This window comes from Pseudomonas sp. JUb42, assembly GCF_024807945.1.
Taxonomy (GTDB): Bacteria; Pseudomonadota; Gammaproteobacteria; order Pseudomonadales; family Pseudomonadaceae; genus Aquipseudomonas.
In genome coordinates, this window is sequence record NZ_JANUFD010000013.1 from 114656 (window position 1) to 229998 (window position 115343).

The following is a 115343-nucleotide window of genomic DNA, read 5'->3' on the forward strand; positions in this document are numbered from 1 at the left end:
AGTGTGGCGCGCTGGTCCGGCCTGCCGTTATTGCAGTTCCTGCGTTACTTCAAGGACGAGATCCTGGTGACCCTCGGCACCTGCTCTACCGAAGCCGTGCTGCCGCGGATGATGATCAAGCTGGAGAAACTGGGCTGCAAGAAATCGGTGGTGGGGATGGTTTTACCTACGGGCTATACCTTCAATTCCGATGGCACCTGTATCTACCTGACCATGGCGGCGATCTTCGTCGCCCAGGCCACCAACACCCCCATGACCCTCATGGACCAGATGGTCGTGCTGGGTGTGCTGTTGCTCACTTCGAAAGGTTCGGCGGGTGTGGCGGGGGCGGGATTTGTTACGCTGGCCGCGACCCTGTCGGTGATCCATGGCATTCCGCTGGTCGGTCTGGTGTTGCTGCTGGGTGTCGATCGTTTCCTCAATGAAGCGCGGGCGGTAACGAACCTGATCGGCAATGGCATCGGCACCATCGCAATTGCCAAGTGGGACGGTTCTTTCGACCAGGCCCAGGCTGCGCGGGAAATCGCGGCCATGAATGCACAGAGTGCCAAGGGCAAGAAGGAGGTCAGAGAAGTATCAGGTCACGTGTAGGAAAAACCTGTGGCGGGCAGCGTCAGGCGTGTGGATTCGTGACGCTGCCAGCGGTCTCTTGCATCGATACTGCTGAGCTCACACCGAGGCATTCCAACGCACCTTGGTCACCCCGATTTTCTCGGCTCTCTGCGTGGCCACTTCCCATGACGAGCCCAGGGCAATCCAGCCCTTCAGGCTTTCTGAAGCATGCATTGCCGCCAGGCGAATGGCATTGCTGTCATCCAGGTGCGCGGCGCGGGCATAGAAGTGCTTAACCACTCCATCTAAAAGATAGTGAATGGTATAGAGGGTATCGATCGTCATGTTGGAGCCTCTTGGCCGAAGCCGTACCCGAAAGGGGTAAATCCATGGTGCCTGGAATTCAGAGAGGTCTGCCGGGAGGTGAGGCCGAGAGAAATGGGGAAGCCTGAACTGCGTTTGAAGCCTTGTAAGGGAGTAGTGGTTCAATTATGACCCACGGCATATGCCATTCGTTCGATGGGTTCAGCCCCGTCGGTCCGGTTCAAAGCGATCACGCTTGCTGCGCGCGAATTCGATAAAGGCACGCAGAGCGGCGGGCACATGTCGGCGGCTGGGGTAATACAGGTTCAGGCCCGGATAATAAGGGCACCAGTCACCTAGCACCTGGATCAGTTGCCCGCTGGCAATCAGCTCCTTGACCATCTCTTCGAAGACATAGGCCAGGCCGACCCCCTGCAGTGCCGGGCCGACCATCATGCCGACATCGTCGAGGGTGATGGGGCCGTCGACCTTGATCTCCTGGCTGATGCCGCGGCGCTCGAATTCCCAGTCATAAATCACCCCACTCGGATAGCGGTGGCGAATGCAGGGCAAGGCGTGCAGATCCTGGGGCGTCTGCGGTGTCGGGAAACGTTCAAACAATTCAGGCGAACCCACCACCACCGAACGCATGGTCGAACCTATGGCCAGGGACACCATGTCCGCCTCCAGCCGTTCGCCAAAACGCACTCCGGCATCGAAGCCGCCCGCGACTACATCCACCAGAGCGTCGTCTGACACTACTTCGACCCGCACTTCGGGATAGGCCTGTAAAAACTCGCTCACCAACGGCAGCAACACCAGTTGCGCAGCAGTACGGCCCGCAGTGATGCGCAAAGTGCCCGAGGGTTTGTCGCGAAAGCTGTTGAGGTCTTCCAGGGCATCGTCGATATCGCGGAACGCCGGGCGGACCCGTGAATACAGGCGCTCCCCGGCCTCAGTCAGGGCCACGCTGCGGGTGGTGCGATTGAACAGGCGGATCCCCAGGCGTTTTTCCAGGCCGCGCAAGCTATGGCTGAGAGCCGAGGGCGACTGGCCGAGTTCGATTGCGGCGCGGCTGAAACTCAAATGCTTGGCTATGCACAGAAAGGTCGTCAGATCGGTTGCAGAGACTGCTTTCATTTGTGAGTACACCTCAAAAGCCATTGGAGTTTTACTGGGATTATCACATGAGTAAATCAAACCTAAAGTGGCGTCAACTCATCGAGAAGCCCGGCATGTCGCAGGGCTACCCCAAAAGGAGAGTTGCTATGCGTACTTGGCTGATTACGGGTGCATCCCGTGGCTTTGGTGCCCTGATTGCTGAAAAAGCCCTGCAAGGCGGCGACGCGGTCATCGCCACCGCGCGCAAACCCGAAGATATCGTTGCCCGTCTGGGTGATCATCCCAACCTGCTGGCCGTGCGTCTGGACGTGACCAACGAAGCACACGCCCACGAGGCTGTAGCTGAAGGCATCAAACGCTTCGGTCGCATCGATATCCTGATCAATAACGCCGGGTACGGTGTGCTGGGTGCCGTCGAAGAAACCAGCGCCAGCGAAACCGAGCGCCTGTTTGCCACCAACGTCTTCGGCGTGCTCAACGTGATCCGCGCGGTACTGCCCCATATGCGTCGCCAGCGTTCGGGGCATGTGGTCAATATCTCCTCAATCGGCGGCTATCAGGCTTACATGGGCTGGGGTGTGTACGGCTCGACCAAATTTGCCGTCGAAGGCATCACCGAAGCGATGCATCAGGAACTGGCGCCTCTGGGCATCCATGCCACGGTGGTCGAGCCGGGCTTCTTCCGCACCGATTTCCTCGACGAACAGTCCCTGGTCAAAACCGCACTGGAACTGAGCGACTACGAAGAAACCGTCGGCAACATGCGCCGCTTCGCCGCCAACGCCAACCACGCGCAACCGGGCGACCCGATGAAACTGGCAGAGGCCATGCTGGCTTTGGTCTACGCCCCTAATCCACCGCTGCGCCTGGCTTTGGGTAGCGATACCGTGGCAAGGATCGAAGCGAAGAACCGCTTAGTCGCGCAGGAACTGGCGACGTGGCGGGCGGTGAGTGTGTCGACGGATTTCAAGGTGTGATGGGTTGGTGATGGCGGCTGCATAGCTGGCGGGTTAAACCCGATCTGGTAGGCGCCAACGTGTTGGCGAATGAGTGCAATAGCGTCGGTGGCTGACCTGACGCGATCGCCACCAAGGCGGCTCCTACTGATACCAAGTCAGTCAGAACAGCGTTATCTCTCAATAAACGTCTCGGCAGTGCCAAGACAATTGCTTGCCGACTATCTTCTAATCGCACTACCTGACCGTAAGGCACTCCCCTCAACCGTCGCATTGCGCGAAGATCTGATAAATCTCTCTGGTACTCATGCTGATGGTGAGGATTGGAGGGCGCAGATGGTGCTACTTATTTTGATGGCAGGACGGGTGAGGGGTATGTCATGAACATCCATCGGCAAATACATGAACTGGAAGCACGCCTGCTTTCCCACGAAGTACGGGCAGACGAAGCATCCCTGACAGCTTTATTGGCGGACGATTTCGTCGAGTTTGGCGTCAGTGGCAATGTCTGGAAAAAAGCGGATGTCATTGCCGATCTGAAAGGCGAGGTTTTCGTGATGAGGACCGTCAGCGACTTCAAAACGACCGAACTGGCCGATGGCGTGGTGTTAGCAACCTACCTGTGCAGCAGTCACCTTGATGATGGCATTGCCCATTCATTACGCAGTTCGGTTTGGCGCAGATATCTCGACAGTTGGCAGATGGTTTTTCATCAAGGGACGAGGGTGACGGCTCAAATACAATGAATGAGTTTGTAGGAGGTCCCGCGCCATCTAGGCGGCCGCACTGCATTCCCTTGGAGGGAGGCGAATCCTGTGGCGGCGAATTCTCGAAAGCAGTATTTCAGACGATACAAATGCGTCGGCCGCACTGGCCTGTTCGTGAATGAATTCGCTCCTACAGCGAGTTCCAGGTAATCAGCAGGTTTTGGCGTTGTTTGAAAAGGGATGCCGACTCAATAAGAGCAAACCCGGCTAGGCGCCACTCCTGGGATCCAGATGATCATGACGACCGGTTCCAGACCCTCCATACGGTAACTCCATGTCAACCAAAGCGGCCTACGCCAAACGTTTCGACGCTGTCCTTGCCTACATTGATGCCAATCTCGAAGGCGATCTGTCAGTGAAGACGCTAAGCCAGGTCGCACACTTTTCGGCATTCCATTTTCATCGGCAGTTCACCGGGTATGTGGGCGTTCCCGTTGCGCGTTATGTGCAATTGATGCGCTTGCGCCGGGCGGCTCATCGCCTGGTTTCCCCGCAAGACTATTCGGTGCTGGAGGCTGCCCTTGATGCCGGTTTCGAGAGTCCTGAGGCTTTCAGTCGGGCATTCCGGCGTTCGTTTGGCATGGCGCCGGGGCTGTTCAGCCGACAGCCGAATTGGCAGGTCTGGAATGAGTCGTTCGTCATTCCCCACCATTCCAGGAGCATCATCATGCAGGTACAAATCGTCGAGTTCGCCGAGGTCAGGGTTGCCACGCTGGAGCACCATGGCGCCCCCGCAAAGCTCAATGAAAGTGTGCGCAAGTTCATCGACTGGCGCATGGCAAGCGGGCAATCGCCGGTGGCTTCCAGCCGTACCTTCGGCATTCCCTACAACAATCCCGATACCACGCCGCCGGACGAATTTCGCTTTGCCATCTGTGGCGAGATTCATGAAAAGGTGCGGGCAAATGCCACCGGAGTGAGCGAGATGATCATCCCCGCTGGTCGCTGCGTGGTCGTGCGACATGTCGGCTCGCCCGACCATATCGGCGAAACCATCTACCCGATCTACAGCGATTGGCTGCCCACCAGCGGGGAAGAGTTGCGGGATCATCCGTTGTTCTTTCACTACCTGAGCGTTTACCCAGAGACGCCGCAGGATCAGTGGTTGACGGATATTTATATACCGCTGGTTTAGGGCGGGTTGGGGGTATTGTCTGTCGCCAGAGCAAAGAAGCCCGACCAGCTCCGGGCTTCTTCATGTAGGCGGGTCGCCTCAAAAGAAACGATGTGAGGCGAGTTGTGGCTGATCTTTGGCTTGATGACGGGTATGAAGAAGTTGATCTGATGACTGAGGGTGGCGATGTAGGGCTGATCCATGACATCCGAGTCGATCATATTGAGTACGGAGTCTTTTACATTCCGATACAGGCGGGTTTTTTTGCTGAGCAGGAAATGATTGAACGAGACCTATGCCGTAAGCTTCCGCCCAACACCTACGAAGTGAAGTTTGCTCTGCGTCGTGATTTTGAGGAAGGGGTCCCTAGCTACACCCAGCCTGCCGACTGGGAAGATCTTTCCACTCTGACTTACCGGCAATCCATGGCGTTGGGCCGTGGAATCTTTCAGTCAACCTGGATGCTAAGGGCTCATCGAGATGTGCGTGGATTCGTTCTGGTCTCCCTTGTGGACCGGCCAAAGCTGTCGGCATACTACGGTCGCTTACTCAACAAATATCGAGACCAGGTAGGTTTTGGTGTGCACTCTGTCCTTGGAGGGAAAGGTTATGTTCTCGTCTGACACCAAGAGCGACGCTCAAGCGAGCAAGGCCGAACGACTCAACGCGGCTTTGGCTGCGTACAAGCTAGCCAAGCAGGCTGGTAAGGTTCGGCGCGTTTCGTTTAAGTCGCAGTGAATTGATTCGTACGAAAAAGCCCGACTTCATCGTCGGGCTTTTTTATTTGTAGTGTCGCGCGCGCAGGTTTTCTTAACGCTTCTCCCGAAAAAACGCCCGAATATCCCGCGCCAACGCCTCTGGCTGTTCAATCGCCGCAAAGTGCCCGCCATGTTCCATCTCGGTCCAGCGCTCGACGTCATAACCGCGCTCCACCCAGCTTCTCGGCGGCATCGGCAGTTCCTTGGGAAACAGGGCGACGCCAAGCGGTGGCTTTACCCGTTCTTTGCCGGTGAGTCGTAAAGGCCGTTTGCTGCCCTCGACGTACTGGCGAAATGACGAGCCGATGCAGTGAGTCAGCCAGTACAGCGTCACGTTGGTCAGCAGCCAGTCGCGGTCGATGGCGGGTTGGCCGTCGTGGGTATCACACCAGGACAGGATCTTCTCGCCCATCCAGGCCAGCAGCCCGGCGGGGGAGTCGTTCAGGCCGACGGCCAGGCTCTGGGGTTTGCTTCGCTGGATTTGCGCATAGGCGCCTTCGCTGGCGAAAAAATCGGCAGCGCGTTGCAGGAAGGCTTGTTCGTCTGCGGTCTTGGGCGGCGCGTTTTCGTCGAGGTTCGGGCTGTAGGAGCCGGGTATGAAGTTAAGGTGGATACCGCTGACCCGCTCGGGGAAGCGCAGCCCGAGCCAGGTCGAGACGCCCGCACCAATATCTCCGCCCTGGGTGGCAAAGCGCTCGTAGCCTAGCCCCGTCATCAGCTCAGCCCACAGCCCGGCGATTTCATAAGGCCCATGGCCGGGCTGGTTGAAGGGCGCGGAAAAGGTGTAGCCCGGCAACGACTGCACCACGACATGAAAGGCATCCGCCGGATCACCGCCGTGGCTGCCAGGGTCGGTCAACAGCGGGATGATGCGCTGCATCTCGATAAATGAACCCGGCCAGCCATGACTCAGAATCAGCGGCATCGGCTTGGGCCCGATTCCCTTTTGATGAACGAAGTGCACCCGTTGCCCGCCGACCTCGGCCATGAACTGCGGCAGGCTGTTGAGCTGTGCTTCCCGCGCCCGCCAGTCGAAGGTCGTTGACCAATGAGCGATAAGCTCTCGCAGCACACCCATATCGATACCTTCGCTCCATCCCAGTTCGGCCAGGGGCTGCGGCAGTCGGGTGCGCTGCAAACGTTCGCGCAGGTCAGCCAGTTGGCTTTCAGGGATGTCGATGTGGAAGGGTTCGATATGCATGCCGGGTCTCCCGCTCAGGCGATGAGGGTGTTTTGAAATATCTTGCAACATTTGTGGCTTGGCCGAGGTCGGATTATTACCTTGTCGAAGAATTTCTCATGAAAACACCTCGCCCCTCCGCCCGCACCAAACCTCTCGATGAACTGCGCAACCTGAAAATGGCCCGGTCTGCCCATGCCTACGTGCGTGGCAGTACCGTGCAATTCTATGAGTGGCTACACAGCCAGTCGGGTCGCCGACTGCCCAGCGGGCCACCGGTGTGGATCTGCGGCGATTGCCACGCCGGTAATCTTGGACCGACCGGCGACCTGAAAGGTCGTATCGATATTCATATTCGCGACCTCGATCAGACAGTCGTCGGCAACCCTGTGCATGACCTGGTGCGCTTGGGACTGTCCCTCGCCACCGCCGCCCGCGGCTCGGATCTGCCCGGGGTGGCCACGGCGCGGATGCTCGAAGAAATGATGCGCGGTTATGAGCAGGCCTTCGAGTCCAGCAACGATGAAGAGGAGCCGCCGCGACCTGCCCAAGTGAAAGCCGGCATGCGCAGTGCCGTGCAACGCACCTGGAAACATCTGGCCCAGGAGCGCATCGAGGACACCAAGCCGACCATTCCCCTGGGCAAGCATTTCTGGTCATTGTCGCGCGCCGAGCGCAGTGCCTTGAAAGCCCTGTGTGCCACGGATGATATCCACACTCTGGTCACCTCGCTCAAAGGCCGATCCCGCGATGACGGTGTGGAAATGCTCGACTCGGCCTACTGGGTAAAAGGTTGCAGCTCACTGGGTTTGCAACGCTATGCGGTGCTGTTGGGCGTCGGTGATGGCGATGAGCAAGAGTTCTGCCTACTCGATATCAAACAAGCCGTGGCCGCCGCCGCCCCGCGTGCGCCTCGAACTGCCATGCCCCGGGATAACGGCAAGCGCGTCGTCGAAGGCGCACGATCCTTGTCCCCCGGCTTGGGCAACCGGATGCTCGCCACCCGTATTCTCGACAATGGCTTCTTCGTGCGTGAGCTGTTGCCACAGGACATGAAGCTGGAACTGGATCAACTGAGTCAGACCGAAGCCAAGCGTGCCGCAGGATACCTTGCCGGCGTTGTAGGACGTGCCCACGCGCGGCAGATGGACCTGTCAACGCGAGCCTCATGGATCAAAGACCTGCAAGCCAATCGCTCGCACATATTCGACGCGCCGTCGTGGCTATGGACCAGCGTTGTTGAACTGGTTGGCAGCCATGAGAAAGGCTATCTGGAGCATTGTCGGTTGTATGCGTTGCAGCATTGAGCCAGGCATTTTGAAGTGATCGCATTGTGCCAATAGGCGGGTTTCTTCTGCAAACCCGTATGGCTGAAACGTTTCTCTAGTGCTTGCGTAAGAAAATATTTGTGTCTAGAGTCGAGCGCAGTCAGACCAATCGACCTCCTTTTGTCGAGATGGCCTACATACAAAAATAATAAATAACGAGGTCGTCATGCACCTTGAAACTGATGCCATTCCCCTGCTCGAAATGCGCGGCATTTCCAAGACCTTCAGTGGTCTGCGAGTACTGAAAAATGTCGGCCTGAAAGTCTTCCCCGGTGAAATTCACGCGTTGATGGGGGAGAACGGTGCTGGCAAATCGACCCTTATGAAGATCCTCTCGGGTGCCTACCAGGCCGATGATGGCGGGGAAATCCGCATCAATGACCAGCCCATCGCCAGCTACCACCCCGGCACCGCAAAAGACCTGGGTATTGCCGTCATTTATCAGGAGCTGAGTCTGTGCCCGAACCTGACCGTGGCAGAAAACATTTACCTGGGGCGTGAACTGCGCCGTGGCTGGACCGTCGACCGCAAGGGCATGGAGGCCGGCTGCATCGAGGTCCTGGCGCGCCTGGGGGCCGAGTTCAAACCGGCCACCGTGGTCGGCACTTTGTCGATTGCCGAGCGCCAACTGGTGGAAATCGCTCGCGCCTTGCATGCCCACGCCAAGATTCTGGTGATGGACGAACCCACGACGCCGCTGTCGTCCCGCGAGACGGATCGCTTGTTCAGCCTGATCAAGCAACTGCGCAGTCAGGGCCTGGCGATTATCTACATCAGCCATCGCATGGCCGAGATCTATGAGCTGTCGGACCGGGTCTCGGTGCTGCGTGATGGCGAGTATGTCGGCGAGCTGGCCCGGAGCGGGCTATCGGCCGAGGTGCTGGTCAAAATGATGGTGGGCCGCGACCTGTCCGGCTTCTACAAAAAAGAGCACGCCGCCTATGACCCCGGCGCCGTGGTGATGCGCGTGCGGGACATGGCCGATGGCAAGCGTGTGCGTGGCTGCAGTTTTGATCTGCATGTCGGCGAGGTGTTGGGTATCGCCGGGCTGGTCGGTGCCGGACGTACCGAATTGGCCCGGCTGATCTTTGCCGCCGACCCACGTACCGGCGGCACGCTCGAAGTGGCCGGCAAACCCGTGACGCTGTTGCGCAATCCGGCCGACGCGATTGCTGCCGGCATCGTTTACCTCACTGAAGATCGCAAGGCCCAGGGGCTGTTTCTGGACATGAGCGTGGCCGACAACATCAATGTCTGCGCCTGTGTTCCCGACGCCCGTGCGGGCGGAGTACTTGACCGCAGGCACGCTGCGCAAAGGGCCGCCGATGCCATCCGCTCGCTGTCTATCCGTGTTGCCTCGGGCAAGGTCAATGTCGGCGCGCTGTCAGGGGGCAATCAGCAAAAAGTCCTGCTGGCGCGGCTGTTGGAGGTCAAGCCTCACGTACTGATCCTCGACGAGCCCACCCGGGGCGTGGACATCGGTTCCAAATCGGAGATCTACCGCATCATCAATCAGCTGGCGAAAGCGGGCGTGGGCATTGTGGTGATCTCCAGTGAGCTGCCGGAAATCATCGGCACCTGCGACCGCGTGCTGGTCATGCGCGAAGGCCGGTTGGTCGCCCAGGTAGGCGGCGCGTCCGGGCATGAAATATCCCAGGAAGCCATTATCGACTTCGCCACAGGTGGCGAGCAGGTGGCCGCTCATGGCTGATCCAAACATGATGGAGAATAACCCGATGAGCATGGCAACCCCGGCAACCCCTGAAACCGTCGCCAGGCGCGAGCGTATTCGCGAGCTGATGCGCAGCGTCGGCATGCTGCCGGTATTGATCCTGTTGCTGGTGGGTTTCGCCCTGGCCAGCGAGAACTTTCTCACGGTACAAAACCTGTCGATCATCACCCAGCAAGCCTCGGTGAACGTGGTGCTGGCGGCAGGCATGACCTTTGTCATTCTGACTGCCGGGATCGACTTATCGGTCGGCGCGATTCTCGCCGCGTCCGCAGTGGTGGCCCTGCAGGCATCCATGTCGCCACAGTTTGGCATGCTGGGGATTTTTGCCGGTATCGCCTTTGGCCTGTTGCTGGGCCTGGTCAATGGCGGACTAATCGCGTTTCTGCGTTTGCCGCCATTTATCGTCACCCTCGGTGCCTTGACCGCCATGCGTGGATTGGCGCGATTACTGGCGGACGACAAGACGGTATTCAACCCGGATCTGCCCTTCGCTTTTATCGGCAATGACTCGATTCTTGGCGTGCCCTGGCTGGTGGTCATTGCCATCGCCGTGGTCATGCTGTCGTGGTTCATCCTGCGCCGCACCGTGATGGGCGTGCAGATCTACTCGGTGGGCGGCAATCCCGAGGCGGCGCGCCTGTCCGGGATCAAGGTATGGAAAGTGCTGCTGTTCGTCTATGCCATGTCTGGCGCTTTGGCGGGTCTGGGCGCGGTCATGAGTGCGTCGCGCCTGTTCGCCGCCAATGGCCTGCAACTGGGGCAATCCTATGAGCTGGATGCCATTGCTGCGGTGATCCTCGGCGGCACCAGTTTTGTCGGCGGCGTCGGCACCATCGGCGGCACCTTGATTGGCGCCCTGATCATCGCCGTACTGACCAATGGCCTGGTGCTGCTGGGGGTATCCGATATCTGGCAGTACATCATCAAAGGCATCGTGATCATCGGTGCCGTGGCGCTGGATCGCTACCGCCAGTCCGGTACGCGAACCTGATTTCCTAACAATAATCACAAGAGAATCGTCATGAACTTCAAACGCATCTTTCCTGCTGTCGTCTCCCTGAGCCTGGCCCTGCTGATGTCGCAAGCGGTGCAGGCGCGCGAACTCAAGGCCCTGGGCATCAGCATGGGCTCGCTGGGCAACCCGTATTTCGTCACCCTGGCCGACGGCGCCACGGCCCAGGCCAAGGCATTCAACCCGGCGGTCAAGGTCACCTCCGTGTCGGCCGACTACGACCTGAGCAAACAGTTTTCGCAGATCGATAACTTCATCTCGTCCAAGGTCGATCTGATCCTGCTCAACGCCGTAGACCCCTCCGCCATGGCGTCGGCGATCAAGAAAGCCCGGGATGCCGGGATAGTGGTGGTAGCGGTGGATGTCGACGCCAAGGGCGTCAATGCCACAGTGCAGACCGACAACGTCGAGGCAGGCAAACTGGCCTGCCAGTTCATCGTCGACAAGCTGGCGGGCAAAGGCAACGTGATCATCCAGAACGGCCCGCAAGTGACGGCGGTCACCGACAGGGTCAAAGGCTGCAAAGCCGCATTGGCTGGCGCGCCCGACATCAGGGTGCTGTCCGACGACCAGGACGGCAAGGGCTCTCGTGAAGGCGGCCTGAATGTGATGCAGGGCTACCTGACCCGCTTCCCGAAAATCGACGGGCTGTTCGCAATCAACGACCCCCAAGCCATCGGCAGCGACCTGGCCGCCCGCCAACTGAAACGCAGCGGTATCGTCATCACCTCGGTAGACGGCGCACCGGATATCGAAAATGCACTGAAGACCGAGTCGTCAATCCAGGCCAGCGCCAGCCAAGACCCCTGGGCCATGGCCCAGACCGCAGTGAAAATCGGCAATGACCTGATCAATGACAAAGCACCGAGCGAAGCAGTGACCCTGCTCGCGCCGAAGCTGATCACTCGGGATAACGTTGCGGGTTATAGCGGGTGGTCGAGTAAGCGTTGATGCTTTGAAGGTCCGGGTAGGTGGGCACGGTGGTGTCCGCCTTCCGGCGTCCTACGGCAAATTTTCCAGACGGGCTTCTACTGCGTCGTCGAAGATGATGTACAGCGCTTCAGCATCGGCCGAGCGCAGCTTACGGGTGCTTTCCAGAGTTTGGATCGACTCGATCTGAAGGGCTCGTTCGGCCTCCAGATCTTTGCGGGTGCTGGCGGCGTTGAGGGCGCGCAGGAGATCGTTCATCTCGTCGCGGATGGGCTTTTGTAGGCGTAGCAGATCGAGTTTTTCTTGGGGCATGGGTCGGCGTCTCTTGGTGGCGTCGGGCGCGAGGGGATTGGCATTGTGGCTGAAAAGGGGATGGTGGCTAGAAAAATTAGATGTTTAGGCTTAACAAAGGCACTGCGGGATCGCCAAGTGCTTTTCTATATACGCTTTGTTTGGTGGATCGCAGAGGGACCTCTGTAGCCCGTATTAAAGGGGCTTTCAGCACGGCCTGGCTAGCTTCTGTGGTACTGCCGCCCAACCGAGATGCAAACGACAGTAAATAGATTGGCTTGTTTGAAGGGTGGACGCGAGCATGGCGGCCAGCCAGTGCGTCAGAGCTGATACCACTTGCTTTAGCGGCCGCACAGCATTGAGTCGCTGTAGCAAGGCCGCCTACTGGGCGGTACAAGTACCCTGTACTTCTAATACTGGTCTACCCTCTCTTTTCAGATGCATCGCGAGGCTCTGCGCCGGTAGCCGATCGATCAGTTGCTGACTAATCCGCCTTGCGCTAGTTGCCCAACAGGTCGAGCTTTTGGTCTTCGACCAAGCCCTGGCTGTGCTGCAGGGCGAGCCGGCAAGAAACACCTGATTGGCGTTGCCCCATCCCTCCACCTGGAACCTAGGCATTATGATCACCGCCGATACCGTATTCTTAGTCGTCGACGACACGGACACTATGCGTAAGGTCAACAGTAGCCAACTAGAGCGCTTGGGTGCACGACAGATACTAACTGCTGCCAATGGTAAAGAGGCACTTACGCTATTAAGGGCTCGTAAGGTCAACGTAATTCTTTCCGACAGGAACATGCCGGTCATGGATGGCCTCACCCTGTTGCGCGAGGTCCGCAGTGACCCCAAGTTGGCCATGCTGCCTTTCATCATGATTACCGCAGAGAGCTCCCGCGCCCAAATCACCGAAGCCATCGCTGCCGGGGTCAGCAACATTCTTATCAAACCCTATACCGCCAATGACCTTTCGCTGCGCATAGTGCGTGCGATGAACCACCGTCCCCGGCTGCATTCGCCACCAGTGATTGCTGAACCAGCTCCTCAAGAGTCAACGGAGGAGAAATGCCGTCCGACACTGCTGGTGGTCGATGACGTACCGGACAACCTGGCGCTAATTGCCGGACTGTTTCAGGACGAGTACCGCGTACTGGCAGTGCGCGACGGACACCGCGCGTTGGCCATTTGTACTTCCGAGACCCCGCCAGACCTGCTTCTTCTGGATGTAATGATGCCGAACATGGATGGTTTCGAGCTGGCCCAGCATCTGCGCAGCCATCCCAGTGCTAGCCGCATCCCGATCATCTTTATCACCGCGATGAACGATCCGGCAGCACAACTGCGCGGGTTGGAGCTGGGCGCAGTGGATTTTGTCAGTAAACCGGTGGATCCCAAGTCGCTACACCTTCGGGTGAGCAATCTGTTACGCCTGGTCGAGCAGCGCAACGATCTACAGCAGCAATACGACACCATGATGGAGCTGGAGCAGTTGCGCGAGGAGTCCAGCTGTATTTCACGTCATGATCTGAAGGCGCCGCTGTGCAATATCCTCGGCTTGGCCCGCAGCCTGCTCGAAGGCGGCAATCTGCTGCCGCGCCAGCTGCAAATGTTGCACAGCCTGGAAGCCGATAGCCAGAACCTGTTAGGGATGATCGACCTGGATGGCGACATTTACAAAATTGAGACCGGTAGTTTCGAACTTAAGCCGGTTACGGTCGAACTGCTACCCCTGGTACGGAGCCTATGCGATTCGGCCAGGCTGACCTATCAGGCAAAAAAACTGACCATCGAGGTGGCGGCGCAAGACACCAGCGAATCGGCACCAGTGCTAGCCAGTGGAGATGCACTACTGTGCTTTTCCCTGTTGAACAACCTGCTGAAGAATGCCTGCGAGGCGGCTCCCGAGAAAAGTCGCGTGCGGCTGACATTGACACCTACCGACCCTATTGAATTGGTAATAGAGAATCAACCGGCGGTACCCGCAACATTTCGGTCACGATTCTTCGAAAAATACGCAAGCCATGGTAATTCTCGCGGTACGGGTCTTGGTACCTACTCAGCAAAATTACTAGCCGAGGCCCAGAAAGGTAGCTTAGAACTGGAAGTCGATGACGAGGCGAACCTGACGCGCTTACGGTTGCAGCTGCCATCTTGGGGAGTGGCTTGAGCAAGATCTACCTAAGGGACGGGCCCTTGGGCTCGCCCGGGCCAGCAGATCGGTAGAGGACTGAGCGGAACCTGCGCCTCATACGGCATCAAAGTATGACCGTACTCTCCAGAGCGTCACTTCAGACTCAATTTGCGAATCTTACCTCCGAGGTCAGTAAAGAATTCGATTGTATCCCTTGGGATGCCTTCGGATTTTGGCGGTCCGGGATACCATCTGGGATACCAAAGCGGCTGGTAATCAAAATGAGCACCACCATGTTTGTAAAATACAAATATGGACGTACGCCTAAGGCGTGCAATAAGATCCGCTCTAACACTCAGATCAAGTGCCTCTAACTCATATGACGCCCTTAACCCCTCTTGCAGAACTCGCTCAGCCACAGCGCGATCGCCTGGCTTTTATCGAGCTGCGCGTGCGCTTCGTTGGAGATATTCGGCGGCAGGATTTGGTCGAGCGTTTTGCCATTCAGTCTGCTGCAGCCACCCGAGATCTTGCGCTGTATAGAGAGCTAGCACCCGGCAACATCGACTATGACGCTAAGGGGAAGGCCTACGTCTTGGGCGCGGATTTCTGTTCGCTGTTCAATTACCCGGCCGAAAGAGTCATGTCGTGGCTGACACAGGCATTCGGTGATGGCGAGCCGCTGCAGCTCAAAACCTGGGTGCCCAGTGAGATTCCTTTCCGTCTGACGAACCCTGATTTGGATGTGTTGGCGAGTGTTACGCGCGCCATTCATCAGGGCTGCCCCCTGGCTATCGAGTACCACTCTATTTCCAGCGGTAAGTCCAAACGTGAGATTGTGCCTTTCGCCTTGATCGATACAGGACTGCGTTGGCATGTACGAGCCTTTGATCGCAAAAACCAAGAGTTTCGTGACTTTGTAATCACGCGAATCAAACGCCCGCGCTTGCTCAAGGAGGAGTCGCCTGCCACCCATGAGCTGAGCGATCAGGATATCCAGTGGACGCGCATTGTTGAGTTGGAGTTGGTGCCGCACCCGGATCAGCCGCACCCGGAAATTACCGAGATGGATTACGGAATGCATGGAGGCGTATTGCGAATGAAACTGCGTGCTGCAACGGTGGGCTATGTGTTGCACAAATGGCGCGTGGACTGTACCCCGGACCATAGCCTGCGAGGGCCGGAGCACCGTCTTTGGCTGAAGGACTCATTGGCAATATACGGCGTTAAAAACGCTGTGCTAGCGCCAGGATACTCGGAGCCGGAGCGTACGGCAGGAGCAAAAAAATGATTTCTGCCTACCACGCCAAGTACTACGCGCACGAGTTAACAAGACGCCATGCTGCCGATGGCGTTGACCGCCTATCTCAGTCCCTGTTTGACGCCAGTGTTGATCTGAACCCTCATCAGATCGAGGCCGCACTGTTTGCCTTACGCAATCCTTTACAGCAAGGAGTCTTGCTCGCAGATGAAGTAGGTTTGGGCAAAACCATCGAAGCCGCGCTGGTTGTCTGTCAGCTATGGGCGGAGCGCAGTCGCAGGTTGCTGATTATTGCCCCGGCCAGCCTGCGTAAGCAGTGGGCGCAAGAGCTGTCAGAGAAGTTTGCCGTGCCCTGCACTGTGCTGGATGCCGTTGCACTCAAGAAGCAGTCATCCGGCAGCGCACTTGAGACTTTGCAGCATCTTGCTGGCAAATCAGTCCTGATTATGTCCTACCAGTTTGCTGCTCGTCTTGAAGCTGAACTGCGCGTCATTCCCTGGCATGTAGTGGTTCTCGATGAAGCTCACAAGCTTCGCAATGCTCACCGTCAGAGCAACCGAACCGGCCAGGCCTTGCGCCGGGCGTTGGAAGGCCGCAAGAAGTTGCTGCTAACCGCTACGCCGATGCAGAACTCGTTGATGGAGTTGTATGGGCTGTCCACCCTCATTGATGAGCATCTGTTTGGCGATGAAAAAGCCTTTCGCAAGCAGTATCTGAATAACCCTGCTGGACTGGAGGAGCTGCGAGGACGGCTGGCTGGCTTCACTCAACGCACTTTGCGTAAGGACGTGCTGGAGTACATCCAATACACCGAGCGCAAGGCTATAACCCAGCCATTCAGTCCAACGGATGGTGAACACGCGCTTTACGATCAGGTGTCTGATTTCCTGCTACGCGAACATTCTTTTGCCTTGCCCAAAAGCCAGCGCCATCTCACAGGCCTAATTCTTCGCAAACTGCTCGCATCCAGCACCCCGGCCATTGTTGCCACGCTGATTACCGTTCGGGCTCGGCTGGAGCAGATGCTAGTAGACGAAGCCTCGGCAGAGCAGATCAACCTACTGGAGCAATGGGTAGAAGAGGATGACCTTGAAACCGACTATCTCGAAGAAGAAGAAGAAGAAGAAGAAGAGCCTGAGTCGGATGAACAGCTGCCCTCACAGCCGCTTATGCAAAGCCCAGAGCATAAAAAACAGTTTATCCAGGCAGAAATAGGTGAGCTGACGGCCATCATTGAGCTCGCAAATGGGCTGCGTACTGATACCAAAGCTCAGTCCCTGCTCACTGCTTTGCAACTAGGCTTTGCCAGCATGGCTGAGCTAGGGGCCTCGCGTAAGGCCATCATATTCACCGAATCAAAACGGACTCAGGAGTACCTGCATCAGTTCCTGTCTGCCAGTGGTTATGACGGCAAATTGGTGCTGTTCAGTGGCACGAACAACCATCCCGACTCCACCCTTATCTACCAGCAGTGGCTGACTGAACATAAAGGCACTGATCGGATAACCGGATCCCCCCAGGTAGACCGCCGCACTGCGCTGATTGATCATTTTCGCAAGATCGATGGCAGCGGCGCGGAAATCATGATCGCCACAGAGGCTGCTGCTGAAGGCGTGAACCTGCAGTTCTGCGCCTTGCTAATTAACTACGATCTCCCATGGAACCCACAGCGGGTCGAGCAGCGCATAGGTCGCTGCCATCGCTACGGTCAGAAATTCGATGTGGTGGTTATTAACTTCATCAACACCCGCAATCAGGCAGATCAGCGCGTATTGGAGTTGCTGACTGAAAAATTCAGCCTGTTTTCTGGTGTGTTCGGTGCCAGTGATGAGGTGTTAGGCAGCATCGAAGGTGGCCTGGACTTCGAGAAACGCATACAGAAAATATACGATACCTGTCGCCAGCCAGATCAGATAGAAGCTGCCTTTAATGCGTTGCAGACAGAGCTAGAAGAAGCGATCAATGACCGCATAAAGGACACCCAGTCCCAGCTGCTGGAGAACTTCGATGAGGATGTTCACGACCGCCTCAAGCTACGACTGGACGAAGCTGAAGCCCGGCTCGACAGACTAGGGCGCTGGTTCTGGGGGGTGACCCGCTATGCCCTGTGTGAGCGGGCACGCTTTGATGATCAAACGTATGCCTTTTGGCTGACCAGCCCGCCAGATGTTGAGGCTCTGCAAATTGTGCCTGGCCGCTATCAGCTCATCCGCGGTGCCGCTCAACCCGATATGTTGGCGAACGCCTACCGACTCAGCCATCCGCTGGGCGAGTGGAGTATTGCCACAAGTCTCAACGCTTCTACTCCGATCGCCCTGCTTAAGCTCGATTACGCCAAGCACGGCACACGCATCTCAGTCATTGAAAAGCTCCTCGGCAAGTCCGGCTGGCTTACTTTGTTGCGACTCGAAGTTACAGCCTTTGAGACAACCGAGGCGCTGTTGTTCTCAGGCCAGACTGACGATGGTGAATTGCTTGATCAGGAAGTCTGCGAAAAACTGCTGACCATTCCTGCGGCTGGAAAGCCCTTAGCTATTAATGATGCAGTACCCAATGCCCTAGCGGCGAACAGTCAGCGTTTGGTGCAGGCCACCATTGCCAGCGTGCTGGAGGCCAACCAGCGACTGTTCAATGAAGAGCGTGACAAGCTGGAGCGTTGGGCAGATGACAAGCTCGTCGCTGCTGAGGAAGCGCTTAAGAACACCAAAGCCAGCATTGCCCAACTAAAGCGCGATGCCCGCAAAGCCACGACGCTGCAAGAGCAGGAGGCCATCCAGCTTGAGCTGTCTGAGTTGGAGCGTAAACAGCGCCGTCAGCGCCAGGAAATTTTTGCCGTTGAGGACGAGATCATCGAGAAGCGCGATGCGCTGATTGAGTCTCTGCAGCAACGGCTGCAAGAAAGAACCGACACCCAATCGCTGTTCACCCTGCGCTGGCAGGTGGTGTGAACCGAGCATCGGAAATGAACGAATTAAGGCCCGAATTATGAGTGCAGCCGTGACCGCTAAACAGAACGTTAAATTCCAGCAGCTCGTGACCAAGCTGCGCGAGATATTCCAGATCGACCGACCGGAGCTCGACTTTGGCATCTATCGCATCCTCAATGCCCGAGCCGATGAGATCAACGATTACCTGGAGAACCGGCTGACTGAAAAAGTACAGGCCGCACTGGCTGTAGGTAATGCCGCCAACACCCAGCAGCTGCAAGCCGAACTGCAGGAGGCGGAGAAAAATGCCCTGGCATTGGGCGTCAGTCCTGATGGCGTACCAAAGGTGCAGGAGCTGCGCAACAAGCTAAAAGCAGCCACCACCGGCTATGGCGAACACGAAAACGCCGTGTTCTCGCATCTGCTCACGTTCTTCTCGCGTTATTACGACAACGGCGATTTCATCAGCCAGCGCCGCTACAAGGGCGACACCTACGCCATTCCCTATGCCGGGGAAGAGGTGATGTTGCATTGGGCCAATAAGGACCAGTACTACACCAAGAGCGGCGAGAGCTTTAGTAACTACAGCTTCAAGTTGGATGACGGTCGCAAAGTGCACTTCCGGCTTACCGCCGCCAATACCGCTAAGGATAATCGTAAGGACAACGACAAGGAACGACGGTTTGCGCTGGTCAGGCCAAAAACCGTCCTCACCATAGATGAGAATGGCGATGAGTACGAAAACAGCACTCTGCCGTTAGAAGAAGTAGATGGCGCAGACGGGACGCAGGAGCTAATCGTCTGCTTCGAATACGCCGAACAGCCGAAAGGTACCAAGCAGGAAGCACTAGTCACTAAAGCAGTAGACGCTGTGCTAGCAGACGTTGCTGTCAAATCACGGTGGCTGGCGCTTGGTAACCGCGCGCCCACAGAGAAGAACCCACAGCGCACTCTGTTGGAAAAGCATCTCTCCGACTACACCAGCAAGAACACAGCGGACTACTTCATCCACAAGGATCTGGGCAGCTTCCTTCGCCGCGAGCTGGATTTCTACATCAAGAACGAAGTGCTTCATCTGGACGACGTGCAGAATGCTGGAGCGTTTGCGGACATCGAGAAGAATCTGCGCATGATTCAGTGCCTACGCGTCATCGCGCTGGAACTGATCGCTTTCCTTGCGCAGTTGGAGGACTTTCAGAAAAAGCTCTGGCTGAAGAAGAAGTTTGTGGTGTCGAGCCATTACTGCATCACGATGGATCGGGTGCCGGAAGAGTTGTATGCCGAGATTGCCGCCAATGAGCTTCAATGGGAGCAGTGGAAGACGCTGGGTCTGTGGTCAAGCGATTCGCCGGGTACGGCGGAGGATTTGAAAACTGCACCGTATCGAATGGTGGACACCAGTCTGTTCAATACTGCGGTCGTGCAGAAACTAGTGGCGAGTATTGAGAACATTGATGAAAGCGTGAATGGCCTGCTCATCAATGGTGACAATTTTCAGGGTCTTTCATTTTTACAGGAGAAGTATCGCGAGCGTGTGAACTGCATTTATATTGATCCGCCGTATAACACGGATGCTTCCGCCATCATTTACAAGAATGGATATAAAGACTCCTCCTGGCTCTCTTTAATTCAGACTAGGCTCGATCAAGCAAAGCGTCTTATGCAAGCAGATGCACTGATCAGCGTCGCCATTGATGATCAGGAGGCGTCACCGCTAATTCAAGTTCTTAACTCGACATTTGAGAAGCAAGTCGGTGTTGCTGTTGTTAAGTCAAACCCGCAGAGTCGAAAGGCAAAGGGTAAGTTTTCCCCTGTCCATGAGTACGCCTTTTTTTATGGTAAAAGTGATAAGTCTTTGCCGTACACCATTGGGTACAGCGCAAGTAAAGCTGCTCGATACCCCTTAGAGGACGAGCAAGGGAGATACTCGTGGATGAATTTCATTCGTGCTGGTAGTGGAGACCGGCGGGAGGATCGTCCGAAGTCGTGGTACCCGATCGCTGTGAATGCACAGAATAATATTCGCATCTTGAAGATGGAGTGGGATGAGGAAACACAAGACTACGTTCTCTTAGAACGACCAATGGAGGATGAGGCGCTGGTGTATCCCGTCAAGTTTGAAAATGGTCAACGTATTGAGAAGCGATGGCAACGTGGTCATAAACGAGTGGCGACAGAATATGACGAATATCGAGTTCGTCGAGCTAACGATGGTGCGATAACCATTGACTTCAAGACGCGCATGGATGATGAAGCACCACCAGTCACCTGGTGGGACAAGGGCGAGTACGCCTCTGCAAACTATGGCGCTTCTGAGTTGAAGGATTTCTTTGGAAAAAAGACGTTTGATTTCCCAAAAGCAAAGAAGCTTGTAGAGGATGCCATTCGCTCATGTGGTGCCGCAGAACCTGAAAGCATCACGTTGGACTTTTTTGCTGGTTCGGGCACCACAGGGGAAGCCGTTCTCCGGATTGGTCGAGAAACAAAAGCATCGCATCGCTTCATTCTTGTTGAGCAAGGAAGCTATTTTGATACGGTCGTAAAGCCGCGCATCCTAAAAGTTGTTTATTCGGCCGACTGGAAAGACGGTAAGCCAACTGCGCCCGATACTGGCATTTCCCAGTGCATCAAGGTTATCAAACTCGAAAGCTACGAAGACACGCTGAATAATCTGCAGCTGCGCCGGGATGCCAAGCAGGGTGAAACATTGTCCCTGTTGAATCAGCAGACCCAAGACGACTATCTGCTGAATTACATGCTGGATATAGAAGTCGCGACTCGCTGCTTTCCGTGCAGGATTTCAATAAACCTTTCGAGTACACGCTGAACGTGGCGGTCGATTCGGCGGGCGCGTTTGAGCCTCGCAATATCGACCTAGTCGAAACATTCAACTATTTGATCGGGCTACGCGTTCGGCATATCGATGCTCAGCCAGAGCGTGGATTTGTGACCGTCACTGGCACACTGCCTAGCGGCGAGAGCTGCCTGGTGCTGTGGCGTGACTGCGAGATACTTAATTACGAAGGTGTGAGTAAACTCTGCGACCGGCTTGCCATTAACCCGGCAGATAACGAGTTTGACGTGGTCTACATCAACGGTGACCACAACATCCCGACAGTACTGATGCAGACCGCAGAGGAAGGCGGTGCCACCCGCGTGCTCAAGCTGCGTCAGATTGAGCCTGAATTTCTGCAGCGTATGTTCTCGGTGGAGGACATCTGATGGCGCGTCCCCGCAAGACTATCGCGACTGCAGGCACCAGGCCTGTCGGAAAAAAGCGCAGCTTTCACCAGGAGTTAGTACTCAATCGCTGGATGATGGGGTTCTTCAAGGGCGGTAACCTGGGTGCCTTGAAGCTGCGCCTGGGTGACGACCGACACGAAGGTATCGACGAGGACGGGCAAACCAAATTTTTCCATGAGCTGAGACGCAACCTATTCGAAGTAGATCGGGTGTCAGAAGCCGATCTACTGCGTTATGACCTGAGCATCGTGGGTCATTGGCAGGCCATCACCGTTCAGCGCAACAAGCTGGAAGGCCATGAACTGCAGATGAAGTACTTTCAGTACCTGTCGCTGCTGTTCACCGAGATTTATCTGGATTGGTATTTCAACAAGCGTCAGGCCCTGCTGGATGGTCTGAATGAGGAGTTGCTGCGCTACCGTTCTGAAGCCGGTGCGGAGCAATTTAAAGTTTTTGAGGCAGACGATCTGAACAAGGTCGCCTTCTGGAACGCCACAGGCAGTGGTAAGACGCTGCTACTGCACGTCAACATCAAGCAGTACCTGCACTATTTCCAAGCAGGTCAGCATGACAGCTACCCGAGCAAGATTATTCTGCTCACGCCCAATGAGGGCTTGTCGCGTCAGCACTTGGAAGAGCTGCATCTGTCGGGTTTTGGTTTTGCTCAGTTCTTCAACAAGGCGCAGAACCCTGCGCGCGGAACCATCGAGATCATCGACATCAACAAGCTTGGTGATGAGATGGGGGACAAGGTTGTAGCGGTGGATGCCTTCGAAGGCAACAACCTGGTGTTGGTGGACGAAGGCCATTCCGGTACAGGTAAAGCCGGCGGTGCCTGGATGAGCCGGCGTGATGCGCTGGTGCGCGGCGGCTTTGCCTTCGAGTACTCGGCTACTTTCGGCCAGGCTGTAGCCAAAGGAATGACCGTGGCTGCAGCGGAGGAAGACATCCAGAAAAAGAAATCCAAGATGCTCTTCGAGACAGTCAGTCTGAAGAAGCTGGATGACAGCCAGCTGGTGCAGCTAGCTCTGAGCAGCGATGAAAAACGCCTAGCGCGTATATCCGCAACCCGTGAGATCTACGCCAAGTGCATCTTGTTCGATTACTCCTACAAGTTTTTCTACGAAGACGGCTACGGCAAAGAGTCGTTGATTCTGAACATGAACGGCGAGGCCTACGAGCAGGAGGAGTACGCCCGCAAATACTTCACTGCCTGCCTATTGGCTTTCTATCAGCAGCTTTGGCTTTGGAGCACTCACCGCGACAAGCTGACCGACTTCAACATCGAAAAGCCGCTTTGGGTGTTCGTGGGCAACAGGGTGTCTGGTGAGGAGTCGGACATCCTGGAAGTGGTCAATTTTCTTGCTTATTTTCTGAACAATGATGCGCAGATCAAGGTATGGCTCGGCGACCTAATTGCGGACAAAGCTCAGATTCTTGATGCGAAGGGTAACAATATCTTCAAGGGGCGTTTCAGTCCTCTTATGAGCTTCGTTGGTAAGCCGGAAGATCTGTATGCCGACATCCTGCATCGAGTGTTCAATGCGCCGGCTAGGCAGCGGCTGAAGCTGGTCAATATTAAGAGCAGCAAAGGTGAGCTGGCATTGCGTGTGGGTGATGCTGAGCCTTTCGGCCTCATCAATATTGGTGACGATGCAGGCTTTTTTGGCCTGGCAGAGAATGTCGATGATTTCGATAGTGAACGTGACGATTTCGGTGGTGCTCTTTTCGGTACTCTGAATAACAGAGATAGTCGGCTCAACATGCTGGTCGGCTCGCGTAAGTTTACTGAGGGCTGGAGCAGCTGGCGTGTCTCTACCATGGGCTTACTCAACATGGGGCAAGGCGAAGGCTCGCAGATTATCCAGTTGTTCGGGCGCGGTGTGCGCCTTAAGGGCAAGGGATTTTCGCTAAAACGGAGTTTGCCAAATGAGCGGCCAAAAGGCTTACATCTGGACAAGCTGGAGACGCTGAATATTTTCGGGGTGCGTGCCAGCTATATGGCCACCTTCAAGGATTATTTACGCGAAGAAGGCATCACCCCCAGTGACGAAATCCTGCACCTGGATTTTGAAACCAGGCCGAACCTGCCTGCCTGCACGCTCAAGACGCTGACCTTAAAAGATGGCTACAAGGACAACCAGAAGCTGGGGTTCAAACGTACGCACTTCCCGCTGCTGTACGAAATTCCCGAAACGTTCAAGGACAAGATCAAAAACCCTCATGTGGTACTTGATCTATATCCACGAGTCGAAGCGCTGTCCACGCAGGATAAGGCCGTGGTTGCCACGGTTGAAGCACGCCATAAGGGGAAGCTGAACGGAGCGCTGTTCACTCTATTCGACTGGGATCGTATCTATCTAGCCTTGCAGGATTACAAGCTGCAACGTAGTTGGAGCAACCTACGGCTGGATCGTCAGAAACTGATCGATTTCTGCGCGAGCTCATCTGACTGGTACACGCTGTACGTTCCAGCGGCGGAGTTGTCGGTGGCGGGGTTCAACGACATTCGTAAGCAGGAGGACACCCTCATTCGTCTGGTGACTGATTACACCGACCGCTTCTACAAAGCGTTGAAAACTGGCTACGAAGGACAGTTTTACGATGTAATCCGCATGGAAGAAGACCACGGGTCAATGCTGAAACTCTATCAGTTCGAGATCGAAAACACGGATGACGGTCTAGAGTATCAGGAGCGTCTGGAAGTGCTGAAGAAATTGCTAGCTGACGGCAAGATCGGTGAGGCCAGTAAGTGGAATGCGCCTCACATGGTCGCCATCAGCTTTGATCGCCATTTGTACTATCCGCTGTTATCACTTGAAGACAAAGACGCGGTTCCGTTGAAGATGCGTCCCCTGGCTTTTGATGCGCCAAGCGAATGGGATTTTGTTCAAGACCTGGAGGCGTTCTACAACTCGCCTAAGGGCCAGGCAGCCATCGGAGGCCGCAGTCTTTACTTGCTGCGCAATGCTGATAGCCAAGCAAAAGGACTGGGTTTCGCGCTGGCTGGTAACTTCTATCCAGATTTCCTGCTGTGGCTTGTTGATGATGCCACTGGCAAGCAATGGCTGAGCTTTGTGGATCCTAAAGGCCTGCGGAACCTGAATTTATCTGACCCCAAGCTTGGGCTATACACGGAAGTGAAGAATCTAGAAGCGACACTTGCTGTTCAGGCTAAGCTTGGTGAGCCTTGCTTGGTCTTGAATGCTTTTATTCTGTCACCGACGAGGTTTGCTGATCTGCTCAATGTCGCCGATGCAACGAAGAAGGCTGACTTGGAAGATCGTCATGTACTGTTTATGGAGGACGGACGCGACAGCTATCTGAGCAATATGTTTGCACGGATAGTTTGAGATGACTGATGGCTCATTGGCTTTCAGGAATTAAAGCCCGTGAGCTGGGATGTCAATCGCATGGTTTTTCGCAACCGTATTCAGCGTAGCGACAATTTCGGCGTGCCGGATCTGCTCGGCAACCTGCCAACTGGCACGGCGATCCAAAAGGCTTTTCAGCTCGCTCAGGTTGTACATGCCCAGGCGATGGAAGTTGCCCCAACTCGGAATGCCGAACAGGTTATAGATAACAACAGTGGCATCACGCTCGCTTGCCAGACGCTTCACGCCTGTTAGCTTTTCCGCAGCCTCTTCAGCTTCGTCGCGGTCGTCGTAGGTGTTGAGCAGTTTCATAGGTTTTCGGATCTACCTTAAGGGGCCGTAGATTCTTGATTTCAGCAAACTGGACTAATTCAGTTTGGCTTGCTAGCCAATAGCTTCGGTATTGGCTAGTGATCAGCTCCAGCTCGCTACAAATGGTCTGCATCTGATCATCAAGGTAGTCCAAAATCGTGGAAAACTGAACCTCATGCATTTCATTTCCCCAATGCGGATACCATTGCCCATCGGCGACGATTTTCTCGATGGAGGGGAGAACTGCCATCCCTACCGCGACCAGTCACATGCCCTCAGAGAACCCACCATCGGCGCCTACTTTGGTTACCATTGCGGAGTCAGATGGGCCTCATCGTAGGCTGCGCAGTGCGCGGGGTCTCCGCCTCCCCCACCATCCCTTCTGGAAAAAGCGGGGTATAAAATGATGACGAACATAAGCGAGCACGAAATACCACCGGCAAACAACCTGAGCATAAAACTCCCAGCAGAAAGTTCTTCAATACCCCCCTATCATCGACCACTTCTCAATAGTGGAAGCCCCACCTCTAAAATATCCTCGGCATCTTTTATGCTATAACCCAAGTATTCAGCGCTGTCATTCCCACCAATATGCTGCCGTAGCGTATTACCCGACACTGAAAATAGCTGCAATGTCCCACCGACACTTTCAACTGATTGACCTGAAATTCTGTTCTGCAAAGCAATCCTGGGCTCCATATTAAAAAACTGCTTTTCAGGATCTAGCCTATCAATTTCGTCGCTTAACCCTTGCACCCTGTCGCCCATGACCAGATATTCACCAGCAGTAAAATCGACTCGCGAGATCTTCAAGGAAAAAACACCTTCCACAGTCGGATATACATGAAATGCGCTATTATTCCCCTTATAGAATTTAGGAGATTGCTCCTCTCCAATATCATCACCGAAAATTGCGAATTCGCAAACTGGGGGATTATCACAAGGGTAAGCCATTGCAACATCGAAGATCATTTTTACGCCAACATCCGCCACTAACGTAGCAATACTTTCAAGTGACGGCAACCTCACCGGCATACACCCCATCGACCCCACTATCTTGCTTACTAGCATATAAGTCATCAAAGCTGGCGCGATGGCCCCTGCATATGCAAAACCCAGACCTTGCCCAAGCATCCCCTGCCAATTAGGATAGGGCTCATCAACCAAGCGGTGACTCAGCACATCAAGCGGCAGAATCTTAGATGCTTGATCTGTCATCAGTTTGGGATTTGTGAGACGCGAATCAGCGGCTGCGAATATCTCCGACGTGGCTTGGTTTTTCCAGATCACTATATTTGTCATCGTTTAACAAGCTCCCTTTGTTTAATTTTCGAAATGGCAAGGTGTGGAACTATGAAAATAGCCACCCTGTCGAGGATCCCATCGCCCAAGATCGGATCGCCGATCAGAGCGTGTCATCTGTCCACAGGCGCATCTGGCTGGTCACCCGCGTCAAGCGGTCTGCATAAGCGCAGTGCGGCTACGCTGATCCGAACACTGCTATGACTCTGGCCAAGGTAGTTCCAGTACCAGAACGCGCGGCCATCAGCTCGGTGGCGGGCTAGATATAGTCGATGCGAAACATCGCAAAAGGCCTCCAAGAAAAGTCGCGCAGGTAGCAGCACTTTCAGTTGGCCAGTTTAACTATAACGGAGCCGGATGGTTCTGGATTTCCACGCAATATTCGATGACGCTACCTGCGAATTTGCTGCGGAAATGTCATGGGTAGCGGGCTGAATGCAGGTGGCAGCACGGTGCCTTTCTGCGCCGCCACTCGAATCCATTCATGGACGAGGGTTGCGTTAACGCTAGGGCTGAGTGCGATGCTGAAAAGCGAGGCTCCTGGTTGGGTGCACTCTGAATGATCTGGGCCTTGAAGGACTTGGATTAGTAACGACGCGCTGTCAGCATGAAATACCCTCTTAAGCCGAATTTGTGCCCACTTAAGTTAAGTGCTGCCTTGCCCTGCTTTGCGCGCCGAGTCGATGACTTGGCCGGACGGGATACCGTCATCGAGATAGCGCGACAGGCTTTGTCGCCTGACCCGCGCAGACTGTGAAAAACGTCCAGGATGCCGCCCCTATGAAAAACCTACTTGCCGTTATCGGCTTCGCTGTCGTTCTAAAGAAAGGCTTCGAGCTCTACCGCGAATACAGCAATCTAAAGCGCGAAAAGCAAGATCGCCCGTCATCCTTCAAGGGGCCAGCAGATGGCTGCGACTGAGAGCGCCCTGCTCGGATTTCATCTGGCAGATACCCGCAGCAAATGCACCAGAAACTGGTGGCATAACGCCATTTGTCCGCGTAGCATCTGCGCTGCCCTTGCTCCAGACCTAAAGCGGCCGAGTGGCATTCAGCACAAGGAAGTTTCCATGTCTCAAGCGAAGGATACGCTGCTCAGGCTTTTTGCCCTGCTGCGCCTGATTCCTACTGAACCCAAGCGCATTGCAACTCCGACGTTGCTGGAAAAACTGTCTGACCGTGGATTTTCAGTAACGCTGCGATCAATCCAGCGCGACCTGAATCGCCTGTCTATTCCCTTTTCCCTGCAATGTGATCAACGCGAGACGCCCTTTCGGTGGAGTTTTACTCGCGATGCGCCTTTGGATTTGCAGGATATGGACGCGCCCACCGCGTTAGCGCTCTATCTGTCAGAAAGTCATCTGGTGAGCCTTCTGCCGCAGAGCGTGCTGGACCAACTCGGTCCGCAGTTTCGTCGAGCTCGTAACTATTTGCATGCTCTTGAGGGCAACGGGCTCGCCGATTGGGCACGGCGAGTACGTGCACTGCCTAATGGCAAGTCTCTTCTGCCCGCACCGGTTGCTTCAGAAGTATGGGCGAAAGTTTCAGCCGGCCTGCTGCTGCAAAAGCAGTTGCACGTCTCCTATCAAAGCCGCAGCAAAGATACGCTTAAGCAATTTTGCCTACACCCGTCGGGGTTGGTTTCTAGGCATGCCATAAGCTACCTTCTGGCTACTGTGGACGACTATGAAGACACGCGCCAGTTCGCATTGCATCGGATTCGCGACATCCAGGTTACGGATAAGCCTGCTGAGACTAGAAGCGAATTTGATATTGATGAGTACATTGCCAGCGGTGTTTTCAGCTATCGCCAATCCGATATTCAGACAGAGCTGGTTGCTGACGTTCACCCACAGATCGCTACTTTGTTGAGAGAAACGCCTCTAAGCCACCAGCAGACCCTGAGCGACATTCCTTCATCGGAATGGAAACGCCTGCGTGCCAGTGTGCCGCTTGACCGTGAGACGCTCTGGTGGATCTTCGGACTGAACGACAACATTCGCGTGCATGCGCCGCAAACCTGGGTGGATGAAATTCGCCAACGTTTGCAGGCCATGCAGGCCCTCTATACGGAAGACCTTGCTTCATGACTTGGCAGGGCTCCCATTTTGCATCTCATCACTTTTGAGTTCGACCGAACAAAAAGTGTTGAAAAACGATTCGCTGAGCTTTTCAACCCACATAAGGATATTGCTATGCCACTCCCGCTTATCATCGGTGCTGCTGCGTTGATCACAGCTGCATATGGTGCCAAGAAAGGCTACGACGGGCATCAGTTGCACTCAGAGGCCGACGAAATCGTTAAAGGCGCACAGGCTCGCTATGACGAGAAGAAGAGCGCTTTTGACCAGCAAGAAAAGCAGACGACTTCAGCACTTGAATCACTTGGAAAAAAAGAACTTGAAATCGGCAAGAGCTTTGATGAATTCAAGACAGTGGCAGACAAGTTGCTGCAACAGCTGAACGCTGGTCGCCAGAAGAAGCTTGAGATCAAAATTCCAAAGCACAAGTTGCAGAAGGTTGAGAATTATAGCTACACCGCGATTGGCGTATTGGGCAGTGTCGCTGGAGCAGGTGCCGCAGGCGCCGCCGCAGGATTTGCGATCTATGGTGGAGTCATGGCTCTGGGTGCAGCCTCCACCGGCACTGCTATTTCATCCCTCGCTGGCGTTGCCGCTTCCAACGCCGCAATGGCGGCCATTGGCGGCGGCTCTCTTGCTACTGGTGGCCTCGGTATCGCCGGTGGGACGGCCATCCTCGGCGCGGCTGTGGCGGCACCGGTGCTTGCAATTGCTGGATGGGCCTATAACAGCCATGGCGAAGAGGCTGTGAAAAATGCTCGTAAGGCTGATGGTGAGGTAACTAAAGCAGTGGCGAAACTGGGCCGAGCCATAACTCATCTCGCCGAGACTAAGGAGTACGTCGGCGAGATCCAGCTCACGTTGTTAGCCATTCACGGCCAGTTCAGCCGGTATTTTGAAACACTGAAGAACATCAACGCCGTGATTGAGGATGCCAAGAGTCGCAACGCCGACGTGCAGGGCGAGCTCTCTAAATTCAACGACTCAATCATCCGTGCTATCGAGAATGGCTATGCCTTGGCAGCGATTCTAGTCAACGTGATCACCACACCAATCTTCAAAATGAAGAAGGTGGATGGTGAGGTTGTGGAAGGAAAAGACGATGTACCCGTAATGGAAACAGATGCGGATGGCTCCATGGTTCTGAACGACACAGAGCTGGCTGACGCTCTGGTTCTGGCTGCTACCGAAGCCGGAAGAATTGGCTCCGCCTGATTTATCTCAGAACTTCTTGCCTCAATTCCTCAATTATTTCTCACGGGTGCCATCATGCACGCAGCAGCGAAATCGTATCCTTGGGCTGAAGAGCTCGAAAATACAGTGGTCAATAGTCTCGCGACCAGCTTCGGACTGGACTTCCTGCTGTTCAAGGACAAGCTCGGTGGCGAGGTCAACACAGTTAACAATGCCCGCCAGGGTATCTGGGCCACCGAGGCGGAAAAGCAGCGATACGAACAGCGCGAGAAATACGACGCTGATCCTTACCATCAACACGAGAACTACATTGCGACTGGGCAGTGGGACAAGCAAGCCCATCAGGCTGGTTCGCTGCATGATCCCTACCGCAATACCAAGATGAGTGTGGACGAGAAACGTAACCTCGACCATGTCATCAGCGCTAAGGAGATTCACGATGATGCAGGGCGTGTACTGTCCGGCCTCGATGGGGTGGAACTGGCCAATCAGGACTCCAATCTTCAGTCTACTCACGAGACTGTAAACAAGTCTAAGAAGCAGGCATCCATCAGTAGTTATCTCGACAGGCTGCCCACGCTTCTCGAAGATCATAAAAAGACGCTGGAAAATGATCGTTTGCGACTTGCCAGTATGCCGCGTGATACGCCTGAGCAGCAGCACAAGGTCCGTGTTCTCGAGGACGGCATCCGCAAAACCGAAGACAAGCTCACAGAGCTTATGGCCATTGACCCTGAGCAAATGCGCAAGCGAGATGAAGCAGCTCGTGCTGGCTATGAGCAGCAGATTAATCATACTTACTACACCAGCAGTTCCTTCCTGAAACAGACTGCAACTGCCTCTGGTTTAGCAGGCCTGAACATGGGGACTCGGCAAATGCTGGGATTGGTCATGGCTGAGGTTTGGTTCGAGCTGCGTGCGCAATTGCCTGCTTTGTTCGAAAAGCTCAAGGATAAGTTCGATCTAGAAGCATTTCTGGACAGCGTTAATAAGTCACTAAAGGGTATTTGGGTACGCGTGCAAGCGCGGTTTCATGATTTTCTGATCGCTTTCAAGGACGGTGCATTCGCTGGTATTTTAGCTAGCGTGACCACCACTATATTTAACATTTTTGCCGCGACGCAGAAAATGGCGGTCAAGATTATCCGGGAAATCTGGGGGCAACTGGTCAAAGCTATAAAGCTGATCATTTTCAATCCGGAACAGCTGGGCTTTGTCGATCTATGTAAGGCCGTGATCTCGTTGTCGTCTGTTGGCGCCGCCACTGTCGTGGGGTCGATCGCTTATAGCCATTTGATGCCGCTATGCGGGTTTCCATTCGGTGGAGAGCTGGCAGCTTTTGTTAGCGCCCTTGTCACTGGCGTCGTTACCCTCGGCCTCAACTACTTCATGCTGCATAGCGGTATGGCTCTTAAAGTCTGGGCGTTTATTGAATCCATCATGCCACACGCCGGGATGATTAAGAACTTCCAGGCTATCAACACTGAACTGGACCGCTACCTAACGGAGTTGGGACAGCTAGAGTTCAACCTGGATGTGGAGGATCTCGCACTGTTCGCACAGGAGCTGATGGCCTGTAACGACGAGATGCAGCGGAACATGTACCTGAAGGTGGAACTGGCCAAGCGTGATATCGAGCTTCCCTTTGAAATGGGCAACGGCGCGAGTACTCGCTCATGGTTGGGGTCATTGGGTTAGATATGCGTGCGTTTCCCTGTAATCAATGTGGGCAGTGCTGCCGAAATGTTCATCTAGCCGAGCAAACCCGATTTCTCGATCGAGGCGACGGGGTGTGTCGACATTTCAGCGAAGACAGCAAGCACTGCACGATCTATGTCGACCGACCCGATATTTGTCGGGTCGATCGACAGTATCGAATGCATTACGCCGAGCGTTACGCTTGGGATGAGTTCGTGGAGTTGAACCTGCAGGTTTGCCAGGTGCTCGCTTTTCAATCATAGAGCCACGGTTTCAGTTCCTGAATATTACCCACCACGATCTGCTGGGCCTCGGGCGCAGGATCGTGGTGTTTGTGATTAATCTGGAAGCGCTGCAGCACATACTTCACCAAGGCGCGGCGAGTGGTGATCAGCAGCTGCCCGTCGATCATACCGAAATCATTGTGGATTATGGCTTGTTGAGCAGTGGCTAATCGTTGGTCCGGCTTGATTATCACCGATATTTCGGTGTTCCACGTTTCGTCATCGCCGATACCGTTTTCGGTTACACCCTCCCTGACTTCTGGGACCCCGCGTAGTCGACTCAGTACAAAGTCACGGTACTCGCGGTTTTTCTCACAATAGGCACGAACGTGCCAGCGCATGCCGCTATACACCAACGTGTGTGGTGCAATGGTTCGACCTTCTGGCTCAGGGCTATTCAACGACACATAGTCGATATCTAGACGCCGACCTTCGCGACAAGCCTTGAGCAATGGGCGCAGGATCTCTGCATTTACTGAGCGGTCAGGGACCTCGAGCACCTTGGTGTGTGCGTACGCCAGGGCGAGCCCCTCTATGTGCGGAGCACGAGCATTGTTCTGATACAGCAGATGCAGGTAAGCGCTGGCACTGTCATCAATGAACAAGGGCTTGAAGACTTTGCTCGGTATGTAGCCCTTGATTTGTTTGTTGTATGTAAGGTTTTTGGGCGCATGTTCGTTGATGTAGGTATTGATGTCCTTGGATGCCTGTTGCCGGCTGATGCCGAAGCTCTGCATCAGGTGGCCCGTGGTCAGGCGGCCCTCCCACCAGGCCACTGTTTCGATCAAACGATAGCGAAGTGCCAGGTCCCAGCGGACTTGTTCGATGGATTGCTTGCGCTTCATGTCCCCTCCATGTGTGTGAGTTTCTTACCTGTATAAGTCTACATCATAGACGTGTAATTTTAAATTACATATCGTGTGGCTGTCTTCGGGATGTCCCGAGCCATCAAGGATAAGGGTATGAACGGGTTGGATGTGGTCGCTGTCGGAGCACTGATATTGCTGGGAGTAATCCTGGTTGTGCTGTTGATGCAGGCTCTGAAGGTGCGTGAAATCTGGCAGATGATGCTCATGAGTAAAGAGGAGATACAGGGGGAGGGCAGTTGCGCAATCGAGAATAAAGAGCTGCGCTCGGCTTTGCGTGCCGAGAAGGCGCATGTCGAGCAGCTGCAGGGAAAGGTTGTGCTGCTGATGGCGTTGGTACCGGCGGCGTGAAGCGCGGTGCGTTCGCCCAATCTCTTAAGTGCTCACAGGATGTCGACCATGGTTTCGTGTTGCCTGATTTGTAGTTCCAAGGCTGTCCTTACTAAGGATGTAGCCAATGCGGCCGTCATGATGATTGGCACTATTACCAGCTTTCTGAGGGGCATTCGCGACGTCCCTGCTGACCCGCCTATTATTGACGACGAAGATCTTCTGGAGCGGGTTGCCCGGGGCGTCGCCAGCTTTCTGGCTGGCCATACGGAAACTCTGGCGTTTGCCACAGACCTTCAGAAGTATCAGTTCAACGGCTATGGGTGCCTGTGTCTGCGCTGCGGCGCCCAGTTCGATCAGGCAGCGTGCCTGATACCGACTTAAGTCAACCTATAAGGTTGAGATTCATCCTTTGTGCGTGATAGTCTTTGTAGGGTGCTAAGCAACCTTATAGGGTGTCTTTATTGTTGGCACAGGAGACCGTCATGCAGGATGCACGATCAGTGGTTGAATGCATTTCGCTCTGTGATGGCAAAGACACTTCCTCATTGAGCCATGTGAATTTAGACGAGAGCCATTATGGGTTTGCCTGAAGATTTTTCTCCCGCGCAATACTTGAAGCTACACCCCGATGTCAGGATGTCGGGGCTCGATCCAGCCCAACATTATTTGGCCTGGGGGCGTGGCGAAAATCGCAGTTATAAGCGAGACCCTGATTCGCTGTATCCAAAGGTCGAAGGGGTTTTTAGTTATGACGGGCTATCTTCGATACATAACCATGACTTCATGAGCGACGAACACTATATCGCCGCTTATACTCGCGGTGTCGAAGCGGTCGGTTCAGACTATAAATGGTTCTGGCGAGTGCATATCGGATTGTGGGCGGCAAGAACTGCCGCCCAACATGCCGGCGACTTTGTTGAGTGCGGCGTCAATTATGGCTTTCTCAGTTCAGCCATTATGAAAGACCTCGATTGGAATAGCACCGGCAGGACGTTTTATCTGCTGGACACTTATGCCGGTATCGATGACAGGTATCTGTCCGATCAAGAGAGGGCGGGTGGCGTCGCGGAAAAAAATCGCAAACTTGTCGAGGAGGGTGTCTACACATCGAATATTGATACGGTGAGAAAAAATTTCTCAGAGTGGCCAAAGGCGAAAGTCATACAGGGTACGATTCCCGACACCTTAGCTGACATCGACTCAGAACAAATTGCGTATTTGCATATCGATCTGAACTGCACTCTTCCCGAGGTAGCAGCGCTTGAGTATCTGTGGGAGAGGTTTGTGCCAGGCGCCATTATTTTATTGGATGACTATGCTTATTACGGCTATCAGCCGCAAAAAGATGGCATGGATGAATGGGCGGCAAAAATGAAAATATCCATCGCTAGTCTGCCAACAGGGCAAGGGCTGATGATTAAACCCTGACCCGCTATACCCCCTCTGTCGTTTGGGCTAAGCAGTACTGTTATCTCATCGTTGATGATGAGTCCCCGGAATAATCCTGGAGTTATTCCTTTCGCTCTATGGCACCCGCTCGGCATTTTTCTGAGCGGGTTTTTATATGGCAGTATCAAGCATGTCGACAAGCTGGCTGTCGAGGGTTTGACGAAAGCCATCCTTCATCAGTATGTAAACAACACTCTCTGTCTCAAAGAAGCAGCTGTCGAAAGATATCGGACAGTCACTGACGACTGCGTGGTTTGTTGAACCATCAGTGTCCGCAGGCCGGCCATAAACAATAACGGAATGAAGTCCGCGTTGCTGGCTGTTTGCAACTTCCGGCGTGGCGTTCACCACGTCGATGATTATCCAGTGCTTGAGTGGGCGGTAAACCTTGCCCGGATAACGGCTTTGCGCAATGCCCATCAGTTCAGATGGCTCCAGCCAAGAGCCTTGAGCGCTCGCTGCGGGGCTGTATAGCGTGCGCTTTGGGGAATTCGTGAAGCTATCCATTGGTCGCTTCTCGTGCGGGTAGCGAGTAAACATAATAGACTCCAATGCAACCTTAAAGGGTGATTTTCATCCTATAAGGTCCTTCATGTCAACGAGGCGATGCCCAACTATTTAGGTTGATTTGGGAGGGTGTCGTGATAGCTATAGATCAGAAGCAGTTGGCAGGTGTGGTAGGGCGAGCTATTTCAAAACAGCGCATCCGTTCCGGACTGACTCAGGAGGAGGTGGCCGAGCGGCTGGGCGTTGGCAACGAAGCTGTTTCGCGTATTGAACGAGGCATCGTGATCCCCAACGTTGCTCGCCTGCTGGAGTTCGCTATGATCTTCGGTTGCGATGTCGCGGAGCTCCTGACCGATGCCAGCTATCGGCCAGAAGATCAGGCAAGCCGCATCAGTCGGCTCCTGCATCCTTTGACGGCGTTGGATCGGCAGTTGGTGGTCGACGTGGTCGAGCGTTTGACGAATCGACTGGGGCGGCAGGACTGAAGCAGTGGAGGGTGAGACGGTAAGGTTATGTGCCTGGAAGTTCTGACGCAGTCTTACGTTCAGTGATTGCAGGATGGCAATATGCCTTGCCACTACAAGGAGCGTCACATGGGAAGTGGAGTAGTGAAGGGTTTGTTTGTCTCGATTGCAATGGCGCTTTTGGTTGGCCGCACAACCGCGCAGCGCATCGACCGGCCTGACAGAGCTGACGATCGCCAGCAACAAGAAATAGCTTTTCGCAAACCGCTCCGTAAGAAGTTGAATCGTTGGAGCAGCGCTACTTCGCAGATGTTGCGGTCGTATCGGCTTGCTGAGATAGGAAAAGTGTCAGCGCCGCCGTCACTTCTTCCAAAGATTAGAACCGGATGGGCTGGAATACGGTATGGGATACCTGAATGGCCGGAACTCAAAAAATCTCAAAAAGATCGAAAAAGCCCTGGAACCCCGGTATTCATTGGATTTCAGGCACAAAAAAAGACGCCCGTAGGCGTCTTTTTTCTGTTTGGTGGAGCCGGGGGGATTTGAACCCCCGTCCGCCAGTACTCCGCTGTCGGTCCTACATGCTTAGCCGTGTCTATTAAGTTAACCCTCAGCGACCCGACGGGCAGGGTGCTTTGGGCGAGTTGTGTAAGTTTTAGCCGCTTCGTCCACAACGTACTGCACGGCGATTCTGTTCTATATGACAATCACTTCGGGTTTACAGACATCCCCTAGTGATTGCTGGATCCGAAGATACCAGGAGGAAGGCTAGCGCCGCTTACGCAGCGAGAGCTTGTTCCCCGTAATGGTCGTCATTGGCAACTATAAGTAGTTGCAACAGTGGATTTACGACTTCTGTTACCAAGTCGGCATGCACCTAAAGTTTCATCACCGGCGTCGAATCCTAATCGGCCCCAGTGGCTGCCAGAAGCAGCCAGGTCGTGGAGTCTACGCCAATCAATGGCTTGCGTCGACCCGTGTTGCGTGTTGCCTGGCACGATAGGGGCTCATTCAGAGCCCCTATCGACTGAAGCGCCAGCATTTACTTGGTGGCGCCGCCGTCCGAACCCGAGCCGCCGAGTTTCAGCTCGCTGATGGTCTTGGTGGTATCGGCGATACATTTTTTGCTGTCGCCAGCGCTTTGAGCTGCGGTCGCTTCATGCTCCGCTTTCATCAGTTGCTTTTTGGCATCGGCATCAAGGTTGGCGTTGGTCGAAACCTGCGCATCTTTGATGGTCTGAATGTTGGCGGCACAGAGGTCGTCTGCTGCGAAAACCGGGGAAGCCAACAGTGCGGTAGTAAGGAACAATCCAGCGAATACGGTACGTTTCATGTGTATCTCCTTGGCCTGTGGACCTGGTTTGACCGGTCTATGAGGGCCGAATCCAAAGTCAGAATTAAGCCCCGTCTGGTTGAGGGGCTTACATAGATGACTGTGGTGATTCGCAGGGGTTCTATTTATTTTGCGCTGGGTGTGAATGGTGTCGCTTCATTGCGAGCGCTTCGCTCTCGATCGCCAGCAAGCCGGCTCCCACGGAATCTCTCTTCGATTCAGAGGGTTGTGTTGTGTCTGATAGGGTCAGCCACAGCCGCTGCACAGAATCTCGTTACAAATCATGTCCTGCGCGGTTGGGTCACGCGGTCGACCAGGTAGACCAGCCCGTGATAGTCGATGCCGCCGTGGCGGGTCAGGCCGATTTCGCAGGTGCGGCTGGTGGAGATGCCTTCTTCGCAGTACTGCACGGCGTCCTTGAGGGTGCGCAGTGAGTGGGCGTTGAGTTCGGGTTGGGTGAAGCCTTTGTCGCCGGCGAAGCCGCAGCAGTGAATGCCTTCGGGGATGACCACGTTGACGCTGCACAGCCGTGCCAGTTCGATCAGCGCCTGGCTTTCGCCCAGGTGCTGGGTGCTGCAGGTGACGTGGACGGCGATGGGTTGCTGCTGAGGCGTAAAGGTCAGTTTGTCCAACAAATGCGTGCGGATGAAACGCACCGGATCGTACAGGTCGAGGCGGGTGTCCTTGAGCTCCTGGACCAGGCGCAGGGTGCACGGGCTGGTGTCGCAGTAGATCGGGTCGAGGCCGCCGCGGCTGGCTTTGCTCAGAGCCGCGAGCAGTTCATCGCGCTTGGCGTCGGCCTGTTCGTTGTAGCCCTTGGAGGCGAACGGCTGGCCGCAGCAGAGGCTGTCTTGATTGTCCGGGAACACCACTTGGTAACCGGCTTTTTCCAGCAGGCCGCGGGTTTTGTCCAGCAGCGACATTTGCTCGCGATCAGCCGCTGCCGGGCCCATGACCCGCGATACGCAGGCCGCCAGATAGACCACCCGTGGACGTTGATCGTCCGCCACTGGCGTAACGCGAATGGCCTGTTCGGCCTGCGGCATGGCCGGGGTCCATTGGGGGACGCGGCCGGATGAGGCTTTGCTCAGGGCGGCGGAGATTTTTGCCAGGCGTGGCGCGCCCAGCAGCATGCGTGCGCCATTGGCGGCGTGCAGGGTGAAGCGTGCGCCTTGCAGGGCGGTCTTGAAGTGGTCGGCCAGCCAGGTCGCGGTTTTGTCGTGATGGGCTTCGCGGCTGCGCAGCTTTTTCACCAGCTCCCCGGTGTTGATGCCTACCGGGCAGCGCTGCGAGCACAGGCCGGTGGCGGCGCAGGTGTCGATGCCCTGGTAGTGGTAGCCGCGCTCCAGTTCGGTGGTGTCGATGCCGGCGCGTTTTTTTGCCTGGATATCGCGCCAGATGACGATGCGCTGGCGTGGGGTCAGGGTCAGGCCGTTGGAGGGGCAGACCGGTTCGCAGAAACCGCACTCGATGCACTTGTCGACGATTTCGTCGGCGGCGGGTAGCGGCTTGAGGTTTTTCAGGTGGATCTGCGGGTCGGTGCTCAGCACTACATCGGGGTTGAGAATGCCGTTGGGGTCGAGCAGGCGTTTGAGTTGCCACATCAACTGGTAGGCGTCGCGGCCCCATTCCAGTTCGACGAAGGGCGCCATGTTACGGCCGGTGCCGTGTTCGGCCTTGAGCGAGCCGCCGAATTCCACTGCCACCAGTTGCGTGACATCTTCCATGAAGGCGCTGTACCGGGCCACTTGCTCGGGATCGTCGAAGCCCTGGGTGAAGACGAAGTGCAGGTTGCCCTCAAGGGCATGGCCGAACAGGATCGCTTCGTCATAGTGGTGCTTGTCGAACAGCTCGATCAGGCGACGTACGCCGATGGCCAGTTGTTCCACGGGGAAGGTGACGTCTTCGATGATCACTGTGGTGCCGGTCTGGCGTACGGCGCCGACGGCGGGGAAGGTGTCCTTGCGGATGGCCCAGAGGCGGGCGTTTTCCTGTGGGTCTTCGGTGAAGTCGACCTGTTTTTCCACGGCGAAGGGCGCGAGCGAGGCCATGATCTGCGCCAGCTGCTCATGCAGCAGAGCTTGCGAGGCAGCACGGGCTTCGATCAGCAGGGCGCAGGCGTTGTCCGACAGTTCGCGGACGAAGGCGGGCATGCCGGGTTTGTCCTGGACCGAGCGCATGCTGCGGCGGTCGAGCAGTTCGACGGCGGAGACCGGCTGGGTTTTCAGCACGGTCACGGCGTTGCAGCAGATTTCCACGTCCGGGAAGACGATCAGTGCCGAGGCTTTGTGCGGGTGATCGGGCACGGTGTCGTAGGTCACGGCGCTGATAAAACCGAGAGTGCCTTCGGAGCCGACCAGCAGGTGGCTGAGGATATCCAGCGGCTCATCGAAGTCGACCAGGGCATTGAGGGACAGGCCGGTGGTGTTTTTCAGGCGGTATTTGTGCCGGATTTTTGCTGCAAGTTCAGTGTTGGTGCGGGTCTCGCGACCCATGCGGGCCAGTTGCTCAAGCAGCTCGCCATGGCTGGCCTGAAAGGCTGAGACACTGGCCGGGTCTTCGCTGTCCAGACGCGTGCCGTCGGCCAGCACCACGCGGATGCCGGCCAGTGTGTGATAGCTGTTCTGGGCCGTGCCGCAGCACATGCCACTGGAATTGTTGGCGACGATGCCGCCGATTTTGCAGGCGTTGATTGAAGCCGGGTCGGGTCCGATCTTGCGCCCGAACGGGGCCAGCCAGGCGTTGGCCTGGGCGCCGATCACACCGGGCTGCAGACGAATCTGCGCGCCTTGCTGACGGACTTCACGACCGTTCCAGTTATCCCCCAGCACCAGCAGTACCGAGTCAGTGATGGCCTGGCCGGAAAGGCTGGTGCCTGCTGCGCGGAAGGTCACCGGGACTTTTTCGGCTTGGGCCAGTTGCAGCAGGGCGACCACTTCGTCCTCGGATTCGACGCGGATCACCAGCTTGGGGATCAGTCGATAGAAGCTGGCATCGGTGCCGAAGGCCAGGGTCGAGAGCGGGTCATCGAAGCGGCGTTGCGCCGGGATCAGGCGTTGGGCTTCGCGGATAAAGGCGGCGGGCAGGCTCATGGCTACTCCAGGATCAGGCGTTTACTCCGGGTGGTCCCGGTTATCAGTAATGAGGACGCCGCAGGCGGGCTGCGGCGCCTTGGCTGAGGCTATCAGTGCACCAGCATGCCCGTCAGCCAGTACGCCTGTGCATAGGTAATGCAGCCGACGATGGTGGCGAAGAACAGGCTGTGCTTGAGGGTGAAGCGGAACAGATCCGACTCCCTGCCGACCAGGCCGGTGGCGGCGCAGGCGACGGCGATGGATTGCGGCGAGATCATCTTGCCGGTCACGCCACCGCTGGAGTTGGCGGCGACGGTCAGCACATCACTGATACCGAGCTGGTGTGCGGTGGTGGCTTGCAGTGAACCGAACAGGGCGTTGGCCGAGGTGTCGGAGCCGGTCAGGAACACGCCGAGCCAGCCGAGGAACGGCGAGAAGAACGGGAAGGCCGCGCCGGTTCCCGCCAATACCAGGGCCAGGGTCGACGACATGCCCGAGTAGTTCATGACGAAAGCGAAGGCCAGCACCATGCCGATGGAGACGATGGCCCAGCGCAGTTCGATCAGGGTTTCTTTAAAAGTGGTCAGACCAGTTTTTGCACTGATGCGCAGGACCAGCATCGTCAGGATCGCCGAAAGCAGGATAGCGGTGCCGGACGCGGCGATGATGTCGAACTTGTAGATCGCTGGCATCGCGGTTGGTGTAGCGACGATGGGCGCGGCTTTCATCACTAACTGATCGAGGTGCGGGACCACAAAACTGATGGTGAAGTCTTTCAGCGCGCCGCCTGCGGCGAACAGGGCTTTGAAGGGTTTCAAGGTCCAGATGGTCACGATCACGGTAAGAATCAGGAACGGTGACCAGGCCTTGAAGATCTGCCCGCCGGTATAAGGCGAGGCAACGCGGCTGCGTGGCGCGCTGAAGTTGCCGCCAGGGCCACCGGCCAGTGCTGCGCCGCCGCTGCCGACGACTACTGCGTCGGATTCCCGCGCCGGTTGCCAGACTTTCAGGAACAGCGTCAGGGATACCAGGCTGACCAGGGCCGAGGTGATGTCCGGCAGCTCAGGGCCAATGAAATTGGAGGTCAGGTACTGGGTCACGGCAAAGCTGGCGCCAGCTACCAGAGCGGCTGGCCAGGTTTCCCTGACGCCGCGCAGGCCGTCCATCATGAACATCAGCCAGAAAGGTACGAACAGCGACAGCAGGGGCAATTGCCGACCGGCCATGGCGCCGATCTTGAACGCGTCGATACCCGAGACTTGCCCGGCGACGATGATCGGAATACCCAGCGCGCCGAAAGCGACCGGTGCCGTGTTGGCGATCAGGCACAGGCCTGCCGCGTATAGCGGATTGAGGCCGAGGCCGACCAATAACGCTGCGGTAATGGCTACCGGTGCGCCAAAGCCTGCCGCACCTTCAAGGAAGGCACCGAAGCAGAAACCGATCAGCAACACTTGCAGGCGCTGGTCATCGGTAATGGACATGACTGAGCTGCGGATGATCTCGAACTGGCCGCTCTTGACCGTCAGTTTGTAGAGGAACACTGCCGCGACAATGATCCAGGCGATAGGCCACAAGCCATAGGCGAAGCCGTAACCGGCCGCTGCGAAGGCCATGTCGGCAGGCATCTTGAAGGCGAAGATCGCCACCAGGATCGACAGTGCCAGGGTGATCGTGCCGGCGATATGACCTTTGAGCCGGAACACGGCCAGGGCCAGGAAGAAGAAAACGATAGGGATCAATGCCGCGAGTGCGGAGAGACCGAGACTGCCGAGCGGTGCGTAGATCTGCTGCCAGGTTTGCATATGGGGTGGCCCCTAATTGTTTTTGGTTAGGCCCGGTGTCCGCCTTGGGCGTCGACCAGTTAAAGCCTTTCATTGTGTGAAAGGTCTTGCAGTGCCCGTCCCCCGAACACTGGCATTGGATAATTGGTAATACCAATTTACAATCGCTGGTCGCTAGGTTAAAAGCCTTGTCTGTGATGTGTCAATTTGTCTCTCTCAAACTTTGGTCGAGGTTGCTCGTCGATATGTAGCTGATGGGGTGGTCTGTGGCGGTATCTGGAGGGTGCTTGCGCGCCGCCAATCAGCCAGAATAGGCGGTCCCGGCAATTCTTCGGGGATGTGGAGTGAGGGTTATGGGGTTTGATCAGGTGCGTCAGCGCCGTTTGTCTGACGATATTGTCGAACAGCTGGAAAGAATGATCCTGGAAGGAACGCTGAAATCGGGCGGCCGATTGCCTGCCGAGCGTGCACTGGCCGAGCAATTCGGCGTGTCGCGTCCCTCGCTGCGCGAGGCGATTCAGAAGTTGACGGCCAAGGGGCTGTTGATCAGCCGCCAGGGTGGCGGCAACTATGTCGTGGAAAACCTCGGCTCGACCTTCAGCGACCCGCTGCTGCATCTGCTGGAAAGCAGCCCTGATGCCCAGCGCGATCTGCTGGAGTTTCGCCAGACCCTCGAGGTGTCCTGCGCCTACTACGCGGCTATCCGGGCGACGGATGTGGATCGCGAACGCTTAAAGGCGGCCTTCGAAACCCTGCAGGATTGCTACACCCGGGTTGATGAAGTCAGCCGGACGGAGGAGGGCGCGGCCGATGCCAATTTCCATCTGGCGATTGCCGAGGCCAGTCACAACGCGGTGTTGCTGCACACCATTCGCGGTCTGTTCGATCTGCTCAAGCGCAACGTGGTGACCAACATCGGCGGCATGTACAAGCAGCGCACAGAAACCCGCGACATGCTGATCGATCAGCATCGTGAGCTGTACTCGGCGATTATCGAGGGGCGTGCGCAGGACGCGCGTGAAGTGTCGGCGCGGCATCTGCTGTATGTGCAGGAAGTGCTGGAAGAGGTGCGTCAGCAGGTACAGCGCGCGGCCCGGGCGGAGCGGCGTAACGGGATGTGAGGTCGCTGTGGATCTATTGTGGGAGCGGATTTATCCGCGAAGAGGTCGTTCTCTTAAGAAGATGCGTCGAACGCGCTGGCCTCTTCGCGAATGAATTCGCTCCCACAACAGGCGCCCCATAATTCGGATATGAAACCGGATTGCGGGGCTGAGCTGAAGGCCTACTCGTCCTTGCCCTTATTGCGCACGGCGCGTTGCAGCTCGCGATTGGAGTCGCGTTCGCGCTCGGTATCGCGCTTGTCGTATTCCTTCTTGCCTTTGCCCAGAGCGATCTCGCACTTGATCAAGTGCGCTTTCCAGTAAAGGGAGAGGGCCACGCAGGCATAGCCTTTTTGCTGCACCGAGGTGATGAGCTTTTCCAGCTCGCGCTGGTTGAGCAGCAGTTTACGGGTGCGTGTCGGGTCAGCGATGACGTGTGTGCTGGCAGTCGTCAGCGGCGAGATATGGCTACCCATCAGCCAGGCCTCACCGTCCTTGAGCAGCACATAACTGTCGACCAGCTGTACCTTGTTGGCACGCAGGCTTTTTACTTCCCAGCCAGCCAGGACCAGACCGGCCTCGAACTTGTGTTCGATGAAGTAATCGTGTCGCGCCTTCTTGTTTTGCGCGATGGTCCCTGTGGGATGTTTCTTGAGCTTAGCCATAGGGGACGCATTATAGGGAGTCGCGGCATTGTCGGCTATGGGTAACCTGCGTGCTTGAGCAGGTTGATTGAATCCCGGACAATGCGCGCTCTTTTTTGGTTGGGCGTGGGTTGCGATGTCGACGGATAAGGTTTCGGTCCATGGAAGTTGGGCCAGTCGCTGGGTGTTCATTCTGGCGGCAACGGGTTCGGCGGTGGGGCTGGGCAGTATCTGGAAATTTCCATACATGGTCGGCGTCTATGGCGGCGGCGCGTTCGTACTGATGTTCCTGGCCTGCATCGCGCTAATTGGCATCCCGGTGATGATGGCCGAGACCCTGATCGGTCGCCGCTCCCGCCTGAGCCCGGCCAATGCCCTAAAGGTGCTGGCGCTGGAAGCCGGGCATTCGGCGCGCTGGTCCTGGGGCGCTTTTGCCGGGATGATCACGGCGCTGCTGATCCTGTCTTTTTATAGCGTGGTGGGCGGCTGGTCCCTGGATTACATCATCGATATGGGCCGCGGCGATTTCCAGGGCGTGACTCCGGACCAGGTCGGCGCCTATTTCGGCGCGGTGATTGCCGACCCCTGGCGCCTGACCGCCTGGCACACGGCGTTCATGCTGCTGTCGGCGGTGGTGATTGCCAAGGGTGTGGTCGCCGGACTTGAGCGCAGTCTGCGCATCATGATGCCGCTGCTGTTCCTGCTGATGATCATTCTGCTGGGCTACAGCCTGACCACCGGGCACTTCATGGAAGGCGTGCATTTCATGTTCGACTTCAATCCGGACAAGGTCCTTGATGGCCTGCTGCCGGCCATGGGGCATGCGTTCTTTTCCCTGAGCGTCGGCGTGGGTTCGATCATGATCTATGGCGCCTACATGACCAAGGGCGCGTCGATCAGCTCCACCGTGGTCGGCGTGGCCTTGCTCGACACCTTCGTCTCATTGCTGGCCGGGCTGGCGTTGTTCCCTATCGTGTTTCAGGCCGGGTTGAACCCCAGCGAAGGCCCTGGCCTGATGTTCGTCACCTTGCCTTATGCGTTCGGTAACGTAGCCTTTGGCCAGGTGATGGGGGTAGTGTTCTTCGTGCTGGTGGCCATTGCCGCTTGGAGTTCGGCGATTTCCTTGCTGGAGCCGATGGTGGCTTATCTGGTCGAGCGGACAAAAGTCAGCCGCGCCTGGGTGACTTTCTGGTTGGCTTTTGTCTGCTGGTTTGTTGGATTGGGTACGGTGTTCTCGTTCAACATCTGGCAGAAGGCCAAGTTTTTCGTGAACGATGCCAGCGGCTTCCATCTCTACCAATGGGGCGCGGAAAAAGGCCTGGATTTCTTCGGGGTCATTGATTTCTTCACCTCGCGGATCATGTTGCCGCTGGGTGGGCTGTGTTTTGTAGTGTTTGCAGGTTGGGTGATGGGCACGAAGGCGGTGCGCGACGAGTTGTCGATCCGCAGCCCTGTGCTGTTCACCACAACGTTCTTTTTGATGCGCTATGTTGCGCCGATCGGCATTCTGGTTGTCTTTGCCGCTCAGCTTTGGAAATGACGCTGACATGACTACACATATTCAACGCTCGGCCCTGCTGCCTTACCCGGCGCGGGCGCTCTACGACCTGGTCAATGATGTTGCCAGGTATTCCGAGTTCCTGCCCTGGTGCTCCTCTGCGGCGGTGCTTGAGGCCAGTGACGAGCACATGCGCGCCAGCCTGGAGATCGCCAAGGGCGGCCTGAGCCAGCGTTTCGAGACGCGCAATACGTTGGTGCCAGGTGAGTCCATCGTGATGGACCTGGTTGAAGGCCCATTCAACCAGTTGCATGGTGTCTGGACCTTCAAGGCGTTGGGCGACAAAGCCTGCAAGATCAGCCTTGACCTGTCCTTCGATTATGCCGGGCCGATTGTTCGGGCAACCCTGGGGCCGCTGTTCAATCAGGCGGCCAATACCCTGGTGGATGCCTTTTGCCAGCGGGCGAAAGAGCTGAGTGCCTGAGGTGCTGATCGAGATCGAGGTGGTGTATGCCGCCGTCGACCGTCAGGTGTTGATCAGCCTCGAACTGCCGAGTGGTTCTACCGCTGGTCAGGCGATTCAAGCTTCGGGAATTCAGCAGCAGTTTCCTGCGGTGGATTTTGCGCAGTGTGCTGTAGGGATTTTCGGAAAGGTGATCGGGAATCCGCAGCAGCGGGTACTGGAAGCTGGAGATCGGGTGGAGGTCTATCGGCCTTTGCTGGCAGACCCCAAGGAGATTCGGCGTTTGCGGGCGGCCAAGGCCGCGAAGGCGCGTACAGAGGAATAGAATCGTTGCGAGCGCTTTGCGCTCGATCGCCAGCAAGCCGGCTCCCACAGGTTGTTGTCGCCCACAAAAAAGCCCGGCATGCCGGGCTTTTTGCTGTGCATCCACGTATCAGCGCGGATTGGTATCCAGTGGTTCCTGGACAGGGACCGGAACGGTTTCCACTTTGTCCACGTCGTTCTGGATCTGTTGCAGTAGCGAACCAGGTTTGGCCGGTGCATCCGGTTTTGCTGGCGCTGGCTTGTCGCTTGGCGCAACAGTTGTGTCAGTGCTCTTACCGAGGATGGCTTCGTCGCGGCTGACGCCGGGCATGAAGTCACCGTTCAGGCTGACCAGTTGATCGTTGCTATTGAAGATCAGCGTCATGCGTTCCTGTTGGCGTTCACCGCCGCCAGGTTGCAGGCTATAGAGGTAATCCCACCGATCCGCATGGAACGTATCGGTCAGCAGGGGATTACCCATGATAAACCGTACTTGTCGGCGGGTCATTCCCGGCCGTAACTGGTCTATCATGTCTTGCGTGACGACATTGCCCTGCTGGATGTCGATTTTATAAACCCCGGGGAATGAACAACCGGCGAGTGCGAGCAGTCCCACGAGGGTGAAACTGGTTAGCAGGAGCTTGGTGTTTTGCATCGGTGGGCGACTTCCACTATCTTGGCTGGGACAACGTAAACCCCGATCATACCTGCATTAAGAGAAGCTGCGAAGCAGCGTCTGCGAGAAAGCTGACCATGGTTGAAAATAGCGAACTCCGTAAAGCCGGATTAAAAGTGACCCTGCCAAGGGTCAAGATTCTACAGATGCTCGATTCCGCCGAGCAGCGTCACATGAGCGCAGAAGATGTCTACAAGGCGCTCATGGAAGCTAGCGAGGACGTTGGCCTGGCCACGGTTTATCGTGTCCTGACTCAATTCGAAGCTGCCGGACTGGTGGTTCGCCACAATTTCGACGGCGGCCATGCGGTATTCGAATTGGCTGACGGCGGCCACCACGACCATATGGTCAACGTGGAGTCTGGCGAAGTGATCGAATTCTTCGACGAAGAAATCGAGAAGCTTCAGAAGGCGATCGTCGAGAAGCACGGTTACGAGTTGGTTGATCACAACCTCGTGCTCTACGTGCGTAAAAAGAAGGCGTAAGTCTTTTTTTGTTACAACAAAGGCGACCTTAGGGTCGCCTTTGTGCGTTTTGGGGGAAGGTCGTTGGAGCGAGGCTTGCCCGCGAATATGATCGTCAGATCAGGCGCTGACGCTTTTGCGAGCGCTGCGCACTCGATCGCCAGCAAGCCGGCTCCCACCTGATGCTGCGTTCTGTTTCAGGCCTTGGTGGCCATCACCATCTTCTTCGCGTGAGCCAAGGACTCCTTGGTCAGGTCGATACCGCCGAGCATGCGCGCCACTTCCTCGATGCGTTCGGTCTTGCTGAGCTTGGATACCGCCGTGCGGGTGGCTTCGCTGTCCCGGGCCTTGTGCACGAATAGATGCTGATGGCCCTGGGCGGCGACTTGCGGCAGGTGGGTCACAGTCATGACCTGGCCGCGTTCACCGAGGCGGCGCAGCAACTGGCCGACGATTTCTGCGGTAGGGCCGCCGATACCGACGTCCACTTCGTCGAAGACCAGGGTTGGTACTCGCGAGGTCTGGGCGGTGATCACCTGGATGGCCAGGCTGATGCGCGACAGTTCACCGCCGGACGCCACCTTGGCCAGGGCCTTGAGGGGCTGGCCGGGGTTGGCGCTGACCAGCAGTTCCACCTGTTCCAGGCCATTGGGCAGCAGATCCTTGCCGGTGTTGGGGCGCAATTCGATATTGAAGCGGCCGCCCGGCATGCCCAGGCGCTGGATCTCAAGTTCCACGGCGCTGGCCAGCCCGGTTGCCGCCTGATGACGCCGGTCACTGAGTTCCCGGGCCTTTTCCTGATAATGACGGGCAAAGGACGCCAGTTCGTGTTCAAGGCGTTCGATGGTTTCGTCGTTGGCGTTGAGGGTTTCGATTTCATCCAGCAGCTTCTGCTGCAGCGTGGCGACTTCGGTGGGCTGGATGCGGTGCTTGCGCGCCAGGGTGTAGATCGCGTCGAGGCGTTCCTCAAGCTGCTGCAGGCGTGCCGGATCGGCATCGAAGTGATCGAGGAAGCGATTGAGTTCGCCGACGGCTTCTTCCACCTGGATCTGCGCGCTGGCCAACAGGTTGGTGGCTTCGTTCAGTGCAGTCGGCGAATTACTCACGCCGCTGAGTCGGTGCAGGCTGGCGGTCAGGGCATTGAGTACATTGCCCGAATCGCTCTCGCTGCACTGCTCCACCACTTGGCGGCAGATGCTCAGCAGGCTTTCGGCGTTGGTCAGGTTCTTGTGTTCCTGCTCCAGCTCCTGCAGTTCGTTTTCGCCCAGGCTCAGGCTTTCCAGTTCTTCCAGCTGATAGCTGAGCAGCTGGTGGCGCGAGCGCTGTTCGTCACCGGAGTTGGACAGACGTTCCAGCTCCTGGCGGGTCTGGCGCCAGCGCTGGGCGGCCAGGTGTACCTGGCGTGCAAGGTCGGTGGCCCCGGCGTATTCGTCGAGCAGGCGGCGATGGGTGTCGGTCTTGAGCAGGGACTGGTGTTCATGCTGGCTGTGGATATCGATCAGCAACTCGCCCAGGGCCTTGAGGTCGCCCTGGGGGCAGGGCGTGCCATTGATATAGGCACGCGAACGCCCTTCGGCGGTGATGACCCGGCGCAGGATGCACGGCCCGTCGTTGTCCAGGTCGCGTTCGGCGAGCCAGTCTCGGGCCTCGGGGATGTCGGCCAGGTCGAAGGTGGCCAGGATATCGGCCTTGTCGGCGCCGGGGCGGACCACTCCGCTGTCTGCGCGATCGCCCAGGGTCAGGCCCAGGGCGTCGAACATGATCGATTTGCCTGCGCCGGTTTCGCCGGTAATGACGCTCATACCGCGATCCAGTTCGAGATCAAGGTGTTCGACGATGGCGTAGTTGCGTACGGAAAGGTGCACCAGCATGAAGTGGCTCCCATGGATTTATCTGGTTATTTATACAGTGCTTTGTTCGCCGTTGACAATGCCCGGCCTTAGCTCGATTTGCTTGAGCTGCGCTGCTTTTTAGTCCGTTGGGTAATTTTGTTCGTTCCGAGCCCGGGCGAGCATGGCCGGAAATATTGTGAGGATATGTTGGTCTTCAACCGTATCAGGCCCTTGAAGCTGAAAAAACCGCTCCCATATAGGGGGGCAGAAGCGCGAGTTGAGCTCGCGGACGTATTTGAAAGGAGAAAATCTATGGCTGACGAACAGAATCTGGATGCGCAGGCTCAAGACCAAACTAACGAGGCGGCGTCCGGCGAAGAATTGGTAACCCGCGTGCAAGTGCTGGAAGAGCAATTGGCTACCGCACAGGACCAGGCTCTGCGCGTCGCTGCGGATTTGCAGAACATCCGTCGCCGTGCCGAGCAGGATGTCGAGAAAGCGCACAAGTTTGCCCTGGAGAAATTTGCCGGTGACTTGCTGCCGATCATCGACAGCCTGGAGCGCGGTCTGGACCTGTCCAACCCGGATGACGAAAGCATCCGCCCGATGCGCGAAGGCATCGAGCTGACGCTGAAAATGTTCCAGGACACCCTCAAGCGCTTCCAGCTTGAAGCCATCGATCCTCATGGTCAGCCCTTCAACGCTGAAATGCACCAGGCCATGGCCATGCAGGAAAGCGCTGACGTCGAGCCTAACAGTGTCCTCAAAGTGTTCCAGAAGGGTTATCAGCTCAATGGTCGCCTGCTGCGTCCGGCCATGGTCGTGGTCAGCAAGGCACCGTCGCCTGCTACGCCGTCAATTGACGAGAAGGCTTGAAATCAGCTGATTGGCCCCCATTAACAGGCCATGCGTTTAAAGAGCTACCGCAATTTGTAAACGCAGTTGCGGCAACCAAATTCAAAGTTTCGGGAGAGTAATCAAGATGGGCAAGATTATCGGCATCGACCTGGGGACCACCAACTCCTGCGTCTCCATTCTGGAAAACGGCAAAGCCAAAGTTATCGAGAACGCCGAAGGCGCGCGCACCACGCCTTCGATCATCGCTTACGCCAACGACGGTGAAATCCTCGTCGGTCAGTCGGCCAAGCGTCAGGCAGTGACCAACCCGCACAACACTCTGTACGCGGTTAAGCGTCTGATCGGCCGTCGTTTCGACGAAGAAGTGGTCCAGAAAGACATCCAGATGGTCCCTTACAAGATCGTCAAGGCTGACAACAGCGACGCCTGGGTTGAAGTGAACGGCCAGAAAATGGCTCCGCCACAGATCTCGGCTGAAATCCTGAAAAAGATGAAGAAAACCGCCGAGGATTACCTGGGCGAGGCTGTGACTGAAGCGGTTATCACCGTTCCGGCCTACTTCAACGACAGCCAGCGTCAGGCGACCAAAGACGCCGGCCGTATCGCGGGTCTGGACGTCAAGCGCATCATCAACGAACCGACCGCAGCCGCACTGGCTTACGGTATGGACAAAGCCAAGGGCGACCACACTGTCATCGTTTATGACTTGGGTGGCGGTACTTTCGACGTTTCGGTTATCGAAATCGCTGAAGTCGATGGCGAGCACCAGTTTGAAGTTCTGGCAACCAACGGTGACACGTTCCTCGGCGGTGAAGACTTCGACATTCGTCTGATCGACTACCTCGTTGACGAATTCAAGAAAGAAAGCGGTATGAACCTCAAGGGTGACCCGCTGGCCATGCAGCGCCTGAAAGAAGCCGCTGAGAAAGCCAAGATCGAGCTGTCGTCTTCGCAGCAGACCGACGTCAACCTGCCGTACATCACTGCAGATGCGACCGGTCCTAAGCACTTGAACGTAAAGATCTCCCGCGCCAAGCTGGAATCCCTGGTTGAAGACCTGGTTCAGCGTACCGTCGAGCCTTGCCGTATCGCGCTCAAAGACGCCGGTATCGACATCGACAAGATCAACGACGTGATCCTGGTCGGTGGTCAGACCCGTATGCCGCTGGTACAGAAGACTGTTACCGAGTTCTTCGGCAAAGAAGCGCGTAAAGACGTCAACCCTGACGAAGCTGTTGCCATGGGTGCTGCGATTCAAGGCGCGGTACTGGCTGGTGATGTCAAAGACGTCCTGCTGCTGGACGTCAGCCCGCTGACCCTGGGTATCGAAACCATGGGTGGCGTGATGACCGCGCTGATCGAGAAAAACACCACGATTCCTACCAAGAAATCCCAAGTGTTCTCGACTGCCGACGACAATCAGGGCGCTGTGACCATCCACGTGCTGCAAGGTGAGCGCAAGCAAGCCGGTCAGAACAAGTCCCTGGGCAAGTTCGACCTGGCCGAGATTCCACCGGCTCCACGTGGCGTGCCGCAGATCGAAGTGACCTTCGACATCGACGCCAACGGCATCCTGCACGTAGGCGCCAAGGACAAAGCGACCGGCAAGCAACAGTCGATCGTGATCAAGGCCAACTCCGGTCTGTCCGAGGAAGAAATCCAGCAGATGGTGCGTGACGCCGAAGTCAACGCTGAAGAAGACCGCAAGTTCGAAGAGCTGGCCTCTGCTCGTAACCAGGGCGATGCACTGGTTCACTCGACTCGCAAAATGGTCAGCGATGCCGGTGACAAGGTAACCGCCGAAGAGAAAGCTGCGATTGAAACCGCAGTCGTTGCCCTGGAAGCCGCTGTAAAAGGCGACGACAAGGCGACCATCGAAGCCAAGATCGAAGAGCTGTCCAAGGTCTCGGCACCGGTTGCCCAGAAGATGTACGCGGACGCTGCCGAGAAACCTGAAGCCGGTGCCCAGCAACCCGCTCAGGAAGAAGCCAAGCACGCCGACGACGTCGTTGATGCCGAGTTCGAAGAAGTCAAAGACCACAAGTAAGCGCAGGCTCACTTGAAAGCCAGTTCGCCGCAGTCATGCGGTGGCTGGTAGGATGTCGCCGCGCGGGAGCTTGCTCCCGCGTTGGCGTGTCTGGAACATCAGAATTTTTTTGGTGCATGGATCATCTCCATGCACCCTCAGGAGCGTTGGCCGGACGTCCTCAAGAGTGCAAATGAATTATGTCGAAGCGTGACTTTTATGAAGTGCTGGGAGTGGAGCGCGGCTCCAGTGAAGCAGACCTGAAGAAGGCTTATCGTCGTCTGGCGATGAAGCATCACCCTGACCGCAACCCGGGCGACAAAGCGTCGGAAGATCTCTTCAAAGAGGCCAACGAAGCTTACGAAGTGCTTTCCGATGCCAGCAAGCGAGCTGCCTATGACCAGTACGGTCATGCCGGTGTCGACCCGAGCATGGGTGGCGGCGGTGGTGGATTCGGTGCCGGTGGCGCGAACTTCTCCGATATCTTCGGTGATGTGTTCAGCGATTTCTTCGGCGGTGGCCGGGGTCAGGGCGGTGGCCGTGGCGGCGCGCAGCGTGGTAGCGACCTGCGCTACACTCTGGAGCTGAATCTCGAAGAAGCGGTGCGCGGCACGACCGTGAATATCCGTGTGCCGACGCTAGTCAATTGCAAGCCATGTGATGGCAGCGGCGCGAAGAAAGGCTCGTCGCCAGTGACGTGCCCGACCTGCGGCGGTATCGGTCAGGTGCGCATGCAGCAGGGCTTCTTCTCGGTGCAGCAGACCTGCCCGCGTTGCCATGGCCACGGCAAGATCATTTCCGATCCGTGCGATTCGTGTAACGGTGAAGGCCGTGTCGAAGAGTACAAGACCCTGTCGGTCAAGGTGCCGCCTGGTGTCGATACCGGCGACCGCATTCGTCTGTCCGGCGAAGGCGAGGCGGGGGCCCAGGGTGGTCCTACCGGCGACCTGTATGTGGTGATCAACGTGCGCGAGCACGCGATCTTCCAGCGCGATGGCAAGCATTTGTACTGCGAAGTGCCGATCAGCTTCACCGACGCCGCCCTGGGTGGCGAGCTGGAAGTGCCGACCCTGGATGGTCGCGTCAAGCTGAAAATCCCTGAAGGTACCCAGACCGGCAAGCAGTTCCGTCTGCGCGGCAAGGGCGTTGCCCCTGTACGCGGCGGTGGTGCGGGCGATCTGATGTGCCGTGTCGCCGTTGAAACCCCGGTCAACCTGGGTCGTCGTCAGCGCGAACTGCTCGAAGAATTCCGTACCTCCCTTGAGGGCGATAACACTCACTCCCCGAAAGCCAGTGGCTGGTTCGAGGGTGTGAAGCGTTTCTTCGGCGATTTGTAAGGGGCAGGCTATGCGACGTATTGCTGTAATGGGCGCCGCCGGGCGCATGGGCAAGGCTTTGATCGAAGCGGTGCAGAAGGCGCCTGGTGCGGGTCTGACCGCTGCCGTGCACAAGCCGGACAGCACGCTGATCGGCGCCGATGCCGGTGAACTGGCGGGTCTGGGGCGTATTGGGGTGCAGCTGTCGGGCGACCTGGCTCATGTGGCTGACGAGTTCGACGTGCTGATCGACTTCACCCACCCGTCGGTGACCCTGAAGAACCTGGCTTTCTGCCGCAAGGCGGGCAAGGCCATGATCATCGGCACCACGGGTTTCAGTGCGGAAGAGAAGCAGCGCCTGGTTGATGCTGGCAAGGAGATTCCGATTGTCTTCGCCGCCAACTTCAGCGTCGGGGTCAACCTGTGTCTGAAGCTGCTCGACACCGCATCGCGGGTGTTGGGTGACGACGTGGATATCGAGATCAGCGAAGCGCATCATCGGCACAAGGTCGATGCGCCGTCGGGTACGGCGTTGCGCATGGGTGAGGTGGTGGCCAATGCCCTGGGTCGTGACTTGAGTGAAGTCGCGGTCTACGGCCGCGAAGGCCAGACTGGCGCGCGTGATCGTCAGACCATTGGTTTCGCTACCGTGCGGGCCGGGGATATTGTCGGTGATCACACCGTGCTGTTCGCTGCCGATGGTGAGCGTGTCGAGATCACTCACAAGGCGTCTAGCCGCATGACCTTTGCCAAGGGCGCCGTTCGCGCGGCCCTGTGGCTCGATGGTCAGGCGCCGGGTCTGTACGACATGCAGGATGTGCTGGATCTGCGCTAGGTTTTAGGTCTGGAATGAGATCTTGTGGGAGCCGGCTTGCTGGCGATTGCGTCGGGTCGGTCAATGATGCAATCGCGAGCGCTGCGCACTCGATCGCCACCAAGGCGGCTCCCACGATTTGGCGCAAGGCCAGGAAATTAATCTCCCTGTCGCATTACCCCGCCTTTCAGACTCTTTTCCGGTAGACCAAAACAGGCTTTTTCTGTAAGCTACAGCTTTAGTGTGTCCACTAAAAGCGCGCAGATGATTCTATAAGAAAGCGGGGTGACGTATTACGTCATTCCGCTTTTTTGCAACCTGCGAATGCCCTTTCAGGCTTTAACTACGGGAGGTCTTCTTGACTAAGCCAGCCATACTTGCCCTTGCTGATGGCAGCATTTTTCGCGGCGAAGCCATTGGAGCCGACGGTCAAACCGTTGGTGAGGTGGTGTTCAACACCGCAATGACAGGCTATCAGGAAATCCTTACCGATCCTTCCTATGCCCAGCAAATCGTTACCCTGACTTACCCGCACATCGGCAACACCGGCACCACGCCGGAAGACGCCGAGTCCGATCGTGTCTGGTCAGCTGGCCTGGTCATTCGTGACCTGCCTCTGGTAGCCAGCAACTGGCGCAACAAGATGTCCCTCGGGGACTACTTGAAGGCAAACAAGGTTGTTGCCATCGCCGGTATCGACACCCGTCGCCTGACCCGCATCCTGCGTGAGAAAGGCGCACAGAACGGCTGCATTCTGGCCGGTGACAACATTTCCGAAGAAGCGGCCATCGCCGCAGCGCGCGGCTTCCCGGGCCTCAAGGGCATGGACCTGGCCAAGGAAGTCAGCACCAAGAAGAGCTACCAGTGGCGCTCCAGCGTCTGGAGCCTGAAAACCGACAGCCATCCTGACATCGCCGATGCAGAGCTGCCGTACCACGTCGTCGCCTACGACTACGGCGTCAAGCTGAACATCCTGCGCATGCTGGTAGAGCGCGGCTGCCGCCTGACCGTGGTCCCGGCGCAAACGCCTGCGGCCGACGTGCTGGCCCTCAAGCCGGACGGCGTGTTCCTGTCCAACGGCCCAGGTGACCCTGAGCCGTGCGACTACGCGATCAAGGCGATTCAGGAAGTCCTGGAAACCGAGATCCCGGTGTTCGGCATCTGCCTGGGCCACCAACTGCTGGCCTTGGCCTCCGGTGCCAAGACCGTGAAAATGGGTCATGGTCACCACGGTGCCAACCACCCGGTGCAGGACCTGGACACGGGTGTCGTCATGATCACCAGCCAGAACCACGGTTTTGCGGTGGACGAGTCCACTCTGCCGGGCAACGTGCGCGCCATTCACAAGTCGCTGTTCGACGGCACCCTGCAGGGTATCGAGCGCACCGACAAAAGCGCGTTCAGCTTCCAGGGTCACCCTGAGGCGAGCCCGGGCCCGAACGACGTTGCGCCACTGTTTGATCGCTTTATCGAAGCCATGGCCAAGCGCCGCTGACGGTTGCCTTGAAAATGTAGCGCGAAGATGGCCGGGCCCGAACGACACGCTGTTCGGTGCTGAACCACCCGGCCACCTCAGAAGAAAATTCAAGACGGCTTGCCGACTGACTTGCGGATTTGAGTGACAACCCATGCCAAAACGTACAGATATTAAAAGCATCCTGATTCTCGGCGCCGGCCCCATCGTGATCGGCCAGGCCTGTGAATTCGACTACTCCGGCGCCCAGGCCTGTAAAGCCCTGCGCGAAGAGGGTTACCGCGTCATCCTGGTGAACTCCAACCCGGCGACCATCATGACCGACCCGTCGATGGCCGACGCCACCTACATCGAGCCGATCAAGTGGCAGACCGTTGCCAAGATCATCGAGAAAGAGCGTCCGGACGCGCTGCTGCCGACCATGGGTGGCCAGACCGCGCTGAACTGCGCCCTTGACCTGGAGCGCGAAGGCGTTCTGGAGAAGTTCGGTGTGGAAATGATCGGCGCCAATGCCGACACCATCGACAAGGCCGAAGACCGCTCGCGTTTCGACAAGGCCATGAAATCCATCGGTCTGGATTGCCCGCGCTCGGGTATCGCCCACACCATGGAAGAGTCCTACGCAGTGCTCGAGAAGCTGGGCTTCCCGTGCATCATCCGTCCGTCCTTCACCATGGGCGGCACCGGTGGCGGCATCGCCTACAACCGTGAAGAATTCGAAGAAATCTGCACCCGTGGTCTGGACCTGTCGCCGACCAAGGAACTGCTGATCGACGAATCGCTGATCGGCTGGAAAGAGTACGAAATGGAAGTGGTCCGCGACAAAAAGGACAACTGCATCATCGTCTGCTCCATCGAGAACTTCGACCCGATGGGCGTCCACACCGGCGACTCCATCACTGTTGCGCCAGCCCAGACGCTGACCGACAAGGAATACCAGATCATGCGTAACGCCTCCCTGGCGGTACTGCGTGAAATCGGCGTCGAAACCGGCGGTTCCAACGTTCAGTTCGGCATCTGCCCGGACACCGGCCGCATGGTCGTGATCGAGATGAACCCGCGTGTATCGCGCTCGTCGGCCCTGGCATCGAAAGCCACCGGCTTCCCGATCGCCCGCGTTGCCGCCAAGCTGGCAATCGGCTACACCCTCGACGAGCTGCAAAACGAAATCACCGGCGGCAAGACCCCGGCGTCCTTCGAGCCGTCCATCGACTACGTCGTGACCAAGCTGCCACGTTTCGCCTTCGAGAAGTTCTCCAAGGCCGACGCGCGCCTGACCACCCAGATGAAGTCGGTCGGTGAAGTCATGGCCATCGGCCGCACCTTCCAGGAATCCCTGCAGAAAGCCCTGCGCGGCCTGGAAGTGGGCGTTTGCGGCCTGGATCCGAAGCTGGACCTGAGCAATCCGGAAAGCATGAGCGTACTCAAGCGCGAACTGACCGTGCCGGGCGCCGAGCGTATCTGGTACGTGGCTGACGCCTTCCGTGCCGGCATGACCGTCGAGCAGATCTTCGGCATGAACATGATCGACCCTTGGTTCCTGGTACAGATTGAAGATCTGATCAAGGACGAAGAGAAGGTCAAGACCTTGGGGCTGTCGGCCATCGACCGCGACCTGATGTATCGCCTCAAGCGCAAAGGTTTCTCCGACGCGCGTCTGGCCAAGCTGCTGGGCGTCACCGAGAAGAACCTGCGTACTCATCGCCACAAGCTCGAAGTGTTCCCGGTCTACAAGCGCGTCGACACCTGCGCCGCCGAGTTCGCCACCGACACCGCCTACCTGTACTCGACCTACGAGGAAGAGTGCGAAGCCGCGCCGTCGGATCGCAAGAAAATCATGATCCTCGGTGGCGGTCCTAACCGTATCGGCCAGGGCATCGAGTTCGACTACTGCTGCGTCCACGCTGCCCTCGCTCTGCGCGAAGATGGCTATGAGACCATCATGGTCAACTGCAACCCGGAAACCGTTTCCACCGACTACGACACCTCCGATCGCCTGTACTTCGAACCAGTTACCCTGGAAGACGTGCTGGAAATCGTCCGCGTCGAGAAGCCGCACGGCGTGATCGTCCAGTACGGCGGCCAGACCCCGCTGAAACTGGCTCGCGCCCTGGAAGCGGCTGGCGTGCCGATCATCGGTACCAGCCCTGATGCCATCGACCGTGCTGAAGATCGCGAGCGCTTCCAGCAGATGGTCGAGCGCCTGAACCTGCGTCAGCCGCCAAACGCCACCGTGCGCAGCGAAGACGAAGCAATTCGCGCTGCCAGCAAGATCGGCTACCCGCTGGTCGTGCGTCCGTCCTACGTACTGGGCGGCCGGGCGATGGAAATCGTCTACGAAGAAGAAGAACTCAAGCGCTACCTGCGTGAAGCGGTGCAAGTGTCCAACGACAGCCCGGTGCTGCTGGACCACTTCCTCAACTGCGCCATCGAGATGGACGTGGATGCGGTCAGCGACGGCACAGACGTAGTCATCGGCGCGATCATGCAGCACATTGAGCAGGCGGGCGTTCACTCCGGTGACTCCGCGTGCTCGCTGCCGCCGTACTCGCTGCCAGCGCACATCCAGGACGAGATGCGCGAGCAGGTCAAGAAGATGGCTCTGGAGCTGGGCGTGGTCGGCCTGATGAACGTACAGCTGGCCCTGCAGGGCGAGGATATCTACGTCATCGAAGTCAACCCGCGCGCTTCCCGGACCGTACCGTTCGTGTCCAAGTGCATCGGTGTCTCCCTGGCGATGGTTGCCGCTCGTGTCATGGCCGGCAAGACCCTGAAAGAGCTGAACTTCACCAAGGAAATCATCCCGAACTTCTACAGCGTCAAAGAAGCGGTGTTCCCGTTCGCCAAGTTCCCGGGCGTCGACCCGATTCTCGGCCCAGAGATGAAGTCCACCGGTGAAGTCATGGGCGTGGGCGACAGCTTCGGCGAAGCCTTTGCCAAGGCGCAGATGGGCGCCAGCGAAGTGCTGCCGACCGGCGGTACTGCGTTCATCAGCGTGCGTGATGACGACAAGCCACTGGTTGCCGGCGTTGCTCGCGACCTGATCGGCCTGGGCTTCGAAATCGTCGCCACTGCCGGTACTGCGCGCCTGATCGAAGAGGCGGGCCTGAAGGTTCGTCGCGTGAACAAGGTGACAGAAGGCCGTCCACACGTGGTCGACATGATCAAGAATGACGAAGTCACCCTGATCATCAACACCACCGAAGGTCGCCAGTCGATCGCCGATTCCTATTCCATCCGTCGTAATGCCCTGCAGCACAAGATCTACTGCACCACTACCATTGCTGCGGGCGAGGCCATCTGCGAAGCGCTCAAGTTCGGTCCGGAAAAGACCGTGCGTCGCTTGCAGGATCTACATGCAGGATTGAAGGCATGATCAAATACCCAATGACCGTCCAGGGCGCCAAAGCCCTGGAAGAAGAACACACTCACCTGACCAAGGTCGTGCGTCCCAAGCTCAGTTCCGATATCGGTACTGCGCGGGAGCTGGGCGACCTCAAGGAAAACGCTGAATACCATGCTGCCCGCGAGCAGCAGGGTATGGTCGAGGCGCGGATTCGTGACATCGAAGGTCGCATGCAGAACGCTGTGATCATCGACGTGACGACCATCCCTCACACCGGCAAGGTGATCTTCGGTACGACTGTAGAAATCGCCAACGTCGAAACCGACGAAAGCGTGACCTACCAGATCGTTGGTGAAGACGAGGCTGATATCAAGCTCGGCAAGATCTCGGTAGGTTCGCCTATCGCCCGTGCCCTCATCGCCAAGGAAGAAGGTGATGTGGTCGTCGTCAAGACACCGAGCGGTGTGATCGAGTACGAGATTGTCCAAGTCCGCCACATTTGACCTTGGCCGCCCGTTTCCAGCGGGCGCCATTATCTGGCAACTCACCCAGACACTTTGGGTGGGTGGCCTGGTCTTGCTGCATCTGGCGACTTTGGCGGTAATGGATCAGACAGGCCTGGCGCCGTTGTTGATCGACGAGTTCGCCAATCTGTCCGGTGGTCTGCTGGTGGGGTTTGCCGCTGCTTGTGTGCTGTTGCAGATTGCCGTGCTGATCAAGGTCGAACGGTTGGCGAGCCTGTGGCGTGATCTGCGTGGCCAGCTATTGTCTATCGCATTGCTGGCTGCTGCGGGTTATTACACGCTCAAACACTGGCTGCCGGATGCTGTGCACTGGCAGTTATTGAGTTATCTGGTATTGGGGCTGGCTGGTTTGTTGCTGGTCGTGCAGCCGATACCGGGAAGGAATGGCAGGGCGCGCTGAAGGCGGCCCTGTTCTTCACGTATATCAGTTGGCGCGGTGAACGTTGGACAGTTGCTTGTTGACCTTGGGGTTCTTGCGATAGATCAACGCCATCTTGCCGATGACTTGCACCAGATCCGCCTTGCCTGTCTTGCACAGCTCGGCGATGGTCGCCAAGCGGCTTTCGCGATCGAGGATGTTGAGCTTGATCTTGATCAGCTCGTGATCGCCCAGTGCGCGTTCAAGTTCGGCCAAAACACCTTCAGTCAAGCCATTGTCCGCCACGATCAATACCGGTTTCAGATGGTGACCAATGGATTTGTACTGTTTCTTCTGCTCCGGAGTGAGCGGCATAATCTGACCTCTGTGTCTGATCTTGTAAAAACGGCGGCCAGTTTACCCGAGCGAGTCCGGGGCCGCCCAAGTTAATCACGACTCGTTATTTTCGAGGTGCCCTATGGCCCGATCCAAGACAAGCCATAACTGGCTCAAAGAACACTTTGACGACCCGTACGTCAAAATGGCGCAAAAAGACGGGTATCGCTCCCGCGCCAGCTACAAGCTGCTGGAGATCCAGGAAAAGGACAAAATCATCCGTCCCGGCATGACCGTGATCGATCTCGGCGCCGCGCCGGGTGGCTGGTCCCAGGTGACCAGTCGTCTGATTGGCGGTCAGGGTCGGCTGATTGCGTCCGATATCCTGGATATGGACAGTATCCCTGACGTGACCTTCATCAAGGGCGATTTCACCGAGGACGCCGTGCTTGCACAAATCCTCGACGCGGTCGGTAATACACAGGTAGACCTTGTGATTTCCGATATGGCCCCCAATATGAGTGGATTGAGCGCTGTGGATATGCCACGCGCAATGTTCCTGTGTGAATTGGCACTGGATCTCGCAGGCCGCGTTCTGCGCCCAGGTGGTGATTTTCTGATCAAGGTCTTCCAGGGTGAAGGCTTTGATGTCTATCACAAGGACATTCGCAAGCTGTTCGACAAGGTTCAGATGCGCAAGCCGTTGTCTTCGCGCGATCGCTCGCGGGAGCAGTATTTGCTGGCCCGTGGCTTCCGTGGGGTAGAGGGTTCGGAGAGTATCGAGCGTTTTTGAAGCAGGGTGATAGGTATAATCTAATAGCCCTTTGGATAGCACTTGTACGAGCATCTTGCGGTCAAATGTTTCACAAAGGGTTACAGACGGTGCCTGCCACATCTGTGGGTTCTGTAGTAAGTTAGGCCGGTGAATATCATGCGAGGCACGCTTGCTGCGTGGAGCTTGCTTCAGAGGGTAGCTAATTGAACGACATGGCAAAGAACTTGATCCTGTGGTTGATCATCGCGGCAGTCCTCGTGACGGTGATGAACAACTTCTCCAGCCCTAACGAGCCGCAGACCCTCAACTATTCCGAATTCATCCAGCAGGTCAAGGATGGCAAGGTCGAGAAAGTTGCCGTGGACGGCTACGTCATCACGGGCAAGCGTAACGACGGCGACACCTTCAAGACCATCCGTCCGGCAATCCAGGACAACGGTCTGATCGGTGACCTGGTCGATAACAACGTGGTGATCGAAGGCAAGCAACCAGAGCAGCAAAGTATCTGGACGCAACTGCTGGTCGCCAGTTTTCCGATTCTGGTGATCATCGCCGTGTTCATGTTCTTCATGCGCCAGATGCAAGGTGGTGCGGGAGGCAAGGGCGGGCCGATGAGCTTTGGCAAGAGCAAGGCGCGCCTGCTCTCCGAGGATCAGGTCAAGACCACACTGGCTGACGTTGCCGGTTGCGACGAAGCCAAGGAAGAAGTCGGCGAACTGGTCGAATTCCTCCGTGATCCGGGCAAATTCCAGCGTCTGGGCGGTCGCATTCCCCGCGGCGTGCTGATGGTTGGCCCTCCGGGTACCGGTAAGACCCTGATCGCCAAGGCGATCGCTGGTGAAGCCAAGGTGCCGTTCTTCACCATCTCCGGTTCCGACTTCGTCGAGATGTTCGTGGGTGTTGGTGCAAGTCGCGTCCGTGACATGTTCGAACAAGCCAAGAAGCACGCTCCGTGCATCATCTTCATCGACGAAATCGATGCCGTCGGTCGCCATCGCGGCAACGGCATGGGTGGCGGTCATGATGAGCGCGAACAGACTCTCAACCAGTTGCTGGTAGAGATGGACGGCTTCGAGATGAATGACGGCATCATCGTCATCGCTGCAACCAACCGCCCGGACGTCCTCGACCCTGCGCTGCTGCGCCCGGGCCGTTTCGACCGTCAGGTGGTTGTTGGTCTGCCGGATATCCGTGGCCGTGAGCAGATTCTCAAGGTCCACATGCGCAAAGTGCCTATGGGCGAAGACGTCAACCCGGGTGTTATCGCCCGTGGTACGCCGGGCTTCTCCGGTGCCGACCTAGCCAACCTGGTCAACGAGGCATCGCTGTTCGCCGCTCGTTCCGGCAAGCGCATTGTTGAAATGAAGGAATTTGAGCTCGCTAAAGACAAGATCATGATGGGCGCCGAGCGCAAATCCATGGTCATGTCCGATAAAGAGAAGCGCAACACCGCATATCACGAAGCAGGCCATGCCATCGTGGGTCGTGTCGTGCCTGAGCATGATCCGGTCTACAAGGTATCGATCATCCCGCGCGGTCGTGCCCTGGGCGTGACCATGTTCCTGCCGGAAGAAGATCGTTACAGCCTGTCCAAGCGTGCGCTGATCAGCCAGATCTGTTCGCTGTATGGCGGGCGTATCGCCGAAGAGATGACCCTGGGCTTCGACGGTGTTACCACTGGCGCCTCCAACGACATCATGCGTGCCAGCCAGATTGCACGGAACATGGTGACCAAGTGGGGGCTGTCGGAAAAACTCGGCCCGCTGATGTATGCCGAAGATGAAGACTCGGGCTTCCTCGGTCGTGGCGGCAGCCAGAACTCCAGCTTCTCCGGTGAAACAGCCAAACTGATCGACTCGGAAGTGCGCCTGATCATCGATCAGTGCTACGGCACCGCCAAGCAGATCCTGACGGACAGCCGCGACAAGCTCGATGCCATGGCTGATGCCCTGATGAAGTACGAAACCATTGATGCCGATCAAATCGACGACATCATGGCTGGCCGCCCGCCACGTGAGCCACGTGACTGGGAAGGCGGTGGTTCGGGCACTTCCGGTACACCGCTGCCACCAGTGGATCCGCGCCCTGAAACGCCAATCGGTGGCCCTGCCGCTGAACATTAAGGTCTGACATGACTTCAGTGTTTCACCCAACCCGGTTGCCTTGCGGCAACCGGGTTCTTGATTTGTCCCGCACCCACGTGATGGGCATCCTCAACGCCACGCCTGACTCCTTTTCCGATGGTGGTCGCTTCAACCAGCTTGATGGGGCTCTGCGCCACGCCGAGGCCATGGTTGCTGCGGGCGCCACGCTGATCGATGTTGGCGGTGAGTCGACTCGCCCGGGCGCTCGTGTCGTATCGCCACTGGAAGAGCTGGAGCGGGTGGCGCCAGTGGTCGAGGCGTTGAATCGCGAGCTGGATGTAATTATCTCTGTCGATACTTCCACGCCAGCGGTGATTCGCGAGTCGGCGCGCCTGGGAGCGGGCTTGATCAACGACGTGCGCTCCCTGCGCCGCGATGGCGCCCTTGATGCGGCTGCCGCCACCGGTCTGCCGGTGTGCCTGATGCATATGCTCGGTGAGCCGGGGAATATGCAGGATGATCCGCACTACCAGGATCTGCTCGGTGAGGTCAGTGCCTTTCTCGTCGAGCGCATGGATGCCTGTGCGGCGGTGGGAATACCTGCCGAGCGCATTATCCTCGATCCCGGCTTTGGCTTTGCCAAGAGCCTGGATCACAACCTGAGCCTGTTCAAGCATATGGAGGCCCTCAATGCATTGGGTCGTCCTCTGCTGGTCGGTGTCTCGCGCAAAAGCATGATCGGTGGGGTTCTGGGGCGAGCAGTCGGTGAACGTCTGTACGGTGGCCTGGCCCTCGCTGCATTGGCGATGGTCAAGGGTGCGCGGATCCTGCGCGTGCATGATGTCGCCGAAACGATTGACGTTGTGCGGATGATTGCCGCTGTCGAGTCAGCTGAATAGAAAGATGGAGCATCCATGACAACTAAAAAATATTTCGGGACCGACGGTATTCGCGGTCGCGTCGGGCAATTTCCTATCACGCCTGATTTCATGCTGCGCCTCGGTTGGGCTGCTGGTATGGCATTTCGTCATCTTGGCGCCTGCCGCATTTTGGTCGGCAAGGACACGCGGATCTCCGGTTACATGTTCGAATCCGCGCTGGAAGCCGGCCTGTCTGCCGCCGGTGCTGATGTCATGCTACTGGGGCCGATGCCGACGCCTGCCATCGCCTACCTGACGCGGACCTTCCATGCCGAAGCCGGCATCGTGATCAGTGCCTCGCATAACCCGCATTACGATAACGGCATTAAGTTCTTCTCCGGCCAGGGCACCAAGCTGCCGGACGAGATCGAAATGATGATCGAAGAGCTGCTCGACACGCCCATGACCGTGGTCGAGTCGGACAAGCTGGGCAAGGTCTCGCGGATCAACGACGCCGCAGGCCGCTATATCGAATTCTGCAAGAGCAGTGTGCCGACCAGCACCGACTTCGCCGGGCTGCGTCTGGTCATCGACTGCGCCCACGGCGCGACTTACAAGGTTGCGCCCAATGTCTTCCGTGAGCTGGGCGCCCAGGTCACCGTACTGTCGGCGCAACCCAACGGCCTGAACATCAACGAGAACTGTGGTTCGACCCATATGGAATCGTTGCAGGCGGCGGTGCTGGCCGAGAAGGCCGACCTGGGTATCGGTTTCGATGGCGACGGCGATCGGGTGCTGATGGTCGATCACACTGGTGCCATCGTCGATGGTGACGACCTGCTGTTCATCATCGCGCGTGATCTGCAAGAGCGTGGACGTCTGCAGGGTGGGGTAGTCGGCACGCTGATGAGTAACCTCGGCCTGGAACTGGCCCTGGCTGAACTGAATATTCCCTTCGTGCGCGCCAATGTCGGTGACCGCTACGTGATCGCCGAGTTGCTGGAGCGCAACTGGCAGATCGGTGGCGAGAACTCCGGCCACGTGGTGTGTCTGCAGAATACGACCACAGGCGATGCGATCATCGCTGCGCTGCAGGTGATCCTTGCGTTGCGTCGTCGCCAGGAAAGCCTGGCGCAGGCTCGTCAGGCCCTGCGCAAGTGCCCGCAGGTGCTGATCAATGTGCGTTTTGCCGGGGGTATCGATCCGGTCAGCCATCCTGCGGTTACCGAAGCCTGTGCCCGCGTTACGGCGGCCATGGGCGGTCGTGGTCGGGTGCTGCTGCGCAAGTCCGGCACCGAGCCGCTGGTGCGGGTCATGGTCGAGGGCGAGGACGAAGCGCAGGTTACCGGCTACGCCGAGGAGCTGGCAAAACTGGTTACAGAAGTTTGCGCCTGATTTCGGCTTGCCAGTGTTGAAACTGTTGGGTAACATCTGCGCCCACTTTGACTGACGGGGTGCAGCATGCGTCGCCCAATGGTAGCTGGTAACTGGAAAATGCACGGTACCCGCTCCAGCGTCGCTGAGCTGATACAGGGCCTGAGTGCTCAGGCGCTGCCCGGTGATGTTGAAGTAGCGGTTTTTCCGCCGAGCTTGTATGTCACTCAGGTGATCGATGCTCTGCAAGGTACGTCGATTGCCGTGGGTGCGCAGAACTCTGCAACCCAGGCTGCGCAAGGTGCCTTGACCGGTGAAGTATCGCCGGCGCAGTTCGCTGAAGTCGGTTGCAAGCTGGTTCTCGTAGGTCACTCGGAGCGTCGTCAGCTTCTGGGTGAGCATGATGAAGTCCTCAGCCGCAAGTTCGCGGCAGCTCAGGCTAGTGGCCTGACGCCTGTGCTCTGTGTAGGGGAAACCCTTCAGGAGCGTGAAGCAGGCAAGACACTCGAGATCGTCGGGCGTCAGCTGGACAGCATCATTGAAGAACTGGGCGTTGATGCATTTGTAAATGCAGTGATTGCTTATGAACCAGTCTGGGCCATTGGCACCGGACTGACGGCTTCGCCGCAACAAGCGCAGGATGTGCACGCAGCTATTCGTGCGCAGTTGGCGAAAGAGAATGCCGAAGTCGCACAAGGCGTGCGCCTTCTTTATGGCGGCAGCGTGAAGGCGGCCAATGCGGCCGAACTGTTCAGCATGCCGGATATCGATGGGGGGCTCATTGGTGGAGCTTCCCTGAATGCAGATGAGTTCGGTGCGATTTGTCGCGCCGCGGGAAACTGAAAAAATGCTGGAAACAGTCGTAGTCGTTTTTCATCTGTTGGGCGCTCTGGGCGTTGTTGTTCTGGTGTTGCTGCAACAGGGTAAAGGTGCGGACGCTGGTGCGTCTTTCGGAGCAGGTGCATCAAATACTGTCTTCGGAGGCCAAGGTTCCTCTACCTTTCTTAGTAAACTTACTGCTATACTAGCCGCCTGTTTCTTCATAACCAGCTTGGGGTTAGGTTACTTTGCTAAAGAGAAAGCTCACCAGCTGACTCAAGTAGGTTTGCCAGATCCAGCAGTAATGGAAGTGAAGAAAAAGCCGGCAGCAGATGATGTGCCAGTGCTCGAAGGGCAACAAAAGCCAGCGGTAACTCCGGCTGATGTACCTCAAGCTCCAGAGCAGAAGTAACAAGCAGGATCAGGCAGTGTTGTAGAGGCTGCCAAAAGAGTTGTATTGCCGAGGTGGTGGAATTGGTAGACACGCAACCTTGAGGTGGTTGTGCCCATAGGGTGTAGGGGTTCGAGTCCCCTTCTCGGTACCAATTATCAGGAGAGCCCGCATTAGCGGGCTTTCTTGTAGGTGGGATGTTCGATTGACCCTGAAAGGGATCAGCCGTATACTTCCGCCCCAGCTTTGTCGCGGGGTGGAGCAGTCTGGTAGCTCGTCGGGCTCATAACCCGAAGGTCGTTGGTTCAAATCCAGCCCCCGCAACCAGTTCTAGCGGAGCCCCTTTCTAAAGGGGCTTTTTGTTAGCTGGACAGTCTATAACGCTGCTTTGACAGCGTTCTCATGGATGGGCGTTTCGCCCATTTTTTTATTTTTAAAGCATGCACGAGGGGGTTCAAGTGTCGAGCAAGCTAGAAGAGTTGCAGGCCTTGCTGGCCCCGGTGGTCGTGGCCCTGGGCTATGAATGCTGGGGTATCGAGTTCACGGCACAGGGTCGTCACTCGATGTTGCGTATTTATATCGATAAAGAAGGCGGCGTCCTGGTTGATGACTGTGCAATTGTCAGTCGCCAGATTAGCGGGATTCTCGATGTTGAAGACCCGATCGCTGTTGAATACACGCTCGAAGTGTCTTCACCTGGCATGGAACGCCCACTGTTCACCATCGAACAGTTTGCTGCGCACGCCGGGGAACAAGTGAAGATAAAGTTGCGCTCGCCATTTGAAGGTCGACGCAATTTTCAGGGCCTTCTCCGCGGGGTGGAGGAGCAGGACATCGTGGTGCAGGTAGATGACCATGAGTTCCTGTTGCCGATCGACGGGATCGACAAAGCCAACATTATTCCCAAGTTTGACTGAGGCGTGCCAGATACTGCGGATCCCGCGGATCCAATGGCTTGCGAAAGGCGAGGCGTACGATGAGCAAAGAAGTACTGCTGGTTGTTGAGTCGGTATCCAATGAAAAGGGCGTACCGGCCGGTGTGATTTTCGAAGCGCTGGAGCTGGCTTTGGCCACGGCTACCAAGAAACGCTTTGAAGATGAAGTAGAACTGCGTGTGGAAATCAATCGCCAGACCGGTAACTACGAGACGTTCCGTCTGTGGACCGTCGTTGAAGAAGACGACCTTGATGATCCGGCCATCGAAACCTGGCCGAGCAAGGTTGCACTGACTCATCCCGGCGCGAAGGTCGGTGATGTAGTAGAAGAGAAAATCGAATCCATCGAGTTCGGCCGTATCGCTGCGCAGACTGCCAAGCAAGTCATCGTGCAGAAAGTGCGTGAAGCCGAGCGTGCCCAGGTCGTGGACGCCTATCGCGAGCGTCTGGGTGAAATCATTTCCGGTACGGTCAAAAAGGTTACCCGCGACAACGTTATCGTTGACCTGGGCAACAACGCCGAAGCCCTGCTGGCACGTGAGGACATCATTTCGCGGGAGACTTTCCGTGTCGGTGTTCGCGTGCGTGCCCTGCTCAAGGAAATCCGCACCGAGAACCGTGGTCCTCAGTTGATCCTCTCGCGTACGGCTCCGGAAATGCTCATCGAGCTGTTCCGCATTGAAGTACCGGAAATCGCCGAAGGCCTGATCGAGGTGATGGCTGCCTCCCGTGATCCGGGCTCTCGTGCAAAAATCGCTGTCCGTTCCAAGGACAAGCGTATCGATCCGCAAGGTGCCTGTATCGGCATGCGCGGTTCGCGTGTTCAGGCTGTATCGGGCGAGCTGGGTGGCGAGCGTGTGGACATCGTTCTTTGGGACGATAACCCTGCACAGTTCGTCATCAACGCCATGTCGCCCGCTGAAGTCGCGGCAATCATCGTTGATGAGGATGCCCATGCAATGGACATCGCCGTCGGCGCGGACAATCTGGCCCAGGCGATCGGCCGTGGCGGTCAGAACGTGCGTCTGGCCAGTCAATTGACCGGTTGGACCCTGAACGTGATGACCGAATCGGACATCCAGGCTAAGCAACAAGCGGAAACCGGCGACATCCTGCGCAACTTCATCGACGAGCTGGAAGTCGACGAAGATCTGGCACAGGTGCTGGTCGACGAAGGCTTCACCAGCCTGGAAGAGATTGCCTACGTACCGGTGGAAGAGATGCTCAACATCGACGGCTTTGACGAAGAAACCGTCAACGAGCTTCGTGCTCGTGCCAAGGATCGTTTGTTGACCAAAGCTATCGCTACTGAGGAAAAGCTGGCAGACGCCCATCCGGCCGAAGACCTGCTCTCGCTTGAGGGTATGGACAAGGATTTGGCGATGGAACTGGCGGTGCGCGGCGTAATTACCCGCGAAGACCTGGCCGAGCAGTCTATTGATGACCTGCTCGACATCGACGGCATTGACGATGATCGTGCCGGCAAGTTGATCATGGCCGCCCGAGCCCACTGGTTCGAGTAAGTGGCGCGGCCTGAGGAGAGAAGTGCATGACGCAAGTCACGGTGAAAGAACTGGCCAAAGTGGTCGACACACCGGTAGAGCGCCTGTTACAGCAGATGCGTGAGGCAGGTCTGCCGCACACCGCCGCCGAGCAAGTTGTGACCGATAACGAGAAACAAGCCCTGTTGACGCATTTGAAAAGCGGTCACAAGGCCAAGGTGGAAGAGCCTCGCAAGATTACCTTGCAGCGCAAGACCACCAGCACCCTGCGCGTTGCTGGCAGCAAGAGCATCAGCGTTGAAGTGCGCAAGAAGAAAGTGTTCGTACAGCGCAGCCCCGAAGAAATCGAAGCTGAGCGCAAGCGCGAGCAGGACGAGCGTCGTGCAGTAGAGAATGCTGCGCGTCAGAAGGCTGAAGAAGAAAGCAAGCGTCGCGCCGAAGAAGAAGCGCGTCGCCAGCCGGCTGCTGCTCAGGATTCGTCCGCTGCTGCTCCTGCTCAGGAAGCGGCGCCTGCTGTATCGGCTGCTCCGGTTCTTGAAGCGATCGCCAATTCGGCCATCGACGCACCTACAGCACCTGCTGCCGATGCGCGCAAGCGTGACGAACCGCGTCGCCCTGACAAGCCGCGTGCCGACGACAACCGTCGTGGCAGCAGCGACGGCGATCGCAAGAACGCCCCGCACCGCGCCTCCGTCAAGGAAAAGGCTCCGGCCCCGCGTGTTGCTCCGCGTACCACCGATGAAGAAAGCGATAGCTTCCGTCGCGGCGGTCGTGGCAAGGCCAAGCTGAAGAAACGCAACGCCCACGGTTTCCAGAGCCCAACCGGCCCTGTCGTGCGCGAAGTGAAGATCGGCGAGACCATCACTGTGGGCGATCTGGCCCAGCAGATGTCGGTCAAGGCTGCTGAAATCATCAAGTTCATGTTCAAACTGGGTACGCCAGCGACCATCAACCAGGTACTCGATCAGGAAACTGCTCAACTGGTTGCCGAGGAACTGGGCCACAAAGTGACCCTGGTCAGCGACACCGCCCTGGAAGATTCCCTGGCCGAGTCCCTGAAGTTTGAAGGTGAGGCAGTTTCCCGTGCACCAGTCGTGACCGTAATGGGCCACGTTGACCACGGTAAGACGTCCCTGCTCGACTACATCCGTCGTGCCAAGGTAGCTGCTGGCGAAGCCGGTGGTATCACCCAGCACATCGGCGCATACCACGTCGAAACCGACCGTGGCATGGTGACGTTCCTCGACACCCCTGGTCACGCCGCGTTTACCGCAATGCGTGCCCGTGGTGCCAAGGCGACCGACATCGTGATCCTGGTGGTTGCGGCGGACGACGGCGTAATGCCGCAGACCATCGAAGCTGTTCAACATGCCAAGGCCGCCGGTGTTCCGCTGGTCGTGGCAGTGAACAAGATCGACAAGCCGGGCGCCGATCTCGATCGCATCCGCAGCGAACTGTCGGTCCACGGCGTGACGTCGGAAGAGTGGGGTGGTGACACGCCATTCGTACCGGTCTCGGCGAAGATGGGTACTGGCGTCGACGAATTGCTCGAAGCCGTACTGCTGCAAGCCGAAGTTCTGGAACTGACTGCTACGCCGTCGGCTCCTGGCCGTGGTGTTGTCGTTGAATCGCGCCTGGACAAGGGCCGTGGCCCGGTGGCCACCGTGCTGGTTCAGGACGGTACGCTGCGTCAAGGCGACATGGTCCTGGTCGGTTCGAACTACGGCCGTGTACGTGCCATGCTCGACGAGAACGGCAAGTCCATCAAGGAAGCCGGTCCTTCCATCCCTGTCGAGATTCTCGGCCTGGACGGTACCCCGGACGCTGGCGACGAGATGAGCGTTGTGGCTGACGAGAAGAAAGCCCGTGAAGTGGCTCTGTTCCGTCAAGGCAAGTTCCGCGAAGTCAAACTGGCTCGTGCTCACGCCGGCAAGCTGGAAAACATCTTCGAGAACATGGGTCAGGAAGAGAAGAAGACGCTCAACATCGTCCTCAAATCCGACGTCCGTGGTTCCCTCGAAGCGTTGAACGGCGCCTTGAACGGCCTGGGTAACGACGAAGTGCAAGTGCGCGTTGTCGGTGGCGGTGTCGGTGGTATCACCGAGTCCGACGCCAACCTGGCACTGGCTTCCAACGCTGTACTGTTCGGCTTCAACGTGCGTGCCGATGCTGGCGCTCGCAAGATCGTCGAGCAGGAAGGCCTGGATATGCGTTACTACAACGTGATCTACGACATCATCGAAGACGTCAAGAAGGCCCTCACCGGCATGCTTGGCAGCGACGTCCGGGAGAACATCCTGGGTATCGCCGAAGTGCGTGACGTGTTCCGTTCGCCTAAGTTCGGTGCGATCGCAGGTTGCATGGTTATCGAAGGTGTTGTTCACCGTAACCGTCCAATCCGTGTACTGCGCGAAGACATCGTTATCTTCGAAGGCGAGCTGGAATCCCTGCGCCGCTTCAAGGATGACGCTTCCGAAGTACGTGCCGGCATGGAATGCGGTATCGGCGTCAAGAGCTACAACGACGTCAAGGTCGGTGACAAGATCGAAGTCTTCGAGAAGGTCCAAGTGGCTCGCAGCCTTTAAGTCGCGAGCTGTAGGAGCCATGGTGGGTCGTCGCATGAAAATGCCTGCGCCCGCCCTGGACTCTAAACGCAACGCCCGGTCCGGCTTCTGCCAGGCCGGGCGTTTGCCGCTTTCAGACCATGCGGTAGTGCCGCAGGTCAGTGACAGGTAACAAGACATGGCAAAAGAATACAGCCGTACCCAACGTATCGGCGATCAGATGCAGCGCGAGCTGGCCCAACTGATCCGTCGCGAAGTAAAAGACCCGCGCGTAGGCCTGGTCACCATTACCGCTGTCGACGTCAGCCGTGACGTTGGCCACGCCAAGATCTTCATTACCGTGATGGGGCAGGACAGCGCCGAAGATATCGCCCAGTCGATCAAGGTACTGAACTCTGCCGCTGGCTTCCTGCGCATGCAGCTGGCCCGTGAGATGAAGCTGCGCAGCGTGCCTCAGTTGCACTTCCACTACGACGAAAGCGTCGTGCGTGGCGCGCACCTGTCGGCGTTGATCGAGCGTGCGGTAGCCGAAGACGGTCAGCACCCACAGGCTGAAAAGCCAGACGGTACTGAGGAGTAAGGCGTGGCTCAGGTCAAGCGTATACGCCGCAACGTTAGCGGAATCATCCTGCTCGACAAGCCACTGGGCTTCACTTCCAACGCGGCCTTGCAGAAGGTGCGCTGGCTGCTCAATGCAGAGAAGGCCGGGCATACCGGTAGCCTCGATCCACTGGCCACAGGCGTACTGCCCCTGTGCTTCGGTGAGGCGACCAAGTTCTCGCAATACCTGCTCGATTCCGACAAAGGCTACGAAACCCTGATGCAGATGGGCAAGACCACCACCACCGCCGACGCGGAAGGTGATGTTCTTCAGGTGCGTCCGGTGACCGTTGGTCGTGCCGATATCGAAGCGGCATTGCCGGCTTTTCGTGGCGAAATCAGTCAGATACCACCGATGTACTCGGCCCTCAAGCGTGATGGCCAGCCCCTGTACAAGCTGGCCCGTGCCGGGGAAGTGGTGGAGCGCGAGGCGCGTTCTGTTACTATTGCGCGCCTGGAATTGCTTGCCTGCGAAGGCGAGACTGCCCGTTTGGCGGTCGATTGCAGCAAAGGCACCTATATCCGCACGCTGGTCGAAGATATTGGTGAAAAACTGGGTTGTGGTGCATATGTAGCGCAGTTGCGCCGCACACAAGCGGGACCATTCAACCTGGCCCAGACCGTAACCCTGGAAGAGCTGGAGCGGGTGCATGCTGAGGGTGGCAATGAAGCCATTGACCAATTTCTCATGCCTTCCGACAGTGGGTTGCTACACTGGCCGCTGTTGCAGTTTTCCGAGCACAGTTCGTTCTATTGGCTGCATGGTCAGCCCGTAAGAGCACCGGACGCGCCGCAGTCAGGCATGGTTCGGGTGCAAGATCATGAAGGACGCTTCATCGGTATCGGTGAAGTGAGTGAAGACGGGCGTATCGCGCCGCGTCGCTTGATTCGGTCAGAATGACCGGACCCCGGGCCATGTGAATGGCTTGGGTACGAGGATGGCTGTCAACAGGCACGGTCATTTCTCACTTTTTAATACGAGGGTTTGCCCTCGGCCTGTTGAAACCGTCTCCCTGGAGCGGTTTCTTGATAAAGGAATGCCCAAATGGCACTCAGCGTTGAAGATAAAGCTCAAATCGTAACCGACTACCAGCAAGCTGTTGGTGATACTGGTTCGCCAGAAGTGCAAGTTGCACTGCTGACCGCCAACATCAACAAACTGCAAGGCCACTTCAAGGCCAACGGTAAGGACCACCACTCGCGTCGCGGTCTGATCCGTATGGTAAACCAGCGTCGCAAGCTGCTGGATTACCTGAAAGGTAAGGACGTTAGCCGTTACAGCTCCCTGATTGCTCGTCTGGGTCTGCGTCGCTAATAACGATGCGGTAAGAGGTTGGTTGTCTGTCATGAGCCGTCGGTTATCCGGTGGTTCTGGCAGGCTCCCAGCCTCTAGTTTTATCTGGACTGCCGAAGGGTCCGATTCCCCTCGCTGCCCAAGAATTCGCAAGAAACCAGTTCCCCCAAGAGCCACAAAGAAGGTAGGAAACCGTGAACCCGGTAATCAAAAAGTTTCAATTCGGTCAATCGACCGTAACCCTCGAGACTGGCCGTATTGCCCGTCAAGCCTCTGGTGCTGTATTGGTCACCGTTGACGACGACGTCACCGTTCTCGTGACTGTGGTCGGCGCCAAGACTGCTGACCCAAGCAAAGGCTTCTTCCCCCTTTCCGTGCACTACCAGGAAAAAACCTACGCCGCCGGCAAGATCCCTGGTGGTTTCTTCAAGCGCGAAGGCCGTCCTTCCGAGAAAGAGACCCTGACCTCGCGTCTGATCGATCGTCCGATCCGCCCGCTGTTCCCTGAAGGCTTCATGAACGAAGTGCAGGTTGTCTGCACCGTCGTCTCCACCAGCAAGAAAACCGATCCGGACGTCGCTGCGATGATCGGTACTTCGGCTGCCCTGGCAATCTCCGGCATCCCTTTCGACGGCCCGATCGGCGCCGCTCGCGTTGCTTTCCACGAAAGCACCGGCTACCTGCTGAACCCGACTTACGAGCAACTCAAGGCTTCGAGCCTGGACATGGTCGTTGCCGGTACCGAAGAAGCCGTTCTGATGGTTGAATCGGAAGCCAAAGAGCTGACCGAAGACCAGATGCTGGGCGCTGTACTGTTCGCCCACGACGAATTCCAGTCGGTGATCAAGGCTGTCAAAGAGCTGGCCGCTGAAGCTGCCAAGCCTACCTGGGCCTGGGAAGCCAAGCCGGAAGCCACCGCGCTGCTGGGCGCCATCCGTGCCGAATTTGGCGACGCGATCTCCCAGGCCTACACCATCACCGTCAAGGCCGACCGTTACGCTCGTCTGGGCGAGCTGAAAGACCAGATCGTCGCCAAGTTGTCCGGTGAAGAAGGCCAGCCGACTTCCAGCGAAGTCAAAGCCGCTTTCGGCGAAATCGAATACCGCACCGTTCGCGAAAACATCGTCAACGGCAAGCCACGTATCGACGGTCGCGACACCAAAACTGTACGTCCGCTGAACATCGAAGTCGGTGTTCTGCCGAAGACTCACGGTTCGGCGCTGTTCACCCGTGGCGAAACTCAGGCACTGGTCGTTGCCACCCTGGGTACTGCGCGTGACGCACAGCTGCTCGACACCCTCGAAGGCGAGAAAAAAGACCCCTTCATGCTGCACTACAACTTCCCTCCGTTCTCGGTGGGCGAGTGTGGTCGCATGGGCGGCGCGGGTCGTCGTGAAATCGGTCACGGTCGTCTGGCTCGTCGTTCGGTCCAGGCCATGCTGCCTGCTGCCGACGTGTTCCCGTACACCATCCGTGTTGTGTCGGAAATCACCGAGTCCAACGGCTCCAGCTCCATGGCTTCGGTCTGCGGCGCTTCCCTGGCTCTGATGGACGCTGGCGTACCGATGAAGGCACCTGTTGCCGGTATCGCCATGGGTCTGGTCAAAGAAGGCGAGAAGTTCGCCATCCTGACCGACATTCTGGGTGACGAAGATCACCTGGGCGACATGGACTTCAAAGTAGCCGGTACTGCCAAAGGTGTTACCGCGCTGCAGATGGACATCAAGATCAAAGGCATCACCGAAGAAATCATGGAGATCGCCCTGGGCCAGGCCCTGGAAGCTCGCCTGAACATTCTCGGTCAGATGAACCAGATCATCGGTCAGTCCCGTAGCGAACTGTCGGAAAATGCTCCGACCATGATCGCGATGAAGATCGACACCGACAAGATCCGTGACGTCATCGGTAAAGGCGGCGCCACCATCCGTGCCATCTGTGAAGAGACCAAGGCTTCGATCGACATCGAAGACGACGGCTCCATCAAGATCTTCGGCGAATCCAAGGAAGCGGCTGAGGCAGCACGTCAGCGCGTCCTGGGTATCACCGCTGAGGCCGAGATCGGCAAGATCTACGTCGGCAAGGTTGAGCGCATCGTCGACTTCGGCGCATTCGTCAACATCCTGCCTGGCAAGGACGGTCTGGTGCACATCTCGATGCTGAGCGACGCTCGCGTAGAGAAAGTTACCGACATCCTGAAAGAAGGCCAGGAAGTTGAAGTACTGGTACTGGACGTGGACAACCGCGGCCGTATCAAGCTGTCGATCAAAGACGTCGCAGCAGCCAAGGCATCGGGCGTTTAATCACCCCGTAGCATGGCGTTACGAGAGGGGCCCTTCGGGGCCCTTTTTCGTGGGCGCGTGAAAAATCCACAAGGGAACTTTTTGCTGTTTTTGATACACATGCAACTTGCATGTGCGCTCAGGGGCGAACGGGCAATCTGCACGATCGGGTGAATTAGTGTATTTTTCAAGTTATTGATTTTAAAGGACTAAATTTTAAAATCGGATTGGCACAGCGATTGCGATAGTAATGGTAACCCTGCTGCCACGATTGATACTGGCGCAGATCTTGAAGAAAAACAGGAGTTACCCCATGAAGAAGTTCGCTATCGCTGCTGCTACTGCCACCGCCCTGACGCTGACCCTGGCAAACGCTGCGTTTGCCGATACGACTGCTCCGTCCCAAAAGCCAATGGTGATTGCTGCCGGTGAAGTGGCCAAGGCCAAGGAAGAGACTTCTGATACCTGGATCACCACCAAGGTCAAATCCGACCTGGTAACCGAGAAAGGTATCCCTGGCACCGACATCAAGGTCGAAACCAACAAAGGCGTGGTTTCCCTGTCATCGACAGTAGCTATTACTGCAGCCCAGAAAACCACCGCAGTGGCTATCGCCAAGAAAATCAAAGGCGTACGTGCTGTATCGGCTGATGGCCTGAAAGCCGAGTAAGGTTCAAGCGTTTGCCCTGAGTCCTGGATAAGGGCATTGCTGGCCCCGACCTTGTGTCGGGGCCTTTTTATATCTGCAGATTGGCAACAAAATTTGTATATGGAATGCAATGTAGGAGCTGGCTTGCTGGCGATAGCGTTGGGCCGGTCTATGACGCTATTACGAGTGCTTTGCACTCGATCGCCAGCAAGCCGGCTCCCACAGGGATTGCATTTGAATCTGAAAGGCGCTAATCCCCACGCCGACTATCAATGCGCACCAACCGCCCACCCTCGAAGCGCAGATACTGATACATGCCGTTATTGGGCCCGTAGATCCATTCTTCGACCTTCACTTCATCACGCTGGCGGTAATGGCTGAAGGTGGACTTGGTGCCGATCAGGTCCTGGCTTACCGGCGTGCCGCATTTCTGCTGCACCTCGAAGGCCCTGTCGCCCACGCTGATCAACTGGCTGCCGCAACGCAGGGTGTCGGCATGGGCGAGGGAGCACAGGCTTGCAGAGACGATCAGCAGTACGGCGCGCCAACAGGTCGTGCGGGTCAAATCGGATTACTCACTGTCCAGATGCAGAGGAGTGACCACGCGCTTGTCGGATTCAGCCTCGCCCAGACGCGCGTCGATGAAGTAGACGCGATCATCCGCCAGTTTGCCCTTGTCGACCAGATAGTCCTTGATGCTGCTGGCGCGATCCTGACCCAGCTTGCGCAATAGCACTTCGTTGCTGCTCCAGAACTTGAGCACGGCGGCGCGTAGCTGGTTCTGCCGTTCTTCCTTGCCCAGATCGACCCACTGCGCCGGCGGCTGTTGCTTGAGCTGGTCGCGGTAGATGCCGTCGAGCATCGGCGCTTTTTCGTCATCCGGTACTTTTAGCAGGCCAGCCCTGGCCGGAACCTTGTCGCCGCGTCGTTGCAGGATCTTGTAGTAGGTGAACTGGTATTCCCGCTCCAGTCGATCTTGGGCCAGTAACGGGCCATCTGTGCTGGCGGCGCTGGTGCCTTCGATTTCCAGACGCAGGGTCGGGCGTTCCTTCAAGGCTGCCGAGAGCTTGTCCAGAGCGCCGTGTGCCTGTGGGCTCAGTTCGCTGGAGCCTGCGGCGAATGACACGCTGCTGAGGTCTTCCGAGCCGCCACCGCTGACCAGCCCGCCAATGAACTTGAACGGCGCCTGGGCGGCACGCAGGACCAGATTGCGCAGGGTCTGCCAGACAATCGGCATGACGCTGAACTGCGGATTATTGAGGTCGCCGGAGATCGGCAGCTCGATGGAGATTTTGCCGTCGGTGTCCTTGAGCAGGGCGATGGCCAGGCGAATCGGCAGGTCCACAGCGTCCGGGCTGTCGACTTTCTCACCCAGTTGCAGCTGTTCGACCACGACCTTGTTCTCGGCCTTGAGCTGGCCCTTGGTCACCATGTAGTGCAGGTCAAGATCCAACCGGCCCTTGCGGATCCGGTAGCCAGCGAACTTGCCGGAGTAAGGCGTCAGGGTGGTCAGCTCGACACGCTTGAAGCTGGTGGCGATATCCAGGCTTGCCAGCGGGTCGAAGGGGTTCAGGCTGCCCTTGATGGTCACCGGCGCATAGCGATCGACCTTGCCCTTGATATCCACGGCAGCCGGTGCCGACTGGCGGTTGTCCAGGGTACCGATCTGGCCGTTGAGTTGCTGCACGGCGGTGGCGAAGTTCGGCGTCAGGCTGAAGTCGGCGAAGTTGGCCGAGCCGTCATTGATGCTCACCGAGCCGATCTTGATACCCATGGGCTTGGCGTTGCTGGCTGGCGCTGAGGCCTTGGGCGCGGTTTTGCTTTCCGGTGGCTGCGGGATCAACAGGTCATCGACGTTGGTGGTGCGATCGTTGTTGATCATGAAGCGGGCGTAAGGCTGCTCCAGGCTGACCTTGGCGATGCTCAGGCTATCGCCGTGCTGATAGTTCAGACCATCGAGATTGAGCTGCTGCCATTTGAGGAAGTCGCGTTGCTTGAGAGTGTCCAGGGTATGCAACTGATTGACCTGGGCCTTGCCGGTAATGCCGAAAGCCAAAGGCTCGGTGCTTTTCAGGTCAACCGCCAGATCGCTGCCGAGCATGCCGCTGCGCAGCTCAAGGCGAATGAACGGGCTGATGTAGGCTTGCGCCACACGCAGGTCGATGTCCTGGGTGGTGACCTGCAGTTTGGCCGTCACCGGGCTCAGGTTGACCTCGCCCGCTGCGGTGATCTTCCCTTGCTTGCCCAGACCGGTGTCGAGCTTGAGGGTGAAAGGCGATTTGTTCAGGCTGTCGAAGTCTTTCAGGTCCAGGTTAAGCGGGCCGACTTCCAGAGCGACTGGCTCTTTCGGCAGGCGGTCGGCCAGATGAACCTGATAGTCACGCAACTGTACATCGCGCAGCAACACCTGCCAGGGCTTGCTCGGTTGAGCAGATTCGGCAGGCGCGGGTGCCGAGGCTTGCGCTTCGCCGGCTTTCTCATCGACAGGCGGCTTGCTCGGCGCCGGTTTGGCTGGCTGGTTGGCGAACAATCTCTGCCAGTCGAGCTGGCCATCGGCTTCCCGAGCTGCCCAGGTTTCCAGTTTATTGCTGCGAATCTTGCCGACGGTGACCAGTTGCTTGACCAGATCCACCGAGGTGTCGCTGACATCCAGGCTCTGCAGGCGCACCAATGGCCGACCATCAGGTGTTTTGAGGGCCAGGGAGGCGACGCCGAGGTGGGTGTCGGTCAGCTTCAGTTCAGTGCCCTTGGACAGGTTGAGGGAGTAAGCGGTGCTGAAATTCAACACCCCGTCTTCCAGGGCCAGTGGCAATGCATCGCGAACATACGGCCACCACAGCTTCATCTTGTTGCCAGTGACCTTTAGGGTGCCTTCGGAGCTAATGGGAATCAGGCCGATGCGTCCGACCCAGTCGATCTGCCCACCGTCCGGTCCCGCCGCGACCAGGGTCATGTCGGCATTGTCTTCAGGCAGGGTACTGAGGTGTTTGAGCTCAAAATTGAGTTTGTCGTAGAGGAATTCGATAGGTTCGCTGGGGCGCTGATCCTGAAAACGGACATAGCCATCAGCCAACTTGATCGTGTCGACGCGCACCGGGAACGGCTTGCTGGCCGGTTGCTCCGGAGTCGGCTCGCTGGGTGGCAGCTTGAACAGCTGTGCCAGGTTCATCTTGCCCTGCTTGTCGAACAGCAGTTCGGTCTTGGGTTTGACCAGTTCCACGTCGGCCAGGTGCAGGGCGCCGGTCCAGAGGCTGTCCACCTGCAGGTTCGCATAGAGCTTGGCAAAACCGACCTGCTCCTTGCCGGGCATGCCGATATTCAGGCCCCACAGGGTCAGCTCAAGGCTGTAGGGGTTGAGCTCCAGGCGCTCGAGCCGGGCCGGAACCGTGGAATACTTGGCTAGTTGCTGATTGACCACGCGCAAGGCGATGCCTGGCAGAACCAAAAAGCCCAGAAGTGTGTAGAGCGCGACGGCAGTCAGCAGGACAGCAAGGCTGCGTTTCAATCCTTTGGGCATATGCGACGTCAACTCTCTCGGTTCGGAGGTCCTTGGAGTATGGCACGGCAATGTGGTTCCAGATGTGGCGTCTGCAAAGCTTGTAGGAAGATTCCCGCGAAGCCGAGCGACATCACAGTTGCAGAATCAAGGTCTTGAGCGGCGGTTGCTGGTCCTGTGACGGGAAATCGGCAGCGGGGGTCATGATCTGCCAGTCGCGTACTGGCCTGCCAAGTTTGGTTGCGCAACGCAGAACCTGCTCACGCCAGTCCTCCATGCTGACCTTCGCCAGGTTGTTGCAGCAAATCAGCACGCCATTGTCGGCAGTCGCCAGCAACGCGGGCTTGAGCAGGCTCTGATAGTCGCGCAGCAGGTCCACGGTGCCAAAGGCGCTCTTGGCCCAGGCCGGTGGGTCGAGCAGCACCAGATCGTACTGACGCTGCTCCAGACGCACGTAGGGGGGCAGTTTATGCCCACGACGCTGGGTGATCGGCAGCCCGGCCAGCTGGCGTATTGCCGGGAAGTAATCGGACTGGATGAACTGCATGGTCGGCAGCTCGGGGTTGAGCGCGCCGTTTTCCTTGCCGACTGCCAGATTGCCCTCGGCGAAGTCCAGGTTGCAGACCTCTTTCGCACCGCCGGCTGCGGCACTCAGGCCGACGCCGCAGGTATAGGCGAACAGGTTCAGCACGCTTTTGCCCTGGCTGTGCTGCTTGACCCAGCCGCGGGTATTGCGCAGGTCGAGGAACAGCAGCGGATCCTGACCCGGATGACGGCCACGTACCCGATAGTTCAGGCCCCATTCATGGCCGATCAGGTCTTGTAGCGCCTCGGCGTCGGCTTGGTACACCGTGTCCTCGCGGTCGATACGCGAGTTGCCCTGGGAGCGGTCGTTGTAGACCAGCAGCAGGTCCACGCCCAGATGCGCTGTGATATGGGCGTGCAACGCCAGCAGATCATCACGCTCCAGTCGGGTATGGAAGCTCTGCACCAGTAGTTGCGGGCCGTAACGATCGATGGTCAGGCCGCTGGCGCCTTCCTGACTGCCGTGGAACAGCCGATAACAGTCCGTCCCCTGCTGATGCAGTTCGGCAAGCAGGGCCTGGCGGTTATCGAGGGCGACGCTGAGCGCCTGGATCAGGGAGGACATGCTAAGCGCCTTGGCTGGAAATGGGCGCGGCAGTTTAGCAGTTAAGACGGCCATACAGTGGCAAACACCGGCTTGAGGTGCAACGCAATGTGGGGGCCGGATGTGGGAGCCGCCTTGGTGGCGATCGAGTGCGAAGCGCTCGCACTAGCTTCTGCGACTGTTCTGGCCCCATCGCCAGCAAGCCGGCTCCCACAGGATTTCATTGCAGTTCAGGTTCAGGTATTAGCGAGCCAACGCCAACGCCACACCCTGACCACCACCGATGCACAGGGTCGCCAGACCCTTCTTGGCATCGCGCTTGATCATTTCATGCAGCAGGGTCACCAGTACGCGGCAGCCAGACGCGCCGATCGGGTGGCCGATGGCGATGGCGCCGCCGTTGACGTTGACCTTGGCCTGATCCCAGCCCAGCTCCTTGCCCACCGACAGCGATTGTGCGGCAAAGGCTTCGTTGGCTTCGATCAGGTCCAGTTGCTCAATAGTCCAGCCGGCCTTGTCCAGGCAGCGACGGGTAGCGCTGACCGGGCCAATGCCCATGATGGCCGGGTCGACACCGGCGTTGGCATAGGCGGCGATGCGCGCCAGTACTGGCAGGCCCAGTTGTTCGGCCTTGGCTGCGCTCATCAGGATCACCGCTGCGGCGCCATCATTCAGCGACGAAGCGTTGCCCGCAGTCACGGTGCCATCTTTCTTGAAGGCCGGCTTGAGCTTGCTCAGGGATTCAGCGGTAGTGCCTGCGCGAGGCTGTTCATCGGTGGCGAAGGACAGCGGATCGCCTTTGCGCTGCGGGATCAGGATCGGGGTGATTTCGTCGACGAAGCGCCCGGCTTCGATGGCGGCACTGGCTTTCTGCTGAGACGCGGCGGCGAAAGCATCTTGCGCCTCACGGCTGATATCGAACTTTTCCGACAGGTTCTCGGCAGTAATACCCATGTGATAGTCGTTGAAGGCGTCCCACAGACCGTCGCTGATCATGGTGTCGATCACGGTGCTGTGGCCCATGCGCAAGCCCGTGCGGGCGCCGGGCATGACGTAGTTGGACAGGCTCATGTTTTCCTGGCCACCGGCAATGATCACCTCGGCATCGCCACAGCGGATCGCCTGGGCGCCCAGATGCAGGGCCTTGAGACCCGAGCCGCAGACCTTGTTCAGGGTCATGGCCGGTACGGAGAATGGCAGCCCGGCCTTGATCGCGGCCTGACGTGCAGGGTTTTGCCCGGCGCCGGCGGTCAGCACCTGGCCCATGATCACTTCATCGACTTGCGCACCGTCGAGGCCGGTCTGGGCGAGCAACTGGCGGATCACCGCAGCGCCCAGATCAACGGCCGGAATGTTTGCCAGAGAGCCCTGGAAACTACCGACTGCGGTACGGGTGGCGGCAACGATAACAACGTCTTGCATGGCACGGTTCCTCATTGTTCTTGGGGGAGGCGACGGGCAACAGGCAACCGGCCCTGATCGCAGGAAACGAAGGAGCGCATGTTGGCACAGATGGGGGACGAGGTTCCAATCGACCGTTACAACAGGCCCATGCGCCGTTTGGCCCGGTGGACCGAGGCATTGCGTACCGACCAGCGCAACACGGGCGCGACGGTATGCACGGCGCTGCGGATCAGGCGGCGTTGCAGGGCGCTCTGCTGGATGCCGAACATCTCCCGCGCCCAGTCCGGCAGCAGGTCGATGCCGCCCTGCATCATCAGGTTACCTACCGGCTTGGCCAGGCGGCTCGGGGCAGGGGCGTCGAGGAGCAGGCTCAGCACCGTATGACTGCGCTCATTGCACAGCAATTGCGGGCGCATGTGTTGCAGGTACTCGGCCACGGCGTCTCGCGAACGGGGAATGTCCCGGGCACCCAGGCGTTCGGCCACCAAGGCGGTCTCGGCGTAGTAGCGATCCTGATCGGCCAGGGACAGATGCGGGTTGAGATAGCGCAGATGAGCGGCGAGAAAGTTACTGACTTCGGCCACATGCACCCAGGTCAGCAGGTCAGGGTCGCTGGCGGCATAGGCCCGGCCGTCTGGCGCGGTGCCGACCACTTGCAGATGGATGGTGCGCACCTTGTCGATCAGCCAGTTGGCGTCGTGAGTCGAGCCGAAGGTGGTGCCGGAAATGAACTGACCGGTGCGGCGCAGGCGACCGAGCATGTCCTGACGAAAATTTGAATGGTCCCAGACCCCGGCAAGGGCCAGGGGGTGAAGCATTTGCAGGAGCAGGGCGCTGATGCCGCCAGTCAGCATGCTGGGAAAGTCGCCATGGACCTGCCAGCAGATGGCGTCGGGGCCATAGAGTCCGGGGTCGCCCTTGGGGTTTTCCATGTCCAGCTGGCCCAGGGCCAGACCGGTCAGGCTCATGACCTGGGTTTCAATGCGACGACGAATGAATTCCATGGATTCTCGGTTTTGTTACAGCCAATACCGCCTGACCATGCCGTGCTTGTTGCGGGGATTCAAGCTCTTCAAACAATTAAATCGCATGATGACGCCCTGGGGAAATAAAACACCGCATCACCACCTGAATTAATCACATCCCGTTGGACCCGCTGTAGCCGGGAAGGTGTCGGCACAGACGACAGAGAGGTATCGAGTTCACCGCCCCTTTCCCGGCTAAAGCCGGTCCCACAGGAGTCCTGTGTTTGCTATACGACGGGCGATCCCCTAAGACTCGGCTGTTTTGCAGGCGATTTTTTGTTGGGCTGACTGGCGCCGCTGTTTGCGCTTTATCGCTCTGGACGATACAAACACTATGACTGCGCCATTAATGGGTAATGCCAGGGCAAGCGTTATCCCCATAAAAATTCCGCCCCATACAACGTCGTCACATGACATTCCCTCATGACCCGTGATTAACCGATGGAGCCAAGCCTCTGGTAAAACAAGTAGTAGCAAAAAAAACTATAACTAAAAACGGTGCGAGAAATGCGAGCCACATTGCAATGAGTTTTATTCTTTTTCTTGCCTTGCTCCCATTCTGCCATTCTGAAGCGCCAGTAAAATTGTAAGCGTATTTTGCAGTGCTCCATATTAGAGTTAAGGTCAGAGTCAGGGTTAGGAAAGATACTGTTTTGAGTTCTGTCCATTCTGTCTCATGTTTGCTAATCGATAGCATCTTAAGAATCCAGTCGTATGCTCTATAAGCATCCAACGATTCAGCCAGAGCCCAAAAAACAGCCATGTATACACACCAGACAATTGCCAGCTTGATTGGATTCATTTAGTAGACCTGTACAGTTCCATAAGCTGTTAACGACGCACTGATGTTTATCCGTGCAGTGTTCAGCAATGCCTCTCTCAATATTGCGTAGTGTGAGTGGCTGGGAAGGGTTATGCACCCTTCGCTGACCCCGGAATAGCCTGCTGGATACAGTCTGAATGCGCCGCGTTTGACTTGATCGATAAAGGTAATGTCATCCACATTGCCATCCTCACGATACAATCCGAACCATAGGTCTCGATCTGAGCCGCTCATTAAGGAATTAACGCTAGCTTCCACTTTAGTGCTAATGCCGCCTCTAGGCCTATCGACAATGTAATACTTGGCAAACGGCAACCGCCCTGCCTCTACGACCGCCACCGAATCCGGATTATTCCGATGTGCCCCGGCAGTATTGAACGGCTGTTTTTGCAGGCTGTTTTTTATTGGGCTAAGTGGCGTCGCTGTCTGCGCTTTATTGCTTGGGATGATAAAAACACAATGACTGCGCCATTAATGGGTAATGCCAGGGCAAGCGTTATCCTGATAAAGATTCCGTCCCATACAACATCGTCGCATGACATTCCGTCATGACCCGTAATTAACCGATGTAGCCAAACCTCCGGTAAAACAAAATTCAATAAAATAACTATCGCCAAATACGGTACAAGAAATGCGGACCATATTGCAATGAGTTTTATTCTTTTTTTTGTCCCATTCCCCTGCTGCCATTCTGAAATCCCTGTAAAAAAATGAGCGTATTTTGTTGTAAGCCAAATTAATATAAAGGTTAAAGTGAAATGGAGGGAGAATCGCGCTCCGAGCTCTATCCCTCCGGCATCATTTTTGCTGATCGATAGCACTCCTAGAAACCATTCTTGCTGTACGTAGACATCATACACTTCAACGATGGCGATAAAAAGAATCGTATATATACACCAGGCAATTGCCAGTCTGATAGGGTTCATTTAATAGACCTGTATAGTGCCATAGGCTGTTAACGAAAAACTAATTTTTATTTGTGCGGTTTTCAGCAATGCATCTCTTAATATGCGTAGTGTGAATGATTGGGAGGGGTTATGCACCCTTCGCTGACCCCTGAATAGCCCGCTGGATGCAGTCTGAATTCGCCACGCCTGACTTGATCGATAAAGGTGATGTCATCCACATTGCCATCTTCACGATATAATCTGAACCATAGGCTTCTATCTGAACCGCTCATTAAGGAATTAACGCTAGCTTCCACTCTAGTCCTAATACCGCCTCTAGGCCTATCAACAATGTAATACTTGCCAAACGGCAACGGCTCCTCATTGACGATCGCCACTGAATCCGGCTTATTCCGATGCGCCCCGGTATTATTGATCGGCTGCTTTGTAGGCGGTTTTTTGTTGAGCTGATTGGCGCAGTTGTTTGCGTTTTATTACTTGGGACGATACAAATGCCACGAATGCACCGTTAATGGGTATAGCTAGGGCAAGCGTTATCCCGCCAATTATTCCGTTCCAGACAACGTCGTCGCACGGCATTTCCCTACCCATGAACAATCGGTATAGCCAAGCTTCTGGTAAGGCAAGGTTTGATAATGCAAAGATCACCACGTATGTCACAAAAAATGCATGCCATATTAAAATCAGCTTAATTTTTTGCCTAGGCCTCGTGATGTTTTTCCTCCAGGCTGAATTCATAAAGGCGTAAGCAACTCTCGCGGTAAGCCAGATAAGCACCGAATTCAAGAGCAAAGACAGGAGAAGCTGGACTTCAAACGCTATCCGGGTTGCACCATGAGAGCTAACAGCATCTTTGCTAAACGATAACCCGTTGATGATCCAGTCTGGGGGTACATATGCATCCATTAAGTGGAGCAAGACAAGATAAGCAATCGCATACGCACACCATGTAACCGCTAACCTAACTGAATTCATTAGTAGACCTGTACAGTTCCATAAGCTGTTAACGAAGCGCTGATTTTTATCTGCGCAGTTCCAAGCAGGGCATCTCTCAAAATTTTATAGTGCGAATGATTGGGGAGGGTTATGCACCCTTGGCTTATTCCGGAATATCCAGCTGGATGCAATCTGAAAGCGCCACGCTCGATTTGATCAATAAAGGTAGTGTCATCCACATTGCTATCCTCACGATATAATGCAAACCATATGAATCGATTCGAGCCGCTCAAAGCAGAAGCGTAGTAGGCCCTTGCGATGTCCACAGGGCCGCCTCTAGGCCTATCAACAATATAATACTTGCCAAACGGCAACGGCCCCTCATTGACGATCGCCACTGAATCCGGATTATTCCGATGCACCCCGGCATAGCCCGAATAGGCAGGAAAGAACCCAACCCCCGGAACGCTCAACGTCGACAACCCATAGCTATTCAGCAGGTAGGTACACCGAATCATCGCTCGCTCCATGAGTCGGAAAACTCGATATTTCCATCGCAGTGCTTCCAGGTTATTTTTTCATAGCGAAGCGACACCGACTCCATGTGATTATGCTTAGCCATTGATGCATTTTTGCAGTCATGCATCACAGGGCACACGGCAACAACTTTCACGTTTTCAAGGAGCATGTTGAAATACTCCTCTTCCTGGCCTGAGTCATTGATGGTGTACCACTTGAATTTCGCCGACGTGAGTGTCTGACCTTTTGCAACAGCCTTATAGAGATAGGGACTGGCCGAATCGAACTCTTTTTCAAAAGTTATCGGTGCGTGGGCGCGCGGGCCGGTAATTTTACCGTTGCTATCATCCGTCGGTAGAAACAGCCCGTGACCGAAGCCCAGGACTTCAATACTCCTTTCCCGTCCTTGTACTCTGACAGAACCTTTGATGTCTGCGCCGCCATCATCTTTCAGCCATAGGTATGCTGGAATCGCCATTGTGTTATGTCCCTTTACACGGTGTATGAAATTTCGGCGAGATAATAATGCAAGCCTGTTGTGTGTACATGCCGGATTTGTAACGGGTGAGGAGTAATTATATTTCTTTATATTGCGTTTAAATATCGAAAGTCAGAGGGGCTCGCTATTTCGCAGCCGAATCGCCCTCTCGCAAATGAACTTAATGTTTATCTTCACAAGGGGCTTCTCAGGCATACGCATTGGTGGTCAGTTGCCTTCTGAAAACATAAAAAATGTGACGAATGTGAAGGACCGCTCTCTTTCCTTTGAGTGAAATTTCCTTAACAATCCCGAGCCCTTGTTTCTGCGAATTTCCGGGCCTAGTCTGCGCCCCGCCACTGAAAAATTCAGTGGTCGGGCGTGAGAACCCGGGACTGCGGTTACAAGTTACCTGGCTTTTTCACCGATCGGCTTTCGGTGAATGCTTTATGGCGGCTGTGACGGGCAGACTTCGGTCTGGCCGGGTTTCCGTGGTTCCCTGGTTCTCACCCCGTTAACAGCCGCCACCTCTTCGCTCGCGTGAGAACGGTAAAGGCGTGGCTCTTTTGGAGATTGACCATGGTTAAAAAATTAGTACCCGATCCGCCCTACACCTTCGAAGAAACCCTGATCCGCATATTCGACCTGCTGCGTTGCGCCGCAGCGGTGGTCTATGAGTCCGGCGATCAGCAAAGTGGCTCCTAGCGCGATCTGCCGTTTGCAGCGATGTATCTGATCGACATGGCCAAGGCCCTGGCCAATGAGCTGCTGAGCCAGCTTCAGGAACTTCGAGCGACGTGAGGGCATAAAAAAACCGCCTGCTAGCAGGCGGTTTTTATTGAAGCGAAGGTCAGGATCAGCCGCGATGACGACCGCGGAAGTAATTGATCAGGCCCTGAGTGGAGGCATCGTCGGCAGGCTCTTCGATGCCGCCGGTCAGGCGTTGATAGACGCCCTTGCCCAGTTCCTTGCCCAACTCCACGCCCCACTGGTCGAAGGCGTTGATGCCCCAGACCACGCTCTGGACGAAGACCTTGTGTTCGTACATTGCCACCAGCGCGCCAAGACGACGCGGGCTGATGCGTTCGACCACAAGGGTGTTGCTCGGACGATTGCCGGGGATGACCTTGTGAACCGCCAGCTTCTGCACCTGATCTTCCGGCAGGCCCTTGTCGCGCAACTCGGTTTCGGCCTCGGCGCGGGTCTTGCCGAGCATCAGCGCCTGGCTTTGCGACAGGCAGTTGGCGTACAGCCACTGGTGATGGTCGGAGACCGGGTTGAAGCTGACGATCGGCACGATGAAGTCGGCCGGGATCAGTTGGGTGCCCTGGTGCAGCAGCTGGTGATAGGCATGCTGGCCGTTGCAACCAACGCCACCCCAGATGACCGGGCCGGTGTCGGTGGACACCGGCGTGCCGTCCTGGCGCACGCTCTTGCCGTTGGACTCCATGTCCAACTGCTGCAGGTGCTTGGTGATATTGCGCAGGTAATGGTCGTACGGCAGGATCGCGTGGCTCTGCGCGCCCCAGAAGTTGCCGTACCAGACGCCAAGCAGGGCCAGCAGCACCGGCATGTTCTGTTCGAATGGCGCGCTCTGGAAGTGCTGGTCCATGGTGTAGGCACCGGACAGCAGTTCCTTGAAGTTGGACATGCCGATGGCCAGGGCAATCGGCAAACCGATGGCCGACCACAGCGAGTAACGACCGCCGACCCAGTCCCACATCGGGAAGATGTTCTCTTCACGGATACCGAAGGCCACGGCAGCGGCGTTGTTGCTCGACACGGCAATGAAGTGCTTGTACAGCTCGGCCTCGGAACCGCCCTGGGCCAGATACCAGGCGCGAGCGGCCGTGGCGTTCTTCAGGGTTTCCAGGGTGCTGAAGGTTTTCGACGAAACGATGAACAACGTCGTCTCGGCACGCAGCTTCATGGTCAGCTCGTGGAACTCACTGCCGTCGATATTGGCCAGGTAATGGCAGCGCACGCCTTTCTGGGCGTAGGACAACAGCGCTTCGGAGACCAGCTCTGGGCCGAGGAACGAGCCACCGATGCCGATATTCACCACGTCAGTGATCGGCTTTTCGGTGTAGCCGCGCCACAGGCCATCGTGAATGCGCCCGACCAGATCGGTCATCTGGTTCAGCACTTTGTGGACTTCGGGCATCACATCGACGCCTTTGACCAGCAGCTTGTCGCCCACCGGGCGGCGCAGTGCGGTGTGCAGGGCCGGGCGGCCTTCGGAAGCGTTGACCAGGTCGCCGTCGTACTGCGCCTTGATGGCGTCCTTGAGGCCCACTTCATTGGCCAGGTTTACCAGCAATGCGCGGGTTTCGGCGTTGATCAGGTTTTTCGAATAGTCGAGGAACAGCCCGCAGCTACTGAGGGTGAATTGACTGAAACGCTGCGGATCTGCGTTGAAGGCCTCGCGCATGCTGAAGTTCTGCATGCTGTCGCGGTGTTGGAGCAACGCCTGCCAGGCTGGCAGAGCGGTAACGTCGGAAGGAGTGCGGTAGTACGCCATCGCTGCGGGTTTCCTTGTACGGGGAACTGCCTTGGACATTGAAGCGAGTCGGGCCAATCAGGCACACGCAGCAGCCTAAACCCTGCGTGTCCTTCTGTCTGCGCCTCGCTTTACCTGGGCTCGGTACTATTTCACACAATGATGTGATCCGAGTCTTACGCAAACTGTACCGGTATGGCATTGCTGGTATGGCTAAGTTCATTTCCCGGCGACATGTACAGCATGCGCGGTTTGAAATCGACCAGCTCGGCGTCGGAGTACTGAGCATAGGCACAGATGATTACCCGATCACCAACTTTTGCTTTATGAGCCGCCGCGCCATTGACCGAGATCATTCGCGAACCGGCTTCACCTCGAATAGCGTAGGTGGTAAAGCGCTCGCCGTTGTCGACGTTATAGATCTGGATCTGTTCGTACTCGCGAATGCCTGACAGGTCCAGCCAGTCGCCGTCGATGGCGCAAGAGCCTTCGTAGTCGAGCACCGCATGTGTAACCTCGGCACGGTGCAGCTTGGCTTTGAGCATGATGGTGTGCATGGATCGTGTTAGTCCTTGGTCAGGTGCAGATTGTCGATCAGACGCGTAGTGCCCAGGAAGGCGGCGGCGAGGATCACCAGGTCGGTGTCTTCGGCGGTGGCCGGGCGCAATTGCGCGGCTTCGCGGACTTCCAGGTAATCCGGGCGCAAACCCTTGGCTGCAAGGTCGCGCTTGCCGGTCTCGAGCAGTTGGGCAAAATCGCGGTCGCCGCCGCGAATGGCCGCGCCAATACGAGTGATGACCTGATACAGGTTTGGCGCGATGGCGCGTTGCTCTGGCGTCAGGTAGCCATTACGCGACGATAAGGCCAGGCCGTCGCTATCACGTACCGTCGGTTCGCCAATGATCTGGATCGGCATATTCAGGTCCCGCACCAGGGCGCGGATCACCGTCAGTTGCTGAAAGTCTTTCTCGCCGAATACCGCCAGGTCAGGCTGGACCATATTGAACAGCTTGCTCACTACCGTGGCCACGCCGTCGAAATGCCCAGGGCGGCTGGCGCCACACAGGCCTTCGGAGAGCACTGGCACGCTGACAATGGTCTGGTCGTTCATGCCGTGGGGGTACATTTCTTCCACGGACGGGGTGAAGAGCAGATGACAGCCGGCCTGCAGGAGTTTTTCCTGGTCGGCGGCGAGGGTGCGTGGGTAGGTTGCCAGGTCTTCGTTGGGGCCGAATTGCAGCGGGTTGACGAAGATGGTCGCTACCACGAAGTCGGCGCGCTGGGCGGCCTTGGTGATCAGTGCCGCATGGCCGCTGTGCAGGTTGCCCATGGTCGGCGCCAGGCCGATGCGCTTGCCTTCGCTACGAGCGCGGGCGACGGCGGCGCGCAGCTCGCGGACCGTTTTGACTGTGTTCATGCCGAGAATCCATGTTCAGGGGCCGGGAAGCTGACGTCTTTGACCGCAGCAACATAAGCCTGGAGGGCCGACTGGATATCCGTCTGGCCAGTCATGAAGTTTCTGACGAACTTGGGCACGCGGCCGCTGATCGACAGGCCCAGCATGTCGTGCAGCACCAGTACCTGACCGTCGGTGGCGCTGCCGGCACCGATGCCGATCACCGGGATTTTCACCGCATGGGTGATTTCCTCGGCCAGTTCGCTGGGTACACATTCCAGCAGAATCATGGCGGCGCCAGCCTGCTCGATGGAGATGGCGTCGGCGCGCATCTGCCGAGCTTGGGCTTCGACGCGCCCCTGGACTTTGTAGCCACCGAGGACATTCACCGACTGCGGGGTCAGGCCCATATGGGCGCAGACCGGAATGCCACGCTCGGCTAGCAAACGGATCGATTCCGTCAGCCAGGCCGCGCCTTCGACTTTGACCATATGCGCACCGGCCTGCATCAGCGCGGCGCTGTTGGCAAAGGTCTGTTCAAGGGTGGCGTAAGCCATGAACGGCAGGTCGGCGAGAATCATGGCGCCCTGGTTGCCGCGCTTGACGCAGGCAACGTGGTAGGCCATTTCGGCGGTGGTAACGGGCAGGGTGCTGTCATGGCCTTGCAGCACCATGCCCAGCGAATCGCCGACCAACAACACCTCGACCCCGGCCTGGCTGGCGGCGTGGGCGAATGTTGCGTCGTAGCAGGTCAGCATGGTGATTTTCTCACCTTTGTGCTTGAGGGCCTGCAGCGACGTAACGGTTATCTCTGGCATGGAAAAAGTCCTCGGTCAGGCGCTGTGAACTGTAGATTCATTCTGTCTGAGGCAGGCACGCCGTCGTTGTGCGGTGTTAATTACAGCCTGCTTTGCGCCCATTTACTCGTCTTAAGCAACGGGACGCCTATCTTCGTGAGGAGGGGGCATGAAGTCAATTGCAGGTGTTACCAGATATTCGCCTGTGTTACGGCCGACGTGTTACGGGTGACACCCGGCAATCAGAGGCTGGCAGGCAGGCGCTCAAGACCTTCGAACGGGCAGGCGGCGAGCAGCTGCTCTAGCGTGCGGCCGTCGGCCAGTTGCAGGTCGGGAGCGAGTTCGGCGAGGGGGTAGAGCACGAAGGCCCGGGCCTGCATGTGATAGTGGGGCACTTTCAGACGTGGCTCGTCGATCAGGCGCTCGCCGAATATCAGGATATCCAGGTCCAGAGTGCGCGGCCCCCAGCGTTCATGGCGCTCACGGCCCTGGTCGAGTTCGATGCCTTGCAAGCCGTCGAGCAGGGCCAACGGCGCCAGGGCGCTATCCAGTGCCGCGACGGCATTGGTGTAGCGGGGTTGCCCCGGCAGCAGCGAGTCACTGATATAGAAAGACGAGACCGCTGCCAGCTGTGTGTCGGGCAGTTGCGCCATGGCTTTGATGGCATTGCGCAACTGCTCGGCAGGCTCGGTCAGGTTGCTGCCCAAGCCTATATAAACCCGTTCCATTAGCGTCACTCGCCTGCGACGTTCGACGCTTCACCGCTGCCCTTGCGCTTGCCCGGGCTGCGACGACGCTTGCGCGGTGCCGGGCCAGTGCCTTCGGGCTTGTTGCTCAGGTCGCGGATCATGTTGCGGCGTTCACTGTCGTTGCCGTCCTGATACTCGGTCCACCAGTCGCCCAGGCCGTCGGTCTGTTCGCCAGCGGCTTCACGCAGCAGCAGGAAATCGTAACCGGCGCGGAAGCGCGAGTTGTCCAACAGCAGGTCGGCACGTTTGCCGGAACGACGCGGCAGGCGCTCTTGCATGTCCCAGATTTCCCGGATCGGCAGGGTGAAGCGCTTCGGAATCGCGATGCGCTGGCACTGCTCGATGATCAGGTCGTGGGCGGCTTCCTGCATGGCGGCAATTGGCGGCATGCCGCGCTCCTGCAGGCGCAGAACCTTGGCAGGCAGAGCAGGCCACAGCAGGGCAGCGAACAGGAACGCCGGGGTCACCGGCTTGTTCTGCTTGATGCGCAGATCAGTGTTGATCAACGCCTGGCTGATCAGCGTGTGGGTGTAGGTCGGGTTGTATTCCAGGGCCTTGGAGCTGGCCGGGAACAGCGGTTCGAACAGCTCGAGGTCGACCAGCATCTCGAACACCGGCTCCGCGTAACCGGAGAGGAACAGCTTGAGCACTTCTTCGAACAGGCGCGCCGCCGGGATATCGCGCAGCATTGGCGCCAGTGGACGGATCGGCGTGGTGCTGTGTTTCTCGATGCCGAAATCCAGCTTGGCAGCAAAGCGCACGGCACGCAGCATGCGCACCGGGTCTTCTTTATAGCGCTGCTGCGGATCGCCGATCAGGCGGATCAGGCGATTGCGGATGTCATGTACGCCATTGGCGTAATCGAGCACGCGTTCGGTGACCGGATCGTAATACAAGGCATTGATGGTGAAGTCGCGGCGTTGCGCGTCTTCTTCCAGGGTGCCATAGACATTGTCGCGCAGGATGCGTCCGCTTTCATTGCGCGAGGACTGGTTGCTGTCCTCTTCTTCGTCATCCTGGGGATGATTGGCGCGAAAGGTCGCCACTTCGATGATCTCGCGACCGAAGTGGATATGGACCAGTTTGAAGCGGCGGCCGATGATCCGCGCGTTGCGGAATTCGGCACGAACCTGTTCCGGCGTGGCGCTGGTGGCGACGTCGAAGTCCTTGGGTTCAATGTTCAGCATCAGGTCGCGGACACAGCCGCCGACCAGATAGGCCTGATAGCCGGCGGTTTGCAGGCGCTCGACGATATTGACCGCGTAACGGCTGAACTGGCCTCGTTGCAGCGAATGCTGGCTGCTGTTGAGCACTTCAGGCGTGGTACGGAAGTGTTGCTGCGGCGGACGCAGAGGGGAACGTAATGACTGGAACAGCTTCTTCAGCATGGGATGCACTGTTTGAAGGAATATTCGGCCAAAAATGGAGAATGGCCGCACGATGGGCGGGGATTCTAGCATTTAGTCGAAGGATGGTGTAGGACGCGACGTGAAGTGGCAAGAATGGGTCTGGAGGGAGAAGCTACTGGGGGAGCCGAAGCTCCCCCAAAGTGTGTGCTCTTATTTTTATTGTGGTTGTGGGCTTTTTGTTTTTGTTGAGTGCCCATTCACAAGACTTTCGCCTGTGAAACCTCCCAATCGGGAGTCAAGAGCAAACGGATTGCTTTGGTACGCTGTGTTGCAATGATCAATCGATCCAACCAGTTCAGGCGCTACCTTAGGGTAGTTTTTTGTTGTTCTCAGCCTGGTTGCGGGGCAAGCCCCAAATACAACGCCTCTCCAAAAGAATCAGTTAGCTGCGCCTCCGCCGTGTTGTTCTTGTTATGCGTGAGTCGATTCGTCTTGTTTTTATTATGGGTTTTGCATTTTGCTTTTTGTTGTTCTTGTACAAAAGATATAGCAGGACCTGTGCCAACTTTTGAAAATGCCCGGAAACCGGGGCTTTCAGCGGGATGGCGTTTTTTGCGGAGATAAAAAAGCCGAGATTTCGTTACCGTAAACCCCGGCTTTTGTTACGTGTTTTGCGTGCGGTAACAGTTTTTTCACAAACCCTGCAGCCCGCACGCTAGAGCCTTTTCATTGCTGAAACGTATCAGTCGTCAGGTCTCGCTGGCCACGCCCTTGCGCCGTGGAATGCCCAGACGCTGACGACGCTCCCACAGGCACTTGCGGCTGACGCCGAGTTTGCGTGCCAGCTCGGTCTCGGTCATGTGGTCCTGATGCTCGAGAACGAAGTGCTGGAAGTAGTCTTCCAGGGACAGATCTTCGGTCGGTTCGTGGCTGGTGGGATTGGCCGGGCTCTGCTGTGGCGCCAGGCCGATGAACTCGTCGTCTTCCAGATCGCTCAGCTCGATATCGATCCCGAGCAGCTCGGCGGAGATTTCCGGGCTTTCACACAGGATGACCGCGCGCTCGACGGCGTTTTCCAGTTCGCGCACGTTACCTGGCCAGCTGTAGTGCCGGATGGCCTGTTCGGCGTCGGCGGCAAAGCGCAGGTCGTTGCGGCCGGCCTTGGCGCTTTGCCGTGCCAGGAACGCCCGGGCGATTTCATTGACGTCGGCGCCGCGTTCACGCAGGGCAGGCAGTTTCAGGGCGATGACGTGCAGGCGGTAATAAAGGTCTTCGCGGAACTGGCCGATCTTGGCCAGGCTCTTGAGGTCGCGGTGGGTCGCGGCGATCAGGCGCACATCGACCTTCTGCGACTGCACCGAGCCGACCCGGCGAATCTCGCCTTCCTGCAGTACGCGCAGCAGACGGGCCTGGGCTTCCAGGGGCAGTTCGCCGATTTCGTCGAGGAACAGGGTGCCGCCGTCGGCTGCTTCCACCAGACCGGCACGCCCGGCGCTGGCGCCGGTAAACGCGCCTTTCTCGTGGCCGAACAGTTCGGACTCGATCAGGCTTTCCGGAATCGCCGCGCAGTTCACCGAAATCATCGGGGCCTTGGCCCGGCGCGACAGGTTGTGCAGGGCGCGCGCGACCAGTTCCTTACCGGTGCCGGACTCGCCCTGCACCAGTACGTTGGAGTCACTCGGCGCGACCTTGCGAATCTTGCTGTAGAGGTCCTGCATCGGCGGGCAGGAACCGATGATGCCGATCTCGCCATTACTGTTATCCACCACACCGGGCTTGTCGCCGGCAGCGGGTTTGCTCGCCGCCGCGCGCTCGGCCTGCATACCTTGCAGGGTCTGGCGGTCGCGCAGGATGCGGGCGACGGCCTGGAGCATTTCGTCGTGGTCGAAGGGTTTGGCGATGTAGTCCACCGCGCCCATTTTCATCGAGTCCACGGCAGAACGCAGGCTGGCGTAGCTGGTCATGATCAGCACCGGCTTGCCCTGGCCGAGCTTGATCAGCTCGGTGCCGGGGGCGCCAGGCAGGCGCAGGTCACTGACTATCAAATCAAACGAGGGAATGCTGAACCGTTCCTGGGCTTCCTGCACCGAACCGGCTTCGCTGACCTCGTACTGGTTGCGCTCCAGCAACCGACGCAGGGCTGAACGGATAATGGTTTCGTCTTCGACGATCAGAATATGCGGCATTGATTCGGTTCTCTCGACGGTCTCAGTTCACGGCGGACGTCGCTTCGACATGGCGCGGCAGGGTCACCCGAATACGGGTCCCGCGCTGGTGCTCGGCGTCTGCCGGGCTGTCGATGGTGATTTGTCCATAATGCTCTTCAACGATGGAATAGACCAGTGCGAGGCCCAGTCCGGTTCCCTCCCCAGGCTCCTTGGTGGTGAAGAACGGTTCGAACAATCGATCCATGATTGCCTTGGGTATGCCACTGCCTTCGTCTTCGACTATGAGGTCGACGGTGTGTTCGCAGGCTTCACTCTTTACCCGCACCGCACTGCCCGCAGGCGATGCGTCGCGGGCGTTGGAGAGCAGGTTGATCAACACCTGTGCCAAGCGTTGCGGGTCGCCATCGACCCAATGCTCGGGATTGCACAGATTGTAGAATTGCACTTCGAAGTTGCGCCGATTCAGTGCCAGCAGACCAATGGCATCCTGGGCGACTTCGGCCAGACAGACGGCTTCGTCGCTGTGCTGATGGCTGCCGGCGTGGGCAAAGCTCATCAGCGACTGGACGATGCGTGAAACCCGTTTGGTCTGTTCGAGAATCTGGCTGCTGATCTCGGTCAGCTCGCCATCTTCCTCGCGCTCTTCGCGCAGGTTCTGCGCCAGGCAGGCGATACCGGTGATCGGGTTGCCGATCTCGTGGGCTACCCCGGCGGCGAGCCGACCGATGCTGGCCAGACGCTCTGAATGCACCAGCTTGTCTTCGAGCATCTGCGTGTCGGTGAGGTCTTCGACCAGCAAAACCAGGCCGCTGTTACCCGGCGCAAGAGGCTCGTCGATGGCCGCCTTGTGCAGGTTCAGCCAGCGGGTCTGGCCGTCATGTGTCAGGCGATGCTTGTGCAGGTGTTCATCGGGAATATTGATGAAGCCCAGCAGCAGCTCTTTCCACGGCTCGCCGATGGTCGGCAGGCGTGAGCCGACCACACGCTGGGCGGGCACGCCGGTGAGTTCTTCCATGGCCTTGTTCCACATCAGGATCTCCTGATCCTTGGCCAGGGAGCAGACGCCCATGGGCAGTTCCTGCAGGGTCTGGCGATGGTAACGGCGCAGGGCATCGAGTTCGGCGGCCAGCCCGGTCAGGCGCGAGTGGTAATCCTCGAGGCGGCTTTCGATGAAGTGGATGTCTTCGGTGACGTAGTTCTCGCCGCCGGATTTGTAGGGCAGGAAGGTTTCCACCATGTCCTGGGCCACGCTTGGACCCATCAGGCCGGACAGGTTGGCCTCGATCCGGTCGCGCAGGCGCCGCAGGGCATAAGGGCGGCGCTCGTCGAAGGGCAGGTAGAGATCGCGCAGGGCCTGTTCGACTTCTTTCTGCGCCGCCTTGGCGCCCAGAGGCTTGGCCAGTTGTGTGGCGAACTCCTGGGGCGAGGCAGCATGCAGTTCGCGGCGTTGCGGGCGACGCACGTTGTCCACGGCACAGGCTTCGGCGGCGCTGGCTTCTTCGGGGCTGGCGTTGCTGAACAGCGAAATCAGCGTGAAGAACAGTACGTTGGCGGCCAGGGAAGCGATGGCCGCCATGTGCCAACTGGTGTCGTCGAGCACATAAATCATGTTCAACAGGGGAATGTAGAAGCCCTGGAAATGCCCGATCAGCGGCAACAGCATGCTGATGACCCAAACCGCCATACCCGCCAGCAGCCCGGCGATAAAGCCGCGCCGGTTAGCCGTGGGCCAGTACAGCACCGACAGCACGCCGGGAAGGAATTGCAGGGTGGCGACGAAGGCGACGATGCCCAGGTTGGCCAGGTCTTGCTGTGCACCGAGGAGCAGGTAAAAGCCGTAGCCAAGCATGATAATGGCGACGATCAGGCCGCGCCGCGTCCACTTCAGCCAGCGGTAGATATTGCCTTCAGCCGGTGGCTGGTACAGCGGCAGCACCAGGTGATTGAGGGCCATACCCGACAGCGCCAGGGTGGTGACGATGATCAGGCCGCTGGCCGCCGACAGACCGCCGACATAAGCGAGCAGGGCCAGGGCCTGATTGTTGGTGGCCATGCCGATACCGAGGATGAAGTATTCGGGGCTGGTGCTGGCCCCCAGTTTCAATCCGGCCCAGAGAATCAGCGGCACAGCCAGGCTGATCAGTAGCAGGAACAATGGCAGGCCCCAGCTGGCACTGACCAGCGAGCGCGGGCTGAGATTCTCGGTGAACGTCATGTGGTACATGTGCGGCATGACGATGGCCGAGGCAAAGAAGACCAGCAGCAGGGTGCGCCATGGGCCTTCCTGTAACGGGGTATGCAGCGCGGCCAGGGCGCTCTGGTTCTGCAACAGCCACACCTCCAGCTGCTGCGGGCCGTCGAACACGCCGTACAACGCATACAGGCCGACACCACCGATGGCCGCCAGCTTGATCACCGACTCGAAGGCGATGGCGAACACCAGACCTTCGTGTTTCTCCCGGGTGGCGATATGCCGGGAACCGAAGAAAATCGTGAACAGGGTGATCAGTGCGCAGAAGGCTACGGCGACACGATGCTGCACCGGTTCCTGGGTGAGGATGCCGATGGAGTCGGCCACCGCCTGAATTTGCAGGGCCAGTAACGGCAACACGCCGATCAGCATGAAAATGGTGGTCAGGGCGCCGGCCCAGGTGCTGCGAAAGCGGAAGGCGAACAGGTCGGCCAGGGACGACAATTGATAGGTACGGGTGATGCGCAGGATCGGATACAGCAGCACCGGCGCCAGCAGAAAGGCACCGGAGACTCCCAGGTAACTGGAGAGGAAACCGTAGCCGTATTCGTAGGCCAGCCCCACCGTGCCATAGAACGCCCAGGCGCTGGCGTAGACCCCGAGCGACAGGGTGTAGGTCAGTGGATGGCGGATGATCCAGCGCGGGATGACACCGCGCTCGCTGATCCACGCCACCCCGAACAGCGCCAGCAGGTAGGCCGCGCTGACCAGGATCATCTGGGTCAGGCTAAAGCTCATCGGCATCTCGCTGACTTTGCAGGATGAAGGTCACGGCAATGAGGATCAGCCATAACAGGTAAGGCCTGTACCAGGCCCCCGTGGCGTCGATCCACCAGTCCATGATCGCGGGTGAAAACAGGTAGATGCCTACAACCAGAAGCAGGACCAAGCGGTAGATATACATCGGGCCTCCTTATCTCTGGGGGTGAACACGGTGCGGCATGGTAAACGATGGCGAACAAGCTGCAAGCGGCGTTTCTGCCGTGTCTTGGCTGAAGGCTCTAGATCGGTCTATGCAGACTTCATCATCAGTCTATACAGGCCTCATCAACCGTGCGCAGGGTCGGAATCAAGTTGGCATTCCAGCGCGGTATCGCCCATTTGAGTACTTCGGCCGGGGTTGCGTCGTGCAGTTCTGCCGCCGTTGGCTGGCCCAATGCGCGCAGTGCCCGCAGTAACAAAGGCGTGGCCTGATCCGAAGGCAGCGGCGCCGAGCGATAGGACTTGCCCAGTTTATTCCCATCGGGCTGGGTGATGAGCGGTATATGTAGATAGCGTGGCTGCGGCAGGCCGAGCAGTTCCTGCAAATACAGCTGGCGTGGTGTTGAGTCGAGCAGATCGGCACCCCGGACGATATCGGTAATGCCCTGCCAGGCATCGTCCAGCACCACCGCCAGTTGATAGGCGTAAAAGCCGTCCCGGCGACGAATGACGAAATCGCCGACATCGCGACCCAGATGCTGCGCAAACTCGCCCTGGACCCGGTCCTGGAAGCGGTAGGTCAATTCCGGCACGCGAATACGAATGGCGGCGTTCTCCGGTTCATGGCCGGCATTGCGACACAGCCCCGGATAAATCCCCTGATAATCCTCAAGTTGCTTGCGCGAACAGGTGCAGGCGTAGGCCAGACCGTAGCTGAACCAGCGATTCAGTACTTCGGCGTAGGCGTCATGCCGGTCGCTCTGGCGGATGCACTCGCCATCCCATTCGAAACCATAACTTTCCAGGGTGTCGAGGATGGCTTTCTGCGCTCCGGGGACTTCACGGGGCGGATCAAGGTCTTCCATGCGCATCAGCCATTTCCCACCTGCGGCGCGAGCGTCGAGGTAGGAGGCGAGGGCGGCGACCAGCGAACCGAAGTGCAGGAAACCGCTGGGGGTCGGGGCAAAGCGCCCGATGTAAGCAGCAGAGGTCATGGGTGGTGAAGATCCTGGGCCGGTAAAGAGAAAGCCATAACGCAAAAGAGACGCCGAAGCGTCTCTTTGTTCAAGGCATCAGGCAGCTTATTTGCCGACCTGTTTTTCCTTGATTTCTGCCAGGGTCTTGCAGTCGATGCACAGATCCGCAGTTGGGCGGGCTTCCAGACGGCGCAGGCCGATCTCGATGCCGCAGGACTCGCACCAGCCATACTCTTCGTCTTCGATGAGTTGCAGGGTCTTGTCGATTTTCTTGATCAGCTTGCGCTCGCGGTCGCGGGCACGAAGCTCCAGGGCGAATTCCTCTTCCTGGCTGGCGCGGTCGGCCGGGTCAGGGAAGTTGGCCGCCTCGTCTTTCATGTGATCCACGGTGCGATCCACTTCATGCATCAAGTCCTGTTTCCACTTGTTCAGGATCTTGGTGAAATGCTTGCGCATGGGATCGCCCATGTATTCTTCGCCCTTCGTTTCTACGTAGGGTTCGAAACCGCTGATCTGCTGACTTTTTTGCTTTTCTTCGGTGGGCATGGAATGGACCGCCTCTCACTCTTTAATCCATTTGCGCAGGATAGGGTCCTTCACCGACACCCGTCGGCCCTGCGACTGCAAGCGGGCGAACTTACCAGATCAAATCAGAGTGCGCTACTCCCGGTTGTCGAGCCTGTGTTGACGGGGCTGCACGTTTATGAAGTTCGTCAAAGTTCCGCGTTCCAGTGAACTAGCTGCGATTTATTTTAGTTGCTGCCGGGGATCGCGCCGGGAGTTTTTTCTTGCGGGTGCAGTACCTGACGAGTATTTGCCGTAGCGCCGGACCGAGGCTTGGGTAGAATCAGCGCCCTGAGTTGTCAGTTTCGTTCTCCAGTTGCAGAAGGAAAGGCCTATGGCTTCCCCCTACAGTGCGCGCAGTCGCGATATCGAACCTTTCCATGTGATGGCGCTGCTGGCGCGGGCCAATGAGCTGCAGGCGGCGGGCTTTGATGTGATTCACCTGGAAATCGGTGAGCCGGACTTCACTACCGCCGCACCGATCATCGCCGCCGGGCAGGCCGCACTGGCCGCTGGGCAGACGCGCTACACCGCCGCCCGCGGCTTGCCGCAATTGCGCGAGGCTATCAGCGGCTTTTATGCCCAGCGTTATCAGGTCGATATCGATCCGCAGCGCATCCTCATCACCCCGGGTGGCTCGGGTGCGCTGTTGCTCGCCAGCAGCCTGCTGGTCGATCCGGGCAAGCACTGGTTGCTGGCCGATCCGGGTTACCCGTGCAACCGGCATTTCCTGCGTCTGGTTGAAGGCTCCGCGCAACTGGTGCCGTCAGGGCCCGAGACGCGCTATCAACTGACCCCTGAACTGGTGGCGCAATACTGGAACGGCGACAGCGTGGGCGCATTGGTCGCATCCCCGGCCAATCCCACGGGCACGCTGCTGCATCGCGATGAACTGGCGGCGCTGTCTGCGGCCTTGAAGCAACGCAACGGCCATCTGGTGGTGGACGAGATCTATCACGGCCTCACCTACGGCGTCGATGCGGCGAGCGTGCTGGAAGTCGATAACGATGCGTTTGTCCTTAATAGTTTTTCCAAATATTTCGGCATGACCGGCTGGCGCCTCGGTTGGCTGGTGGCGCCGCCAGAAGCTGTGGCGGACCTGGAAAAGCTGGCGCAGAACCTGTACATCAGCGCGCCGAGCATGGCTCAGCACGCAGCGCTGGCGTGTTTCGAGCCGCAGACGCTGGAGATTCTCGAAGAGCGTCGCGGCGAGTTTGCCCGGCGCCGCGACTTCCTCCTCCCTGCCCTGCGCGAGCTGGGCTTCGGCATTGCCGTCGAGCCGGAGGGGGCGTTCTATCTGTACGCCGATATCAGCGCGTTTGGCGGCGATGCCTTTGCCTTCTGCCATCACATTCTGGAAACCGAACATGTAGCGATCACCCCGGGCCTGGATTTCGGTCGCTTCAAAGCGGGTCATCATGTGCGCTTTGCCTACACCCAAAGCCTGCCTCGCCTGCAAGAGGCGGTCGAGCGTATTCAACGTGGATTGCGGAGCTGGCAAGGCTGATGGAATTTTCTCCGGCACTCGAAGAAGGGCGGTTGATCCAGCGTTACAAGCGCTTCCTGGCCGATATCGAAACCGCCAGCGGTGAACAACTGACTATTCATTGCCCCAATACCGGGTCGATGTTCAATTGCATGCTGCCCGGCGGCAAGGTCTGGTTCAGTCGTTCCAACGATCCCAAGCGCAAGCTGCCCGGCACCTGGGAAATCAGCGAAACGCCCCAGGGGCGCCTGGCCTGTATTAATACGGCTCGGGCCAATCCGCTGGTCGAGGAGGCGCTGCGTGCCGGGGTCATCACCGAGCTGAACGGTTTTGTCGCCCTCAAGCGTGAAGTGCCCTACGGCCTGGAGAAGAGCCGGGTGGACTTTCGCCTGGATTACCCTGACGGCCCGGCTTACGTTGAGGTCAAGAGCGTCACCCTGGGTTTTGCCGATTCGACGGTGGCCGCTTTTCCCGATGCCGTGACCCAGCGCGGCGCCCGTCATCTGCGTGAACTGGCGACGCTGGCCCGTGACGGTGTGCGGGCGGTGCTGTTGTATTGCGTCAACCTGACCGGTGTCGATGCCGTGCGCCCGGCCGAAGAGGTCGACCCTGGCTATGCGGCGGCCTTGCGCGAAGCCGTCGCCGCCGGGGTGCTGGTACTGGCTTATGGGGTGCAATTGACGCCGCAGTCTATCCGTATGGATCGTCGCCTCGACATCCAGCTGCCGTCAGTCATCCTCGGGAAGGCTGACCCAGATGCCGTTGCCGTTCTCGCGGCAGGCAAGGGCCTGTAGCGACTCGCCTTCGCAAGGCCCGGCCACGCACTCGCCGCTTTCGATGAGAAAGAGAGCGCCGTGGGTGGCGCAGCGGATCAGGCTGGCGCTGTCATCGAGGAATTGATCCTCTTGCCAGTCCAGCCTGACTCGCCGATGCGGACAGCGGTTGCGATAGACGAAGACCTCGCCTGCCCGGCGCACGGCCAGCAAGGCCTGGCCCTGGCGTTCGAAACCGCGGCTATGAGCTTCCGGCAGTTGGTCCGAGGTGCAGAGAAATTCCAGAGTGTGTCTCCCGCAGGCGGACGGTGGGTGATGCGTAATGATGACAGGTAGCACTGACATCTGTCGGTGCCTTGCAATATCGTTGCAGGCTGTGTCGGTGCTTGCCAAGCACCACGTTGGTTGCTGAAACTAGCTGTTTTGTACGCCGCTCTCCCAAGGGGCGAGCTTTGGATTTGGGCATGATTCGTGACATCAAGAACGGGCAGGATCTGAGTGCCCGAGAACTGGCCGAACGTCTGGCCACGGCTGTACATGTGCTGGTGGGTGCCAGGCATGACGACCCTGATCACCTCGCCTTGCAGCTGTGGCTGTTGCAGAGTCTGGCCGATTTGCGTGCCCAGGGCAGTTTGCTGCTGCCCATGCTGACTCCTTGCCAGCAGGAAAAGGTAGCGGCGGCTCAGGCCGGTATTGCCCGTGGCGAATTCCCGCAGGATCTGTCGACAACCCTGGATTGGCAGGCGCAATGGGACTGGTCATTGTATGGCCCGCTCATGCGCTATGCCATGGCCCAGCCTTTTCCCTTGCTGGCGGTGGACCTGAGCCCCGACGAAGCCCGGGCGATCCAGCAGCGGCCGCAACGCCTCAGCGGTTCGCACTCGACGAGCGCGGATGTACGGCATCGTCTGTTGGAGCGAATCAGCCTGTTGCACCCGGCGCAATCCGCACCGTCGATGCTCGCGGTCCATCAACAGCGCGACCGGCGCATGGCGCAATGCTTGATGGCGGCGCCGCTGCCGACACTGCTATTCGCCGCTGCGGACCATGTGCGCAAGGATATGGGCGTGCCCCTGCATATGGCCGATCTGGGCGAAAGCACGCCGCCTGTTGTGCTGATCTTCACCCATGGCGATATGCCGGTGGAGCCTTTGGCGGCGGATTATGTCTGGTATACCTCGCCGCCTGCACGGCAGGCATTGTGATAGTGCTGGCTGTCCGTTGGAGCGGGGCTTGCCCGCGAACGTTTCGACGCGGTATGGCTGGAACACCCGGTTGCTCTTTTCGCGGGCAAGCCCGGCTCCAACGAGATCAGTCACGGACGTGAGTCTGGGGCCCGGTACTTTTGCAGGACATTTCCTTTTCTTCTGTCGTCCCCCTCTCTGATTGGCCTCAGGGGGCATATGTCCGTCGCTGTCTCGTTTACTGTCACCGGCTCAGGCTGAGTGGCTTTCGAGAGCGTGACATGACGAGACAGATGACAGCAGAAGATGAACAGCAGGCGCGGTTGATGTTGGGGTTGCTGGAGCTGAGCGCCCTGAATGCGGACGAGACCGAGGGGCGAGTGGCCGCCTTGTGTGAACGGGCGCTGACGCCATTGGGCAATGTCGCGGCGGTCTGCGTACCTCTGCGTTTTACCTTGTTGGCCAGGGTCACCCTCGATCGCCTGGGCGCCAGGGATGTGCGGGTGGTCTCGGTAGCCAATTTTCCCTACGGCGGTTCGCCTATCGAGCCGGTGGTGTCCCAGGTACAGGCGGCGCTGGTCGCTGGGGCCGACGAGATCGATATGGTCTATCCCTTCCGCGCGTTGCTGTCCGGAGACAGCCGCACGGGCTTTGAAATGATCATGGCCTGCAAGCAATGCTGCCCGGACCAGAAGAAGCTGGTGGTGACCCTGGAAACCGGCGACTTGCGTGACCCGCAGCTTATTCGCCAGGCTTGCCAGGGCGCGATTATGGCCGGGGCTGACTTTATCAAGACCAGCACCGGCAAGACCGCGATCAACGCCACACCCCAGGCCATGCGGATCATGATCGAAGCCATTGCCGAAGTCGGCGGCATGACCGGCATAAAGGCGGCGGGAGGGATTCGTACCTTCGATGAGGCGCTGGTGTATCTGAAGATGACCCAGACCCGTTTTGGCAATGCCTGGGTCACATCCGAGCATGTACGCCTAAGTGCGTCGAGCCTGCTTGGTGATGTGCTGATTGCCCTGGGTATGCTGCCGTCGAGCGGATATTGATTTTCTGCGGGCAAAAAAAGACCCGGCAAAAGTGCCGGGTCAAAAACCGTGATTAGCCTGATGAGGAGATAATCTGAGAGTCCGAACCAAGGTCTTTCAAATCATCACTGGCCTCGCGACCAGATGTGCTAATCATAACGATTCTCATTTGTATGTCAACTACGCCTCCGCAAATATTTTCGCCTTTGCGTCAAACGGTCTTGCCGACTCTCGCGCAGTAACTATCAAGGTTCTTCTTGCGCTCGGCGGGTAGATCGCTCCAATGGATATCCATCAGCGCGGCATCGATTGCGTAGAGCAATACCTTAGACGCGCGAAATCCACGTTTTCGTACCGCCCAATAGGCATCTACCGCTCCCAGGCGGCGTAAATCAGCGCAATTGTGAATGCCCGCGGCGTGTAACCACTGCGCCGAGGTCTTGCCAACGTTTTTCAGGTTGATCAGGTCGTCGTTCATCATGCCTCCTTGCGATGCTGAGCTGCTCACTGCGTTACAACTCAATGAGTCTAGCGTTGCAGGGTGGCGATGTTACGGGTGTCCGGACATATGGATGCAGGCCAGAAGACATCAGCTGCGGCATGGCGGGGAGGCGCTTCAAGGTGCAACGACCGCAACCCCGAAGCCTGGGCATCGGGGTCGGGAAGGGGAACAGCTAGCGGGTGTTGTAACGCAGACGAGTACCGAAATTCACCGACATGAGAATCTCGTCAGCGGTGAGTTCGCGTGGAAAGTACGCGCCGGAGATCTGCGCATGGGCGATGCTGGCGCCTTCCATGGGAACGTCGCGCAAATCCAGGCCGCGCAGGTCTGCTGAGCGGAAGTAGGCATCGGTAAAGACGATTCCTGTGGTGTCCAGCTCGCGCAGGTCCAGCCCCCGGAAATCCCCCCCGGTCATATCGATGGTGCCGCTGCGTGGCTTCTCTTGATTGAAGCCGACCACATCATCCTGACGCAACATGACGTAGAGGGGGGAGTCGAGTTGTTTCGGCTGGCTCATGGACCGTCTCCGTTGGAATTATGGCGCCAGTATATCGCCACTATTTTCAAGCCGTGAAGCGATAAGTGCTAAACGGCTTGAACATTCGTTTAAAGGCCTGGCAAACGTTGGCGGATGCCCGCGACGAGGTTATCCATATCCTCCCCTTTGTGGGTTTCAACCCGCTTGCTGCAGAGAATTTCTTCGGCAGTCAGCGGCTCGCGATTGGCTTGCTGGGCCTTGATGACCTCAAGCGTAGCGTCGGAAGGATCGACATTCTCTGCCTGACGCTCGCTTAGCCAGGTTTCGATCACGGCCTGGGGGGCTTCGCAGTCGAGGATCAGGAATGGCGCGCCCTTGGTTTGAGCAACCTTGGCCGCCGCTTCGCGCTGTTCGTGTTTGAGGTAGGTGGCGTCGATCACGACCGGGAAACCGGCGTGCAGTACGGCTGCCGCCAGTTCATGCAGGCGCTGGTAGGTCGCCGCGCTGACGTTGGCGTCGTACAGGTCGCTGCTTTCGCTGAACAGGCGCTTGCGCTCGACATCCGAACGCAGGCGGATGGCGCCCAGGGACTCGACCAGACGCATCGCCACATGGCTCTTGCCGACGGCCGATACGCCATGGGTGATGACCAGGAAGCGCGAAGGGATAGCGCTGTAGCTTTCCGCCAGGTTGGCGTAGTTGCGGTACTGACGCATGGTGGTGCCGCGTTGAACGGCGTCGGCGTCAGCGGGCAGGCCGAACAGGGCCACCTTGGCCCGGACCAGAGCACGGTAGGCCTTATAGAAATTCAGCACTTCCAGGCCCTGGTAGTCGCCGGTCAGTTCCAGATACTGGCTGACCAGGCGTCGCGACAGCGACTTGAGGCCGCGGTCTTCCAGGTCCATCGCCAGGAAGCCGATATCGGCGTAGACGTCGGTCTTGCGGAACGGTTCATTGAATTCGATGCAGTCGAAAATCACCACCTTGCCGTCGATCAGCGTGGCGTTGCCCAGATGAATGTCGCCGTGGCATTCGCGGATGAAGCCCTGGGCCTTGCGCTCGCTCAACAAAGGCTTGAGGCGTTCGAAGCTCGACTCGGCCCAGGCTTTCAGTGCCTCAAGCTGAACCAGGTCGGCTTTTTCGCTAAGGAAGGGGAGAATCTGCTCGAAATTCTGTAGGACTGGAGCCATTACGCTGTCAGGCGAACCCAATTCGGTCTCGTTACCAACTTGTGGTGCCTGGAGATGGAACTCTGCTATCTGTTTTGCCATCTCATCGATCTGGGAAACCGTGAGTTCGCCATTGGCCTGTAAGGTGCTCAGCAGACCGTCCTGTGGGAACTGACGCATTTTCAGGGCGTACTCGATGACTTCGCCTTCGCCACCCAGTTGCGGCGCTTCGGCACTCCCGGTAATCGGCAGGACTTCCAGGTACAGATCCTGGGTCAGGCGCTGGTTCAGGCGTAGCTCTTCGTTACAGAAGTGCCCGCGTGATTCCAGGGTAGTGAAGTCGAGGAAACCGAAGTTGACCGGTTTCTTGAATTTGTAGACATAAGGCCCCGTGAGCAAAACCCACGAAATGTGCGTCTCGATGACCTGGAAGCCTTCTACCGGATGCGGGAAGAGGGCCGGGTTCTGCAGGGCTGCAATCAGTGACTGGCTCACGGACGATCCTTAAAGGCTGAAATTCGAAATATGTACATTCAAGCCGTCCATTATGGATGGTTGAGTCACCGCTGCAAACCGCCTTCTGGGCGCCTGTCGATCACCTCTAAAGTGCGTATAATCCGCGGCCATGACCCGAACCCGTACCCCCCGTAATAGTAAAAAACCGCCATCCAACCGCCTGCGCAGCCTGCTGGGCTGGGCCTTGAAGCTCAGTCTCGTCGGTCTTGTGATCATCGGTTGCTTCGCGGTTTATCTCGATTCCATCGTCCAGGAAAAGTTTTCCGGCAAGCGCTGGACGATTCCGGCCAAGGTCTATGCCCGGCCGTTGGAACTGTTCGTCGGCCAAAAGCTGACCCGTGATGACTTCCTCACCGAACTCGACGCCCTTGGCTATCGCCGCGAGGCCGTTGCCAATGGCCCCGGCGCTGCTGCGGTGAATGGCAATACCGTGGATCTGAACACTCGCGGCTTCCAGTTCTATGAAGGGACTGACCCGGCGCAGCAGATTCGCGTGCGCTTCTCGGCCGACTCGGTGGCCGAGCTGAGTTCCGGCGCTGGCGCCAAACTGGCCGTTGCCCGGCTCGAGCCGCTGTTGATCGGCGGCTTGTACCCGAAGAATCTTGAAGACCGCATTCTGATCAAGATCGATCAGGTGCCGCCGTATCTGCTCGATACCCTGGTTACAGTCGAGGACCGCGACTTCTATCACCACTGGGGTGTGTCGCCCAAGTCCATCGCCCGGGCCTTCCTGGTCAACGCTTCGGCCGGACAGATGCGCCAGGGCGGCAGTACCCTGACCCAACAGTTGGTGAAGAACTTCTACCTGACCAGCGAGCGCAGCCTCAGCCGCAAGCTCACCGAAGTGATGATGGCGATGCTGCTGGAGCTGCATTACAGCAAGCAGGAAATCCTCGAGGCTTACCTCAATGAGGTGTTCATCGGTCAGGATGGTCAACGCGCCGTGCATGGCTTTGGTCTGGCCAGTCAGTACTTTTTCAGCCAGCCCTTGTCAGAGCTGAAGCTGCATCAGGTGGCGTTGCTGGTGGCGATGGTCAAGGGACCGTCCTACTACAACCCGCGTCGCAACCCGGATCGCGCCCTGGAGCGGCGTAATCTGGTGCTCGACCTGCTGGAGCAGCAAGGTGTGGCCACGGCCGATGTAGTCGCCGCCGCGAAGAAAATGCCACTGGGTGTGTCCAAGACCGGCAGCCTGGCGGACAGCTCGTTCCCCGGCTTCCTTGATCTGGTCAAGCGCCAGTTGCGCGAGGATTACCGCGACGAAGACTTGACCGAAGAGGGTCTGCGCATCTTCACCAGTTTCGATCCGATCCTGCAGATGAAGGCTGAAGCCTCGATGAACGATACGTTCAAGAAGCTGGCCGGACGCAAGGGCGCTGAAGACGTGGAAGCGGCGATGGTCATCACCAATCCGGAAACCGGTGAGGTGCAGGGCCTACTGGGCAGTCGTCAGGCCGGGTTCGCCGGGTTCAACCGCGCGATCGATGCCGTGCGGCCTATCGGCTCGCTGGTCAAGCCGTCTGTTTATCTGACGGCGCTGGAACGCCCAAGCCAGTACACCCTGACCAGTTGGGTGGTGGACGCGCCGTTCGAGGTCAAGGGCGCGGATGGGCAGATCTGGAAACCGCAGAACTTCGAACACCGCTCTTTCGGCAATATTTTCCTGTATCAGGGGCTGGCGCATTCCTACAACCTCACCACCGCCAAGCTCGGGATGGATCTGGGCTTGCCGAATGTGTTCAAGACGTTGGCCAAGCTGGGCGTCAATCGCGAATGGCCGCAGTACCCATCGATGTTGTTGGGCGCAGGTGGCCTGAGCCCGATGGAAGTGGCGACCATGTACCAGACCATTGCCAATGGCGGTTTCAATACGCCGATGCGGGCCATTCGCAGTGTGCTGACCGCTGAAGGCGAGCCGCTCAAGCGCTACCCGTTCCAGGTCGAGCAGCGCTTCGATCCGGGCGCCATTTATCTACTGCAGAACGCCATGCAGCGGGTGCTACGCGAGGGTACTGGCAAGTCGGTTTATAACGTCATTCCGAGCAATGTGAACCTGGCAGGCAAGACCGGTACCAGTAACGATTCCCGTGACAGCTGGTTCGCCGGTTTCGGTCAGGATCTGCTGGCGGTGGTGTGGATCGGCCGCGACGACAATGGCCAGACGCCTTTTACCGGCGCAACGGGTGCCCTGCAGGTCTGGACCTCGTTCATGCGCAAGGCCAACCCGCAGTCTCTGGAGATGCAGGTGCCGGACAACATTACCAAGGTCTGGATCAACTCCCAGACCGGGCAGGGTTCCGACGTGAACTGCCCGAATGCCGTACAGATGCCGTATATTCGCGGCAGTGAGCCAGCACCCGGCGCTGCCTGTGGTGGCAGCTCGGCCCCGGCCGACTCGGTGATGGATTGGGTCAAGGGCTGGTTGAATTAAGTGAAGAGGGTGTGACGTGAACAAGTGTTGGATTCCTGTTTTAAGCGCCCTGGCATTGCTGACCGGCTGTGCCAGTGTGCAGCCCGGCTCGATTCCGGTAGTGGATTCAAGCTCCCGGGTATCGAATAGCGAGCGTGTCTCGGCCGGCCAGACTGGCGGTTATCGCCAGACCACGACCCAGGTTCGACAGCAGGCGCAAGCCGTGCCGCAGGACTCGGGGGTGACGGTCATGGTGCCAGGTGGCAACAACGCACCGATCCAGAGTTTCGTACCGCCTAGCGATTCGGCGCCGATCAGCGTCGATAATGCTCCGATCAATACGACTTCCATGGTCCAGCCACAGGCAACCTACAGCGCGCAACCGCCGGTCAATACCGCCTACAACACCCCGCCGGTTCCGGTCGTGCCAAGTGGTGTGCCGTCGAGTAGCAGTGGTGGCGGCTTGTCGGCTGACGAGCAACTGGATGGCCCGGTACTGGCGCTGCTGACAACGGCTCAACAGCAGCAGAACGGCGGCGACCTCAACGGTGCGTCGTCCAGCCTGGAGCGTGCCCAACGGGTTGCGCCGCGCGAGCCTCAGGTGCTTTATCGTCTGGCCCAGGTGCGTCTGGCCCAAGGTGACGCGGCCCAGGCCGAGCAGCTTGCTCGTCGTGGCCTGACCTACGCCAATGGTCGTGCGAGCCTTCAAGCCAGTTTGTGGGAGTTGATCGCGCAGTCCCGTGAGAAACAGGGCGATGCCTCGGGCGCTGCCCTGGCTCGCCAGAAAGCCAAGGTCGGTGCTTGATGGATCGGCGTTTACCCGAAGTGGCTGATCAATTGTTGCTGATTGAGCGCGAGCTTCGTGTCCTGGGGTGGTGGAGCGATCTGCCACCCAGCGCCGAAGCACTGGCCAGCGTCGAGCCGTTCAGTGTCGATACCCTGGATTTCCACCAGTGGCTGCAATGGATTTTCCTGCCGCGGATGAAACAGATCCTCGAGCATGATCTGCCATTGCCCAATGCCTCGGGCATTCTGGAAATGGCCGAGATGGTCTATGCCGGTCGCCAGGAAACAGCACCGTTGCAGGCGTCCCTGGCACGTTTTGACCGGCTGATCGCCCGGGCTGTCTAAACGCACTCCAGGCTGAACTGAAATGCGACTCTTGTAGGAGCTGCCGACGGCTGCGAAAGCGGTGTGTCTGACAGGCCCATTCGCAGCCTTCGGCAGCTCCTACAGTCACCATGTCCAGGTCAACTAATCCTTACAGGACTCATCCAGCGATTTCTGCGTCTGGGTGAGTTGCTGCTGGCGTTCCTCTTCGGTCATGCGCCGCACTTCTGATCCCACCTGCAAGCGTACCCGCGAGTTGATCTGCAACTGGGCCAGATTGTTGCGCAGGGTTTCGCAGATTTCCTTGCGCTTGGCTTCCTGTGCGGCCACCTGCTTTCTGACCTTATCGTCGATGGCCTTTTGCGAGGCGTCGGGATCGACCGCCGGTTTTGCAGCAGGCGGTGGTGGCGGTGGCGGCTTCTGCACGTCGATCTGCTGAACCTGCTGACCGGCCGGCGGCTGGGCGTCGAAGTGCGTGACGCCCTGGGCATCGACCCATTTATAGATTTGTGCGGCCTGGCTGGCGGTGCTCAGTGCCAGCGTCAATGCGGCCACGAGAATCTTGCAACCCATCGATCTTCCTTAGCGGTATGTGCGCAGGCAACCTACCACAAGCGCGTCCGGGCGACCTCATTCAGTGCGTTTTCATGCACATGCACAGAATAAAACTGAACGATGACTTGACTTGGGGTGGCCTAATCACAACAATTCAAAGTTCGCTGTGGAAGGACTGCCAGAAGCAGGCCATCTCGGTAGATCATGAGGCGCACACCCGCGCCGACCTGTTACACCCGCAACGCGTTACCTCGCGCTGGGTGGGAAAGCCCCGAAACACTCAGGGGTCATCCCAATACTTGCTCAGTCAGTGCTGACGTAGTCGGCGACCACCGTCGCTCATGCTCTGCTTGGCAGTAAACCTATTAAGACCCGTTCTCGTTTGTGGACGGTATTCTGGCGTTTTAGAGGTGAACAACGTGGAGCTCTTATCCGGCGCTGAAATGGTCGTCCGCTTTTTGCGTGACGAAGGCGTTAAGCATATCTACGGGTACCCTGGTGGTGCCCTCCTGCATATTTACGATGCGCTGTTCAAAGAACCTGCCGTAAGCCACATTCTTGTGCGCCACGAGCAGGCTGCCACGCACATGGCTGATGGTTACGCGCGCGCTACCGGCAAAGCCGGCGTGGTGCTGGTGACTTCCGGTCCCGGCGCAACCAATGCCATCACCGGTATCGCTACTGCCTACATGGACTCCATCCCGATGGTCGTCCTGTCCGGTCAGGTCCCGAGCACGCTAGTCGGCACCGATGCTTTCCAGGAGACCGACATGATCGGTATCTCCCGGCCGATCGTGAAACACAGCTTCATGATCAAGCATCCGTCGGAAATCCCGGAAGTCCTGAAAAAGGCTTTCTACCTGGCGCAGTCCGGCCGTCCGGGCCCGGTTGTGGTCGATATCCCTAAAGACATGACCAACCCGGCTGAAAAGTTCGAGTACGTGTTCCCCAAGAAAGCCAAGCTGCGCTCCTACAGCCCGGCCGTTCGCGGACACTCGGGTCAGATCCGCAAGGCCGTCGAGATGCTGTTGGCCGCCAAGCGTCCGATCATCTATGCCGGTGGTGGCGTGGTCATGGGCAACGGTTCGGAGCAACTGACCGAACTGGCCAAACTGCTCAACGCGCCGGTCACCAACACGCTGATGGGTCTGGGTGCCTATCCGGGTACTGACCGTCAGTTCGTCGGCATGCTCGGTATGCATGGCAGCTACACCGCCAACCTGGCGATGCACCATACCGACGTGATTCTTGCTGTGGGCGCGCGCTTCGATGACCGTGTCATCAACGGCCCAAGCAAGTTCTGCCCGAACGCCAAGGTCATCCATATCGATATCGACCCGGCTTCGATTTCCAAGACCATCAAGGCAGACGTGCCTATCGTGGGTCCGGTTGAAAGCGTGCTGACTGAAATGGTCGCCACCTTCAAGGAAATCGGCGAGACCCCGAACAAGGAGTCCGTTGCCAGTTGGTGGAAGCAGATCGACGAATGGCGTGGCGAGCGCGACCTGTTCCCGTACAACCACGGTGATGGCAGTGTCATCAAGCCGCAGAAAGTCATCGAAGTCCTGCACGAAGTGACCAAGGGCGATGCCTACGTCACCTCCGACGTGGGCCAGCATCAGATGTTCGCGGCTCAGTACTACCGCTTCGACAAGCCTAACCGCTGGATCAACTCCGGTGGCCTGGGCACCATGGGCTTCGGTTTCCCGGCGGCCATGGGCGTCAAGCTGAGCTTCCCGGATGCCGACGTTGCCTGTGTGACGGGCGAAGGCAGTATCCAGATGAATATCCAGGAGCTGTCGACCTGCCTGCAGTACGACTTGCCGGTGAAGATCATCCTGCTCAACAACGGCGTGCTCGGCATGGTCCGTCAATGGCAGGACATGAGCTACAGCGGTCGTCATTCGCACTCCTACATGGAGTCGCTGCCTGACTTCGTGAAGCTGGTCGAAGCCTATGGTCACGTCGGCATGAAGATCACTGATCTGAAAGACTTGAAGCCGAAGATGGAAGAAGCATTCGCCATGAAGGATCGGTTGGTGTTTATCGACATTCAGGTCGATGTCTCCGAGCACGTCTACCCGATGCAGATTCGGGACGGCGCCATGCGCGATATGTGGCTGAGCAAGACGGAGCGGACTTAATCATGCGGCATATCATTTCGCTATTGCTGGAAAACGAACCGGGCGCGTTGTCTCGCGTGGTCGGCCTGTTTTCCCAACGCAACTACAACATCGAAAGCCTGACCGTGGCGCCGACCGAAGACCCGACTCTGTCGCGTCTGACGCTGACCACCGTCGGCCATGATGAGGTGATCGAGCAGATCACCAAAAACCTCAACAAGCTGATTGAAGTGGTCAAGCTGGTTGATCTTTCGGAGAGTGCTCACATCGAGCGTGAACTGATGCTGATCAAGGTCAAGGCCACCGGCGCCCAGCGCGCCGAGATCAAGCGCACCACGGATATTTTCCGCGGGCAGATCGTCGACGTCTCGGCCAGCGTCTATACCGTGCAACTGACCGGCACAAGCGACAAGCTGGACAGCTTCATTCAGGCCATCGGCACTGCCGCCATCCTGGAAACAGTACGCAGTGGCGTGACGGGCATTGCCCGTGGCGACAAAGTGCTGAGCATCTAACTCATTTAGCAAATGGCCTGAACGGCCAAGATAACAGGGGAATTTCATGAAAGTTTATTACGACAAAGACTGCGACCTTTCGATCATCCAGGGCAAGAAAGTTGCCATCATCGGTTACGGTTCCCAAGGCCACGCTCAAGCGTGCAACCTGAAAGACTCCGGCGTTGATGTCACTGTTGGCCTGCGCAAAGGTTCGGCTACTGTCGCCAAGGCTGAAGCTCACGGCTTGAAAGTGACTGACGTTGCTACCGCCGTTGCTGCTGCTGACCTGGTCATGATCCTGACCCCGGACGAGTTCCAGTCCGCACTGTACAAGAACGAAGTCGAGCCTAACCTGAAGAAGGGCGCAACCCTGGCCTTCTCCCACGGCTTCGCTATCCACTACAACCAGGTCGTGCCGCGCGCTGACCTGGACGTGATCATGATCGCTCCTAAAGCGCCAGGTCACACTGTACGTACCGAGTTCGTCAAAGGCGGCGGTATCCCTGACCTGATCGCTGTTTACCAGGACGCTTCCGGCAACGCCAAGAACGTTGCTCTGTCTTACGCTTCGGGCGTGGGCGGCGGCCGTACCGGTATCATCGAAACCACTTTCAAGGACGAGACTGAAACCGACCTGTTCGGCGAACAAGCCGTTCTGTGCGGCGGTACCGTTGAACTGGTCAAAGCCGGTTTCGAAACCCTGGTTGAAGCTGGCTACGCGCCAGAAATGGCCTACTTCGAGTGCCTGCACGAACTGAAGCTGATCGTTGACCTCATGTACGAAGGCGGTATCGCCAACATGAACTACTCGATCTCCAACAACGCCGAATACGGCGAGTACGTGACCGGCCCAGAAGTCATCAACGCCGAATCCCGTCAGGCCATGCGCAATGCTCTCAAGCGCATCCAGGACGGCGAATACGCGAAGATGTTCATCAGCGAAGGCGCTACCGGCTACCCATCGATGACCGCCAAGCGTCGTAACAACGCTGCTCACGGTATCGAAATCATCGGCGAGCAACTGCGCTCGATGATGCCTTGGATCGCGGCGAACAAAATCGTCGACAAAGCCAAGAACTAATCGGCTTTGGCTTCACGAATAACGCGACCCTCGGGTCGCGTTTTTTCGTTATGGGGGGATCTGGTATAAGCTGCATCGGTTGCCGCGACGAATTTTCGTCGACGGCCCCTGTCGAATTTTTTCAAACCGCTGCAAGGTAAAATCAATGAGCGAACGTCCTGAAGAGCCAAACAAGGCCTCTGACGCCGAAAGCCTGCTACCGATCGATGAGCATAT

At 57.6% G+C, this 115343-nt stretch carries 106 protein-coding genes, 2 tRNA genes and 1 other RNA gene (2 of these 109 running past the window's edge); 66 read left to right on the plus strand and 43 right to left on the minus strand.

Translation table 11 applies throughout. From position 1 onward, the window contains the following. A protein-coding gene (gene dctA / locus M2401_RS24020) for a C4-dicarboxylate transporter DctA (RefSeq protein ID WP_259106577.1) crosses the window boundary here: on the plus strand, positions 1-591 show its end. It extends 729 nt beyond the left edge of the window; only the last 591 of its 1320 coding nucleotides appear in the window; its start codon lies off the left edge, out of view; it ends in the stop codon at positions 589-591. A 78-nt stretch (positions 592-669) separates the two neighbouring features. On the opposite strand, the gene M2401_RS24025 is transcribed toward dctA, so the two are convergent. Next, entirely contained in the window at positions 670-897 is a 228-nt protein-coding gene (locus tag M2401_RS24025; protein WP_259106579.1) for a DUF6555 family protein, read from the minus strand. 180 nt (positions 898-1077) lie between these two features. Continuing rightward, entirely contained in the window at positions 1078-1995 is a 918-nt protein-coding gene (locus tag M2401_RS24030; RefSeq protein WP_259106581.1) for a LysR family transcriptional regulator, read from the minus strand. Positions 1996-2123: 128 nt separating this feature from the next. Between M2401_RS24030 and M2401_RS24035 the strand changes: the two genes are divergently transcribed. The 4 genes from M2401_RS24035 (at position 2124) to M2401_RS24050 (ending at position 5437) form a co-directional block, all read left to right on the plus strand. Further along, a complete protein-coding gene (locus M2401_RS24035; protein WP_259106583.1) occupies positions 2124-2954 on the plus strand; it encodes an oxidoreductase in 831 nt (276 codons plus the stop codon). A gap of 359 nt (positions 2955-3313) precedes the next feature. After that, positions 3314-3679, plus strand: a complete 366-nt coding sequence (locus tag M2401_RS24040) for a DUF4440 domain-containing protein (protein ID WP_259106585.1) — start codon at positions 3314-3316, stop codon at positions 3677-3679. Between the two features lie 295 nt (positions 3680-3974). Continuing rightward, complete coding sequence (locus M2401_RS24045) at positions 3975-4835, plus strand: GyrI-like domain-containing protein (RefSeq protein WP_259106587.1); 861 nt, start codon at positions 3975-3977, stop codon at positions 4833-4835. 104 nt (positions 4836-4939) lie between these two features. After that, positions 4940-5437: a hypothetical protein gene (locus M2401_RS24050; RefSeq protein ID WP_259106589.1), complete on the plus strand. Its 498-nt coding sequence runs from the start codon at positions 4940-4942 to the stop codon at positions 5435-5437. A gap of 187 nt (positions 5438-5624) precedes the next feature. Here the strand turns inward: M2401_RS24050 and M2401_RS24055 are convergent, their stop codons facing one another. Then, positions 5625-6773: an epoxide hydrolase family protein gene (locus M2401_RS24055; RefSeq protein WP_259106591.1), complete on the minus strand. Its 1149-nt coding sequence runs from the start codon at positions 6771-6773 to the stop codon at positions 5625-5627. A 98-nt stretch (positions 6774-6871) separates the two neighbouring features. Here M2401_RS24055 and M2401_RS24060 point away from each other — a divergent pair, with 98 nt between their 5' ends. From M2401_RS24060 to M2401_RS24075, 4 genes are all read left to right on the plus strand, one after another. Beyond that, positions 6872-8059, plus strand: a complete 1188-nt coding sequence (locus M2401_RS24060) for a DUF2252 domain-containing protein (RefSeq protein ID WP_259106593.1) — start codon at positions 6872-6874, stop codon at positions 8057-8059. Between the two features lie 187 nt (positions 8060-8246). Then, positions 8247-9791 carry a sugar ABC transporter ATP-binding protein gene (locus M2401_RS24065; RefSeq protein WP_259106595.1) on the plus strand — a complete coding sequence of 515 codons (1545 nt, stop codon included), beginning with the start codon at positions 8247-8249 and terminating at the stop codon, positions 9789-9791. A 31-nt stretch (positions 9792-9822) separates the two neighbouring features. After that, on the plus strand, positions 9823-10803 hold the full coding sequence (locus tag M2401_RS24070) for an ABC transporter permease subunit (protein WP_259106823.1): 981 nt from the start codon (positions 9823-9825) through the stop codon (positions 10801-10803). 30 nt (positions 10804-10833) lie between these two features. After that, positions 10834-11775: an ABC transporter substrate-binding protein gene (locus M2401_RS24075; RefSeq protein ID WP_259106596.1), complete on the plus strand. Its 942-nt coding sequence runs from the start codon at positions 10834-10836 to the stop codon at positions 11773-11775. Positions 11776-11826: 51 nt separating this feature from the next. Here M2401_RS24075 and M2401_RS24080 read toward each other — a convergent pair whose 3' ends face one another. Further along, the gene (locus M2401_RS24080; protein ID WP_259106598.1) at positions 11827-12066 is read right to left on the minus strand and encodes a hypothetical protein; all 240 of its coding nucleotides are present in this window, start codon (positions 12064-12066) and stop codon (positions 11827-11829) included. Positions 12067-12664: 598 nt separating this feature from the next. Here M2401_RS24080 and M2401_RS24085 point away from each other — a divergent pair. The 6 genes from M2401_RS24085 to M2401_RS24110 all read left to right on the plus strand — a co-directional run bounded on the left by M2401_RS24085 (position 12665) and on the right by M2401_RS24110 (position 24957). Further along, on the plus strand, positions 12665-14209 hold the full coding sequence (locus tag M2401_RS24085) for a hybrid sensor histidine kinase/response regulator (protein WP_259106599.1): 1545 nt from the start codon (positions 12665-12667) through the stop codon (positions 14207-14209). A gap of 343 nt (positions 14210-14552) precedes the next feature. Beyond that, positions 14553-15464: a YafY family protein gene (locus M2401_RS24090; RefSeq protein ID WP_259106601.1), complete on the plus strand. Its 912-nt coding sequence runs from the start codon at positions 14553-14555 to the stop codon at positions 15462-15464. Then, the gene (locus M2401_RS24095; RefSeq protein WP_259106603.1) at positions 15461-18382 is read left to right on the plus strand and encodes an SNF2-related protein; all 2922 of its coding nucleotides are present in this window, start codon (positions 15461-15463) and stop codon (positions 18380-18382) included. Before M2401_RS24090 ends, M2401_RS24095 begins: the two co-directional genes overlap by 4 nt. 37 nt (positions 18383-18419) lie before the next feature. Beyond that, the gene (locus M2401_RS24100) at positions 18420-21188 is read left to right on the plus strand and encodes a site-specific DNA-methyltransferase (RefSeq protein ID WP_259106606.1); all 2769 of its coding nucleotides are present in this window, start codon (positions 18420-18422) and stop codon (positions 21186-21188) included. Further along, positions 21152-21583 carry a hypothetical protein gene (locus tag M2401_RS24105; RefSeq protein ID WP_259106608.1) on the plus strand — a complete coding sequence of 144 codons (432 nt, stop codon included), beginning with the start codon at positions 21152-21154 and terminating at the stop codon, positions 21581-21583. Before M2401_RS24100 ends, M2401_RS24105 begins: the two co-directional genes overlap by 37 nt. Beyond that, complete coding sequence (locus M2401_RS24110) at positions 21583-24957, plus strand: DEAD/DEAH box helicase family protein (protein ID WP_259106610.1); 3375 nt, start codon at positions 21583-21585, stop codon at positions 24955-24957. The genes M2401_RS24105 and M2401_RS24110 overlap by 1 nt, the downstream gene beginning before the upstream one ends. A gap of 30 nt (positions 24958-24987) precedes the next feature. On the opposite strand, the gene M2401_RS24115 is transcribed toward M2401_RS24110, so the two are convergent. Then, positions 24988-25290 carry a hypothetical protein gene (locus M2401_RS24115; RefSeq protein ID WP_259106612.1) on the minus strand — a complete coding sequence of 101 codons (303 nt, stop codon included), beginning with the start codon at positions 25288-25290 and terminating at the stop codon, positions 24988-24990. 492 nt (positions 25291-25782) lie between these two features. Then, positions 25783-26592, minus strand: a complete 810-nt coding sequence (locus M2401_RS24120; protein ID WP_259106613.1) for a hypothetical protein — start codon at positions 26590-26592, stop codon at positions 25783-25785. Between the two features lie 780 nt (positions 26593-27372). On the opposite strand from M2401_RS24120, the gene M2401_RS24125 reads away from it, so the two are divergent. From M2401_RS24125 to M2401_RS34725, 5 genes are all read left to right on the plus strand, one after another. Further along, the gene (locus tag M2401_RS24125) at positions 27373-27513 is read left to right on the plus strand and encodes a hypothetical protein (RefSeq protein WP_259106615.1); all 141 of its coding nucleotides are present in this window, start codon (positions 27373-27375) and stop codon (positions 27511-27513) included. Between the two features lie 148 nt (positions 27514-27661). Continuing rightward, entirely contained in the window at positions 27662-28681 is a 1020-nt protein-coding gene (locus tag M2401_RS24130; RefSeq protein WP_259106617.1) for a YafY family protein, read from the plus strand. Between the two features lie 18 nt (positions 28682-28699). Further along, on the plus strand, positions 28700-29887 hold the full coding sequence (locus M2401_RS24135) for a hypothetical protein (protein WP_259106618.1): 1188 nt from the start codon (positions 28700-28702) through the stop codon (positions 29885-29887). Between the two features lie 54 nt (positions 29888-29941). Continuing rightward, positions 29942-31564, plus strand: a complete 1623-nt coding sequence (locus tag M2401_RS24140; protein WP_259106620.1) for a hypothetical protein — start codon at positions 29942-29944, stop codon at positions 31562-31564. Between the two features lie 2 nt (positions 31565-31566). Beyond that, a complete protein-coding gene (locus M2401_RS34725; RefSeq protein WP_409033976.1) occupies positions 31567-31827 on the plus strand; it encodes a YkgJ family cysteine cluster protein in 261 nt (86 codons plus the stop codon). On the opposite strand, the gene M2401_RS24145 is transcribed toward M2401_RS34725, so the two are convergent. Then, positions 31818-32693 (minus strand): YafY family protein, encoded by an 876-nt coding sequence (locus M2401_RS24145; RefSeq protein ID WP_259106622.1) that lies wholly within the window; start codon positions 32691-32693, stop codon positions 31818-31820. The two genes, M2401_RS34725 and M2401_RS24145, sit on opposite strands and share 10 nt — an antisense overlap. A gap of 117 nt (positions 32694-32810) precedes the next feature. On the opposite strand from M2401_RS24145, the gene M2401_RS24150 reads away from it, so the two are divergent. The 3 genes from M2401_RS24150 (at position 32811) to M2401_RS24160 (ending at position 34475) form a co-directional block, all read left to right on the plus strand. Continuing rightward, the gene (locus M2401_RS24150; protein ID WP_259106624.1) at positions 32811-33065 is read left to right on the plus strand and encodes a hypothetical protein; all 255 of its coding nucleotides are present in this window, start codon (positions 32811-32813) and stop codon (positions 33063-33065) included. A gap of 117 nt (positions 33066-33182) precedes the next feature. Next, the gene (locus tag M2401_RS24155) at positions 33183-33428 is read left to right on the plus strand and encodes a hypothetical protein (protein ID WP_259106625.1); all 246 of its coding nucleotides are present in this window, start codon (positions 33183-33185) and stop codon (positions 33426-33428) included. A 195-nt stretch (positions 33429-33623) separates the two neighbouring features. Continuing rightward, a complete protein-coding gene (locus M2401_RS24160; protein ID WP_259106627.1) occupies positions 33624-34475 on the plus strand; it encodes a TylF/MycF family methyltransferase in 852 nt (283 codons plus the stop codon). A gap of 132 nt (positions 34476-34607) precedes the next feature. On the opposite strand, the gene M2401_RS24165 is transcribed toward M2401_RS24160, so the two are convergent. Further along, a complete protein-coding gene (locus M2401_RS24165; protein ID WP_259106629.1) occupies positions 34608-35036 on the minus strand; it encodes a DUF6957 family protein in 429 nt (142 codons plus the stop codon). 101 nt (positions 35037-35137) lie between these two features. On the opposite strand from M2401_RS24165, the gene M2401_RS24170 reads away from it, so the two are divergent. Then, the gene (locus M2401_RS24170; protein ID WP_259106631.1) at positions 35138-35488 is read left to right on the plus strand and encodes a helix-turn-helix domain-containing protein; all 351 of its coding nucleotides are present in this window, start codon (positions 35138-35140) and stop codon (positions 35486-35488) included. Positions 35489-35596: 108 nt separating this feature from the next. Further along, positions 35597-36013, plus strand: a complete 417-nt coding sequence (locus tag M2401_RS24175) for a hypothetical protein (RefSeq protein ID WP_259106633.1) — start codon at positions 35597-35599, stop codon at positions 36011-36013. On the opposite strand, the gene ssrA is transcribed toward M2401_RS24175, so the two are convergent. From ssrA to M2401_RS24195, 4 genes are all read right to left on the minus strand, one after another. Further along, positions 35992-36383, minus strand: a transfer-messenger RNA (tmRNA) gene (gene ssrA, locus M2401_RS24180). The genes M2401_RS24175 and ssrA overlap by 22 nt on opposite strands. Before the next feature lie 126 nt (positions 36384-36509). Beyond that, positions 36510-36800, minus strand: a complete 291-nt coding sequence (locus M2401_RS24185; RefSeq protein ID WP_259106634.1) for a hypothetical protein — start codon at positions 36798-36800, stop codon at positions 36510-36512. Positions 36801-37081: 281 nt separating this feature from the next. Then, positions 37082-39892: an FAD-binding and (Fe-S)-binding domain-containing protein gene (locus M2401_RS24190; protein ID WP_259106636.1), complete on the minus strand. Its 2811-nt coding sequence runs from the start codon at positions 39890-39892 to the stop codon at positions 37082-37084. Positions 39893-39984: 92 nt separating this feature from the next. After that, positions 39985-41679 carry a lactate permease LctP family transporter gene (locus tag M2401_RS24195; protein WP_259106638.1) on the minus strand — a complete coding sequence of 565 codons (1695 nt, stop codon included), beginning with the start codon at positions 41677-41679 and terminating at the stop codon, positions 39985-39987. A gap of 332 nt (positions 41680-42011) precedes the next feature. On the opposite strand from M2401_RS24195, the gene M2401_RS24200 reads away from it, so the two are divergent. After that, positions 42012-42779, plus strand: coding sequence for an FCD domain-containing protein (locus tag M2401_RS24200; protein ID WP_259106640.1), 768 nt, complete (start codon positions 42012-42014; stop codon positions 42777-42779). Positions 42780-42940: 161 nt separating this feature from the next. Here the strand turns inward: M2401_RS24200 and smpB are convergent, their stop codons facing one another. Continuing rightward, positions 42941-43423, minus strand: coding sequence for an SsrA-binding protein SmpB (gene smpB, locus M2401_RS24205; protein ID WP_259106642.1), 483 nt, complete (start codon positions 43421-43423; stop codon positions 42941-42943). 115 nt (positions 43424-43538) lie between these two features. Between smpB and M2401_RS24210 the strand changes: the two genes are divergently transcribed. Genes M2401_RS24210 through M2401_RS24220 form a run of 3 tightly spaced genes read left to right on the plus strand, consistent with a single transcriptional unit; the run spans position 43539 to position 45688 of the window. Then, on the plus strand, positions 43539-44942 hold the full coding sequence (locus tag M2401_RS24210) for a sodium-dependent transporter (protein WP_259106644.1): 1404 nt from the start codon (positions 43539-43541) through the stop codon (positions 44940-44942). A 7-nt stretch (positions 44943-44949) separates the two neighbouring features. After that, the gene (locus M2401_RS24215; RefSeq protein ID WP_259106646.1) at positions 44950-45384 is read left to right on the plus strand and encodes a type II toxin-antitoxin system RatA family toxin; all 435 of its coding nucleotides are present in this window, start codon (positions 44950-44952) and stop codon (positions 45382-45384) included. Continuing rightward, positions 45377-45688: an RnfH family protein gene (locus M2401_RS24220; RefSeq protein WP_259106647.1), complete on the plus strand. Its 312-nt coding sequence runs from the start codon at positions 45377-45379 to the stop codon at positions 45686-45688. The genes M2401_RS24215 and M2401_RS24220 overlap by 8 nt, the downstream gene beginning before the upstream one ends. A gap of 108 nt (positions 45689-45796) precedes the next feature. Here the strand turns inward: M2401_RS24220 and M2401_RS24225 are convergent, their stop codons facing one another. Next, complete coding sequence (locus tag M2401_RS24225) at positions 45797-46321, minus strand: outer membrane protein assembly factor BamE (RefSeq protein ID WP_259106649.1); 525 nt, start codon at positions 46319-46321, stop codon at positions 45797-45799. A gap of 98 nt (positions 46322-46419) precedes the next feature. On the opposite strand from M2401_RS24225, the gene fur reads away from it, so the two are divergent. Then, positions 46420-46827, plus strand: a complete 408-nt coding sequence (fur, locus tag M2401_RS24230; RefSeq protein ID WP_259106651.1) for a ferric iron uptake transcriptional regulator — start codon at positions 46420-46422, stop codon at positions 46825-46827. A 176-nt stretch (positions 46828-47003) separates the two neighbouring features. Here fur and recN read toward each other — a convergent pair whose 3' ends face one another. Then, positions 47004-48677, minus strand: a complete 1674-nt coding sequence (recN, locus tag M2401_RS24235) for a DNA repair protein RecN (RefSeq protein ID WP_259106652.1) — start codon at positions 48675-48677, stop codon at positions 47004-47006. Positions 48678-48950: 273 nt separating this feature from the next. Between recN and grpE the strand changes: the two genes are divergently transcribed. From grpE to M2401_RS24275, 8 genes are all read left to right on the plus strand, one after another. Further along, positions 48951-49514 carry a nucleotide exchange factor GrpE gene (grpE, locus tag M2401_RS24240; RefSeq protein WP_259106654.1) on the plus strand — a complete coding sequence of 188 codons (564 nt, stop codon included), beginning with the start codon at positions 48951-48953 and terminating at the stop codon, positions 49512-49514. 106 nt (positions 49515-49620) lie between these two features. After that, entirely contained in the window at positions 49621-51543 is a 1923-nt protein-coding gene (gene dnaK / locus M2401_RS24245) for a molecular chaperone DnaK (protein ID WP_259106656.1), read from the plus strand. Positions 51544-51722: 179 nt separating this feature from the next. Beyond that, positions 51723-52859: a molecular chaperone DnaJ gene (gene dnaJ, locus M2401_RS24250; protein WP_259106658.1), complete on the plus strand. Its 1137-nt coding sequence runs from the start codon at positions 51723-51725 to the stop codon at positions 52857-52859. A 10-nt stretch (positions 52860-52869) separates the two neighbouring features. Next, positions 52870-53673: a 4-hydroxy-tetrahydrodipicolinate reductase gene (gene dapB, locus M2401_RS24255; protein WP_259106660.1), complete on the plus strand. Its 804-nt coding sequence runs from the start codon at positions 52870-52872 to the stop codon at positions 53671-53673. 337 nt (positions 53674-54010) lie between these two features. Next, entirely contained in the window at positions 54011-55147 is a 1137-nt protein-coding gene (carA, locus tag M2401_RS24260) for a glutamine-hydrolyzing carbamoyl-phosphate synthase small subunit (RefSeq protein ID WP_259106662.1), read from the plus strand. A gap of 133 nt (positions 55148-55280) precedes the next feature. Next, positions 55281-58502, plus strand: coding sequence for a carbamoyl-phosphate synthase large subunit (gene carB, locus M2401_RS24265; RefSeq protein ID WP_259106664.1), 3222 nt, complete (start codon positions 55281-55283; stop codon positions 58500-58502). Further along, positions 58499-58975: a transcription elongation factor GreA gene (gene greA, locus M2401_RS24270; RefSeq protein WP_259106666.1), complete on the plus strand. Its 477-nt coding sequence runs from the start codon at positions 58499-58501 to the stop codon at positions 58973-58975. The genes carB and greA overlap by 4 nt, the downstream gene beginning before the upstream one ends. Further along, a complete protein-coding gene (locus tag M2401_RS24275; RefSeq protein ID WP_259106668.1) occupies positions 58953-59396 on the plus strand; it encodes an MFS transporter in 444 nt (147 codons plus the stop codon). Before greA ends, M2401_RS24275 begins: the two co-directional genes overlap by 23 nt. A gap of 24 nt (positions 59397-59420) precedes the next feature. Here the strand turns inward: M2401_RS24275 and M2401_RS24280 are convergent, their stop codons facing one another. Further along, positions 59421-59729 carry a YhbY family RNA-binding protein gene (locus M2401_RS24280; RefSeq protein ID WP_259106670.1) on the minus strand — a complete coding sequence of 103 codons (309 nt, stop codon included), beginning with the start codon at positions 59727-59729 and terminating at the stop codon, positions 59421-59423. A 103-nt stretch (positions 59730-59832) separates the two neighbouring features. Here M2401_RS24280 and rlmE point away from each other — a divergent pair, with 103 nt between their 5' ends. The 16 genes from rlmE to M2401_RS24360 all read left to right on the plus strand — a co-directional run bounded on the left by rlmE (position 59833) and on the right by M2401_RS24360 (position 75837). After that, the gene (gene rlmE, locus M2401_RS24285) at positions 59833-60483 is read left to right on the plus strand and encodes a 23S rRNA (uridine(2552)-2'-O)-methyltransferase RlmE (protein WP_259106672.1); all 651 of its coding nucleotides are present in this window, start codon (positions 59833-59835) and stop codon (positions 60481-60483) included. A 194-nt stretch (positions 60484-60677) separates the two neighbouring features. Beyond that, positions 60678-62588, plus strand: a complete 1911-nt coding sequence (gene ftsH / locus M2401_RS24290; RefSeq protein ID WP_259106674.1) for an ATP-dependent zinc metalloprotease FtsH — start codon at positions 60678-60680, stop codon at positions 62586-62588. 8 nt (positions 62589-62596) lie between these two features. Next, positions 62597-63448 carry a dihydropteroate synthase gene (gene folP / locus M2401_RS24295; RefSeq protein ID WP_259106675.1) on the plus strand — a complete coding sequence of 284 codons (852 nt, stop codon included), beginning with the start codon at positions 62597-62599 and terminating at the stop codon, positions 63446-63448. Between the two features lie 15 nt (positions 63449-63463). Further along, positions 63464-64804 carry a phosphoglucosamine mutase gene (gene glmM / locus M2401_RS24300; RefSeq protein ID WP_259106677.1) on the plus strand — a complete coding sequence of 447 codons (1341 nt, stop codon included), beginning with the start codon at positions 63464-63466 and terminating at the stop codon, positions 64802-64804. Between the two features lie 66 nt (positions 64805-64870). Further along, the gene (tpiA, locus tag M2401_RS24305) at positions 64871-65626 is read left to right on the plus strand and encodes a triose-phosphate isomerase (protein ID WP_259106679.1); all 756 of its coding nucleotides are present in this window, start codon (positions 64871-64873) and stop codon (positions 65624-65626) included. 4 nt (positions 65627-65630) lie between these two features. Then, the gene (gene secG, locus M2401_RS24310) at positions 65631-66014 is read left to right on the plus strand and encodes a preprotein translocase subunit SecG (RefSeq protein WP_259106825.1); all 384 of its coding nucleotides are present in this window, start codon (positions 65631-65633) and stop codon (positions 66012-66014) included. 47 nt (positions 66015-66061) lie between these two features. Beyond that, positions 66062-66147: transfer RNA gene (locus M2401_RS24315), tRNA-Leu, on the plus strand. Positions 66148-66243: 96 nt separating this feature from the next. Next, positions 66244-66320: transfer RNA gene (locus M2401_RS24320), tRNA-Met, on the plus strand. A 131-nt stretch (positions 66321-66451) separates the two neighbouring features. Further along, the gene (rimP, locus tag M2401_RS24325; RefSeq protein WP_259106681.1) at positions 66452-66910 is read left to right on the plus strand and encodes a ribosome maturation factor RimP; all 459 of its coding nucleotides are present in this window, start codon (positions 66452-66454) and stop codon (positions 66908-66910) included. Between the two features lie 59 nt (positions 66911-66969). Further along, positions 66970-68451 carry a transcription termination factor NusA gene (gene nusA, locus M2401_RS24330; protein WP_259106683.1) on the plus strand — a complete coding sequence of 494 codons (1482 nt, stop codon included), beginning with the start codon at positions 66970-66972 and terminating at the stop codon, positions 68449-68451. 26 nt (positions 68452-68477) lie between these two features. Further along, entirely contained in the window at positions 68478-71015 is a 2538-nt protein-coding gene (infB, locus tag M2401_RS24335; protein ID WP_259106685.1) for a translation initiation factor IF-2, read from the plus strand. Between the two features lie 157 nt (positions 71016-71172). Then, positions 71173-71574 (plus strand): 30S ribosome-binding factor RbfA, encoded by a 402-nt coding sequence (gene rbfA, locus M2401_RS24340; RefSeq protein WP_259106687.1) that lies wholly within the window; start codon positions 71173-71175, stop codon positions 71572-71574. A gap of 3 nt (positions 71575-71577) precedes the next feature. Beyond that, on the plus strand, positions 71578-72495 hold the full coding sequence (gene truB, locus M2401_RS24345; protein ID WP_259106689.1) for a tRNA pseudouridine(55) synthase TruB: 918 nt from the start codon (positions 71578-71580) through the stop codon (positions 72493-72495). A 144-nt stretch (positions 72496-72639) separates the two neighbouring features. After that, the gene (gene rpsO, locus M2401_RS24350; protein ID WP_259106691.1) at positions 72640-72909 is read left to right on the plus strand and encodes a 30S ribosomal protein S15; all 270 of its coding nucleotides are present in this window, start codon (positions 72640-72642) and stop codon (positions 72907-72909) included. A gap of 173 nt (positions 72910-73082) precedes the next feature. After that, entirely contained in the window at positions 73083-75188 is a 2106-nt protein-coding gene (gene pnp, locus M2401_RS24355; RefSeq protein ID WP_259106693.1) for a polyribonucleotide nucleotidyltransferase, read from the plus strand. Between the two features lie 292 nt (positions 75189-75480). Next, positions 75481-75837 (plus strand): BON domain-containing protein, encoded by a 357-nt coding sequence (locus tag M2401_RS24360; RefSeq protein WP_259106695.1) that lies wholly within the window; start codon positions 75481-75483, stop codon positions 75835-75837. Between the two features lie 229 nt (positions 75838-76066). Here the strand turns inward: M2401_RS24360 and M2401_RS24365 are convergent, their stop codons facing one another. From M2401_RS24365 to M2401_RS24405, 11 genes are all read right to left on the minus strand, one after another. Continuing rightward, on the minus strand, positions 76067-76351 hold the full coding sequence (locus M2401_RS24365) for a DUF2845 domain-containing protein (protein ID WP_259106827.1): 285 nt from the start codon (positions 76349-76351) through the stop codon (positions 76067-76069). A gap of 36 nt (positions 76352-76387) precedes the next feature. Continuing rightward, positions 76388-79333, minus strand: a complete 2946-nt coding sequence (locus M2401_RS24370) for a DUF748 domain-containing protein (RefSeq protein ID WP_259106697.1) — start codon at positions 79331-79333, stop codon at positions 76388-76390. Positions 79334-79445: 112 nt separating this feature from the next. Continuing rightward, positions 79446-80462: a class I SAM-dependent rRNA methyltransferase gene (locus tag M2401_RS24375; RefSeq protein ID WP_259106698.1), complete on the minus strand. Its 1017-nt coding sequence runs from the start codon at positions 80460-80462 to the stop codon at positions 79446-79448. A 222-nt stretch (positions 80463-80684) separates the two neighbouring features. Beyond that, positions 80685-81863 (minus strand): acetyl-CoA C-acetyltransferase, encoded by a 1179-nt coding sequence (locus tag M2401_RS24380; RefSeq protein WP_259106700.1) that lies wholly within the window; start codon positions 81861-81863, stop codon positions 80685-80687. Between the two features lie 116 nt (positions 81864-81979). After that, positions 81980-82849, minus strand: coding sequence for an oxygenase MpaB family protein (locus M2401_RS24385; protein WP_259106702.1), 870 nt, complete (start codon positions 82847-82849; stop codon positions 81980-81982). A 442-nt stretch (positions 82850-83291) separates the two neighbouring features. Continuing rightward, on the minus strand, positions 83292-83672 hold the full coding sequence (locus tag M2401_RS24390; RefSeq protein ID WP_259106704.1) for a hypothetical protein: 381 nt from the start codon (positions 83670-83672) through the stop codon (positions 83292-83294). Then, the gene (locus tag M2401_RS34730; RefSeq protein ID WP_409033977.1) at positions 83673-84143 is read right to left on the minus strand and encodes a DUF2778 domain-containing protein; all 471 of its coding nucleotides are present in this window, start codon (positions 84141-84143) and stop codon (positions 83673-83675) included. Then, on the minus strand, positions 84095-84619 hold the full coding sequence (locus tag M2401_RS24395) for a hypothetical protein (protein WP_259106706.1): 525 nt from the start codon (positions 84617-84619) through the stop codon (positions 84095-84097). Before M2401_RS24395 ends, M2401_RS34730 begins: the two co-directional genes overlap by 49 nt. A gap of 77 nt (positions 84620-84696) precedes the next feature. Next, the gene (locus M2401_RS34735; protein WP_409033978.1) at positions 84697-85017 is read right to left on the minus strand and encodes a DUF2778 domain-containing protein; all 321 of its coding nucleotides are present in this window, start codon (positions 85015-85017) and stop codon (positions 84697-84699) included. Positions 85018-85575: 558 nt separating this feature from the next. Further along, a complete protein-coding gene (locus M2401_RS24400; protein WP_259106708.1) occupies positions 85576-86055 on the minus strand; it encodes a DUF2778 domain-containing protein in 480 nt (159 codons plus the stop codon). Further along, positions 86052-86534 carry an Hcp family type VI secretion system effector gene (locus M2401_RS24405; RefSeq protein WP_259106710.1) on the minus strand — a complete coding sequence of 161 codons (483 nt, stop codon included), beginning with the start codon at positions 86532-86534 and terminating at the stop codon, positions 86052-86054. The genes M2401_RS24400 and M2401_RS24405 overlap by 4 nt, the downstream gene beginning before the upstream one ends. 579 nt (positions 86535-87113) lie before the next feature. Between M2401_RS24405 and M2401_RS24410 the strand changes: the two genes are divergently transcribed. Then, positions 87114-87239 carry a hypothetical protein gene (locus M2401_RS24410; protein WP_259106712.1) on the plus strand — a complete coding sequence of 42 codons (126 nt, stop codon included), beginning with the start codon at positions 87114-87116 and terminating at the stop codon, positions 87237-87239. Between the two features lie 151 nt (positions 87240-87390). Here M2401_RS24410 and pgi read toward each other — a convergent pair whose 3' ends face one another. From pgi to dksA, 11 genes are all read right to left on the minus strand, one after another. Next, positions 87391-89055 (minus strand): glucose-6-phosphate isomerase, encoded by a 1665-nt coding sequence (gene pgi, locus M2401_RS24415; protein WP_259106724.1) that lies wholly within the window; start codon positions 89053-89055, stop codon positions 87391-87393. A gap of 155 nt (positions 89056-89210) precedes the next feature. Continuing rightward, complete coding sequence (gene panD / locus M2401_RS24420) at positions 89211-89591, minus strand: aspartate 1-decarboxylase (RefSeq protein WP_259106727.1); 381 nt, start codon at positions 89589-89591, stop codon at positions 89211-89213. 8 nt (positions 89592-89599) lie between these two features. After that, a complete protein-coding gene (panC, locus tag M2401_RS24425; RefSeq protein WP_259106730.1) occupies positions 89600-90451 on the minus strand; it encodes a pantoate--beta-alanine ligase in 852 nt (283 codons plus the stop codon). Further along, on the minus strand, positions 90448-91248 hold the full coding sequence (panB, locus tag M2401_RS24430) for a 3-methyl-2-oxobutanoate hydroxymethyltransferase (protein ID WP_259106732.1): 801 nt from the start codon (positions 91246-91248) through the stop codon (positions 90448-90450). Before panB ends, panC begins: the two co-directional genes overlap by 4 nt. A gap of 221 nt (positions 91249-91469) precedes the next feature. Beyond that, on the minus strand, positions 91470-91955 hold the full coding sequence (folK, locus tag M2401_RS24435) for a 2-amino-4-hydroxy-6-hydroxymethyldihydropteridine diphosphokinase (protein ID WP_259106746.1): 486 nt from the start codon (positions 91953-91955) through the stop codon (positions 91470-91472). 5 nt (positions 91956-91960) lie between these two features. Next, positions 91961-93364, minus strand: a complete 1404-nt coding sequence (locus M2401_RS24440) for a polynucleotide adenylyltransferase PcnB (RefSeq protein WP_259106748.1) — start codon at positions 93362-93364, stop codon at positions 91961-91963. 710 nt (positions 93365-94074) lie between these two features. Then, the gene (locus M2401_RS24445) at positions 94075-95511 is read right to left on the minus strand and encodes a sigma-54 dependent transcriptional regulator (protein ID WP_259106751.1); all 1437 of its coding nucleotides are present in this window, start codon (positions 95509-95511) and stop codon (positions 94075-94077) included. Positions 95512-95533: 22 nt separating this feature from the next. After that, positions 95534-98488 (minus strand): sensor histidine kinase, encoded by a 2955-nt coding sequence (locus M2401_RS24450; protein ID WP_259106753.1) that lies wholly within the window; start codon positions 98486-98488, stop codon positions 95534-95536. After that, positions 98472-98648, minus strand: coding sequence for a hypothetical protein (locus tag M2401_RS24455; protein ID WP_259106756.1), 177 nt, complete (start codon positions 98646-98648; stop codon positions 98472-98474). Before M2401_RS24455 ends, M2401_RS24450 begins: the two co-directional genes overlap by 17 nt. A gap of 124 nt (positions 98649-98772) precedes the next feature. Continuing rightward, positions 98773-99660 carry a tRNA glutamyl-Q(34) synthetase GluQRS gene (gene gluQRS, locus M2401_RS24460; RefSeq protein WP_259106758.1) on the minus strand — a complete coding sequence of 296 codons (888 nt, stop codon included), beginning with the start codon at positions 99658-99660 and terminating at the stop codon, positions 98773-98775. Positions 99661-99747: 87 nt separating this feature from the next. Beyond that, the gene (dksA, locus tag M2401_RS24465; protein WP_259106761.1) at positions 99748-100188 is read right to left on the minus strand and encodes an RNA polymerase-binding protein DksA; all 441 of its coding nucleotides are present in this window, start codon (positions 100186-100188) and stop codon (positions 99748-99750) included. Between the two features lie 352 nt (positions 100189-100540). Here dksA and M2401_RS24470 point away from each other — a divergent pair, with 352 nt between their 5' ends. Next, positions 100541-101713 (plus strand): pyridoxal phosphate-dependent aminotransferase, encoded by a 1173-nt coding sequence (locus tag M2401_RS24470; RefSeq protein WP_259106764.1) that lies wholly within the window; start codon positions 100541-100543, stop codon positions 101711-101713. Continuing rightward, entirely contained in the window at positions 101713-102486 is a 774-nt protein-coding gene (gene sfsA, locus M2401_RS24475) for a DNA/RNA nuclease SfsA (protein ID WP_259106765.1), read from the plus strand. The genes M2401_RS24470 and sfsA overlap by 1 nt, the downstream gene beginning before the upstream one ends. Here sfsA and M2401_RS24480 read toward each other — a convergent pair. Beyond that, the gene (locus M2401_RS24480; RefSeq protein WP_259106829.1) at positions 102421-102750 is read right to left on the minus strand and encodes a Rieske (2Fe-2S) protein; all 330 of its coding nucleotides are present in this window, start codon (positions 102748-102750) and stop codon (positions 102421-102423) included. The two genes, sfsA and M2401_RS24480, sit on opposite strands and share 66 nt — an antisense overlap. Before the next feature lie 179 nt (positions 102751-102929). On the opposite strand from M2401_RS24480, the gene M2401_RS24485 reads away from it, so the two are divergent. Then, on the plus strand, positions 102930-103670 hold the full coding sequence (locus tag M2401_RS24485) for a ChaN family lipoprotein (protein WP_259106768.1): 741 nt from the start codon (positions 102930-102932) through the stop codon (positions 103668-103670). Between the two features lie 272 nt (positions 103671-103942). Beyond that, entirely contained in the window at positions 103943-104707 is a 765-nt protein-coding gene (gene deoC, locus M2401_RS24490; RefSeq protein WP_259106770.1) for a deoxyribose-phosphate aldolase, read from the plus strand. Positions 104708-104897: 190 nt separating this feature from the next. Here deoC and M2401_RS24495 read toward each other — a convergent pair whose 3' ends face one another. The 3 genes from M2401_RS24495 to M2401_RS24505 all read right to left on the minus strand — a co-directional run bounded on the left by M2401_RS24495 (position 104898) and on the right by M2401_RS24505 (position 107330). Further along, complete coding sequence (locus M2401_RS24495) at positions 104898-105164, minus strand: TfoX/Sxy family protein (RefSeq protein WP_259106773.1); 267 nt, start codon at positions 105162-105164, stop codon at positions 104898-104900. Between the two features lie 196 nt (positions 105165-105360). Further along, positions 105361-105705 carry a pentapeptide repeat-containing protein gene (locus tag M2401_RS24500; protein WP_259106775.1) on the minus strand — a complete coding sequence of 115 codons (345 nt, stop codon included), beginning with the start codon at positions 105703-105705 and terminating at the stop codon, positions 105361-105363. Between the two features lie 89 nt (positions 105706-105794). Beyond that, on the minus strand, positions 105795-107330 hold the full coding sequence (locus M2401_RS24505) for a bifunctional aminoglycoside phosphotransferase/ATP-binding protein (RefSeq protein ID WP_259106787.1): 1536 nt from the start codon (positions 107328-107330) through the stop codon (positions 105795-105797). A 130-nt stretch (positions 107331-107460) separates the two neighbouring features. Here M2401_RS24505 and mrcB point away from each other — a divergent pair, with 130 nt between their 5' ends. Genes mrcB through M2401_RS24520 form a run of 3 tightly spaced genes read left to right on the plus strand, consistent with a single transcriptional unit; the run spans position 107461 to position 110892 of the window. Beyond that, complete coding sequence (mrcB, locus tag M2401_RS24510) at positions 107461-109782, plus strand: penicillin-binding protein 1B (RefSeq protein WP_259106790.1); 2322 nt, start codon at positions 107461-107463, stop codon at positions 109780-109782. 16 nt (positions 109783-109798) lie between these two features. Continuing rightward, positions 109799-110566 carry a hypothetical protein gene (locus M2401_RS24515; protein WP_259106792.1) on the plus strand — a complete coding sequence of 256 codons (768 nt, stop codon included), beginning with the start codon at positions 109799-109801 and terminating at the stop codon, positions 110564-110566. Further along, positions 110566-110892: a YqcC family protein gene (locus tag M2401_RS24520; protein WP_259106794.1), complete on the plus strand. Its 327-nt coding sequence runs from the start codon at positions 110566-110568 to the stop codon at positions 110890-110892. The genes M2401_RS24515 and M2401_RS24520 overlap by 1 nt, the downstream gene beginning before the upstream one ends. A 123-nt stretch (positions 110893-111015) precedes the next feature. On the opposite strand, the gene M2401_RS24525 is transcribed toward M2401_RS24520, so the two are convergent. Further along, a complete protein-coding gene (locus tag M2401_RS24525) occupies positions 111016-111444 on the minus strand; it encodes a DUF4124 domain-containing protein (protein ID WP_259106796.1) in 429 nt (142 codons plus the stop codon). 401 nt (positions 111445-111845) lie between these two features. Here M2401_RS24525 and M2401_RS24530 point away from each other — a divergent pair, with 401 nt between their 5' ends. The 4 genes from M2401_RS24530 to pssA all read left to right on the plus strand — a co-directional run. Then, positions 111846-113570 carry an acetolactate synthase 3 large subunit gene (locus M2401_RS24530; RefSeq protein WP_259106798.1) on the plus strand — a complete coding sequence of 575 codons (1725 nt, stop codon included), beginning with the start codon at positions 111846-111848 and terminating at the stop codon, positions 113568-113570. Positions 113571-113572: 2 nt separating this feature from the next. Then, entirely contained in the window at positions 113573-114064 is a 492-nt protein-coding gene (gene ilvN / locus M2401_RS24535) for an acetolactate synthase small subunit (RefSeq protein WP_259106810.1), read from the plus strand. Positions 114065-114110: 46 nt separating this feature from the next. Further along, positions 114111-115127 (plus strand): ketol-acid reductoisomerase, encoded by a 1017-nt coding sequence (gene ilvC, locus M2401_RS24540; protein WP_259106813.1) that lies wholly within the window; start codon positions 114111-114113, stop codon positions 115125-115127. Positions 115128-115272: 145 nt separating this feature from the next. Next, on the plus strand, positions 115273-115343 hold the 5' portion of the coding sequence (gene pssA / locus M2401_RS24545) for a CDP-diacylglycerol--serine O-phosphatidyltransferase (protein WP_259106815.1). The gene runs 781 nt beyond the window's last position; 71 of the gene's 852 nt are visible here — the first part of the coding sequence; its start codon is at positions 115273-115275; the stop codon falls past the right edge of the window.

Excerpts from the sequence above, each read along its gene's own strand:
- M2401_RS24025 (WP_259106579.1), bottom strand. The coding sequence starts at position 897 with ATGACGATCGATACCCTCTATACCATTCACTATCTTTTAGATGGAGTG.
- M2401_RS24030 (WP_259106581.1), bottom strand. The coding sequence starts at position 1,995 with ATGAAAGCAGTCTCTGCAACCGATCTGACGACCTTTCTGTGCATAGCC.
- M2401_RS24035 (WP_259106583.1), top strand. The coding sequence starts at position 2,124 with ATGCGTACTTGGCTGATTACGGGTGCATCCCGTGGCTTTGGTGCCCTG.
- M2401_RS24040 (WP_259106585.1), top strand. The coding sequence starts at position 3,314 with ATGAACATCCATCGGCAAATACATGAACTGGAAGCACGCCTGCTTTCC.
- M2401_RS24045 (WP_259106587.1), top strand. The coding sequence starts at position 3,975 with ATGTCAACCAAAGCGGCCTACGCCAAACGTTTCGACGCTGTCCTTGCC.
- M2401_RS24055 (WP_259106591.1), bottom strand. The coding sequence starts at position 6,773 with ATGCATATCGAACCCTTCCACATCGACATCCCTGAAAGCCAACTGGCT.
- M2401_RS24060 (WP_259106593.1), top strand. The coding sequence starts at position 6,872 with ATGAAAACACCTCGCCCCTCCGCCCGCACCAAACCTCTCGATGAACTG.
- M2401_RS24065 (WP_259106595.1), top strand. The coding sequence starts at position 8,247 with ATGCACCTTGAAACTGATGCCATTCCCCTGCTCGAAATGCGCGGCATT.
- M2401_RS24070 (WP_259106823.1), top strand. The coding sequence starts at position 9,823 with ATGGCAACCCCGGCAACCCCTGAAACCGTCGCCAGGCGCGAGCGTATT.
- M2401_RS24075 (WP_259106596.1), top strand. The coding sequence starts at position 10,834 with ATGAACTTCAAACGCATCTTTCCTGCTGTCGTCTCCCTGAGCCTGGCC.
- M2401_RS24080 (WP_259106598.1), bottom strand. The coding sequence starts at position 12,066 with ATGCCCCAAGAAAAACTCGATCTGCTACGCCTACAAAAGCCCATCCGC.
- M2401_RS24085 (WP_259106599.1), top strand. The coding sequence starts at position 12,665 with ATGATCACCGCCGATACCGTATTCTTAGTCGTCGACGACACGGACACT.
- M2401_RS24090 (WP_259106601.1), top strand. The coding sequence starts at position 14,553 with ATGACGCCCTTAACCCCTCTTGCAGAACTCGCTCAGCCACAGCGCGAT.
- M2401_RS24095 (WP_259106603.1), top strand. The coding sequence starts at position 15,461 with ATGATTTCTGCCTACCACGCCAAGTACTACGCGCACGAGTTAACAAGA.
- M2401_RS24100 (WP_259106606.1), top strand. The coding sequence starts at position 18,420 with ATGAGTGCAGCCGTGACCGCTAAACAGAACGTTAAATTCCAGCAGCTC.
- M2401_RS24110 (WP_259106610.1), top strand. The coding sequence starts at position 21,583 with ATGGCGCGTCCCCGCAAGACTATCGCGACTGCAGGCACCAGGCCTGTC.
- M2401_RS24115 (WP_259106612.1), bottom strand. The coding sequence starts at position 25,290 with ATGAAACTGCTCAACACCTACGACGACCGCGACGAAGCTGAAGAGGCT.
- M2401_RS24120 (WP_259106613.1), bottom strand. The coding sequence starts at position 26,592 with ATGACAAATATAGTGATCTGGAAAAACCAAGCCACGTCGGAGATATTC.
- M2401_RS24125 (WP_259106615.1), top strand. The coding sequence starts at position 27,373 with ATGAAAAACCTACTTGCCGTTATCGGCTTCGCTGTCGTTCTAAAGAAA.
- M2401_RS24130 (WP_259106617.1), top strand. The coding sequence starts at position 27,662 with ATGTCTCAAGCGAAGGATACGCTGCTCAGGCTTTTTGCCCTGCTGCGC.
- M2401_RS24140 (WP_259106620.1), top strand. The coding sequence starts at position 29,942 with ATGCACGCAGCAGCGAAATCGTATCCTTGGGCTGAAGAGCTCGAAAAT.
- M2401_RS34725 (WP_409033976.1), top strand. The coding sequence starts at position 31,567 with ATGCGTGCGTTTCCCTGTAATCAATGTGGGCAGTGCTGCCGAAATGTT.
- M2401_RS24145 (WP_259106622.1), bottom strand. The coding sequence starts at position 32,693 with ATGAAGCGCAAGCAATCCATCGAACAAGTCCGCTGGGACCTGGCACTT.
- M2401_RS24150 (WP_259106624.1), top strand. The coding sequence starts at position 32,811 with ATGAACGGGTTGGATGTGGTCGCTGTCGGAGCACTGATATTGCTGGGA.
- M2401_RS24155 (WP_259106625.1), top strand. The coding sequence starts at position 33,183 with ATGATGATTGGCACTATTACCAGCTTTCTGAGGGGCATTCGCGACGTC.
- M2401_RS24160 (WP_259106627.1), top strand. The coding sequence starts at position 33,624 with ATGGGTTTGCCTGAAGATTTTTCTCCCGCGCAATACTTGAAGCTACAC.
- M2401_RS24165 (WP_259106629.1), bottom strand. The coding sequence starts at position 35,036 with ATGTTTACTCGCTACCCGCACGAGAAGCGACCAATGGATAGCTTCACG.
- M2401_RS24175 (WP_259106633.1), top strand. The coding sequence starts at position 35,597 with ATGGGAAGTGGAGTAGTGAAGGGTTTGTTTGTCTCGATTGCAATGGCG.
- M2401_RS24185 (WP_259106634.1), bottom strand. The coding sequence starts at position 36,800 with ATGAAACGTACCGTATTCGCTGGATTGTTCCTTACTACCGCACTGTTG.
- M2401_RS24190 (WP_259106636.1), bottom strand. The coding sequence starts at position 39,892 with ATGAGCCTGCCCGCCGCCTTTATCCGCGAAGCCCAACGCCTGATCCCG.
- M2401_RS24195 (WP_259106638.1), bottom strand. The coding sequence starts at position 41,679 with ATGCAAACCTGGCAGCAGATCTACGCACCGCTCGGCAGTCTCGGTCTC.
- M2401_RS24200 (WP_259106640.1), top strand. The coding sequence starts at position 42,012 with ATGGGGTTTGATCAGGTGCGTCAGCGCCGTTTGTCTGACGATATTGTC.
- smpB (WP_259106642.1), bottom strand. The coding sequence starts at position 43,423 with ATGGCTAAGCTCAAGAAACATCCCACAGGGACCATCGCGCAAAACAAG.
- M2401_RS24210 (WP_259106644.1), top strand. The coding sequence starts at position 43,539 with ATGTCGACGGATAAGGTTTCGGTCCATGGAAGTTGGGCCAGTCGCTGG.
- M2401_RS24215 (WP_259106646.1), top strand. The coding sequence starts at position 44,950 with ATGACTACACATATTCAACGCTCGGCCCTGCTGCCTTACCCGGCGCGG.
- M2401_RS24225 (WP_259106649.1), bottom strand. The coding sequence starts at position 46,321 with ATGCAAAACACCAAGCTCCTGCTAACCAGTTTCACCCTCGTGGGACTG.
- fur (WP_259106651.1), top strand. The coding sequence starts at position 46,420 with ATGGTTGAAAATAGCGAACTCCGTAAAGCCGGATTAAAAGTGACCCTG.
- recN (WP_259106652.1), bottom strand. The coding sequence starts at position 48,677 with ATGCTGGTGCACCTTTCCGTACGCAACTACGCCATCGTCGAACACCTT.
- grpE (WP_259106654.1), top strand. The coding sequence starts at position 48,951 with ATGGCTGACGAACAGAATCTGGATGCGCAGGCTCAAGACCAAACTAAC.
- dnaK (WP_259106656.1), top strand. The coding sequence starts at position 49,621 with ATGGGCAAGATTATCGGCATCGACCTGGGGACCACCAACTCCTGCGTC.
- dnaJ (WP_259106658.1), top strand. The coding sequence starts at position 51,723 with ATGTCGAAGCGTGACTTTTATGAAGTGCTGGGAGTGGAGCGCGGCTCC.
- dapB (WP_259106660.1), top strand. The coding sequence starts at position 52,870 with ATGCGACGTATTGCTGTAATGGGCGCCGCCGGGCGCATGGGCAAGGCT.
- carB (WP_259106664.1), top strand. The coding sequence starts at position 55,281 with ATGCCAAAACGTACAGATATTAAAAGCATCCTGATTCTCGGCGCCGGC.
- greA (WP_259106666.1), top strand. The coding sequence starts at position 58,499 with ATGATCAAATACCCAATGACCGTCCAGGGCGCCAAAGCCCTGGAAGAA.
- M2401_RS24280 (WP_259106670.1), bottom strand. The coding sequence starts at position 59,729 with ATGCCGCTCACTCCGGAGCAGAAGAAACAGTACAAATCCATTGGTCAC.
- rlmE (WP_259106672.1), top strand. The coding sequence starts at position 59,833 with ATGGCCCGATCCAAGACAAGCCATAACTGGCTCAAAGAACACTTTGAC.
- ftsH (WP_259106674.1), top strand. The coding sequence starts at position 60,678 with ATGGCAAAGAACTTGATCCTGTGGTTGATCATCGCGGCAGTCCTCGTG.
- folP (WP_259106675.1), top strand. The coding sequence starts at position 62,597 with ATGACTTCAGTGTTTCACCCAACCCGGTTGCCTTGCGGCAACCGGGTT.
- glmM (WP_259106677.1), top strand. The coding sequence starts at position 63,464 with ATGACAACTAAAAAATATTTCGGGACCGACGGTATTCGCGGTCGCGTC.
- tpiA (WP_259106679.1), top strand. The coding sequence starts at position 64,871 with ATGCGTCGCCCAATGGTAGCTGGTAACTGGAAAATGCACGGTACCCGC.
- secG (WP_259106825.1), top strand. The coding sequence starts at position 65,631 with ATGCTGGAAACAGTCGTAGTCGTTTTTCATCTGTTGGGCGCTCTGGGC.
- nusA (WP_259106683.1), top strand. The coding sequence starts at position 66,970 with ATGAGCAAAGAAGTACTGCTGGTTGTTGAGTCGGTATCCAATGAAAAG.
- infB (WP_259106685.1), top strand. The coding sequence starts at position 68,478 with ATGACGCAAGTCACGGTGAAAGAACTGGCCAAAGTGGTCGACACACCG.
- rbfA (WP_259106687.1), top strand. The coding sequence starts at position 71,173 with ATGGCAAAAGAATACAGCCGTACCCAACGTATCGGCGATCAGATGCAG.
- rpsO (WP_259106691.1), top strand. The coding sequence starts at position 72,640 with ATGGCACTCAGCGTTGAAGATAAAGCTCAAATCGTAACCGACTACCAG.
- M2401_RS24360 (WP_259106695.1), top strand. The coding sequence starts at position 75,481 with ATGAAGAAGTTCGCTATCGCTGCTGCTACTGCCACCGCCCTGACGCTG.
- M2401_RS24370 (WP_259106697.1), bottom strand. The coding sequence starts at position 79,333 with ATGCCCAAAGGATTGAAACGCAGCCTTGCTGTCCTGCTGACTGCCGTC.
- M2401_RS24375 (WP_259106698.1), bottom strand. The coding sequence starts at position 80,462 with ATGTCCTCCCTGATCCAGGCGCTCAGCGTCGCCCTCGATAACCGCCAG.
- M2401_RS24380 (WP_259106700.1), bottom strand. The coding sequence starts at position 81,863 with ATGCAAGACGTTGTTATCGTTGCCGCCACCCGTACCGCAGTCGGTAGT.
- M2401_RS24385 (WP_259106702.1), bottom strand. The coding sequence starts at position 82,849 with ATGGAATTCATTCGTCGTCGCATTGAAACCCAGGTCATGAGCCTGACC.
- M2401_RS24390 (WP_259106704.1), bottom strand. The coding sequence starts at position 83,672 with ATGAATCCAATCAAGCTGGCAATTGTCTGGTGTGTATACATGGCTGTT.
- M2401_RS24395 (WP_259106706.1), bottom strand. The coding sequence starts at position 84,619 with ATGAACCCTATCAGACTGGCAATTGCCTGGTGTATATATACGATTCTT.
- M2401_RS24400 (WP_259106708.1), bottom strand. The coding sequence starts at position 86,055 with ATGATTCGGTGTACCTACCTGCTGAATAGCTATGGGTTGTCGACGTTG.
- M2401_RS24405 (WP_259106710.1), bottom strand. The coding sequence starts at position 86,534 with ATGGCGATTCCAGCATACCTATGGCTGAAAGATGATGGCGGCGCAGAC.
- M2401_RS24410 (WP_259106712.1), top strand. The coding sequence starts at position 87,114 with ATGGTTAAAAAATTAGTACCCGATCCGCCCTACACCTTCGAAGAAACC.
- pgi (WP_259106724.1), bottom strand. The coding sequence starts at position 89,055 with ATGGCGTACTACCGCACTCCTTCCGACGTTACCGCTCTGCCAGCCTGG.
- panD (WP_259106727.1), bottom strand. The coding sequence starts at position 89,591 with ATGCACACCATCATGCTCAAAGCCAAGCTGCACCGTGCCGAGGTTACA.
- panC (WP_259106730.1), bottom strand. The coding sequence starts at position 90,451 with ATGAACACAGTCAAAACGGTCCGCGAGCTGCGCGCCGCCGTCGCCCGC.
- panB (WP_259106732.1), bottom strand. The coding sequence starts at position 91,248 with ATGCCAGAGATAACCGTTACGTCGCTGCAGGCCCTCAAGCACAAAGGT.
- folK (WP_259106746.1), bottom strand. The coding sequence starts at position 91,955 with ATGGAACGGGTTTATATAGGCTTGGGCAGCAACCTGACCGAGCCTGCC.
- M2401_RS24440 (WP_259106748.1), bottom strand. The coding sequence starts at position 93,364 with ATGCTGAAGAAGCTGTTCCAGTCATTACGTTCCCCTCTGCGTCCGCCG.
- M2401_RS24445 (WP_259106751.1), bottom strand. The coding sequence starts at position 95,511 with ATGCCGCATATTCTGATCGTCGAAGACGAAACCATTATCCGTTCAGCC.
- M2401_RS24450 (WP_259106753.1), bottom strand. The coding sequence starts at position 98,488 with ATGCCGATGAGCTTTAGCCTGACCCAGATGATCCTGGTCAGCGCGGCC.
- M2401_RS24455 (WP_259106756.1), bottom strand. The coding sequence starts at position 98,648 with ATGTATATCTACCGCTTGGTCCTGCTTCTGGTTGTAGGCATCTACCTG.
- gluQRS (WP_259106758.1), bottom strand. The coding sequence starts at position 99,660 with ATGACCTCTGCTGCTTACATCGGGCGCTTTGCCCCGACCCCCAGCGGT.
- dksA (WP_259106761.1), bottom strand. The coding sequence starts at position 100,188 with ATGCCCACCGAAGAAAAGCAAAAAAGTCAGCAGATCAGCGGTTTCGAA.
- M2401_RS24470 (WP_259106764.1), top strand. The coding sequence starts at position 100,541 with ATGGCTTCCCCCTACAGTGCGCGCAGTCGCGATATCGAACCTTTCCAT.
- sfsA (WP_259106765.1), top strand. The coding sequence starts at position 101,713 with ATGGAATTTTCTCCGGCACTCGAAGAAGGGCGGTTGATCCAGCGTTAC.
- M2401_RS24485 (WP_259106768.1), top strand. The coding sequence starts at position 102,930 with ATGATTCGTGACATCAAGAACGGGCAGGATCTGAGTGCCCGAGAACTG.
- deoC (WP_259106770.1), top strand. The coding sequence starts at position 103,943 with ATGACAGCAGAAGATGAACAGCAGGCGCGGTTGATGTTGGGGTTGCTG.
- M2401_RS24495 (WP_259106773.1), bottom strand. The coding sequence starts at position 105,164 with ATGAACGACGACCTGATCAACCTGAAAAACGTTGGCAAGACCTCGGCG.
- M2401_RS24500 (WP_259106775.1), bottom strand. The coding sequence starts at position 105,705 with ATGAGCCAGCCGAAACAACTCGACTCCCCCCTCTACGTCATGTTGCGT.
- mrcB (WP_259106790.1), top strand. The coding sequence starts at position 107,461 with ATGACCCGAACCCGTACCCCCCGTAATAGTAAAAAACCGCCATCCAAC.
- M2401_RS24520 (WP_259106794.1), top strand. The coding sequence starts at position 110,566 with ATGGATCGGCGTTTACCCGAAGTGGCTGATCAATTGTTGCTGATTGAG.
- M2401_RS24525 (WP_259106796.1), bottom strand. The coding sequence starts at position 111,444 with ATGGGTTGCAAGATTCTCGTGGCCGCATTGACGCTGGCACTGAGCACC.
- ilvN (WP_259106810.1), top strand. The coding sequence starts at position 113,573 with ATGCGGCATATCATTTCGCTATTGCTGGAAAACGAACCGGGCGCGTTG.
- ilvC (WP_259106813.1), top strand. The coding sequence starts at position 114,111 with ATGAAAGTTTATTACGACAAAGACTGCGACCTTTCGATCATCCAGGGC.